At 38.1% G+C, this 85,578-nt stretch carries 79 protein-coding genes and 4 pseudogenes; 48 read left to right on the plus strand and 35 right to left on the minus strand.

The annotated features are described in order from the left end of the window. Positions 1 to 12 precede the first annotated feature (12 nt). From ACOXY8_RS14610 to ACOXY8_RS14645, 8 genes are all read left to right on the plus strand, one after another. Positions 13 to 87, plus strand: coding sequence for a hypothetical protein (locus ACOXY8_RS14610; RefSeq protein ID WP_458332474.1), 75 nt, complete (start codon positions 13 to 15; stop codon positions 85 to 87). Positions 88 to 162: 75 nt separating this feature from the next. Then, positions 163 to 387 (plus strand): PID-CTERM protein-sorting domain-containing protein, encoded by a 225-nt coding sequence (locus tag ACOXY8_RS14615; protein ID WP_458332352.1) that lies wholly within the window; start codon positions 163 to 165, stop codon positions 385 to 387. A 610-nt stretch (positions 388 to 997) separates the two neighbouring features. Continuing rightward, positions 998 to 1,432 carry a hypothetical protein gene (locus ACOXY8_RS14620; RefSeq protein WP_458332353.1) on the plus strand — a complete coding sequence of 145 codons (435 nt, stop codon included), beginning with the start codon at positions 998 to 1,000 and terminating at the stop codon, positions 1,430 to 1,432. Between the two features lie 63 nt (positions 1,433 to 1,495). Beyond that, the gene (locus tag ACOXY8_RS14625) at positions 1,496 to 2,134 is read left to right on the plus strand and encodes a hypothetical protein (protein WP_458332354.1); all 639 of its coding nucleotides are present in this window, start codon (positions 1,496 to 1,498) and stop codon (positions 2,132 to 2,134) included. Between the two features lie 25 nt (positions 2,135 to 2,159). Beyond that, a complete protein-coding gene (locus ACOXY8_RS14630) occupies positions 2,160 to 3,932 on the plus strand; it encodes a tetratricopeptide repeat protein (protein ID WP_458332355.1) in 1,773 nt (590 codons plus the stop codon). A 132-nt stretch (positions 3,933 to 4,064) separates the two neighbouring features. Continuing rightward, a complete protein-coding gene (locus ACOXY8_RS14635) occupies positions 4,065 to 4,571 on the plus strand; it encodes a hypothetical protein (RefSeq protein ID WP_458332356.1) in 507 nt (168 codons plus the stop codon). Positions 4,572 to 4,639: 68 nt separating this feature from the next. Further along, positions 4,640 to 7,636, plus strand: a complete 2,997-nt coding sequence (locus ACOXY8_RS14640; protein ID WP_458332357.1) for a T9SS type A sorting domain-containing protein — start codon at positions 4,640 to 4,642, stop codon at positions 7,634 to 7,636. An 81-nt stretch (positions 7,637 to 7,717) separates the two neighbouring features. Next, a complete protein-coding gene (locus tag ACOXY8_RS14645) occupies positions 7,718 to 7,945 on the plus strand; it encodes a PID-CTERM protein-sorting domain-containing protein (protein WP_458332358.1) in 228 nt (75 codons plus the stop codon). A 12-nt stretch (positions 7,946 to 7,957) separates the two neighbouring features. Here ACOXY8_RS14645 and hflX read toward each other — a convergent pair whose 3' ends face one another. From hflX to ACOXY8_RS14670, 5 genes are all read right to left on the minus strand, one after another. Beyond that, on the minus strand, positions 7,958 to 9,151 hold the full coding sequence (hflX, locus tag ACOXY8_RS14650; protein ID WP_458332359.1) for a GTPase HflX: 1,194 nt from the start codon (positions 9,149 to 9,151) through the stop codon (positions 7,958 to 7,960). Beyond that, positions 9,151 to 9,798, minus strand: coding sequence for a c-type cytochrome (locus ACOXY8_RS14655; RefSeq protein ID WP_458332360.1), 648 nt, complete (start codon positions 9,796 to 9,798; stop codon positions 9,151 to 9,153). Before ACOXY8_RS14655 ends, hflX begins: the two co-directional genes overlap by 1 nt. Positions 9,799 to 9,893: 95 nt before the next feature. Continuing rightward, complete coding sequence (locus ACOXY8_RS14660) at positions 9,894 to 10,847, minus strand: ROK family protein (RefSeq protein ID WP_458332361.1); 954 nt, start codon at positions 10,845 to 10,847, stop codon at positions 9,894 to 9,896. 17 nt (positions 10,848 to 10,864) lie between these two features. Continuing rightward, complete coding sequence (locus tag ACOXY8_RS14665; protein WP_458332362.1) at positions 10,865 to 12,223, minus strand: sugar MFS transporter; 1,359 nt, start codon at positions 12,221 to 12,223, stop codon at positions 10,865 to 10,867. Beyond that, on the minus strand, positions 12,220 to 13,641 hold the full coding sequence (locus tag ACOXY8_RS14670) for a glycoside hydrolase family 125 protein (RefSeq protein WP_458332363.1): 1,422 nt from the start codon (positions 13,639 to 13,641) through the stop codon (positions 12,220 to 12,222). Before ACOXY8_RS14670 ends, ACOXY8_RS14665 begins: the two co-directional genes overlap by 4 nt. A gap of 168 nt (positions 13,642 to 13,809) precedes the next feature. On the opposite strand from ACOXY8_RS14670, the gene ACOXY8_RS14675 reads away from it, so the two are divergent. Beyond that, complete coding sequence (locus ACOXY8_RS14675) at positions 13,810 to 14,304, plus strand: hypothetical protein (RefSeq protein ID WP_458332364.1); 495 nt, start codon at positions 13,810 to 13,812, stop codon at positions 14,302 to 14,304. An 82-nt stretch (positions 14,305 to 14,386) separates the two neighbouring features. Continuing rightward, entirely contained in the window at positions 14,387 to 15,049 is a 663-nt protein-coding gene (locus ACOXY8_RS14680; RefSeq protein ID WP_458332365.1) for a phosphatidylserine decarboxylase family protein, read from the plus strand. 607 nt (positions 15,050 to 15,656) lie between these two features. Here ACOXY8_RS14680 and ACOXY8_RS14685 read toward each other — a convergent pair. Continuing rightward, positions 15,657 to 16,133 carry a GAF domain-containing protein gene (locus ACOXY8_RS14685; protein ID WP_458332366.1) on the minus strand — a complete coding sequence of 159 codons (477 nt, stop codon included), beginning with the start codon at positions 16,131 to 16,133 and terminating at the stop codon, positions 15,657 to 15,659. 31 nt (positions 16,134 to 16,164) lie between these two features. Next, positions 16,165 to 17,217, minus strand: a complete 1,053-nt coding sequence (gene ribD, locus ACOXY8_RS14690) for a bifunctional diaminohydroxyphosphoribosylaminopyrimidine deaminase/5-amino-6-(5-phosphoribosylamino)uracil reductase RibD (RefSeq protein ID WP_458332367.1) — start codon at positions 17,215 to 17,217, stop codon at positions 16,165 to 16,167. 42 nt (positions 17,218 to 17,259) lie between these two features. On the opposite strand from ribD, the gene prmC reads away from it, so the two are divergent. Then, complete coding sequence (gene prmC, locus ACOXY8_RS14695; RefSeq protein ID WP_458332368.1) at positions 17,260 to 18,105, plus strand: peptide chain release factor N(5)-glutamine methyltransferase; 846 nt, start codon at positions 17,260 to 17,262, stop codon at positions 18,103 to 18,105. 128 nt (positions 18,106 to 18,233) lie between these two features. Beyond that, positions 18,234 to 19,358, plus strand: coding sequence for a DUF4221 family protein (locus tag ACOXY8_RS14700; RefSeq protein ID WP_458332369.1), 1,125 nt, complete (start codon positions 18,234 to 18,236; stop codon positions 19,356 to 19,358). Positions 19,359 to 19,415: 57 nt separating this feature from the next. Here the strand turns inward: ACOXY8_RS14700 and ACOXY8_RS14705 are convergent, their stop codons facing one another. The 6 genes from ACOXY8_RS14705 to ACOXY8_RS14730 all read right to left on the minus strand — a co-directional run bounded on the left by ACOXY8_RS14705 (position 19,416) and on the right by ACOXY8_RS14730 (position 27,320). Beyond that, positions 19,416 to 19,982 carry a DUF2911 domain-containing protein gene (locus ACOXY8_RS14705; RefSeq protein WP_458332370.1) on the minus strand — a complete coding sequence of 189 codons (567 nt, stop codon included), beginning with the start codon at positions 19,980 to 19,982 and terminating at the stop codon, positions 19,416 to 19,418. A 67-nt stretch (positions 19,983 to 20,049) separates the two neighbouring features. Continuing rightward, a complete protein-coding gene (locus ACOXY8_RS14710) occupies positions 20,050 to 21,426 on the minus strand; it encodes a glycoside hydrolase family 47 protein (protein WP_458332371.1) in 1,377 nt (458 codons plus the stop codon). A 97-nt stretch (positions 21,427 to 21,523) separates the two neighbouring features. Further along, positions 21,524 to 22,348, minus strand: coding sequence for an NAD(P)-binding domain-containing protein (locus tag ACOXY8_RS14715; RefSeq protein ID WP_458332372.1), 825 nt, complete (start codon positions 22,346 to 22,348; stop codon positions 21,524 to 21,526). Positions 22,349 to 22,381: 33 nt separating this feature from the next. After that, on the minus strand, positions 22,382 to 23,014 hold the full coding sequence (locus tag ACOXY8_RS14720) for a sterol desaturase family protein (RefSeq protein ID WP_458332373.1): 633 nt from the start codon (positions 23,012 to 23,014) through the stop codon (positions 22,382 to 22,384). Between the two features lie 64 nt (positions 23,015 to 23,078). Further along, on the minus strand, positions 23,079 to 24,218 hold the full coding sequence (gene bshA, locus ACOXY8_RS14725; RefSeq protein WP_458332374.1) for an N-acetyl-alpha-D-glucosaminyl L-malate synthase BshA: 1,140 nt from the start codon (positions 24,216 to 24,218) through the stop codon (positions 23,079 to 23,081). Between the two features lie 75 nt (positions 24,219 to 24,293). Beyond that, positions 24,294 to 27,320, minus strand: coding sequence for a glycoside hydrolase family 3 N-terminal domain-containing protein (locus ACOXY8_RS14730; protein WP_458332375.1), 3,027 nt, complete (start codon positions 27,318 to 27,320; stop codon positions 24,294 to 24,296). A 163-nt stretch (positions 27,321 to 27,483) separates the two neighbouring features. Between ACOXY8_RS14730 and ACOXY8_RS14735 the strand changes: the two genes are divergently transcribed. The 5 genes from ACOXY8_RS14735 to ACOXY8_RS14755 all read left to right on the plus strand — a co-directional run bounded on the left by ACOXY8_RS14735 (position 27,484) and on the right by ACOXY8_RS14755 (position 32,660). Beyond that, a complete protein-coding gene (locus ACOXY8_RS14735; protein ID WP_458332376.1) occupies positions 27,484 to 27,840 on the plus strand; it encodes a hypothetical protein in 357 nt (118 codons plus the stop codon). 1 nt (position 27,841) lies between these two features. Then, positions 27,842 to 29,683 (plus strand): DNA mismatch repair endonuclease MutL, encoded by a 1,842-nt coding sequence (mutL, locus tag ACOXY8_RS14740; RefSeq protein ID WP_458332377.1) that lies wholly within the window; start codon positions 27,842 to 27,844, stop codon positions 29,681 to 29,683. A 5-nt stretch (positions 29,684 to 29,688) separates the two neighbouring features. Then, the gene (locus tag ACOXY8_RS14745; protein ID WP_458332378.1) at positions 29,689 to 30,480 is read left to right on the plus strand and encodes a rhomboid family intramembrane serine protease; all 792 of its coding nucleotides are present in this window, start codon (positions 29,689 to 29,691) and stop codon (positions 30,478 to 30,480) included. Further along, positions 30,481 to 31,419, plus strand: a complete 939-nt coding sequence (locus ACOXY8_RS14750) for a rhomboid family intramembrane serine protease (protein WP_458332379.1) — start codon at positions 30,481 to 30,483, stop codon at positions 31,417 to 31,419. It abuts the gene before it with no gap. Positions 31,420 to 31,517: 98 nt separating this feature from the next. After that, positions 31,518 to 32,660, plus strand: coding sequence for a PQQ-dependent sugar dehydrogenase (locus ACOXY8_RS14755; RefSeq protein WP_458332380.1), 1,143 nt, complete (start codon positions 31,518 to 31,520; stop codon positions 32,658 to 32,660). Positions 32,661 to 32,716: 56 nt separating this feature from the next. On the opposite strand, the gene ACOXY8_RS14760 is transcribed toward ACOXY8_RS14755, so the two are convergent. Further along, on the minus strand, positions 32,717 to 33,922 hold the full coding sequence (locus ACOXY8_RS14760; protein WP_458332381.1) for a porin: 1,206 nt from the start codon (positions 33,920 to 33,922) through the stop codon (positions 32,717 to 32,719). Between the two features lie 147 nt (positions 33,923 to 34,069). Here ACOXY8_RS14760 and rnr point away from each other — a divergent pair, with 147 nt between their 5' ends. The 4 genes from rnr (at position 34,070) to ACOXY8_RS14780 (ending at position 38,519) form a co-directional block, all read left to right on the plus strand. Then, a complete protein-coding gene (gene rnr / locus ACOXY8_RS14765) occupies positions 34,070 to 36,214 on the plus strand; it encodes a ribonuclease R (protein WP_458332382.1) in 2,145 nt (714 codons plus the stop codon). 46 nt (positions 36,215 to 36,260) lie between these two features. Beyond that, on the plus strand, positions 36,261 to 37,244 hold the full coding sequence (locus ACOXY8_RS14770; RefSeq protein ID WP_458332383.1) for a polyprenyl synthetase family protein: 984 nt from the start codon (positions 36,261 to 36,263) through the stop codon (positions 37,242 to 37,244). A 6-nt stretch (positions 37,245 to 37,250) separates the two neighbouring features. Continuing rightward, the gene (locus ACOXY8_RS14775; RefSeq protein ID WP_458332384.1) at positions 37,251 to 37,877 is read left to right on the plus strand and encodes a rhomboid family intramembrane serine protease; all 627 of its coding nucleotides are present in this window, start codon (positions 37,251 to 37,253) and stop codon (positions 37,875 to 37,877) included. A 75-nt stretch (positions 37,878 to 37,952) separates the two neighbouring features. Next, entirely contained in the window at positions 37,953 to 38,519 is a 567-nt protein-coding gene (locus ACOXY8_RS14780) for a hypothetical protein (protein WP_458332385.1), read from the plus strand. A gap of 85 nt (positions 38,520 to 38,604) precedes the next feature. On the opposite strand, the gene rpmA is transcribed toward ACOXY8_RS14780, so the two are convergent. Next, on the minus strand, positions 38,605 to 38,874 hold the full coding sequence (rpmA, locus tag ACOXY8_RS14785; RefSeq protein ID WP_458332386.1) for a 50S ribosomal protein L27: 270 nt from the start codon (positions 38,872 to 38,874) through the stop codon (positions 38,605 to 38,607). Between the two features lie 9 nt (positions 38,875 to 38,883). Continuing rightward, the gene (gene rplU / locus ACOXY8_RS14790; RefSeq protein ID WP_458332387.1) at positions 38,884 to 39,195 is read right to left on the minus strand and encodes a 50S ribosomal protein L21; all 312 of its coding nucleotides are present in this window, start codon (positions 39,193 to 39,195) and stop codon (positions 38,884 to 38,886) included. A 459-nt stretch (positions 39,196 to 39,654) separates the two neighbouring features. On the opposite strand from rplU, the gene ACOXY8_RS14795 reads away from it, so the two are divergent. The 4 genes from ACOXY8_RS14795 to ACOXY8_RS14810 all read left to right on the plus strand — a co-directional run bounded on the left by ACOXY8_RS14795 (position 39,655) and on the right by ACOXY8_RS14810 (position 45,079). After that, a complete protein-coding gene (locus ACOXY8_RS14795; RefSeq protein WP_458332388.1) occupies positions 39,655 to 40,647 on the plus strand; it encodes a ribonucleoside-diphosphate reductase small subunit in 993 nt (330 codons plus the stop codon). Positions 40,648 to 40,678: 31 nt separating this feature from the next. Continuing rightward, the gene (locus ACOXY8_RS14800; RefSeq protein ID WP_458332389.1) at positions 40,679 to 43,051 is read left to right on the plus strand and encodes a ribonucleoside-diphosphate reductase subunit alpha; all 2,373 of its coding nucleotides are present in this window, start codon (positions 40,679 to 40,681) and stop codon (positions 43,049 to 43,051) included. 162 nt (positions 43,052 to 43,213) lie between these two features. Continuing rightward, on the plus strand, positions 43,214 to 43,828 hold the full coding sequence (locus ACOXY8_RS14805) for a hypothetical protein (RefSeq protein ID WP_458332390.1): 615 nt from the start codon (positions 43,214 to 43,216) through the stop codon (positions 43,826 to 43,828). Positions 43,829 to 44,044: 216 nt separating this feature from the next. Then, positions 44,045 to 45,079, plus strand: a complete 1,035-nt coding sequence (locus ACOXY8_RS14810) for an RluA family pseudouridine synthase (protein ID WP_458332391.1) — start codon at positions 44,045 to 44,047, stop codon at positions 45,077 to 45,079. Positions 45,080 to 45,081: 2 nt separating this feature from the next. On the opposite strand, the gene ACOXY8_RS14815 is transcribed toward ACOXY8_RS14810, so the two are convergent. Genes ACOXY8_RS14815 through ACOXY8_RS14825 form a run of 3 tightly spaced genes read right to left on the minus strand, consistent with a single transcriptional unit; the run spans position 45,082 to position 47,533 of the window. Continuing rightward, positions 45,082 to 45,831 (minus strand): LytR/AlgR family response regulator transcription factor, encoded by a 750-nt coding sequence (locus tag ACOXY8_RS14815; protein WP_458332392.1) that lies wholly within the window; start codon positions 45,829 to 45,831, stop codon positions 45,082 to 45,084. Then, the gene (locus tag ACOXY8_RS14820; RefSeq protein WP_458332393.1) at positions 45,828 to 46,841 is read right to left on the minus strand and encodes a sensor histidine kinase; all 1,014 of its coding nucleotides are present in this window, start codon (positions 46,839 to 46,841) and stop codon (positions 45,828 to 45,830) included. Before ACOXY8_RS14820 ends, ACOXY8_RS14815 begins: the two co-directional genes overlap by 4 nt. A 17-nt stretch (positions 46,842 to 46,858) precedes the next feature. After that, positions 46,859 to 47,533: a hypothetical protein gene (locus tag ACOXY8_RS14825; protein ID WP_458332394.1), complete on the minus strand. Its 675-nt coding sequence runs from the start codon at positions 47,531 to 47,533 to the stop codon at positions 46,859 to 46,861. Positions 47,534 to 47,742: 209 nt separating this feature from the next. Between ACOXY8_RS14825 and ACOXY8_RS14830 the strand changes: the two genes are divergently transcribed. Together ACOXY8_RS14830 and ACOXY8_RS14835 are read left to right on the plus strand one after the other, a co-directional pair. Beyond that, positions 47,743 to 48,897, plus strand: coding sequence for an aminotransferase class V-fold PLP-dependent enzyme (locus tag ACOXY8_RS14830; RefSeq protein WP_458332395.1), 1,155 nt, complete (start codon positions 47,743 to 47,745; stop codon positions 48,895 to 48,897). A 346-nt stretch (positions 48,898 to 49,243) separates the two neighbouring features. After that, positions 49,244 to 49,993 (plus strand): DUF1835 domain-containing protein, encoded by a 750-nt coding sequence (locus ACOXY8_RS14835; RefSeq protein ID WP_458332396.1) that lies wholly within the window; start codon positions 49,244 to 49,246, stop codon positions 49,991 to 49,993. A 149-nt stretch (positions 49,994 to 50,142) separates the two neighbouring features. Here the strand turns inward: ACOXY8_RS14835 and ACOXY8_RS14840 are convergent. Then, positions 50,143 to 50,368: pseudogene (locus ACOXY8_RS14840) on the minus strand (glucose-1-phosphate thymidylyltransferase); the annotation flags it as partial. 89 nt (positions 50,369 to 50,457) lie between these two features. Between ACOXY8_RS14840 and ACOXY8_RS14845 the strand changes: the two are divergent. The 8 genes from ACOXY8_RS14845 to ACOXY8_RS14880 all read left to right on the plus strand — a co-directional run bounded on the left by ACOXY8_RS14845 (position 50,458) and on the right by ACOXY8_RS14880 (position 58,137). Then, positions 50,458 to 51,258 carry a helix-turn-helix domain-containing protein gene (locus ACOXY8_RS14845; RefSeq protein WP_458332397.1) on the plus strand — a complete coding sequence of 267 codons (801 nt, stop codon included), beginning with the start codon at positions 50,458 to 50,460 and terminating at the stop codon, positions 51,256 to 51,258. A 71-nt stretch (positions 51,259 to 51,329) separates the two neighbouring features. Beyond that, positions 51,330 to 52,985: a serine hydrolase domain-containing protein gene (locus ACOXY8_RS14850; RefSeq protein WP_458332398.1), complete on the plus strand. Its 1,656-nt coding sequence runs from the start codon at positions 51,330 to 51,332 to the stop codon at positions 52,983 to 52,985. A 158-nt stretch (positions 52,986 to 53,143) separates the two neighbouring features. After that, the gene (locus tag ACOXY8_RS14855) at positions 53,144 to 53,728 is read left to right on the plus strand and encodes a tetratricopeptide repeat protein (RefSeq protein ID WP_458332399.1); all 585 of its coding nucleotides are present in this window, start codon (positions 53,144 to 53,146) and stop codon (positions 53,726 to 53,728) included. 564 nt (positions 53,729 to 54,292) lie between these two features. Next, a complete protein-coding gene (locus tag ACOXY8_RS14860; protein WP_458332400.1) occupies positions 54,293 to 54,586 on the plus strand; it encodes a type II toxin-antitoxin system TacA family antitoxin in 294 nt (97 codons plus the stop codon). Further along, a complete protein-coding gene (locus ACOXY8_RS14865; RefSeq protein WP_458332401.1) occupies positions 54,583 to 55,086 on the plus strand; it encodes a GNAT family N-acetyltransferase in 504 nt (167 codons plus the stop codon). Before ACOXY8_RS14860 ends, ACOXY8_RS14865 begins: the two co-directional genes overlap by 4 nt. A gap of 279 nt (positions 55,087 to 55,365) precedes the next feature. After that, entirely contained in the window at positions 55,366 to 55,563 is a 198-nt protein-coding gene (locus ACOXY8_RS14870; protein ID WP_458332402.1) for a hypothetical protein, read from the plus strand. Positions 55,564 to 56,935: 1,372 nt separating this feature from the next. Then, positions 56,936 to 57,409 (plus strand): hypothetical protein, encoded by a 474-nt coding sequence (locus ACOXY8_RS14875; protein WP_458332403.1) that lies wholly within the window; start codon positions 56,936 to 56,938, stop codon positions 57,407 to 57,409. 143 nt (positions 57,410 to 57,552) lie between these two features. Beyond that, positions 57,553 to 58,137: a hypothetical protein gene (locus ACOXY8_RS14880; protein WP_458332404.1), complete on the plus strand. Its 585-nt coding sequence runs from the start codon at positions 57,553 to 57,555 to the stop codon at positions 58,135 to 58,137. A 159-nt stretch (positions 58,138 to 58,296) separates the two neighbouring features. On the opposite strand, the pseudogene ACOXY8_RS14885 reads toward ACOXY8_RS14880, so the two are convergent. After that, positions 58,297 to 58,422: pseudogene (locus tag ACOXY8_RS14885) on the minus strand (glucose-1-phosphate thymidylyltransferase); the annotation flags it as partial. 298 nt (positions 58,423 to 58,720) lie between these two features. Here ACOXY8_RS14885 and ACOXY8_RS14890 point away from each other — a divergent pair. The 5 genes from ACOXY8_RS14890 (at position 58,721) to ACOXY8_RS14910 (ending at position 63,126) form a co-directional block, all read left to right on the plus strand. After that, the gene (locus tag ACOXY8_RS14890) at positions 58,721 to 59,515 is read left to right on the plus strand and encodes a cation transporter (protein ID WP_447113608.1); all 795 of its coding nucleotides are present in this window, start codon (positions 58,721 to 58,723) and stop codon (positions 59,513 to 59,515) included. Between the two features lie 254 nt (positions 59,516 to 59,769). Beyond that, the gene (locus ACOXY8_RS14895; RefSeq protein ID WP_458332405.1) at positions 59,770 to 60,798 is read left to right on the plus strand and encodes a sensor histidine kinase; all 1,029 of its coding nucleotides are present in this window, start codon (positions 59,770 to 59,772) and stop codon (positions 60,796 to 60,798) included. After that, positions 60,795 to 61,481 (plus strand): LytR/AlgR family response regulator transcription factor, encoded by a 687-nt coding sequence (locus tag ACOXY8_RS14900; protein ID WP_458332406.1) that lies wholly within the window; start codon positions 60,795 to 60,797, stop codon positions 61,479 to 61,481. The genes ACOXY8_RS14895 and ACOXY8_RS14900 overlap by 4 nt, the downstream gene beginning before the upstream one ends. Further along, positions 61,474 to 62,373 carry an ABC transporter ATP-binding protein gene (locus ACOXY8_RS14905; RefSeq protein WP_458332407.1) on the plus strand — a complete coding sequence of 300 codons (900 nt, stop codon included), beginning with the start codon at positions 61,474 to 61,476 and terminating at the stop codon, positions 62,371 to 62,373. The genes ACOXY8_RS14900 and ACOXY8_RS14905 overlap by 8 nt, the downstream gene beginning before the upstream one ends. Before the next feature lie 3 nt (positions 62,374 to 62,376). Beyond that, positions 62,377 to 63,126, plus strand: a complete 750-nt coding sequence (locus ACOXY8_RS14910; protein WP_458332408.1) for an ABC transporter permease — start codon at positions 62,377 to 62,379, stop codon at positions 63,124 to 63,126. 247 nt (positions 63,127 to 63,373) lie between these two features. Here ACOXY8_RS14910 and ACOXY8_RS14915 read toward each other — a convergent pair whose 3' ends face one another. Then, positions 63,374 to 63,595 carry a helix-turn-helix domain-containing protein gene (locus tag ACOXY8_RS14915; RefSeq protein ID WP_458332409.1) on the minus strand — a complete coding sequence of 74 codons (222 nt, stop codon included), beginning with the start codon at positions 63,593 to 63,595 and terminating at the stop codon, positions 63,374 to 63,376. A gap of 61 nt (positions 63,596 to 63,656) precedes the next feature. Here ACOXY8_RS14915 and ACOXY8_RS14920 point away from each other — a divergent pair, with 61 nt between their 5' ends. Together ACOXY8_RS14920 and ACOXY8_RS14925 are read left to right on the plus strand one after the other, a co-directional pair. Further along, entirely contained in the window at positions 63,657 to 63,815 is a 159-nt protein-coding gene (locus ACOXY8_RS14920; RefSeq protein ID WP_458332410.1) for a SymE family type I addiction module toxin, read from the plus strand. Positions 63,816 to 65,080: 1,265 nt separating this feature from the next. Beyond that, positions 65,081 to 66,082: a PDDEXK nuclease domain-containing protein gene (locus ACOXY8_RS14925; RefSeq protein ID WP_458332411.1), complete on the plus strand. Its 1,002-nt coding sequence runs from the start codon at positions 65,081 to 65,083 to the stop codon at positions 66,080 to 66,082. Between the two features lie 160 nt (positions 66,083 to 66,242). Here the strand turns inward: ACOXY8_RS14925 and ACOXY8_RS14930 are convergent. Then, positions 66,243 to 66,371, minus strand: a pseudogene (locus ACOXY8_RS14930) (glucose-1-phosphate thymidylyltransferase); the annotation flags it as partial. A 303-nt stretch (positions 66,372 to 66,674) separates the two neighbouring features. On the opposite strand from ACOXY8_RS14930, the gene ACOXY8_RS14935 reads away from it, so the two are divergent. From ACOXY8_RS14935 to ACOXY8_RS14960, 6 genes are all read left to right on the plus strand, one after another. Further along, entirely contained in the window at positions 66,675 to 68,144 is a 1,470-nt protein-coding gene (locus ACOXY8_RS14935; RefSeq protein ID WP_458332412.1) for a hypothetical protein, read from the plus strand. Positions 68,145 to 68,485: 341 nt separating this feature from the next. Next, a complete protein-coding gene (locus ACOXY8_RS14940; protein WP_458332413.1) occupies positions 68,486 to 68,812 on the plus strand; it encodes a helix-turn-helix domain-containing protein in 327 nt (108 codons plus the stop codon). A gap of 3 nt (positions 68,813 to 68,815) precedes the next feature. Then, positions 68,816 to 69,733 (plus strand): DNA-methyltransferase, encoded by a 918-nt coding sequence (locus ACOXY8_RS14945; protein WP_458332414.1) that lies wholly within the window; start codon positions 68,816 to 68,818, stop codon positions 69,731 to 69,733. Between the two features lie 218 nt (positions 69,734 to 69,951). Then, positions 69,952 to 72,513 (plus strand): N-6 DNA methylase, encoded by a 2,562-nt coding sequence (locus ACOXY8_RS14950; RefSeq protein ID WP_458332475.1) that lies wholly within the window; start codon positions 69,952 to 69,954, stop codon positions 72,511 to 72,513. A 10-nt stretch (positions 72,514 to 72,523) separates the two neighbouring features. Then, positions 72,524 to 72,829, plus strand: a complete 306-nt coding sequence (locus ACOXY8_RS14955) for a restriction system modified-DNA reader domain-containing protein (protein ID WP_458332415.1) — start codon at positions 72,524 to 72,526, stop codon at positions 72,827 to 72,829. A gap of 280 nt (positions 72,830 to 73,109) precedes the next feature. Then, positions 73,110 to 74,051: a 5'-nucleotidase gene (locus ACOXY8_RS14960; RefSeq protein WP_458332416.1), complete on the plus strand. Its 942-nt coding sequence runs from the start codon at positions 73,110 to 73,112 to the stop codon at positions 74,049 to 74,051. Positions 74,052 to 74,214: 163 nt separating this feature from the next. Here the strand turns inward: ACOXY8_RS14960 and ACOXY8_RS14965 are convergent. The 12 genes and pseudogenes from ACOXY8_RS14965 to ACOXY8_RS15020 all read right to left on the minus strand — a co-directional run. Continuing rightward, a pseudogene (locus ACOXY8_RS14965) lies at positions 74,215 to 74,449 on the minus strand (glucose-1-phosphate thymidylyltransferase); the annotation flags it as partial. A gap of 15 nt (positions 74,450 to 74,464) precedes the next feature. Further along, positions 74,465 to 75,211: a DUF2310 family Zn-ribbon-containing protein gene (locus tag ACOXY8_RS14970; protein ID WP_458332417.1), complete on the minus strand. Its 747-nt coding sequence runs from the start codon at positions 75,209 to 75,211 to the stop codon at positions 74,465 to 74,467. A gap of 46 nt (positions 75,212 to 75,257) precedes the next feature. After that, positions 75,258 to 76,118 (minus strand): glucose-1-phosphate thymidylyltransferase RfbA, encoded by an 861-nt coding sequence (rfbA, locus tag ACOXY8_RS14975; protein WP_458332418.1) that lies wholly within the window; start codon positions 76,116 to 76,118, stop codon positions 75,258 to 75,260. 106 nt (positions 76,119 to 76,224) lie between these two features. Continuing rightward, positions 76,225 to 77,211 carry a CobW family GTP-binding protein gene (locus tag ACOXY8_RS14980; RefSeq protein WP_458332419.1) on the minus strand — a complete coding sequence of 329 codons (987 nt, stop codon included), beginning with the start codon at positions 77,209 to 77,211 and terminating at the stop codon, positions 76,225 to 76,227. A 298-nt stretch (positions 77,212 to 77,509) separates the two neighbouring features. Next, positions 77,510 to 78,919, minus strand: coding sequence for a DUF3526 domain-containing protein (locus ACOXY8_RS14985; RefSeq protein WP_458332420.1), 1,410 nt, complete (start codon positions 78,917 to 78,919; stop codon positions 77,510 to 77,512). A 1-nt stretch (position 78,920) separates the two neighbouring features. Beyond that, a complete protein-coding gene (locus tag ACOXY8_RS14990) occupies positions 78,921 to 80,309 on the minus strand; it encodes an ABC transporter permease (protein ID WP_458332421.1) in 1,389 nt (462 codons plus the stop codon). Between the two features lie 3 nt (positions 80,310 to 80,312). Further along, positions 80,313 to 81,014, minus strand: coding sequence for an ABC transporter ATP-binding protein (locus tag ACOXY8_RS14995; protein WP_458332422.1), 702 nt, complete (start codon positions 81,012 to 81,014; stop codon positions 80,313 to 80,315). Positions 81,015 to 81,051: 37 nt separating this feature from the next. After that, positions 81,052 to 81,924: a hypothetical protein gene (locus ACOXY8_RS15000; RefSeq protein WP_458332423.1), complete on the minus strand. Its 873-nt coding sequence runs from the start codon at positions 81,922 to 81,924 to the stop codon at positions 81,052 to 81,054. 1 nt (position 81,925) lies between these two features. Beyond that, positions 81,926 to 83,125 carry a GTP-binding protein gene (locus ACOXY8_RS15005; RefSeq protein ID WP_458332424.1) on the minus strand — a complete coding sequence of 400 codons (1,200 nt, stop codon included), beginning with the start codon at positions 83,123 to 83,125 and terminating at the stop codon, positions 81,926 to 81,928. Further along, positions 83,122 to 83,502: a hypothetical protein gene (locus tag ACOXY8_RS15010; protein WP_458332425.1), complete on the minus strand. Its 381-nt coding sequence runs from the start codon at positions 83,500 to 83,502 to the stop codon at positions 83,122 to 83,124. Before ACOXY8_RS15010 ends, ACOXY8_RS15005 begins: the two co-directional genes overlap by 4 nt. A 228-nt stretch (positions 83,503 to 83,730) precedes the next feature. Continuing rightward, a complete protein-coding gene (locus tag ACOXY8_RS15015; protein ID WP_458332426.1) occupies positions 83,731 to 84,165 on the minus strand; it encodes a MerC domain-containing protein in 435 nt (144 codons plus the stop codon). A gap of 67 nt (positions 84,166 to 84,232) precedes the next feature. Then, entirely contained in the window at positions 84,233 to 85,240 is a 1,008-nt protein-coding gene (locus tag ACOXY8_RS15020; RefSeq protein ID WP_458332427.1) for a glycoside hydrolase family 113, read from the minus strand. Between the last annotated feature and the right edge of the window lie 338 nt (positions 85,241 to 85,578).

Genomic DNA, 85,578 nt, shown 5'->3' on the forward strand with positions numbered 1-85,578 from the left:
AACCTGAGCCAATTGAGCAAGGGGATCTACTTAGTAGAGATCACACATGGCACTGAGCGAATTGTAAAACGCCTGATCGTAAACTAAACATAACAAAACTAAAAGACAGCGGGAGGGTAGACTATCCTCCCGCCATATTTTACCAGCAAAAAGCAACAAAAGATGAAAGCAACGATATTCACCCTCAGCCTTACAATCAGTTTGATGTTCCTCTCCATCCTAAGCTACGCCCAAACCTTTGGCGGCCCACCGAGCTTTACACCCGACGTATTAGATAACCCAATAGATGGCGGGCTGAGCTTATTGCTAGGTGCAGGAGCCGCTTATGGTGCGAAAAAATTGCGGGATAAAAAAAGGGCTAGGAATGATAAAAAGAATAGGAAGTAATCGGTTCCATTCAGCATATTAGCCGAAGCACTTAATTATTGGTTTAGAGTTTTAGAATTTCTTAATTTAATGATGTGCTAAACTACTCAACAAGGCGCATTATAAATCCTTGAATAAGTTCCTGATCCTCATTGTTTTGATGTCTGTTACAGGAATTAGAGGAAAGAGTTTAATTATCTAATAGTTTAGTTTATAAGTAGTGTAGTACAGCAATTAGGAAATTTTGAGCAGAGGTTCTTTTGGTTAAAACGGTCTAAAAGTATTGATATCAAAACACGATCAGACGTCAAATTTCTTATCACTAACTTTTTATGCCTTGTTCCCATAAACCAAATTTCAATGATTGATGGTCATAAATATCAATTGGGGGGGAGCTTTTTTAGTCAAAAGATTACATCCTTCAAAGAAAAACCAAATTTTATCTTGTTTTAATTAGTACGATATACGATATTGATTTATTAGTTCTAAGTAATTATATTAGCTGACTATACTTCCCTTGAAGAATTCTAGCACGAGCAAAATTAGAAGACTATCAATTTTTTAATGTCTACTGTATGATGCTGTGGTTTTTATACAAAGAATAATTCGATATTTTTTATATCTATTCACAATGAAACACTTCTATCAACTCTTGCTTTTATTTCTTTTTGGAGTATTTGCAGCACTCTCCGAAATTTCACCAAATAATATTGGGGTTTCTCTAAAAACTGAAACTATCTATTCAACTTATTCTACTAACTCAGAAGGAACCACCAATGGAAGTGTGGAAACGTTTACGACGAATTTTGGTTCTAGCAGCCAAACAGTTATCACTTTTGATGATCGGGGGTATAGCCATGCTCAAGAATTGAATAATTTCTCCCTTTTAAATGGTGGCATTACCTTCCTTTTTACTTCTAAATATAATGCAAACCCTGATCTTGAATACAGAACAAATCTTAATATCAATTCTGGAGGTTATACTGCTGGAGCAGTTATGTTTGAAGGTACCACAATTACTTTGGCTATATTCAAAACAAGTGATGGGTCTGAGTTTGATTTATAATCTTTATTCATTTTGCTGATGTTTAAGAATTACCAAGTTTCACTTCACTAAAAAATGATTTATATGTTCTTCACTAAAGTCAGTTCGCTAGATTGGTTATTGATGATCTCAAAGAGAACTTTACCATTTTTCATCTTATTAGTTCTTTTTCAACCAACTCTTTCTGCCCAGCAGTTGGATGCCACATTTAGCGTTGAGTCAGGAGACCTTGGAAATTTTAGATTGAAAATGGTTTTGAACCAACCTGCCACTTTTCAGTTTTCTGAAAACTACTCAAATGCTCAAAACGCCTTTAGTGTTATCATTAAAAATGTGTACAACTCAGCTCCCGCAGGCGGGCTTGGGACTGCGACTGGTCTTTCTTATACCACTTCCGGTGGGAAGGCAGGCAGTGCAACTGGCATAGGAACTTACGCTGCAATATATGGTCCATTCATTCATACAACAGATGAGGTAATTGTATTCTCTCTAGCTGCGGCTACAACGATCGCTTCTGGTGAAACGCTTACCATTCCTGCGGGTACTGTTATTCAAAGTTCACCTGGTAATTATACAGCAGGACAAACCTATAATGCTGGGCCATATACTGCCATGATAGAGAATAGTGCTTTTGACGGTGTCGCGGCAACCATGATAGCAACGACAGTATCCAAAGTATCCAGCACCGCCCAGGTCATCACCGCTTTTCCTGTGCTAGACTAATTACTATTTTCGAAATATTTAACAAATGTTGAGACCAGCTATTTTGTGGGCAATACCTCTGCTATTTCTGTCGCTAAATATCATTGCGCAACAAACTCGCATCGATAGTGTCAGATATCAAATCCCCTTGCTTGAAGGGAATGAAAAAATCGATGCCCTCAATAGCCTGACCCGAGGCTTAATGTATACTACCCCCAATGAAGCCATGGATCTGGCCAACCAAGCCATCCAGCTGTCAGAGAAAACAGGCTATTTGGAGGGAAAGGTAATGGCTTGGATCAATCAAGGCGTAATTTTCAACCAGAGATCGTTGTTTCAAGAGGCGAAGGATATTCTAACCCAAGCAAAAGAAACTTCAGAAGCTCTTGATTTTCAATATGGGTTGGCATATTCTAACTTGAGCCTAGTAGCAATGCATATAAGAGAGAACAATTATGATAAAGCCATAGAATTATCGTTTTCGGGAATTGAAGCTGCTAAAAAAATCAATAACGCGGATCTAGAAGTGTCCAATCTAATTAACATCGCTTCGATCAAGCAAATTTTGAAAGACTATTCTAGCGCAAAAGCATTTCTTTTGGAAGCCAGAAGTTTAGTTGAGAATCACCCGGAAATTTCAAAAATCAGATTGGGTCAAATCAATGGCAATTTGGGCATTATTAATTCTATCAATTTAGATTTTGGTATAGCCCTAGAATATTATCAGGAGGCCTTAGAGATTTTTGAGAATTTAGATTCCAAGGCTCAAGTTGCTAATGTTTTAATGAATATCGGGTACGCTTATGCTCAGTTGAAGGATTTGCCAAATGCAAATAAATATTACGATCGCGCAGAGCGGTTATGGGTAGAACTTAATAATCAACGTAGTCTGGCAATAGTGCTCAAGAATAGAAGTGAGTTAATGATTGCGGAGTCTGATTTTAGTAGCGCAATTTTTTTACTGAATAGGTCACTTGAAAAGAAGGAATATTTGGATGCTGCGCTTTTGAGTGAAATATATGCCTTGCTATCCAAGTCATATGAGTCTGAATTGAAATATGAAAGTGCACTTAAGTACCACAAACTACATATCGTTTTAAAGGATTCAATTTCAAGTAAGACCATTGAGCAGAACAATGAACGCATGACAAAGCAATTTGAATTTGAAAAAATGAAGAGCAAGCAAGAAATTGATTTACAGCAACTTGAAATAGAAAAACTAAAGATATATAAAAGCAGACAAGTGATTTTAGTAGTGGCAATACTATTATTGTTTGTAGTTTTTTGGGCATTGTGGAATCGTAATAAATTGAAAACTAAGTTCTTGTTACAGGAAAAGGATCAATTAATTGCGCAACAAGAAATGACCCTAAAGCTAATCGACTATGAATCTGAAAAAGGAAGGTTGGCTACTTTCACCGAGGAGTTATTGTCAAAAAATGAAAGCTTAGAGAAAAGGGCGGGAGAATTAGAGATTAAAATCGATGAAAGTGAGAGTAATCATCCAGACATCGAAAATTTAATTGAAAAAATGCATAATGCGGTTAGAGGAGATAGAGACTGGACTGCATTTGTACTCTATTTCGAAGCTGTTTTCCCTCAATTTTTCTCATTGATTGAAACTGAAAAACTAGTGAACCTTACTACCAATGAGCAGAGATTATTGGCACTCCTCAAAATCAACCTGTCCAATAAAGAGATAGCTGCTTTATTGAATATATCAAGTGATAGCGTAATCAGAGCAAAATACAGACTCAAACAAAAACTTGGGTTTGAAGACGCTAAAGAAATGCTTGTTTTCCTTTCAAATTTGGCCTGATCTGCTATTTGTCCTGCTCAGTTGTCCGCCTATTGTCCGCTAGTGACTGGATGTTCTTCACTAATAACCTATTTTCTTAGCATTTACTCTTTCTAGTCATGGTGACTAGAGAGTTTTTAATGCAAGTAGGCCATGCTCAAACTTCGTTTTGGTAAATTTTTTCGTAATCTATCAGCGATTTTTTTCTTTTCAATTATTACGCAGTTTCAACTCAATGCCCAAACGCTTGATGGCACTTTTAGTGTTGAATCAGGCGACAATGGGAATTTTCGGTTGAAAATGGTTTTACACCAACCTGCTACTTTTCAGTTTTCTGAAAACTACTCAAATGCTCAAAACGCCTTTAGTGTTATCATTAAAAATGTGTACAACTCAGCTCCCGCAGGCGGGTTTGGGGCTGCGACTGGTCTTTCTTATACCACTTCCGGTGGGAAGTCAGGCAGTGCAACTGCCATGGGAACTTACTCTGCAACATATGGTCCATTCATTCATACAACAGATGAGGTAATTGTATTCTCTCTAGCTGCTGCTACAACGATCGCTTCTGGTGAAACACTTACCATTCCTGCAGGTACTGTTATTCAAAGTTCACCCGGTAATTATACAGCGGGACAAACCTTTAGCTACATGCGAGAATGAGACTAACAAGTTTTCTTGATCTATCAACACTACCAAAAACTATATTTCCTCTAGTAATTAAAAACGCTATGAAAAATACGCTACAGTTATTTAAACAAGTTTCAACAAAGATTAAATTAGCTCAAACCATTTTGAGTTTCTGTGTCTTATTTCTTTTAGTGACGACAAACCTGAATGCACAGGGAACAATTAATTTTGACGGACAGGGATATGTGGATGATCAAGAGATTGGTAATCCTTACACTATAAGTAACAATGGAGAATCATTTCGCTTTACAATTTCTGGAGGAGTAACAACCAGTCATAGATATCGAACTTCAGATACTTGGGGATGTGGATATACTGGATTTGGAGATCTTACGGCCGGTACGAATTCAGCTACCAATTGGACCATGGAAACTGTCAGTGGGAATGAAATTGACCTAGGCACAATCAAATTCAATAACCTATTTGGATGCTACAGTTTTACTTATAGTCTAACTATTGAGGGATTTAGAAATAATTCATCAACAGGTACTCAGACTTTTTCAGTAACTGGAATGAATTCAGTTTTTACTTCCAACTCAAATTTTAATGATGTTGACAAAATAGTAATTACAGGAGCTGATCTTAGTAACCTGGGGATGGATGATATAAATTGGACATCAACTGCTCCCTCTGCAGCTTTACCTTCGGTATCGACATTATCGGCGACGGATCTTAGTTCATCAGGAGCACGGTTGAATGGGAATGTCACTGCGGATGGCGGAGCAGCGATAACCGAGAGAGGGTTTGTGTATTCATTGACGAGCTCGGATGCATCTCCAAGTTTTGCTGAGGTGAATGGGACGACTGTTTTTAAGGAGACTGTATCGGGTACGACAGGTGCGTATAATACTTTACTAAGTGGGTTGTCAAGTTCAACTTCTTATAGTTATGTAGCCTATGCTACAAACTCAGAAGGAACCACCAATGGAAGTGTTGAAACGTTTACGACGAGTGCTCCACCGGCGAGTTTAGCGACGGTAACGACGAGCTCCGCCTCTTTGATTACATCGACTTCGGCGACTTTAGGAGGAAATGTGACAGATGATGGCGATGCAACCGTAACAGACCGAGGAATTGTATACAACACAACAGGAAGTCCGAATGTAGATGATGATACAAAGGTATCAATAGGTGGTGGTGAAGGTGTATTTTCACAAAGTGTAACAAGTTTAACAGCGGCAACGACTTATTATGTACGAGCATATGCGATCAATAGTGAAGGGATTGCGTATGGATCTCAAGAGAGCTTCACAACATTAAGTAGTGGTGCTACTTATACTTGGACAGGCAGTACAGATTCCGATGGAGGAGTGGCAGGTAATTGGAGTGGAGGTTTGGCACCTCCAACAGGATCAGACATCGTGATACCAGAGGGAGCGACTCCTTATCCTGTCTTTGATTTTGATTTTGAGGCGGGTGATATCACGATAGAGGAAAATGCTACGTTGACGATCGCGCCCACGCGTACGTTAACCTTCACGGCGGGCAGTGGAGCCAGTGGTGATGGGAAGCTTATTTTACAAAGCGATGATACAGGCGATGCGAGCATCGGCGATTTAACGGGAGCGGGTAGCATAGATGTATTAGTCCAACAGGAGCGTTTTTTAGCGGGGGGCAATAGAGCATTTAGATTTTTCAGTCATCCGTACACGACTGCGGTACCACTAAGTGTATTGGCAGATTCAATTGATGTTACGGGTGTGGGCGGAGCGGCTAATGGCTTTACCCCGACAGCCACGAATGCGCCATCTGCTTTCCGTTTTGATCCTTTGAATGCCGATGGAAATGAAGATAATGACGGAGGCTGGGAAGCCTTCACGAATACGAGCCAAACGATAGGTCAACACGAGGCAATCCGTATTTTATTTAGAGGTTCGAAGGGACAAGCGAATAGTCTACTTGATGTAGGTACGTATACCCCAGATCCAGTAACGATCGAGTGGGAGGGCACGATTAACCAGGGTGAACAAATTATCAATTTGGTAGGTGTGGCCGTAGGGCTAGAGTTTAGCGATTGGAACTTAGTGGGGAATCCCTTCCCTTCAGCGATTGATCTGAGTGCAGCTACGCATAGCAGCGGTGCTGTGGCAGATTTTTCGGTATGGCGTCCACGGCAAGCGTATACGGGAGATTTCTCATTGATAGCCGGTAGTGGCCGAGGCGGGGCGTATTTGCAGGAGCCACTTGCAACGTCTAGTGTAAAAATTCCTAGTGGCGGCGGGTTCTTTATCCGAGCAGGCGGCACCACAGCGACCTTAACAATCCCTGAGCCGGCGAAGACTTCAGTGACACCAGCAGAAATCACGAATGTATTGCGGATGGACAACGCAGTTAGTAAGTATGGAGCGAATAGTTTACAGCTGACTATAGAGGCCGACGGTGACTTTGTGGATCGCATACTAGTCTTCATGGATGATAGCTATACAAAGGCAAAGGATTTGGCAGATGCACCTAAACTGGCCAACCCAGTAGTGAACTTCTTTACGGTCAGTGAAGACGATTGGGCACTGGCGATCGATCGTCGTGGCTACGAAGAAACAGAGGGAGAGAACCGTATTCCTTTGCATCTCCAAGCACCGAATTATAGTTACACACTTAGCTTACCGGACTTCGACGTAGAAGAGGGCAGAAAACTGAGACTGTATGATCGCTTCACCGAGGAATACATCACCCTCCAAAAAGGCACGACGTACGAGTTTGAGGTAACGGATGATCCAAGCAGCAAAGGCCACCGATTTGACATTGTAATGGGCATAGAAGTGATTACCAGTATCAACCCAAGCAACAGTCGTTTCCAAGCATTCTTGCTACCAAACCCAGCACAGGAGCAGGTGAGGATCAGCATTCAAAAGCCAGATCATGTAGCGGAGACCACCATAAAATTAGTCTCAATGTCGGGAGTAGAAGTGAGAAGTGAAACACTAAGCAGCACAACAAGCGAAATGGATGTAAATCTCAATCAATTGAGCAAAGGGGTGTATTTGGTAGAGATTACCCACGGCACAGCCCGAATCGTGAAACGTTTAATTGTTAATTAATCAAAAGAACAGAACAACAGAAATAAACAGCGGGAGGAAATCTAAACCTCCCGCCACTTTCAACTCGAAACAGCCAAAAAGATGAAATCAAGAATATACCAACTTAGCCTTACGATCAGCCTACTTTTCCTGTCTATCTTGGCCGAAGCCCAAACCTTCGGAGGTCCACCGAGTTTCACCCCTGATGTATTAGATAACCCAATCGATGGCGGCTTGAGCTTACTGCTTGGTGCAGGAGCCGCTTATGGTGCGAAGAAATTGAGGGATAAGAGAAAGAAGAATAATGAGGATGGAGAAGGAGAAGAATAATATCTCTCCTTTCTAATCTTCCTCCGGCAAATAGGTCTCTGGCTGTATGTAGTTCGGGTAAATTTCCATGTAGCGTTTCTTTACCTTTTTATGAAGGATTTTCTTGAATTCATCAATTCCATCTTTTTCGATAGCACTAATAAATACTACTTCATCTTCACCAGATTCTTTGTAGTAGTCTGTCAAGCTAGTTTTTAATCCTTCCAGTGTTTCATCTACATCAAACTCTAGTTTATCCACCTTATTAAATACCAGAATAGTAGGCTTGTCTTTGGCTTCGATGCTTTGCAGCGTTTCATTTACCACATTTATCTGATCTGCATAAGCTGGATGCGATACGTCAACTACATGCAATAAAATATCAGCTTCGATCACCTCATTCAGAGTCGATTTGAACGACTCAATCAAGTGAGTTGGGAGCTTACGAATGAATCCTACCGTATCTGAAAGTAGGAAAGGAATATAATTGATAACGACCTTTCTAACGGTTGCGTCAACAGTTGCAAAGAGTTTATCCTCAGCCAAAACTTCCGATTTGGTGATGATATTCATCAAGGTAGATTTGCCCACATTGGTATATCCTACCAAGGCTACTCTTACTTGTGATTCACGACTTTTACGTTGGGTTAGGCTTTGCTTCTCGATTTTCTCAAGCTTTTTCTCCAAAACCGAAATTTGATTGCGAATCATTCTTCGGTCGGTCTCGATTTCCTTTTCACCCGCACCACCTCTAGTACCTGTACCCCCACGCTGCCGCTCCAAGTGAGTCCACATATTGGTAAGACGAGGAAGTAAGTATCTATATCGAGCTAATTCTACCTGAGTTTTGGCTTGGGCAGTTTGTGCGCGTTTTAAGAAAATGTCTAATATCAGTAAACTTCGATCGTAGATTTTGATTTCCAATTCTTTTTCGAGATTCCGCAATTGCGAAGGGCTCAAATCATCATCGAAAATGACCATATCTACTTCAAGAGCCTTTACATACCCTAGGATTTCTTCTAGTTTGCCTTTGCCAACGTAAGTTCGTACATCGGGCTTTTGCATTCTTTGCTGCACCTTTTTCTTGGTTTGCACGCCAAGTGTGGTAGCCAAAAACGCTAATTCATCTAAATACTCTTCTGTTGTTCTTTGTGATTGATCTTGAGGAGCAACAGATACTAAAATGGCTGTTTCTTGTTTTAATCCGGTATCGTAGGTTTGCGTCATTAATTATTCTTAAGGGTTTGGATATACACGGCAACTTGCTCTATTTGTTCCGCCGTCAATTCATTTTTAAATGCACGCATTGCTCCCTTACCATTTGTAATTTGGTTGATTGCCTCTGCTTGAGGTAAAACACTTTCTGTCAAATCGCCAGAATCAAATAAGCCAAGTTTGCCATCTTCACCATGGCATTGCACACAATGTACAGCATATATGTTCTTACCATTTGCCAAAATCACATCCATTTCAGTCATTTCATCGGTTTGGACTACCTCAACAAGGTCTGCTTTTTGGAAGGTTAAACTTTTGGTTTCAGCGATGCCATAAGCGTAAAGGATTAACAGTAAGGAGAGTGTCGCCAATACTTTATTAGATCTTTTAAAGCCAATAATGCCCAGTGGTATAGCAAGAAATACCAAGACAACTTTTACCATTAAGTAAGTTGGTGGATGCCCACCTGCTGAAAACATAAGGTAAAAACCGGTCACCAGAATGAGGACACCAAGAACCATATCTACGATCTTAGTTTTGCTTCGGAAGTTTGCAACTGTTTCTGCTTTAGCTGCAAAGAGTAGTATTACCTTCACTAGCATAAATAGCAAAAAGGCAGTTACAATAATAATGTGCGAGGTGAGCATTGTTGAGATCATATCTATATTGGTTTGTATTTTCCAAAAATAACAGCTTTACTTGGTATCAACCTATTTTTTTGATCAAATAGAACTGCCCATAAGCACAATAAACCTTAATTGGCCCAAACGAGAGAGCTGGCTCCTAAAATTGCCGCACTGCGATCTTGAATTCCAGAGAGCTCGATACGTGGCTTGCCTTGGTAAATATTGAGCAGATTTTGTTCGAATGTTTTGCGGGTTGGCTCCAATATTAAATCACCGGATTTTGCTAATCCACCAAACAAGTAAATAACTTCCGGGCTGGTAAAGGCAACGGCATTTGCTAGAGCAGCACCGAGAATCTCTCCTGTTTTGTTGAAAGTAGCTAAGGCTAATTTATCTCCATTATTTGCGTGCTCAGTGATATCCTTGGCAGAGAGTTTTATAAAACTGATTTCGCGAAGTGGACTTTCATATGTAGTATTTGCTGTCAACTCCATTAACGTACGACGAATGCCTGGTGCCGACACATAGGTTTCCAAGCATCCTTTCCTCCCGCAATTACATTGTCGACCATTGGGTACGACAATTACGTGTCCCAGCTCACCTGCGAATCCATCGTGCCCAATCAACAATTTTCCATTAGAGACTATTCCGCTACCCAAACCCGTGCCCATCGTTACTACCATAAAATCTGTTTTGCCATTGGCAGCACCAAAAACCATTTCGCCTAAGGCCGCAGCATTTGCATCGTTGGTAACTGATATTTGAGTAGATGGGTAATACTTCGAAAGCAATTCTTTGAAGGGCACCACACCCTTCCAATTCAGATTTGGAGCATGCTCAATGGTGCCTCTGTGGGCATTTGCATTGGGTGCTCCTATGCCTATTCCCATCAGTTTTATTTGATCTTCGAATGGCTGTCTCAAAACTTCCAATTCAGTAAACAGCACCTTGACAAAACTATCAGGATTGCTATGCTTATAAGTGGCCATTGAACTTTCAGCCAATACATTTCCTTCCCGATCTACTAACCCGAATTTGGTAAAAGTGCCCCCTATATCTACTCCAATAGCTATTTCTTTCATGACTGAATCAGATTAATTTATATTTTGGTTTTTCCTAATTGGGCTCCAAAATAGAAAAGATACACATAACAAATTACAGGTACTAAAAACGACAATTGAATTCCTATTTGGTCGGCAACCAAGCCTTGGATAGGAGGAATCAATGCGCCACCTAATATCATCATTACCAAAAGAGATGAGCCTTGGGATGATTTTTCTTTTAGACCGGCAATAGATAAAGTAAAGATATTTGACCACATGATGGAGTTGAAAAGGCCAACTCCGATAATCGCCCACATAGCAAGCATGCCTTCGCTAAATGACCCTGTTAGAAGTAGTACTGCTGAAGCTAATGCAAATAAGGCTAATGTGCGGGAGGTTAAGGATTTTCCTATAATAAATACCACAAAATTTGCCAACATCAATCCGGCAAAGGGTAGTATTTCAAAGAATCCAAAGCCAGTAATGAGCATCGTGAAAATAAAGGCTAGCGCAAATAGACCAATGGCACCACCGAGCTTACCGCCTAATTTTCCATTGCCCAAATATAGAGCACCTACAAATCTGCCAGTCATAGCTCCACCCCAATAGAGGGCCAAATATCTACTTGCCAATTGTTCATTGAAGCCAGCGATACTCGGCTCGGCAAGGAAGGAAACCAAGTTGGAGCCAATAGCTACTTCAGCACCAACATAGCAGAAAATGGCAATCATACCCATTCTCAAGTTTTTGTGTGCCAATGCACTGCCTTTCACATTGCTTACTTCTGTTTGTGGAATTGCAGGCAAATTGGCTTTGGAGATAACAAAAGCTAAAATGAAAAAGCCTGCTGCTAATATGATATAAGGAACTCTCACCGCATCGGCACCAGCACTTTCATTGAAAAAATATTCGAAAATAAAGTAACCACCAATTACAGGAGCGATGGTAGTGCCAAAGGAATTAAAAGCTTGAGCCAAATTGAGTCGGCTAGATGCTGTTTCTGGTTTCCCAAGCAAAGCAACATACGGGTTTGCTGCGATTTGTAGAATGGTAAGGCCCAAACCTAAACAGAATAACGCAGCCAAGAAAAAGCCATATTGCAAAAGCTGAGCGGCGGGCACAAAAAGTAAACAGCCTATTGCTGCCAAAGCAAGTCCTAAAACTAAGCTCTTTTTATAGCCCAGTTTACCAATCGGATCTCCACTTTTAATCGAGATGAAATAGTAAATAAGAGAGCCAATAAAGTAAGCACCAAAAAAGGCAAACTGCACTAAATTGGCTTGAAAGTAACTTAACTCAAATACTCCTTTCAGATATGGAATAAGGATGTCGTTAAGGCATGTGATGAAACCCCACATGAAAAAAAGTGTAGTAATGGCCGTAATAGGGCCGCGGTAGTTTGGCTCTTGACTCATCCTTTTACGATTTCTGGGTATTTATTCAAAGTATCTATAATCAATTCACCAAACAGTGTATTTGCCCATGCAAACCATTTTCGAGTGAAATTTTCCGGATTATCCTTATGAAAGGATTCATGCATAAATCCAGTGTCACCATGTGTTTGCCTCAAAGTTTCTATACAATTGGCAATCTCTTCCTTATTCTCGGTAGTAAAGGCTCTCATAATAATACTCATCGGCCAAATCATATCCAGACCTACATGTGGCCCGCCAATTCCTTCAGCAGCTTTTCCTTTGAAGAAGTATGGATTGGAATTGCTTAATACAAGCTTTCTTGTGTTCTGATAAACTTCATCATCCCTATCAATCAAGCCTAAGTAGGGCATGGCTAATAAACTTGGCACATTGGCATCATCCATAAATAAATGGTTGCCAAAACCATCCACTTCATAGGCGTATACAGGGCCGTATATCGGGTGATTCACAATAGCGTATTGGCCTAAGGCTTTCTCAACCTCATCGCTCAATGCTAATGCATCCATTGCAAGAGCAGAATCGCTATGAATATTAGTGGCCATTTCGGCTAGTTGCCTAAGCGAAAGTACTGCAAAGAAATTTGACGGAATCAGAAATGGATAAATCGTAGCATCATCAGAAGGTCGGAATATGGAACAAATCAGACCAATAGGGCGGATGGGATTTCCATAGCCTGCTCCAGCTACTGTGTCGGTTTGCCAGCCTGTAACCCGCTGGAATTTATAAGGACCTTTATTTTCTTTGCGCTGCTGCTGCCTGAAAGTTTGTACGACCAAACGCATAGCGGCAAGCCAATCTTGATCGAAACATGATTCCTCTTTGGTCGTTTTCCAGTAGTTATAAGCCAGCCGAATAGGATAGCACAATGAATCTACTTCCCATTTTCGCTCATGCAATTCGGGTTTCATTTCGGTTAGATCGTTCATCCATTCGCTTTCGCCGGGGCCGTCGTTAAAGGCATTGGCATAAGGATCGATCAAAATACATTGTGTCTGTCTATTGATTACGCCAGCAATTAGTTGCGATAATTGATCGTCATTGGTACAAAGCGGGAGGTAAGGCCACACTTGTGCTGTAGAGTCTCTGAGCCACATTGCCTCTATATCGCCCGTGATGACAAATGTATCCGGGCGTCCATTTTTGATACTAAAATTTACAGTCGTGTCGAGTGTATTTGGAAAGCAATTTTCGAATAGCCATGCCAATTCCTCATTCTTAATTTCGCTTTTTACTCGCTTTATAGTTTCCTCTACAGCTTGGCTAGTGAAATTTCTATCAGCCAATGGAGGTCTCAAAGAAGTAAAGGAGTTTCTTTGAGATTTGGAGAAAGTTGGGAAGCCTAAAATTGTACCTCCCGCCACCATTCCACTTATTTTCAAAAAGGTTTGTCTGTCCATGTTTTACTTTTGGGAGGTTTAAGCTAACATTTTTATTTAAATATGCTTTTATCAATGTTAAGTTTATGTAGAGTAAATCTTAAAAATAAATCCATTCGAAGAAAATTGAATGATTCTTTTCTAATTCTACCTTAGCTTAGTTCTTTTGTGAATCAAAAATAAATTGATATGAAATATATTTTAAAGTCTACTTTACTTGTTTCTGCATTTGCAATGATTAATGCATGCGCACCTGAAGAGAACACTGAAGCGGTAGGAGAAGCAGGTTGGCTAAAAGGAACGCCAACGGAGAAATTCGAAGAAATTACCCATCAATTGCAAGGTTTCAGCCGTACTATGAGGGAAGTTGGTTATAGATATCAAGAGCTTTACTGGGCTGGCAAAGATATGAATTGGGAATATGCTGATTACCAAGTAGAGCATATTTATGAAGTATTGGAGCAAGGCTATGTACGCAGACCAGGGCATGAAGCATCAGGAAAGAATTTTGTAGACAGTATTCTTCCTGAAATGGAAAAGGCAATTGCATCGAAGGATACTACTGAATTTATTAAGACTTTTGAGATGGTGACAGTTAATTGCAATGCTTGCCACGCAATGGAAGAAGTTCCTTTTCTAACCGTGAGAACGCCTACTGAAAGACAGTCGCCCATCAGACCTTAACTACTCCCAAAATCGAGGGCAAAGCAGTATTGGATGATATTCCTATCAATCCGTTATCTTTGTGCCCTCAATGTTAATTAATATGACTATTCATAAAGAAGGTACCGCCTCGTTGTTTCTCACTTTTGGAGTTTTGTTTGTGCTCAATTTGGCACTTTCAAGACTTATTCCCGATCAAGTGATTATTCGCCAAGGCTTTGTAGTTGTTAGTCTTATTTTGTTTTTGGTAGTCTTACAATTTTTCAGGCATCCAAAAGTAAAAGTTACTAAGGATCCAAGTTTAGTGCTGGCACCTGCTGATGGCAAAGTGGTAGTGATTGAAGAAACCGTTGAACAGGAATACCTGAAAGAAAAGCGAATTCAAGTTTCCATTTTTATGTCACCGATCAACGTGCATGTCAATCGCAATCCTGTGGCAGGTATTATTAGTTATTTCAAATATCATCCCGGTAAATACTTAGTTGCTTGGCATCCCAAGTCGAGTACTGAAAACGAACGCACAACGCTGGTTTACAAACTCTCCAATGGTGTTGAAATTTTGATCCGACAAGTGGCAGGAGCAATGGCTCGCCGTATTTGTTGGTATGTAAAGCCAAATCAAGCCGTAGATCAAGGAGCTGAGTTTGGCTTTATCAAATTCGGATCTAGGGTGGATCTATACCTCCCGCTCGGTACGGAAATACTGGTAGATAAAGAACAAAAAACCAAAGCAGGTGTAACTCCAATTGCTAGGTTGAAAGCATAATTCAAACCTAAATTTATTAACGAATATCTAACCACAGGCGCATCGCAGCTTATTTGTTTTAATTCATGAAAATCAATCACTTAGTGAGAATTATAAACAACTATTTGTATTGAAAAGAATTGCAATCCCTAATATTAGAATTTAAATCTAAACTGTTATTTTACCTTCTTTTCCCTAAAATATGTTCCATAAATAGGCGACCCAAAGAAAACGCTGCACTCAAACAGTCTTTGGCTCTAGAAAGCCTATTTATTACACATATTTCTTAACGGGAAAATCTCCTAGAATGAAGTAAGAAGAAAAAGAAAATAATAATAAGAAATGGCTGTTTGCGGGTGGGAGGACAAAAAGGCGGGCCAGCGTTGGCCCATAGCGTGGAAGCTTCTTTTTGTCTAGACTTTTTTGTTTCTTTTTTGTGGCAATGACAAAAAGAAAAAAAAGAATTTCCGGATTACTTTGGATTTAAATGACACGTTGAAACAAATAAGCAACTCTTTGTATTAGAACAGCCCTATATCTTTAGTAAGCACGAGCATGCGGATTATAAGTTATTTAAATTCAACATTTTAACATATTAAAGAATCAATTTTCTATGCTAGCAAAGATACTATTTCAAAAGTAGCTGCACCAATTGCTCTAGATACTGCTGATCAATATTATCAAAATCGTTCAGCTGATCGCTATCGACATCCAGCACAAACTTCACTTCATTGCCCTGAATACCGGGAACCACTATTTCAGATTTTGAGGCAGAATTGCAAGCAATATGACCTGGAAATGCATCAACGTCTTCCACAATTAGGGTTTGCTTCTTTTGCCATGAAGTGCCGCAAACGCCCTTGCCTAAATTGATTCTTGTGCAAGCAATTGGACCTTGAAATGGACCCAATACCAATTGATCCTTTTTCACAATATAAAAGCCTACCCAAAAGAAATTGAAGGCCTCTTTGAGTGCCGCAGCCATATTGGCCATATTCGCATATTCATCTTCTTCGCCAAATAGCAATGCTTCAATTTGCGGGAGGATGGCTTGGTATATAGCTTCTTTTTCTTTGCTTTCAGGTAAAATAAGTGTTTCAGACATATATATGGCTTGATTTTATAATCGTTCTCTATTATTCGTTTGTGTTAACATAAAAGTCTAGCGTATCGTTTTCGATTTGCATAGTATCTTTTATTAAATGAACTGGCAATTGAGAGCTAGCAATTCCAGCTTTGAAAGTATGACCGGCGGTGAAAACTCGCGCCTCATCCCACAATCCTTTGGCGATAAATTGATTCAAAGTGGCAGTTCCTCCTTCTATGATTATTGACTGGATATTTCTACTTAGCAAATCTTCCAAAATAGCTTCAATTTCGAATGGCTCCTGTAGCTTTATGAATTGGCAATTTTCAGTTGATGGCTTATCTCGCAATGTGTAAACAAGCGTTTCCACTGATTGGTCGAACAAATGTAGATCAGCAGGTAAGCGCAAATTCCTGTCTATTACAATTCTTTTGGGATTTCGGCCTTGCCATTCTCTTACGGTCAATCGTGGATTGTCCAATAGAGCAGTTTGAGTTCCTACCAAAACCGCATCTTCCTCCGTACGCCATTTGTGCACAAGCGAGCGCGATATTTCATTACTTATCCATTTGGATGATCCGTCTGGCCGAGCAATAAATCCATCAGCAGTTTGCGCCCATTTTAAGATAATGTATGGCCTTTTTCGCTCCATTTGGGTGAAAAATCGACGATTTAAACTTTGCCCTTCTACAAACAAAATATCTTCGATCACTTCGATGCCAGCCTCCCGCAGTTTTTGGATGCCACGGCCAGCCACTTTGGGGTTTGGGTCGCTATTGGAAACTACCACTCTACCGACTTTCTTTTCAATAATCAAATCGGCGCAAGGGGGAGTTTTGCCATAGTGTGAGCAAGGTTCTAAGTTCACATACAAAGTACTCTCTGAAAGCAGACTTTCATCTTTTACATCCCGCAGCGCATTTACTTCGGCATGGGGCCCGCCATATTGCTGATGCCAACCTTCGCCAATGATTTTTCCTTTATGCTCAATTACACAGCCCACCAATGGATTTGGACTCACTTTGCCCAAACCATTCATTGCCAATTGCATGGCGCGTTGCATCATTAGAGGATTCACTTCATTCACAGTCGCAATATACAATGCAGGAATTTTTCTGCTACAATTTTCTATTTTTGAGGATAAATGTCAGCAAGTTCACAAGAAATCTTTCAAACCATCAAGCAGAGCGTTTTGGCTCGATATGATGCAAATGAAGCAGCAAGTATTGCTTTTCTATTTATTGAGCAGTATTTCGGGCTCACTCAGTCGCAGGTTTTGGCCAATAGACAAATAGGTCACATTGATTTTGAAGAATTTGATAGGATGTTGAAGCGATTGGAAACCGGTGAACCTGTACAATATGTGATTGGAAAATCGTGGTTTTATGGAAGAGAATTTAAAGTAAATACCAGCACCCTTATCCCAAGACCTGAAACGGAAGAGCTAGTAAATATGATTGTGAAGCGGGAGGGTATAGACTTCGCAGGCAAAATACTGGATGTAGGTACAGGAACAGGCTGTATCGCTATTTCACTAGGCTTGGAGCTGCCTGAAGCAAAGGTTTTTGCCATTGATGTGAGTGAGGCAACATTACAAGTAGCCAAGCTAAACAATGAAATGCTCGGAGCTTCTGTAAAATTCGACTTGCTGGACTTTTTGGATAAAACACCAAAGTTTGATCCCTATCAGATATTAGTAAGCAACCCACCTTATATTCCTCAAAATAATCTAGAACAGCTGCAAGATAATGTGACCAAGCATGAGCCGCATTTGGCTTTGTTTGTAGATGAGCCGCTAATATTCTACCAAAGAATAGCTGAACTCGCACCTGATATTATGACAGCAGGAGGTAGAATTTATGTTGAAATTCATGATGATTTTGGTGAGGAGGTAAAAGAATGCTTTTTGGAAAATGCCCTTACAAAGGTAGAATTGCATCAGGATATTAATGGCAAGGATAGAATGGTTTCCGCTATTTGGAGGCCTTAAAGATTTTATCCTCCCGCTTTCTTACCTATTGAGTTGAAATTTTTGTCTATAGAACATCTGTATTGGTCTAATATATTTCTAATTTTTCCGTTATTAATTACCTTCGTCCAAACAATAAACTACTAGCAATGAGACATTTCCTTATAACTCCAATTGCCATTTTACTTGTGTTCTCTTGTAGTCAAAATGAAGAACAAAGCAGCCAAGAACAGACTAATTATCGAATAGTATTTGAAGACACCGTGAGAATAGACTCAAAAGGTGAATTGCTGTTTGTTAATAATGCTTTAAGCACTTCTGACTATTTGCCGAGCACAGATAAACTCTACAATTTCAATCTCAAGAATTATAGTATTGAAGTTTTGGATATTGAGAATGAAGAATTCGTTGCGAAATACCCTTTCGAAAACGATGGGCCGAATGCTGTAGGGAGATTTATTACAGGATTCCAGATGCTTAGTGAGGAGGAAATTTACATCTTCGACATCAATTTTTTTGGAAAGTATAATCTCAATGGCGAGTTAATAAATAAGATTGAAATGGATGAATTTCTAAGTTATGCCGGGGATTCAATTCGTGTGAATGAAAGGGTAATGCCAAATGGAGGATTTCAGAACCAGCAATTTATTACGACTTTTTCTGTCGATAATTTATATAAAGGAATATTATTCTTGGATTTTGAAAACCAAAAAGTCAAAAAAGAACTAACTCCTGAATTTGATAAAGCATCAGAATTAAGTTTTAGTATAATGCTTCAAGGCTCGAAGCTGCCAGTTCGTGCGGGCTTCCAAGTAAGTGTTGTTAATAAAAAGGCAATATTAAGTTGCAATGCTTATAATGAAATTGTAGTCTTTGATTTGGAAACTGGTGAAAGAAATCATAAAGTTTTAAATAGCTCACTTTTCCCAAATCAAAAAGAGCCAAAACACACTTCCGATGTAATGGAAGGTGACCCAAGAGAACTGATCCTGCTACTGGGTGATCAAATCACATTCGGTCAGTTTTATTTTGACGATGTGACCAAGTTATTCTATCGTATTTCCCACATGTCGAACGGTCTGGAGGGTGATCAGAAAAAGCGCCGTAGTTTCCTTTCTATCTTCGATCAAGACCTGAACCACCTTCAAGATATTGGCGATTTACCTGATGATTTCCCAATGGAATTTCTGTTTATCAGAAATGGAAAAATGTATTCATTCTTAAATGAGAATGATGAAATAGCCTTGAATGTAATGAGTGTGGTGACTGAATAATAGAAAAGCCCAAGTCTTTGCAAACTTGGGCTTTAAAATTCTTGAAAGAATTATCTTTTATTTGAACTGTATAGGCAGGCTTGCTTTTACTTTATCCCAAGCAAAATGCAATGTAGCCGAATCTCCTTCGCCTGTAAACATAGCTGAGAAGTTCTCAACCACTTCTTCATTTGATTCTAGAGCAACTTCTACTCTTACTACATCAGCTTCTTCATTGTATCTATAAGCACCCCAATTGTGTAATGCTTTATTGATGATAATTACCCAATTATTTTCACTTGGAATTGCAGCTATAGAATATGTCCCTGCCGGGATGTCCACACCACCAATAGTTGCATTTTTGTAGAGAGTAAGTTCGGTATTTTCATTTGCACCTAATCTCCAAACCTTACCGTATTCAGCCAAGTTGGTACCGAAAATCTCGCGACCATTTTTAGCGGGACGACTGTAAATCAGTCTCGCTATTGGCTCTTGATAATCATTCCGCAAGTTTAATTGAGGAAGGTTGTTTGGGTAATAGGCAAAGTCTAATGGACTTCTATCCACACCCGCAAAGGTTTGTGCTTCGGCATTGGTTACCAAAAACAGTAGTCCTATTGCCGCCATAAATAAAATCTTTCTCATAATCTTGATAATTGGTTGTTGTCGGAGATAAAACGAATTTCTTTCGTTTCTGTTCGAATTCCGATTATCAATTTTCTTGCCTTATTATCCGAAATGGATGAGCTTCGGTATTAAAAACAAATTCTTCTAAGGACAGGGTACTTTCGTCAGCAAATAATAAGTAAGCATATTTCAGTGTTTCAGCTAAGAAAAAGCTTTCCATATCATCCCTTTTTTCTTTAGTGATTACGCTTTGCAGCGCAGCATAAGCGTCGTCTGTACGACAATGAGTTACCAAAGACTGAAACATCTCTCTACCCATTTCAAGGTATTTTTCATCTTTTGTAAATCGGTATAGATAAAAGGCAGATTCAATATTTTCTGGTCGCAATACATAGCCTGGGCTATTCACTTCCATGGTAGAATAATCGAGCGATTCAGGTTCTATGCCGTGCATTGTCCACATGGCAAAACAGCTTTCTTGTAGTTCCTTAGCTCTTTCCAAATCTCCACTGAGCGCTAATAGGCCCGGCATAAAAGCATCGAGCGCACCAAAGTTGGTCGCAGTTCGCTCACCAGTGTACATATCTGCATAGCCATACCAAGCACCATTTTCTGTATCGTCCCATAGATATTGATTCACTGCCGGAATACTCTCATCCCACATTTTCTTCAAATCTTCATCACCAAAAAGCAACCAGCCTTTGTAGAAGTACTCATAGTAGGAGTCTATCCTTCCGCTGATATGACTTGAAGTGTTTTCCCATTCGCCACTTTCAACATCAATGGTGGTTCCCACCAAGCCAATATCCGAACGACGATTATACACTTCTGTAATTGCCTTTTTGGCTGCGTCATAATATTTAGCATCACCCGTAAGTTTACTCAATTGGCCAAATTCCAAAAGCAAAGTACCAATCTCCGCAGGGTTATTTATTTGTTCTCTCTTTTCGCCATTTTGTAAATGGACTCTCACATAAGGCATTCCCGTGGCGGTTTCGAAGCCAGGCATCAACCTGTCGCCAAGGTCTTTGGCCAAACGCAAAAACTCAGGATGGCCATCTAATTGATAAGCTGAAATAAGACCACCCAGCAACCGAATGGTCACTTCGAAGGTTTGAACATAAAAGTCTTTGTTAAAATCAAGTTCAGCGAAAATCAGTGTTTTGGCTTCTTCGGCCTCCGCTTCAAGTCCCATCAATTTCATAGTAGAAAAAGCGTCAATCGGAGTCATCAGTAAACTCTCGTCGTACCAATTACGACCAGTTTTGGAAAGAGGCTTTAGCGCGTCGTAGCCCCAAGCGTGAGTTTTGTAGCCATTCCAAGCATGCAGAAATTCTTGTTTTACCGAATCTGCTAATGCTTGCTTATTGATAGAGCTAACTTCGATAGTTTCTTCAGCGGGAGGATTTTGACATGCTGATATTGTGAGTGCGATACAAATAAATAAGATGATTGATTTCATGGATTGTAATTTGGTTTTATTGGCTTCCAATTTACAATTTTTGACTAAGAATCAACTCTTACTAAAGCCCAAACCTTTGATTGAATCAATTATAAGATCAATTTGATAGCGGTTTATCGTATTCGAAATCTAAAATATCCGGATAGTTGAAAGTGTAATTGAGCTCGGAAATTAACTTGTTTGGGCTAATTACTTTGAAAGGTAATTGGAGGTTTGGCTCAGCAAACTCAGAAGGTGCAAACCCAAATTTTGCAGCATTACGCTTATAAATTTCCTCCCGCCTTCTTGGAATTGGAGCTGTGAGATTCCAAATATGGCCAAATGCATCTTGCTTGATAATTTCCTTTACAACACCAATTATATCAGATAAGTGAACCAAATTCAGTAGAATATGCCCATTATCTAATCCTTTTTTCCCAGCAAAGTATTTCCCGGGAATCCGACTCTTACCCATTAGTCCACTACAGCGGAGGATAGTACTTGTAGATTGATGCCTTTTGAGAACTTCTAGCTCAGCTTCGCCTATTTCATCTTTTCCGAATGATGAAGTATCCACATCATCTTCGGTAACTAGTCTATTGAGGTTAGGGTAAATAGAAGTAGAACTAATAAAAATGATTTTTTGATGGGGCTTTACAAAGGACATTAGGTTGGCAATTGCCTTTGGGTAATCTTCTCTTTGGCCACTTCCAGAAGGTGGTATATTGATAAAAAGCAGGTCTGCATCCAGTAATTTATTTGCAGATATATGATCATTTGTAGGAAAATTGAGGCAATATGCCTCGATTCCATCCTGCTGTAATTTTGACAATTTCTCTGTAGAGGTAGTGCTACCTTTTACCGAGAAACCTTCAGTGATTAGCGTTTGAGCCATTGGCCAACCTAGCCAACCGCAACCAATAATGCTTATGGATTTGATCATAATAAAAAAGCCGGCAAAAACCGGCTTGATGTTTTATTTTTTGGAATGTGGTAAAGTTCTGAATATTACATCCCAAAGCGGAGAAGATACGCCGTAGGCTCTGTCAGGCTCTTTGTAGTGATGAATACCATGATTTACCCAAAGTACTTTCAGGAAGTTTTTTGGCGGCTGATAAGCATGTACCGCATAATGTACAAATAAGTACAAAGAGTACCCTGTGATAAAGCCTGGTAAGAATGCAAATACATTGGCACCCATAAAGAACTCAAATACAAAGTACAGAATGGTAATCAGAATAACAGCTAATAAGGGAGGCATCGCTAATCTGTCTTTATCTTTTGGGAATTCATGATGTACACCATGCACTGTATAGATGAATTTTTTACCTTTTTCAGTAGTTGGCTCATGGTGATATAAGTATCTGTGCATAAGATACTCTGCCAGAGTAAATGAGATTAACCCTACAAAAAACAGTCCCACAGTTGAGCTAATACTCATACCTATCTCTGCTATACCGTAATACATGAATGCGATGCTGATAATTGCGTAAAGTGTAAGTGGTACAGCAATATTGGTTCTAGAAAGCTTTTCTAATATGGGATTGTTGAAAAGCTTTTTGGTGCCTTTTGGTCTTGGCTTTATTTCTTTGTGGTAACTTACTTCCATTGTTTTACTTATTCTACAAATTTAGGATATAAACGACAAAAAACCTATTTTATTGAAATTTCGGCTACATTATTGGTTTTTTGGCTTCTTCTAAAACTCTAATGTAGAAATCTTCATACTGAGGGACAATTTTTTCACTATCAAACTCCTTTGCGCGACTCAATGCGGCATTCTTGAATGTTTGGAGATTTTCATCCTTCAATATATATAAGGATTTCTTAATCATATCATTAACGTCACCAATATTACAAGCAAATCCTGTTACTCCATCCACATTCAATTCCGGGATGCCACCTGCGTTGGTTGAAACTACAGGAACTTCACAAGCCATTGCTTCAAGTGCGGCCAATCCAAAACTCTCCTTTTCAGATGGCATTAGGAATAAGTCTGCAACAGACAACACTTCTTCCACAGACTCCAGTTTGCCTAAAAAGCGTACATCATCACTTGCACCAATCTCTCTGCAAAGGGCTTCGATTTTAGTTCTTTCAGGACCATCGCCAACCAATAGGAGTTTCGCTGGAATAGCATCTAATATTCCTTTGAAGGTTTTTACAACATCTTCCACCCGCTTTACTTTGCGAAAATTGGAAGTATGGACAATCAATTTTTCGTCGTTGGGACAAATAGCTTTTTTGAAATGATCTTTTTTCTGCTTTTTAAATTTCTCGAGGTCTATAAAATTGGGAATTACCTCAATCGATTTTTCTATTTTGAAATGCTCGTAAGTGTCTTTTCTCAGATCATAAGACACGGCGGTAACTCCATCGGATTTGTTGATACTAAATGCTACAACAGGCTCGTATGATTTGTCCTTTCCAACTAATGTGATGTCTGTACCATGCAAAGTAGTAATAAATGGGATTTCGATGCCCTCCGAATGCAAAATCATTTTGGCCATATAGGCTGCTGCTGCATGTGGAATTGCGTAATGAACATGCAGTAAATCAAGCTTTTCGTATTTTACCACATCTACCATTTTACTGGCAAGTGCTGATTCGTAAGGGGGATATTGGAAGAGAGGATAAGGACTGATATCTACCTCATGGTAGAATAAATTTTCATTGAAAAAATCGAGGCGAGTAGGCTGCGAATAAGTAATGAAATGAATTTTGTGACCTTTTTTGGCAAGGGCTTTTCCTAATTCTGTAGCCACAACGCCACTACCGCCAAAGGTAGGATAACAGACGATTCCTATTTTCATGGTTTTGTTTGTTGCAATAGTTTCGAGGATTTTCAAAACCATTGTAGTGTAAATGAATTTTCCCTAAAAAAGGTTTCAGCGCTGTGTACTCTGAGCGGATTTTTCATAGGAATCTATCGATTCATACAGCGCATCCTGAATTTTGGTGCGAACATCAGATGTAATTAATTTATTATTTTCAGCAATAGGATGCACCCTATTTGAGAGGAATATGTAAACTAAATCGCTTTCTGGGTCTACCCAAGCCGCTGTTCCTGTAAACCCTGTATGACCAAAAGTTTTTTGTGAAACTTTGTTGGAAGTCGGGCCACCATCACCTTTGATAACTGGTTTGTCCCAGCCTAGACCTCTACGATTATCACCAGGCAATCTAGAAGTGAAAGTTTGAATGGTTTCTGGAAGAAGGTAGGTTTGGCCTCCATAAAATCCGCTTTGAAGATTCATTTGCATAATGATGGCCACATCATTGGCATTGGAGAAAATACCTGCATGGCCGGCAACACCTCCATACATTGCAGCACCTTGATCGTGGACGGTGCCCCAAACTAACTGATTACGAAAGTATTTATCATTCTCAGTGGGAGCAATTTGTTCTTTTGGAAACTTAGCTAAGGGATGAAATGTGAGTGTAGTAAGTCCTAATCGGCTATAAAACACATTATTCAAAAAATCATCCATTGGCTGGTTGGTAAGTCTTTCCAGCACGGCATGCATCAAGTAAAAACCGATGTCACTGTAGCGATAAACAAAATGAGACCCTCGGCGTAGGTTTCTTGAAAGCAACTCAGAATCGATAGTCCATTGCCAGACAGAGTCCTTCAATGTAGTTGACGCAAAAAGACTTTCTGATATTTGATAATTGAATTTAGGCGTTGAAAGGCTGCTATAAAACTCTTGCAGTGGGATGGATTTGTCTACTGTTTTTGTCCAATGCGGGATATATGGAATTAGTCCAGCTTGATGAGTAAGCACATCTTTTACGATCAATCCGCCTTTATTACTTGTGCGCAGCTCAGGCAGATAATCTTGAATTCGACCATCTAATGAAACAAGCCCTCGCTCATGCAAGAACATAATTCCTTGCAGTGTTCCTAAGACCTTAGTGAGTGAAGCTACATCATAAATAGTCTCGTCAGTAACTTCTCTTTTTTTTTCGTAGTCGGTATACCCAAAATTCTTAGAGTATACCACAGCGCCTTTTCTGGCAACAAGCACCTGCGCTCCAGGAGTGGCTCTATCTCGAATAGCTTCCTTTACTATTTCATCTATTTTATTCAAAGTATTACTATCCATGCCAGCTTCTTCGGGTAAGGTATAGAACAGACGGCCTAAAAAAGCTGTTTCAAACCCCCAACCAACAGGATAAACTGGACTAGGGCTCACTGGCAATTTGCCATAAGCCGGCATAGCTCCAAACAATATTTGAGGAGCTAATTGGCGGGAGGTTTCATTGTCCTCATACGCACACACCAAATGCTCAATTCCAAGTGTGTATCTGATGCTGTATGGATTTCCAAAAACTACGGCAACTACTTTGGTGGTTTTCTGTAATTCTCGAAGCATTGCAATCTCGGCAGAAGAAATGCCGTGATTATTTTTGGAGGAATTTGTAACGCCGTGCAAACCAACCACCACCATATTGTAGTTTTTCAGTTTATTCATCATTTGAGTTAATTCCGCTTGGGAATTGCCCCAGCTATCAAGTTGATGATGCGTAAATGGAGCATACTTGCCTAGATAGTTTTGGAAGGTATTGCCTTTGCCAAGACCAATAGTAAGAGAAGCAAAAGCATATCTTTCAAGATTGTTGAAAGGCAAAATTTCTTCTTGATTTTCAATTATTGTTACAGACTTTTCTAAAAGCTTCTTTTTAAGAATTTCAGCCTCAGGAGTATTTATTCGCTTTACAATTCCTTGGACTTTTAGCGGCTTGTAATTTGCCAAACCGACATCATACTTAGCGGCTAAGATTTTTTTCACGCTTTTGTAAATATCCTCCCGCTTTAGTTCGCCATTGGCTAGTGCAGCTTTAATCAATCTTAGTCCTTCAGGCACATCTTGGGCAAATAACAATACATCATTTCCAGCTTTTAGGGCCATTAAATCCACTTCGCCAGGCTTATAGAAATCTGCCACGCCTTTCATATTGAGTGCATCCGTAAAAATCAATCCTTCAAAGCCCATTTCTTCTTTCAAGAGCTTTGTCACCACATTGTACGAGAGGGTGGTTGGCATATTTTCTCGATTGTCCAATGCTGGAACTGCCAAATGAGCAACCATTATACTTTTGACACCCGCTTTAATCATTTCGCGGAAAGGGTAAAGCTCTAAAGTATCTAATCGCTCGCGTGAATGCTTAATTACCGGTAAGGTGTAATGCGAATCAGAATCCGTATCGCCATGGCCTGGAAAGTGCTTGGCACTAGCCAACACGCCATTGTCTTGCATGCCTTTCATATAGGCGATCCCTTTTTGCGTTACATTGATTTTATCTTCTCCAAATGATCGATAACCGATTACAGGGTTTTGCGGATTGCTATTGACATCTACCACAGGAGCGAAATTGATATGCACACCCAGTTCTTTGCATTGGCGTGCAATTTCTTTTCCCATTTCATAGATATAGCTGTTTTCCGTGATTGCCCCGAGCGTCATTGCTTTGGGATATTGGATAGTACTATCGAGGCGCATTTGTAGTCCCCACTCCAAGTCCATCCCAATAATCAATGGAACTTTGGCTGCTTTTTGATATCGATTGGTCAATACAGCTTGCCGACCCGGCCCACCTTGAAAGAAAATAAGCCCTCCGATATGCTGTTCGCGCACCAGTTTGTCTATTTCTCTGTAATGCGTTTCATCTTTATTGGAATATGCAGCGACCATAAATAGCTGTCCCAATCGCTGATCTTCTGAAAGGCTATTGAACACGCTATCAACCCATTGCTGCTTGTTAAGTTTTGAGGCGGGAGGATATCCTGAATCGAAATGTGAAAATGAAAAAATGAGGAAACTAGCGATTGCAAGAGCAAAAACTTTTTTGAGATGCGAATCGTTTCCTTTGGTATCCGCCTTGGGAGGCGTTAACTTTGTTTTGAAGGACATAGCCGAAATTACCTAAGCTTATTGAAATCTGAAATTTTCAACTGAAAATTCGTTTTTGTTTACTAACAAATCAAGAGCCATTAAAAAAATTAATGTCTTTTGGCCGAAGGTATTACAAGAAATTTTAATCTATGTTCTGCTTCGATTCTAAAATTATTGAAATATGAAACTGCCATCTTTATTTCCGACCTCTAAATACCAGCGATATAACGTTACTCCAAGATATTACGACCCTATCAAGGAGGATATCGAGCAAAGAACGAACAGAATCAAAAGAAATATTGAATCTGATAGAAGTCAAGGCATTTTCCATTACGAATCTGATTTTAGAGGAGCATTTGCTCGCCAGCGCAGTAGAGAGGATTTATCATCCACATTGATTCGAATGTTACTATTTATGGTGTTTTTCGGCTTTCTTTTCGGTTATATTTATATAGGCCCTCAAGCATTTTATGCTTTGGGTTTAGTTCTTCCGGCGTACCTAATTTATAGAGTTAAAGATATTTTCAAACGTTCCTAATATGCCCGATTCAATCAGGTTATTGCCTGATGCTATTGCTAATCAAATTGCTGCCGGTGAGGTAGTGCAGCGTCCTGCTTCTGTAGTGAAAGAACTTATGGAAAATGCAGTAGATGCAGGAGCAAGCGAAATAAAAGTAATCATCAAAGAGGCAGGTAAGAGTTTAATCCAGGTAATGGATAATGGTAGCGGTATGAGCGAAACCGATGCACGGCTTTGCTTTGAGCGCCACGCTACTTCCAAAATCAAAGAAGCGGCGGACCTATTCACAATTCGTACAATGGGCTTTCGTGGTGAGGCAATGGCCTCCATTGCTGCCGTTGCTCAAGTGGAATTGAAAACTCGCCAAGAAGATGATGAAACAGGCATACTCATAGAAATAGAAGGGAGTGAACTGAAAACTAATGAAGCGGTAGCTTGTCCGAAAGGCACTTCCATAGCTGTAAAAAACCTCTTTTACAATGTTCCAGCTCGTAGAAATTTCTTGAAATCCAATCCAGTAGAAACTAAGCATATCATAGATGAATTTCAGCGAGTAGCATTGGCTTATCCGGAAATTGGCTTCGCTTTGTTACAAAATGACTTGGAAACCTACCGACTTTCGCCAGGCAAATTGAGCCATAGAATTACTGGGTTATTTGGTAATAACTATCGTGAGCAATTGGTGCCTTGTTCAGAGGAAACCAGTCTTCTTCGTGTAACTGGCTATGTGGGTACGCCAGCTTTTGCTAAGAAATCACGAGGTGAACAGTTCTTTTTTGCTAACAATCGATTTATAAAAAATAGTTATTTGCATCACTCTGTGGTGAATGCTTTCCATGGACTGATTGCGGCCGACCAATTTCCCTTCTATGTGCTCAATTTAGAAATTGATCCTGTGCATATCGATATCAATGTGCATCCAACCAAGACGGAAATCAAATTTGACGATGAGCGCTCAGTGTATGCAGTAATTCAATCTGCCATCCGTCAAGCTTTAGGCAAATTTAATATCAGCCCAAGTATTGACTTTGATTCGGACGTGAATTTTGGAAGATTAATGACTGATGCACGCCCAGTTCAAGCTAATCCATCTCATGAAGTTTCTTCTGGCTTTGGCAAGCAAGAAGGAGGTTTTCATAAAACTCCATCCTCTGGGAATCAAGATTGGAAAAAGCTGTTTGAAGGTACACAGATAGGGAATACTTTTTCTGCCGACAGATATAGTGATCAACCTACAAAGGAAGTCACATTCGAAAGTGCTGCAAATGAATTAGCATTAGTAGATGAGAATATTACTGGCAATGAAATATTGATGCAATTGCATCGCAAATACATCCTTTCTCAAGTAAAATCAGGCTTAATGATGATAAATCAAGAAGCTGCTATGGAAAGGATACTATATGAAAAGTATATCTCGGCTCTTGATAATAAGAATGGGAGTTCTCAACAAATTCTGTTTCCAGAGCATATTGAGCTCAATCCTGCTGACTTTGGTTTGGTAGAAAATATGCGGGAGGAAATACAAGCGCTTGGCTTTGAATTTGAGGTTTTTGGCAAAAATTCACTGCAAATACATGGCGCCCCATCCGATGTGTCGGGTATTGGTGCGAAGGAAATTTTCGAGGGCCTCATTGAGCAATTCAAATCATTCAAAGCCAACTTGTCGTTGGATAAGTCTGAGAATTTGGCTCGTTCCCTAGCAAAGCGGAGTACTTGGAAGGAAGGAAAGGCTCTATCGCAAGAAGAGATGCGAGGATTGATAGACAAACTATTCGCCTGTAAAAATCCCAATTTTTCACCAGAAGGAGCACGTACTTTCGTACTTTTAGATGTTCAAAGGCTACAAAGCTTATTTAATTAAACAACATGTTTAGAAATTTAACCCCCGTTGTTAAAAACTTACTCCTCATTACCATTGCAGCCTTTTTGATCGAAGGCTTCTTTAGTATCGACTTAGCCATGCTAGCGGGATTGCGTAATCCTATTTCTTCTGAATTTCAGCCTTGGCAGTTTTTTACATACATGTTTATACATGGTGGCCTCGGTCACTTGTTTGGCAATATGTTCGCCCTTTTCATATTTGGACCTTTACTAGAACAATTTTGGGGATCCAATCGCTTTCTGATTTTTTATCTCGTTACAGGTATTGGGGCAGGGGTAGTTTATGCTGGTGTTAATTATTTGGATATGCAAGGAATGCGCAACGATGCACAAACCTATATGTACAATCCCAATCCAGATGATTTTAGTGAGTTTGTTTCTTCTCATGCCACCCGCTTTTATGGCAATTTTTACGAAATAATAGATGATTTTGAAAAGAACCCAGATAGCGAAGCCTTAAAAAATGAAACCAAAGAAATCGTATCTGCCGTTTACGATAGATATTCAAACATTCCAATGGTAGGAGCCTCAGGCGCTATTTTTGGTGTGTTGATGGCCTTTGCTTTACTTTTTCCAAATACAGAACTTTTTCTGCTATTTTTTCCATTCCCTATCAAGGCCAAATACTTTGTTGGGTTTTATTTGTTGTACGAAGTATATCAAGAGTTCAATAGAGCTCCTGGCGATAATGTAGCCCATTTGGCTCACTTGGCGGGTGCGCTTATTGCCTTTATTATGATTAGATTGTGGAGAAGAGATAGAACTAAATTTTATTAAATGACTGGCGGGATATTCGACGAATTAAAAAATGCATTCAATAGACCGAACAATGGTCTGATACAGCTTATTGTCATCAATATAGGGGTATTTGTTATTGCCGGGATTTTATTGGTTTTCTCCACTTTACTGGGTTTCGAAGAGGTATTTAATGTAATCGAAAAGCAGTTTACCATTCCTCCCGCCTTCAGTGAATTCATCTTTAGACCTTGGACGCTCATTACCTATGCTTTCATGCATAGCTTTAGCAGCTTCTTCCATATTCTTTTCAATATGCTTATTCTCTATTGGTTTGGGAAAATTTTTGTAGAGTTTTTAGGCAGTGATAGAGTGATTTCTGTATATGTACTGGGCGCTTTGGCCGGCGGTGTTATTTATCTTTTGGCCTATAATTTCGTGCCTTTTTATTCTGAGAAAATAGGCACTTTCCCAGGCATGGTAGGAGCTTCGGCTGCGGTTTATGCTGTTGCAGTAGCTATTTCTACACAAATGCCTAACTATACGATCCACCTCTTATTTTTTGGCCCTGTTAGAATAAAATACATAGTCGCCGTTTATATCTTTTTCTCCTTGCTGGGCTCTATCGGAGGAAATGCGGGAGGAAATTTGGCACACCTTGGTGGCGCACTGATGGGATTCTTGTACATCAAAGGGTTGCAAAATGGGATGGATTTGGGCTTATGGGTTACCCAATTTATTGAAGGCGTTGGCAAACTATTTAATAAGAATAAAATCAAGGTAAGCTACCGCAGCAATGAGAAGGAATATCAGCGTAGCAGAACGAATTATCCTCCATTTTCCAGCTCTCCGAAGAAGGAATCCAAATCGGCCGTAACGCAGGATGAGATTGATACGATTCTCGATAAGATCTCAGAGTCGGGCTATGAGAGTCTCTCAAAAGCTGAAAAGGAAAAGCTGTTTAATTACTCCAAAAAATAATAGCCGGCTGATTACAATCTATTTACAGATTATTTTAAGTAAATTGTTGTTTAACAATCGCCTTGATTTGTCTTGTTCTAATTCTTAAACAATCAATTATGCCGAATTATAAAAAACTACTTTTATTCTTACTGATTGCTATTCCGGTAATTATGGCTTGTTCCGACACCATAAGTAATGGTCCTCCAAGTACTGAAAAGGAGGTAGAAGCTCAATCTTTCAGAGTAGATACAATCGCTACTGACCTGAAAAACCCTTGGGGAATGGCTTGGCTGCCAGATGGCAGAATGCTATTCACCGAAAGATCGGGCGAAATCAGAGTGGTGCAAAATGGTAAACTTACGGAAGATCGTATATCCGGTGTACCAGAGGTGTATGCACGTGGTCAGGGTGGCTTGCTTGATATAAAACTGCATCCTAATTATGCGGAAAATGGTTGGATTTACATATCCTACTCTTCGCCCAATCCTGATGGGGATGGAGCCAATACAGCAATAATGCGAGCCAAGCTGCAAGGAAATGCATTTGTTAATCAAGAGAAGCTTTTCCAAGCAACTCCATACTCTACAAGAGGTCAGCATTATGGCTCACGTATCGTATTTGATGACAATGGCTATATGTTTTTCTCAGTAGGTGAGCGCGGTCAAATGGAAAATGCACAAAATCTAGGTAATCATAGTGGCAAAATACACCGCTTGCATGATGATGGTCGTGTGCCAACTGACAATCCATTTGTAGGTAATGATGCGGCAATGCCATCAATTTGGTCTTATGGTCATCGTAATCCGCAAGGAATGATTCGAGACGCTAGCACAGGCACTATTTGGGCACATGAGCATGGGCCACGTGGTGGAGACGAACTTAATATTGTAGAAAAAGGCAAAAATTATGGCTGGCCGGAAATTTCCTATGGTATTAATTATAACGGAACTATACTGACTGAATACCAAGAAAAAGAAGGAATGGAGCAGCCGGTTCACCAGTGGACTCCATCTATTGCTCCTTGCGGCATGGCTCATTATACTGGCGATCAATTTCCAGCTTGGAAAGGCAATTTATTTGTAGGAGCACTATCATTTCGCTATTTGGCAAGAGTGGTTGTAAATGGGAATAGTTTTGTTGAAGAAGAAAAGCTGCTTGACCAAATTGGTAGAGTAAGAGCAGTAGAACAAGGACCTGATGGCTATATTTATGTGGCTACAGAAGGTCCAGGAATGATTGTAAGATTAATGCCCGAATAAAAAAAGTGCGGGAGGAAATAAGAAATTAAAGGTCGGTTTTGCCGACCTTTTTTCATTTATATTCCAAATTCTACTTGGAACATAAGCACCCAAAAATCATCGTTCGTGCTTGTGATCATTTCTTCTGGAAACCACTCATATCCCATATAAGATTGCAGCTTGATTCTATGACCATTTAGGTATCTGGAGGCACCTAGCAGAACTGTTTTCCTATCAGGTTCAAGCGCAGAAATTTCCTCATCTGTATCCAAAAAGGTATATCGCATTGCCAATTCAGTTTTTTTAGAAAGCATTCTACTTCCTTGAAAATTGAAGGCTTGGCCGGTCGTAACATGACGAATATTTCCTGATAGATTGTCTGTAATCGGCGAATTATTTGGTGTGGTTCTCTTAAAATATTCACCAAAAGCCGCCCAACCATCATACTTGAATATGCCATCTACAATGAGTGTTTCAATATCTCTTTCGGTGTACAATTCTCGGCCTACCTGCCCACCAGTGCGCATTGCTCTTTTGTTGATACTGTTGCTTAGGGCAATGGATAATTTGGGGCTTGGTTCAAAATTTAAATCACCTTCAGAATAGTCGCCATTGTCCATAAAATTACCAAATGGTAACAGTTCAATTCTGCCAGTGTAGGCCATTCCATTGTTCCCAATAGAAGCATTGCGGCCATCACCTGTGGTCAAAGCACCTTTCAAATTCACTATAAAATTATCGGCTGGCTCTAAGGTATAATAAGCAAACAAACCAAAATCACGATCTATTGTCATTCTTGCATTAGCAAATGATCGCTCAGCAAATTGTTGATTGCCAGACGAAATTACTCGCTGTCTATTACCGGGCAATTTGCTTTGTCCAAAACCGATATAAAAATTCTTATTGAATGTATAGTAGAGGATTGCGTCTCGAACTGTTTGTGGCACTACTCCATTTTCTAAGTCTTGGTCACCTTTAGAAAAGGACAATTGGATATAGTATGAGATTTTAGGTGAAAGTACATATCCATCGAATCGCAAGCGTAGGCGACGAACCAAAGCTTCCACCCGCTCTATTCCCAAGTCATCACTTGCGCGGCTATACAAGCCTACTCGGTTTTGCATCCGAAAGCGCAGATTCAGCTTGAAAATATCATCTTTAGAAAAACCAATACCCTCATCTACATCCAACAAAGCACGCTCATCGGATTCCGTTTGAGCAGAAACCAAAAATGGAGCAATAAACAAACTAGCAAAAGCAATGAATAAAATAATCCTTTTCAAAACAGTCAAATTTGTCGCTGGGCAAAATTAAATCATCGAGGTGCAATAATTGCAGTGATTGGGATTAATTAATACATAATATTAGGTATCACAACGAACCATTTTCTTTTTGGTATCTTTACATAATAACATTTTTATAGAACGCCCATGGCGAAGAAACAAAACAAGAATTCCGATAATGCGGAACTTCAAAAACTAATCAGTCGATTAGAAGTATTTTTAAAAAGACATCGCTCCAAAGCATTTACAGCTGGACAGATATACCGAAAACTTGATATAAAAGGAAATAGCTTAAAACAAGCCTTAAATACTGCGATAAATCAATTGGTAGATGATGGCAAAGCTACGCGAGTTGGAAATGGGAGAATAAAATCTTCTGAAAAAGCTAAAGTATTTGTTGGCCGAGTGGATTATGTAAATCCTCGATTTGGCTTTGTAATATCGGAAGACCCAGCCGATACGGAAGACGTATATGTGCGGGAGGATGATATGTTGCAAGCTCTTGATGATGATTTGGTAGAAGTAGAAATTACTGGCTCCAACAGACAAGGTAAGCTCGAAGGCAGAGTAACTAGAATAATCGAGCGCAAAAGAGTGGAATTTGTCGGCAGAATGATTCGCACCAAGACTACGGCATTTGTTCGGCCCGATTTCAAGAAAATGCACCACGATATTTATATCAGTTCCAAAAACATAAACAATGCGGAGGACAATGATAAAGTAGTGGTGGAAATAACTCAATGGCCTGAATGGGAGAAAAATCCGGAAGGCAAAGTCACCAATGTACTAGGCAAAGCCGGCGAGCATGAAGCAGAAATTCACTCAATTATGGCTGAATTTGCACTTCCATTTGCTTTTCCAGATGTAGTAGAGCGGGAGGCTGAAAAGATTCCAGAGGAAATTCACCCAAAGGAAATTGCCAAAAGGTGGGATTTCCGAGGCATTACTACATTCACCATTGACCCTGAAGACGCAAAGGATTTTGATGATGCGCTTTCGATCGAGAAGCTCGATGGAGGATTATGGAGAATTGGTGTTCACATTGCCGACGTGACTCATTATGTATTACCCGGCACTATCCTAGACAAAGAAGCATTCCGTAGAGCCACATCAGTTTACCTCGTTGATCGCACCATCCCAATGCTTCCTGAGAAGCTTTCCAATGGTTTGTGCTCATTGCGTCCCAATGAGGATAAACTCACTTTTTCAGCAGTTTTCGATTTAGATGAAAATGGAAAAGTGCATAAGGAGTGGTTTGGCCGTACCGTTATTCATTCTGATATGCGATTTGCCTATGAGGATGCGCAAGAGCGAATAGAAACGGGTAAAGGTGAATTTGCTGCAGAGATCATTTTGATGAATAACATTGCCAAGAAAATGAAAGCTGAGCGATTCAAAAGAGGAGCAATAGCTTTTGAAACGGTGGAAGTCAAATTCAAGCTGGACGAAAAAGGCAAGCCGCTAGGTATGTTTCCAAAAGTGCGAAAAGACGCTCATAAAATGATTGAGGAATTTATGCTATTGGCCAACAAGAAAGTGGCTGAGTATGTCTATTTCCTCAAAAATGGCAAAGAGAAAAACACATTTGTGTATCGAACGCATGACAATCCCGATCCTGAGCGTTTGGATTCATTCTCCATATTTGCCAAGCGATTTGGACATCAGCTCGATCTGGAAGAAGGTGGCGTAAGTTCATCCATTAATAAATTGATGGCTGAAATCGAAGGGAAGCCTGAGCAAAATGTATTGGAGCAATTAGCTATTCGAAGCATGGCAAAAGCCAAATATACGACCGACCCAAAAGGTCATTTTGGTTTAGCATTTAGACATTATACACACTTCACTTCGCCTATCCGTCGATATCCGGATGTGATGGTGCATCGCTTATTGCAGGAATATTTGGATGGTAAATTCAAAGCCGAAAAAGATGAATATGAGGTAAAATGCCAACATTCTTCTGAGCGCGAGAAAAACGCAGCAGATGCTGAAAGAGCGTCCATTAAATACAAGCAGGTGGAATTTATGTCTATGGCTGAGGACAAAGATTATGATGGCGTAGTTACGGGTGTTACCGAATGGGGCGTATTTGTGGAGATGATAGAAACCAAATGTGAAGGAATGGTGAGAGTATCAGAGATGAAGGATGATTTTTATGAATTCGACGAAAAAAATTACCGATTGGTAGGTCGTAAAGGCAAAAAAATTATTACTCTTGGGGATCAAGTAATGGTAAGAGTAATCAATACCGATATTGACCGTCGCACAATTGATCTAGAATTCGTTCGCAAATAAAATAAAACTCTATTTTAGCAAAAATTTTCAACCATTTCTCTTCGTAATGATCAACCCTATCGTAATCAAGGAAATCCTTCAAAGGCTAGATACTGAAATTTCGAAAATGCCTTTTGGGCAATCCCCGGTAGAACTCTATGAACCCATTAGATACACGATGGCATTGGGCGGTAAAAGGATGAGGCCCTTGCTTACTTTACTGTCGTATCGGATTTTTCGTGACGATTGGGAGAGGGTATTAGCACCTGCTATTGCTGTGGAGGTATTTCACAATTTCACCTTACTGCACGACGACATCATGGACAAGGCTCCTTTGCGAAGAGGCGAGCCTACTGTGTTTCAGAAATGGAATGAGAGTGTGGCAATTTTGTCAGGAGATGTGATGATGGTAAAAGCCTATGATTTGCTTTTAGAAGCAGATCCCAACTTATTGCCAGAAGTATTGAGATGGTTTAATAAAACGGCTGTTGAAGTATGTGAAGGCCAGCAATTCGATATGAATTTCGAAGAACAGCGGGAGGTACAAGAAGAGGATTATATCCACATGATCCGTCAGAAAACTGCTGTATTGCTTGGCTATAGTTTGCGCTTAGGTGCTATGCTTGCTGGCGAAAAACATCCTGTTTGCGATGCACTTTATCAAATAGGAGTGGATATGGGTTTAGGTTTCCAGCTGATGGACGATCTACTAGATGTGTATGCAGATCAAAGTAAGTTCGGTAAGCAGGTTGGTGGAGATATCATAGCGAATAAGAAGACCTATTTACTTATCAAAGCTAAGGAATTAGCAAAAGGGGAATTGCATGGTGAGTTGGAATATTGGTTGCATGCAAAGGACTTTGATTCTATAGAAAAGGTGAATGCTGTTACCGAAATCTATAATAAGCTTGGTATAAGAGAACTTGCCATTGAAAAGATGGACACTTATTATGATAGAGCATACTTAGGTTTGGAGCAGCTCCCGGGCCGCTTGCAATACAAAGAGGAGTTGACTGACCTGATGAAACGCCTAGCCTCCCGCGACAAATAAACCACAATGCAGATTTCCATCACCACGATTATTATAATCCTTACTGTGATTGCAAGCTACTATGCTTGGAGCAAGCCTGCCATTATGCATAAATGGTTGTTCAATCCTTATTTCATCCATCAACATAAAGCGTATTACAGATTTATCACTTCAGGATTTATCCATAAGGATGGCTGGCACCTTTTCTTTAATATGATAGCGCTCTACTTTTTTGGTGAAAAGGTTGAATATATATTTTCCATGTTTTTTGGTGACTTGGGCGGTTTGCTTTTTATCGCTCTATATATTTTAGGAATCATCATTTCAGATATACCGAGTTATATCAAACACAGAAACGCTGAATATTTTAACTCATTAGGAGCATCGGGTGGAGTAGCAGCAGTTGTTTTTAGTAGTATTCTATTCGATCCACTTTCTGCCATTTGCTTGTATTTTGCTATTTGTGTTCCGGGCTTTATTCTTGGTGCATTTTTTCTAATATATTCATGGTACAGAGGCAAGCAATCAGCTGATAATATCAATCACGATGCACATTTATATGGAGCTTTATTCGGGGTAATTTTCACCATTATCCTTAAGCCACAAGTGTTACCCCTCTTCTTTGAAAAGCTCGCCACTTTCAGTCTTTTTTAAATTCCTCAGTTTTTCTTCAAATTATTATTAGGCCTCAATCATTTATCATTAATTTAGGAGCCAAATAATCGCTCTATGAAATTAAAATTATTGCCAGTGCTATTTCTATTCATGGTGATAGGCTGTATGCAGGGTTTAGCACAAACAGTGGTAGATCCTAAAAACCCAAAAAATCTAGGAATTAGAAATGTTTACTGGGTAGAAGCTGGTTTCGGGATGTCCAATTTGGGTTGGATTAGTTCTTACAGCATCAATTTGGAAACTGTAAAAAACATAATGGTAGTTGCGGGAATCAGTAATCTAAGCAAAGGAGGATTGAGTCCTGAACAATCATTTTATGAAAGAGAAAGCTGGTATGCCGGCCTTGGTCTAATTAATAAAAAGGGAGCAAGCTTAAAAATGGTTTCTGTTTCAGCTAGTTTTTCAGATTTCGAACACAACATATTCGAAGGCCAATATACCGATGCTGGAGTTCCAGTGCATCAGATAAAAACTTCGGAAGCAATAGGCGTTAGGATCGAGGGCAAGATTGTTCCAAACAATGGATGGGCTGGTTTCGCAGTATCGCCATTTGTAGATATTAATGGTAGCAAATCGATGGTAGGTGCTTCTATGGCAATAGCATTAGGACGTATGTGGTAGAAAATACAATCAGCTACAAAATGCAAAAGCACAGCCTCCCGAAAGAAGCTGTGCTTTTTATTTGATGTTTAACTTTAACCTTTTCTTAAGCTTCTGCTGTTTCAACAGGAGTTACAGAAACGAATGAGCGATCTTGTTTGCCTCTTTTGAAAGTAACAATGCCGTCCGCTAATGCATATAGTGTATGGTCTTTGCCAATACCTACATTGTCACCTGGATGGTGCTTAGTACCTCTTTGACGTACGATGATGTTGCCAGCAATTGCGCCTTGACCACCATATATTTTTACGCCTAATCTCTTACTTTCTGAATCACGTCCGTTACGGGAACTACCGACCCCTTTTTTGTGTGCCATGTTGTGTCCTTATTTAGAAATTCCTTCAATTAAAACCTTTGTGAAATCTTGACGGTGTCCTTGGGTCTTCTTATACCCTTTTCTCCGCTTTTTCTTAAAGATGATAACTTTATCACCTTTCACGTGACCTAATACTTTTCCAGTCACGGTGGCGCCTTCCACTAATGGAGCACCTACTTCAATCGATCCCTCGTTGTCTAACAACAATACTTGATCGAATACAACGGAAGCGCCTTCTTGCTCTGCCATTAATGGGGCATACACAAACTGGTCTTTTGTTACTTTGAACTGCTTGCCGCTGATGTCAACAATTGCGTACATAAATTTATTTTTTATTTTCAAAAAATCGGACTGCAAATATACGCCCTTCCTTTGAAAAAACAAACTTGAAAATGCAAGTGAATACAAGGAAAAATATTTTCACTAAATATGAAAAAAAATTATCATTGATTTTGATCAATATAGCGATAAGTCACGGTTTCAATAACATTATGTAAATAATTGATTAACAATTTATTAAAATGCAATTTTAGCTATTGTTAGATTAATTTATTTTGAAAATTTTCGATTGATTTTTAAGCTCAGCTTTTACATATTTGTAGAGGTGCTTTCAGACAAAGTCACAACATCGCTGATGTTTGATTTTTTTTCATTGTGTTAATCAGAGCATTATCAAATTTAAGCGCCTAAACACAATTTTATCTCAACTATTTTCCGCCATCTCTGGTTGACTAATAGTTATTTTTTAGGCAGATTAGAATTTTAAAAAGACAGATTAAGATGAGTGAAAAAGAAACAGCTGTAATGGAACCGATCTTAACAGAAAACAAAGATCGATTTGTATTATTTCCTATCAGACACAATGATATTTGGAAATTCTACAAACAAGCGGAAGCAAGTTTCTGGACGGCAGAGGAGATTGATCTAAGTCAGGACATGAAAGACTGGGAAAATTTGAATGATGGAGAGCGTCATTTTATTTCTCATGTGCTTGCATTCTTTGCAGCAAGTGATGGCATCGTGAATGAAAACTTGGCTGAGAATTTCATCAATGATGTACAATATACAGAGGCTAAATTTTTCTATGGCTTTCAGATTGCCATGGAAAATATACATAGCGAAACTTATTCCTTGTTAATAGACACATATATTAAGGATCCATCGGAGCATCACAAATTATTGAATGCTATTGAAACCCTTGATTGCGTGAAGAAAAAAGCTGATTGGGCTTTGAGGTGGATCGACGAAGGATCTTTTGCTGAGAGACTTGTCGCTTTTGCAGCGGTAGAAGGTATTTTCTTCTCCGGTAGTTTCTGCTCAATATTTTGGCTAAAGAAGCGTGGATTGATGCCGGGACTTACTTTCTCCAATGAATTAATAAGCAGAGATGAGGGTTTGCATTGCGACTTTGCTTGTTTGCTTTACAACAGTCATCTAAAAAATAAACTGCCAGAATCTACGGTGATTAAGATCATCCAAGATGCGGTAGAAATTGAAAAAGAATTTGTGACAGATGCATTGCCTGTTCGCCTTATTGGTATGAACAGCGATCTGATGTGTCAATACATTGAATTCGTTGCAGACAGATTGCTTGCTGAATTAGGCTGTGATAAAATATACGGCTCAAGTAATCCGTTTGATTTTATGGAAATGATTTCCATGCAAGGCAAAACTAACTTTTTCGAGAAAAGAGTTGCCGAATATCAGAAAGCTGGAGTGATGAATGAAAATGAAAGTGGCAAGCCGAAGATAAGTTTTGATGAAGATTTTTAATACCCTTTTTACCCTGTAACCCAAATACAATATGTTAGTAATTAAACGTGACGGAAGGAGAGAATCCGTAAAGTTTGATAAGATTACCACCCGCATCGAAAGGCTCTGCCAAGGGTTGGACGATAATTTTATCCATCCGGTAGAAGTAGCTAAAAAAGTAATCGAAGGGCTTTATGATGGCGTAAGTACACAAGAGCTAGACAACCTTGCGGCTGAAGTATCAGCTTCTATGACCACCCGCCATCCTGACTATGCGATATTGGCAGCAAGAATAGCCGTGTCGAATCTTCAGAAGCTTACAAGTAGTTCCTTTTCGAATGTAATGAAAAGGCTATATACGTATGTGAATCCAAAAACAGGAGAACATGCGCCTTTAATTTCGACAGAAGCCTATGGAGTGGTGAAGAAATATGCCAAAAGACTAGATGCGGCTATTGATTATGATAGAGACTTTGGCTACGACTATTTTGGTTTCAAAACTCTCGAGCGCTCATACCTTATGCGCCTTGACGGCATTGTAGTTGAGCGTCCTCAACATTTGATTATGCGTGTGGCAGTGGGTATACACATGGATAATATCGATGCAATTTTAACAACCTACAAGTTGATGTCTGAGCGTTGGTTTACACATGCTACACCTACGCTTTTCAATGCAGCAACACCAAAACCACAGCTATCTTCTTGTTTCTTGCTCACAATGAAAGATGATAGTATTGATGGCATTTACGATACCTTAAAGCAATGCGCCAAAATCTCTCAATCGGCGGGAGGTATCGGTTTGAGTATTCACAATGTAAGAGCAAAGGGTTCATATATTAGAGGTACAGGCGGTAAATCAAATGGCATTGTTCCAATGCTTCGTAATTTCGACATGACCGCTCGTTATGTAGATCAGGGCGGAGGAAAACGTAAAGGCAGTTTTGCTATTTACTTGGAACCTTGGCATGCAGATATTTTCGAATTCCTTGAGCTAAAGAGAAATCACGGTAAAGAGGAAATGAGAGCAAGAGATCTTTTCTACGCGATGTGGATGAGCGACTTGTTTATGAAAAGAGTTGAACGTAACGAAGAATGGTCACTCTTCTGCCCGAACGAAGCTCCAGGACTTGCTGATTGCTATGGAGAGGACTTCGAAAGATTGTACGAAAAGTACGAGCGGGAGGGAAGAGCACGTAAAGTCATCAAAGCGCAAGACTTATGGTTCGAGATATTAGAATCTCAGATCGAAACGGGCACGCCTTACATGCTATTCAAAGATGCGGCAAACAAAAAGTCGAATCAGAAAAATCTTGGTACTATCAAGTCTAGTAACCTATGTACCGAAATTCTTGAATACACTAGTCCTGAAGAAGTAGCCGTTTGTAATCTAGCATCCATTGCTCTTCCTAAGTTTGTGGATGAAAAAGGCAACTTCGATCATCAGCAATTGTATGATATTACATATGTCATCACCAAAAACCTGAATAATGTAATAGATGTAAACTATTACCCAGTAGAAGAAGCAAGAACAAGCAATATGCGTCACCGCCCAATTGGCATTGGTGTACAAGGTTTGGCGGATGTTTTCATGCTGAAAAAAGTAGCTTTTGATTCTCCAGAGGCGAGACGATTAAACAAAGATATTTTCGAAACGATATACTTCGCTGCAATGACAGCAAGTATGGATATAGCCAAAGTAGAAGGCCCATATCAAACTTTCCAAGGATCTCCGGTTTCCAAAGGTATTTTCCAATTCGATATGTGGGGTGTTACACCGGACTCAGGTCGTTGGGATTGGGATAGCCTGAAACAAGAAGTGAAAAAACACGGTGTACGCAACTCATTATTAGTAGCGCCAATGCCAACAGCTTCTACTTCTCAGATATTGGGTAACAATGAGTGCTTCGAGCCTTATACGTCGAATATCTACACAAGAAGGACACTTTCTGGCGAATTCATTATCGTGAACAAGCACTTGATGAAAGACTTGATTGCGCTTGGACTGTGGAACGATAATATGAAAAACCGTATTATCTCTGCCAACGGTTCAATCCAAAATATTCCACAGATTCCAGATAATTTGAAGGCGATTTATCGCACCGTTTGGGAAATTTCTCAAAAGTCGATTATCGAAATGTCTGCCGATCGTGGAGCATATATCTGCCAAAGCCAGAGCTTGAATATACACATGCAGGATGCAAATTTTGGTAAGCTTACCTCCATGCACTTCGCTGCATGGAAGCTAGGTTTGAAAACAGGTATGTATTACCTCAGAACTCGTGCTGCTGCTGATGCAATTAAGTTCACGGTTGACAAAGCCAACCTCAGTGAGCCGAAAACACTAGCGAAAACCAAAGAAGAGCAACAAGCAGCGGTGGCTTGTTCTATTGACAATCCTGATGATTGTGAAATGTGCGGTAGTTAAGCCAAAACTCAATTTAGAATAAATTAAAGGTCGGTTTCAATTTTGAAGCCGACCTTTAATTTATTAAGATAATAATTACTTTTAAAATTGAAATCATCCTTTTGCCATAATTTGGTATCCTAACAATTGCTAAGGGCGTTATCCATTTTTAAAATTATCACCATGAAATCAAAATTTACATTAAGCCTTGTCGCTTTATTATTTGTAAGCTTCAGCATGGCAATGGCTCAATCTGAAGAAGAAGAGAGCACTCAAAAGCCCAGAAAATTCAAGCCATTCCAAATAGAATTGGCAGTACCCTTTAATCTTGGAATGGAGGATGGTTCTGGCACCGGGCTAGGATTTTATATGGCGCCCAGATACGCTGTTACCGATAAAATTCATGTTGGTATGCGCACAGGGTGGTTCGATTTGGGAGAGAGTAGCATATTTATCCAAGGAGATCAGGTTGAAATAAATGGGCTTAACATAGTGCCTGTTACGCTCACCTTCGATTATTATTTCACCACAGAGCGTGTCCGCCCATTTGTAGGAATAGCGGGAGGAATGTACAGAAGGTCCATAGTTGATTTTCTTTACCAAGATGATAAAGTGGAATTTTCATCTCAAAATGTAAGAGTAAATCCAGGCTTATCACCACAAATTGGGATCAATGCCAATCACTTTAGGCTGAGTGTAGGCTATCATATTACTGGCGAAAGCATTCCCGATTTCCTCTCTATCAATGTTGGGATTGATATTGGCGGAGGCCGTACCAACCGCTATTTTGTCAACTAAAAGATACTATTCCCGAATTAGCTTCGTTCAGCTATCAGCAGGTTAATTTTTGGTCAATTACTTGGTTTAGCTTAAAGGGTTTCCCACACAGGAAGCCCTTTTCGTTTTTAGCAATTAGTACTCTCTGATCAATGGAAATTGGGTGCTTTAATAACAAGCCCATTCAAATCCCGCTAATTAGCTACCTTTGCAGATTAATGCCATCAGAAAGATAATATGCAAGAGAATCCCGAAGACTTTGAAATAGAGGACGAAGAGTTATTTGAACATCATAGAATAGTTGCAGACAAAGGCCAAACCTTGACGCGTCTTGATAAGTTTTTGATGGATCGCTTGCCCAATATCAGCCGTAACAAAGTACAATCTGCTATAAAAGATGGCTATGTATTGGTAAATGGTAATGAAATTAAGCCTAATTATCGTGTTCGTCCTTCCGATGAAGTGGTGATTTCTCTCCCGGAACCTCCGCGAGAAACGGATATTCTGCCAGAAGATATTCCGCTCGACATCATCCATGAAGACAGCGATTTGATGATCGTTAATAAGCCTCCGGGGATGGTAGTGCATCCAGCCTTTAACAATTGGACGGGCACTTTGGTAAATGCCCTTGTTTGGCATTTCAAGAGCTTACCCGAAATGGAGGGAAATGAAGGACGCCCAGGATTGGTACACCGTATTGATAAGGATACATCGGGTTTGCTGGTAATTGCCAAATCAGAAAGAGCCATGTCTTCGCTAGCTAAGCAATTTTATGATCACAGCATCGAGCGAACGTATTATGCGCTTGTATGGGGAGATGTAAAAGAAGATAAAGGCACGATCAACGTGCATTTAGGTCGCAGCCTAAAAGACAGGCGGGTGGTAACGGCTTTTCCTGATGCAGATTTTGGTCGCCATGCCATCACCCATTATCAAGTATTGAAACGCCTGCGCTACGTCACCTTGATCAAGTGCAATTTGGAAACAGGCCGAACGCATCAAATCCGCGCTCACATGAAATACCTCGGCCACCCGCTTTTCAATGATGCAATGTATGGTGGAGATAAAATCCTGAAAGGAACCCAGTTTTCTAACTACAAGGCTTTTGTGAATAATTGCTTTAAGGCGATGCCAAGACAGGCTTTACATGCCAAGTCTTTGGGTTTTATTCATCCTGCTACCAAAGAGTTTGTCCAATTTGAAATAGATCTTCCCGAAGATTTTAAAATTGTGATGGATAAATGGGATACCTATGTGCAGCATCATGATTAAGCTCAACGATCCAGCCAGCTCTTAAATTCAGCAACCCGTTCGCGGGCTACAATAGCATCCATTTCTTTGCTGTCTTTAAGCAATATGCGCAATCGGCTATTGCTATAGCTCACGATATCTTTTATGGCAGCTATGGAAATTAAGTATTTGCGGTTGATTCGGAAAAACAGTTTCGGATCAACCATTTTTTCTACCTTTTCTAAAGATAAGTCGATAAGGTAGTTTTGCCCGCTGCTAGTATGTGCAAATGTGGCTTTATCTACTGAATAGAAATATTGAATATCCTCTGTTGCCACTGTTTTGATATGCTCACCAATTTTCACCAAAAAGCGTTCTTTATAGCTTTTGGTTATACTCTGTAGCGTTTCAACTATCGCTATTTGCGATTGAGTGCTTTTGAGCGTTTTGAACTTCGCAAGCGCTGCTTTCACTTCATCCAAATCGGCTGGTTTTAGCAGATAGTCAATACTATTTACTTTGAAAGCTTTGATGGCATATTCGTCATAAGCGGTGCAGAAAATAATGGGGCAGGGCATTTCCACCCAATCGAACACCTCGAAACTCAGGCCATCCGCCACTTGAATATCAAAGAAAGCGAGGTCAGGAGCAGGGTTTGCACTGAGCCATTTTACAGTAGCTTTCACCGAATCCACCGATCCCACTATTTCGGAATCGGCCTCAGCTTGCGCTATAAGACTACTCAATCGCTTGGCTGCCGGAGCTTCATCTTCGAGGATTAGTATGCGGATCATAATGGCTTGATTAAAGGTAATTTCACAGTAAAATATCCTCCCGCTTCTTCTATTTGCACTTTTTGATGGCTGAGGATTTCAAATCTGGCTTCAATATTCGCTAGCCCTATTCCAGCAGATTCCTCTTTCAGTACGGTCTTTTTCTGTAAGTTATTTCTGAAAACCAGGTAATTCCCTTCTTGGAATATCGATATCTGCAATGGATCTTCCTGGCTTACAATATTATGTTTCAAGGCATTTTCGGCCAGTATTTGCAAACTCACTGGAGGAATTTGAAGAGCGGAGGAATTGGGTAAATTCACTTCAAACTGAAGTTTCTCACCGAATCTTATTTTTTGGAGAAATAGGTACGAATGTAGAAATTTCAATTCCTCGTCGAGTGGCACCAAATCTTTTTCCCTACTATCCAATACATATCGGTACACTTCGGACAATTGCTTAATAAACTTGGCGGCTAGGTCAGCATCTTCATACACAAGATCGGAAAGGGAATTGAGGCTGTTGAATAGAAAATGTGGATTCACTTGGCTCTTCAGCGCTTCGAAGCGGGAGGTGATGTTTTCGGTATGGAGCTTTTCTGCATTCACAGCAATTTGTCTATAGGCAAATAAGAAATCTTTACCTGTGAAGAAGAGCCAAATGATAATGGAAATTCCTGTTGAGAATATCAAGGTACCACTAATGGAGTTGCCAAAATCTACTGAGAATTGGCCTATATGCTCAAAAAGGAGTGTCAGTAACAGAACTGAGGACACGGTATAAATCACTGCAACCAAAAGCCCAACAAATAATCGTTTTCTTGGACTTACCAACCAGTCGATATATTTATCGCAAATTCCTTGTGTATAGGCATTGCCCAACCATAACATAACCCACAATGAGGCTGTGTAAAGCGACACATTTCTGCCCAGTTGGAAGCTTTCTTCGTAGCAATTTGGGCAGGTGAGGTAGCCAAATGCTGCACCAAATACGAACAAGACGATCGCTAGACGGATGAGTTTCCAATTCATGTTGTAAGGTAATCAAATTAAGAATTTATGGCAGGGGCTTTTTGCAAAGTGATTTTAGATTTTCTTCGCTTAATACGCTCCCATATTTGCATAGCAGGCACTCCCAATAAAGTAGGCCATAACCATTGAAGCAGATCCGGCATAAAGTGCATCGTTTGTACGGAGAATGCTGTAACTGTAGCAATAAAACCTCCCACCATATGGCCGGCATGGGTGTAATACCAGTACTTTTTATCTTTCGAGCCTTTGAGGAAAAATACCATATTGCCATAAACCATTGCCATGCCTCCCGCACCAAATAATATGGCTAATATGCCTAAGGTATTGGGTATATTGATAATACCATAAATGATAAAGGCCAAATTGAATAGTCCAGAAATTACAGCTAAGCTCCAATCCAATTTGCCGATTTTGCCTTTGCTGTGGATGTTTTTGTGTTGGATAGATCTGATACCCGAAAGCACAGCATAATAGCTAAACACGCCAATCATAAATAGAAAGGGAATATTCTTGGCGTAGGAAAGGATGCAAGATGTAATAAAAATGGCCGTCATCCCACCAAAAAAGACCCAGCCAAAAACTTTGTGAGCTTTACTCCATTTCGAAACTGATAATGCGATTGGTGCAATTCCCAAGGCAGTAACTCCGCCTATGATGTGAATGACTAAATTGATTTGTAAGAATTGTTCCATTTCCTTTTTTTTATCAAATGTGAATGAGAAAGGCGGGAGGTAAAATTCTTACTTACCCAACTGTCGGATTTGCTTGCTCAACCGTAGAATTGGGTACCATTCTCATGGATAATATTTTGCCTTTGTGGATTATTTCTTCCTTAGGGAAGTCGAGTTCTTGTTAAATTGAAGATAATATTGATACTTGAAGACACATTAAATCACTAGCCATGTCTTTATCTTGTCAAGCCTCTTTATTCTCTTTGCCAGCGGGTATTCATTATCTCAATTGCGCCTACATGTCGCCCTTGCTTAAGTCAGTAGAAGTTGCCGGCGTGGAGGGATTGCTGAAAAAGCAAAACCCAACCGTGGTGGGTCACGATGATTTTTTCAGTGGCCCGGTTGGCTTAAAGGAGAGCTTCGGCAAATTGATAAATGCCAAAGCTCAGCAGTGTGCGGTGATTCCTTCGGTATCCTATGGTATGGCTAATGCATTTGCCAATATACCGGCAAAAGCAGGACAAAAAGCCATTACAGTAGAAGGTGAGTTTCCAAGTGATTATTTCGCTTTGCACCGATTCTGCACAGATAATGGCGTAAAGTTAGAAATGATACAAGCGCAACCTTATTCAGCGGGACGAGGAAAGCGATGGAATGAAGATTTGCTGAATGCGATTGATAGTAATACTGTTGTAGTAGCTATTTCGATGGTGCATTGGATGGATGGCACATTGTACGATATGGAGACAATTGGTAAGCGCTGCAAGGAAGTTGGCGCTGTATTTTTGGTGGATGGTACGCAGTCGGTAGGAGCATTGCCTATTGATGTGGCCAAATATCAAATTGATGCATTGATCGTTGCGGGCTACAAATGGCTAATGGGTCCGTACTCTATCGGGATGGCCTATTACAGTGAGTTTTTCAATAATGGCAAACCCATAGAGGAATCTTGGATGAACCGACTAAGATCGGATGATTTCGGCAATCTTATGGATTATGAACATCAATACAGACCTGGAGCAGCCCGCTACAATTTGGGAGAGTCCAGCAATTTTATTCTCGTGCCCATGCTTCAAAAAGCCCTTGATCAGCTGCTTGCCTGGGAGCCGCAAAATGTCCAAGATTACTGTGAGAATTTATCCCTCCCGCTGGTTTCTTTTCTGCAAGAGAAGGGATATTGGGTGGAGGATCCTGCCTATAGAAGCAAGCATTTATTTGGATTTGCTTTGTCGGAAAATATGGATAGAGAGAAATTTATGAAAAGGCTTGCTGAAAAGAACGTGTTTCTTTCCTTGAGAGCCAGCTCCATGCGTGTATCACCTCACTTGTATAATACGCGGGAGGATGTAAATGCCTTGATTGAGGTGTTGGATTCTTTGGGTTAAATCCGCTCTGGATTATCCCAAATTATTGGCTGTCATTTAGCACTATTTCGGAATTAGCACTACCCGCGAGCATACTATAAGATCTGCTCTCGGGTCTTTTTTTAATATAGCTATGGCCAATAAGCTGCAAGAATTAGCAAATCTAATTGGCCAGCATTTATTCGTTACATACTATTCACTGCCAAAGTCTTGTCAAAAAAATAGCCCAATAGACCGATTGGATATTTAGATTGAATAACGTATGTTTATAAGCAAACAATGAAAATTAATAAAATACTACCTCAGGCAAATGGGAAATATATGAAGTAGTTTCGTATGTAAATACGTTAGCGGTTATTAAAGAAAAATGAGAAAACAATACCACATACTAAATGGTGATTCTTTAAAAAAGCAATTTCCTGAAACTATTCAGGGGGAAATTATAGTAGCCAGAGAATGCTTAGTAGACGGAAATGTGAATGGCAATAGCTTGACTGACTTGTTTAAAGTAAGAGCCGAATTTATCAGTAACAACTATGATGGATATAAAGAACAAGACTATTTCGAAAAGACAGTTCCTGAATTCCAGAAAATCCAAAATATTCCTGACAATGTAGACATTAATCTATGGTTTGAGGATGACTTGTTTTGTCAAGTGAACTTTTGGTTTGTAGTAAACCTTTTAAATAAATCAAATCATAATAATCAACTATTTCTTATTAGACCCGAATTACAAAGCCAATATGGCTTTGGTGGGCTATTGAAATCAGAACTAATTTCAATTTTTGAAAGCAGATTAAAGTTAACAGAGCTCCACGATCTGGCATTACTTTGGGATTTTTATCAAACCAATGATACTGAAAAGTTGATTGAGACCTCAAAACGATTAAAAAATTTATACCCATTCATAGATACTGCTGTTGAAGCCCACATCGAGCGAATACCTACAAATGGAAATATGGGAAGACCAAGTCAATCATTAGTTAAGATAATGGACGAACTTAATACTGCTGAATTTGGACCAATATTTAAAGAGTTTTGCAAAAGAGAGCAAATATATGGATTTGGGGATTTACAAGTGAAAAGATTACTTGATGAAATAAATAACAACCGCTAACAATGGATAAAAATAATAGCCGAGACAGTAGTAAATTCAACGGTTATAGCCCAATTCAACATTCTTATAACTTGACAGGGATGAAACCCGCAAACGGCTACTATTCTTATACCAACCGTTACGAAACTATCCTTAGTCAAATTACTCCTAATCATCCTCATCAAATACTCCCCATAGCCGCTTTTAAGGCTGAGTGAGCTCGCTTAGTTGTTGTTTATTGATAAAGCCCATTTTGTAGGCGATTTCTTCGATGCAGCCGATTGGGCGTTCTTCGATTACTTGTACGAAGGTGGCGGCTTGCATCAATGATGCGAATGTACCTGTATCGAGCCAAACGGTGCTGCAGCCTAAAATGCTTACATGCAAATTGTTTTGTTAATCATTAGTGGGTACTATTTTTTTGCTACTTTTAACGAACGAGGAATACAAATGCTATAAAGTTAGCAACAAGCTAAGGAGACATAATGAACAAGCTAAAAACAGGTGAATTTTATGGTACCCATTATCAGAAGTTTGCTTTTAAGAATATTATAATAACTGACACAGAATATACACATAGTAAAGTTGATTGGCATCATCATGAAAATCCATATTTCACTTATCTGCTTCAAGGCAAACTATTCGAATCCAATAAAAAGGAGTCTTACTATCTAGAGCCAGGAAGCTTGTTATTCCATAATTGGCAAGATGCGCATTACAATATTAAACCACCAGGATTTACGAGAGGATTTCACATTGAACTAAATGAGAAATGGTTTTCGAGTTATGATATTCATCCAACTGATTTTGAGGGAAGTGTGAACTTAAAGAATCCATTAATTAAAAATTTAATGAACAAAGTGTTTGTTGAATCTAAAATAAACGATTCCTTTTCTGAAATTAGTATAGAGATATTTTTAATAGAAATATTCAGCACAATAAAGAAGTTTGAAAAGCAAAATTCTAAAAGCCCCATTTGGATTAAAAAATTGAAGGAACTTCTCTCGGAAGATCAAATTGATTACTCTTTAAAAAACTTGAGTTCAATTTTAGAGATACACCCTGTTCATTTATCCAGAGAATTTAACAGATATTTTGGGACAAGCCTTGGAAACTACATTAGACTTTTAAAACTCAATAAGGCTTTTAGTTTAATAGTTTCTAACAAATTGTCTATGACAGAGATTTGTTACCAATGCGGTTTTTATGACCAAAGCCACTTTATCTCAAATTTTAAACGAGTTTACAATGCCACACCAAACAAACTTCTACGAAAGAATCTTTGATGTTAATTTTATACAATTTTAGTGATTGTAGAATCTTCATTTTTGCACTTTATTCATCAATAAATCAAAAAATGAGATTCCAAACTATCGTATTATTTCTTTCACTTCTTTGTTCAATTTCAGCCAATGCCCAAGATATGGCGGATTATACGGGTGGTTGGGAAGGAAAAATAGAAGATTCCAAAATATTCAATTTAAAGGTTGAAATAGATAATCTAGGATTAGAAAATCCCACTTTTAGAATATCCAACGGCAAAAACATCATTAATTATCCAATAGAAATAGAAAACAACTTACAGATAAACATCTCCTTTGCCGAAAATCACCTTTTTGAAGGTGTTCTATCAGAGAATGGAAAAGAAATTAATGGATTCATTAAGTCAGGTTTGCTTCTCTATCACTTAAAACTCATTAAATCGAAAAGCCATTCTTATAGAGGAGTTTGGAATATTTTGATGGTGGAAGAATTAAAATCTCAAAATTTCTATTTGAGCGTGGAAAATGGTTCAGGAAATGATTACCAAGCCTATCCTGTTTTTGGAGATAATCGTTTTACGGGAACTTGGTGTGACAATTTTCAAAAAGAAAATGATTTAATTTCGTTTACTGATGTCAAAACCGGATTACAGTTTAGAGGAAAGTTAGAGTCCAATGGAATTCGTTTAGAGATGTTTTTAGGCAAATATCCGATTACACAAATAGAGTTAAAAAAATCTGTAACGGATTGGGAAATTGGTGGTTTTAAACCAGACCATAAAACATTTTCGCTGCAACTTCCAGAATTGGAAAATCTACTTTCAAAAGATTCGTTACCCAATACGCATTCCGTTTTAGTTTCAAGGAGTGGTAAATTGATTTATGAAAATTATTATGATGGATACGATGCAAACATCCCTCACGATATGCGTTCAGCATCAAAAAGTATATCATCTGCCATAGTTGGGATTGCAAAAGACAAATCATTATTTAATAATGTTGACCAATCCATTTTTGATTTTTTGCCTAAGGAATATCAAGTGTATAGAGACAGCTTAAAAAGCAAAATAGACATAAAAAGTCTTTTAACAATGAGTTCGGGTTTGGATGCTGTCGATTTTGGGATCCAACGAAGATCCTTGGCCTCAGAAGATAATTATCAACCTACCCAAGATTGGACAAAAACTATATTCCAAGCACCGATGATTAATGAACCCAACACGCACGCAAACTATGGTTCTGCAAATCCCTATCTTCTTGGAGTTGCAATGAACACTGTTGTTTCTGAACCATTGGAAGTGTTTATGGATAAAAACTTATTTCAAAAGCTGGCAATTTCAAATTATATTATTCAAACTGATATGACCGGTCTTCCATATTTTGGTGGGGGAATGTATTTGACACCAAGAGATATGTTAAAGTTCGGTGAGCTATATCTAAATAATGGAAATTGGAAAGGACAGCAGATTTTGTCGGAAGACTGGATAAATGATTCTTTTAAAAATTACCATGTTTTAGAAAACACGATTGATAAAAATGGATATGGATATTTGTTGTGGCACAATACTTATCCGGTGAATGAAAAACGCTTAGAATCCATTGAAGCTAGAGGTGCTGGCGGTCAATATATTTTCATAATTCCTGAATTAAAATTGGTTGTTGTAATAACCTCTGGAAATTATAGAAATGGAAATACTCAACAACCTGAATTGATTTTAGAGAATTACATACTGCCTTATATTGAAAACTGAATAAAGCCGGTTTTGTATTAAGCAATCATACTGTACCACAATCTAAAATGCCCATACATTGCTTTGTTAATCATTATTGGATATTATTTTTTGCTACTTTTAAAGAGCTTGGAATAAAATGCTATAAAGTTATAGCGTATTTAAAGAAGACCATGACAATGAAGCATTCCAACATCATTCTGCTAATTTCAGTACTCATCTCCTTTTCCTGTGATTCTCAAAACGAACAGGGTTACGACAAGAAAGCGATTGCTTTGAACAATTATGCAACCGAATTAATGCTCAATAAACCCGACAGTGCATTATTACTCCTAAATGAAGCGACTGAAATAGATCCAGATTATTATTTGGCTCACAATAATAAAATCAACCTATTCATTACCAAAGGCGAAATTGACAAAGCAATAAGATCAGCAGAGAAAAGTGTTGAATTAAAGCCCAACATAGCAGAAGCAGTTATTATGCTTGGAATGCTTTACGATTATAATGGAAACACTGACAAAGCAAAAGAACAATATTCAAAGGCTCTTGATATTTTCAAAAAGCGACTCGAAACATCAGACAAGAATAAATTCGAGAACAGGCTAAATCGAGCTTATGCACTTTTGCTCCTTGGTGAAAAGAAAGAAGGAAAAACAGAAATCCAGAAGTTGCTCCAAGAAAATCCAAATGATTATACAATTCAAATACTTGCGGACTTTGACAAAGAACAATACTTGACTGACCTATTTCGACAAAAATAGAATAGAATAACTCGCTATAGCATTGTGTATATTACACTTCCTGCGGGACAAGTGTCAAATACTCAGCTGTTGTCAATATATAATAAAACCAATGAATGATGTTGATAGTGGCAAGTGAACAGTTCTGTTTCGCATGATGACAGATAATGCAGAAAAGGAATAAAGCCTGCATTCTGCCGCATACTATAACGCCATTTGCTAGCATTAAAACGCAGCGATTTTGACATTTCATCAAAATGCACTTACTTTTTTATTAGCATTTAAGAAATTATGGAAGTATCGATTATTAAAATTTGAAACTCAAAAGGGCTTCGTTTGAGCAAGGCTATTTTAGATAAATTCAACATTAAGGACAAAGTAGAGCTGATTCTTGAGAAAGAACATATAATTATTAAACCAATCTCCTCTCCAAGAAAAAACTGGGAACAAGAATTTAGAAAGTCATTTAGATAAAATACTAAGAATTTCGTAAACCACCTTAACATAATAGAAGTTGCGTACGTTAAAATAACGTACATGAATTGATGAGTACGTATTTTGAACGTACATTTGAGAAAAATAATTATGATGGAAACAAAAGAAGTGAATTCAAAAAATGCACGGTTTGACACGAGGCTTTCGAAAGAGCAAAAAGATTTCTTTGAAAAGGCAGCTAAGCTAGGCGGTTATAGAAATTTAACTGATTTTGTTGTGATGGCAGTACAAGAAAAGGCAAAGGAGATTATAGCCGAAAAAGAACGGATTCTAGCTTCTCAAAAAGACAGTGAAATTTTTTTTAATGCCATTATGAATCCTGGTACACCGAATGAAGAACTTTCCAAAGCTGCAAATGAATATAAAGCTCTTTTTGCCAAATGAGTCAAATCTCAGAACCTTTAAATTCAATACATAAAAAAGCTGACTTTTCATGTGGTATGGAAATGTTGGACAATTACATACATAAACAAGCAAATCAGGACATTAAAAGAAAGCTTGCCGCTTGTTTTGTAATAAAAGAGCCGGAAACGGATTTGATAAAGGGTTACTACACCTTGTCGAATAGTAACATTCCCTTAGAACTTATTCCAAACGAAATACGAAGAAAATTACCAAGCGCATACGAAGCGATTCCAACTACTTTACTGGGACGACTAGCAATAGACACTAAATTCCAAGGACAAGGAATCGGAAAATTAATTTTGGTTGATGCCCTGAAAAGAAGTTATGAACTATCTAAGATCATTGGCTGCTTTGCTGTAGTCGTTGATCCAATAGACCAAAATGCAGAGAAGTTCTACGAAAAGTACGGATTTATAAAGCTTCCCGATAGTAAAAAGATGTTTTTGCCTATGAAAACTATTGGGCAACTATTTGAATGAGATTTGCAATTCCGTTACGATCCATTTGATATCTACCTATAAATGGGCGAATGAGTGAAAACCAATCAGAACCAATATTTCAGCTGCAAGAAGTACTCCCCACGCCCGCTTTTAAGCAATGGCTGAGCGAGGTTGCTTAATTGTCATTTATTGATAAAGCCACTCGGTAGGAGATTTCTTTCCTGACTTGTCCACTTCAGAGTCTTTGAAAAAAATAGGGATTGATTTACAGTAAGACATCTCATTTTTTAATTAGTTTGACCGCACTAATAGGGTCAAATGCTGCACATAAGAGTTGTAAAAACAAACGGGACATCTCTCAGGCTGTCCAGATTTAGCGATATCAAGACAGTCAACGATATCGGCTCTGGCTCAACTGATGAAGAGATTGCCTTCTTACAAGAGATAGTCGGGGTATTTATTGCTGATTATACCAAGCAAATGAACCTTTTCAAGGAGTTTCAACCCAATCAATAGGCGGTATGGTCAGTCAATGCGAATACATTGGGGTGTACTATAGTTTTTTTTTCTTACGATGTATCGAGAGCCAGCCTTTCAACATCAACTTGACTATGCAATGGAAGTGGATGCCTTGTTGAGTGATTGGGTCGTGATGGGAATCTTTGAATCTACCTCCAAACTTCGGTCTATTTCGTTCCGTTGAAAAAAAATCCGTGAAATCGATTAATCCCTGCTTGCAGTATTTTTGCTCGTTATCGAAAGTCGGATTGCAAATCCTTTTTATCAGGAGTACGACATTTTAAATGTCGAACAGTTGCGGGTCTTTTTAAAAAATTGGACGTATTTTGGGCATTGATCTTTGGGCGAAAATTTGCGATTTTGAGTCAAATTTTGCTCAATGATCATCGTAATTTTTTGGCCTGGCAGCACCCTCCATTTTGGGTGGTTTGCTTCGGCTTTGAACTAATTTGGTGAATCCTTTAGGGATAAAAAAATGAATGTACGTTTTATTCGCAATATGCGTTTATTGCACATTTTTCGTGATATTCGTTCTCTTCGTTTTATGTTACTTTTTGCGCAATATTCGCTTTATGCGTTTTCTGCGAGGTTCCGTACAATTAAAGCACAATGGGAAGACAAGGAAAGCACAAGGAAACCCTAAGGTAAACACCCACTAAAATGGGCTAAAATCGAGTGAAAAAAAAATCATATTTTAAATTTATGTATTTAAAATAATAGTATTTGAATATTTTCGAAAAAGTGACTTTCTGCAAAGAGGTTGGTTGATTTGGTCATAATTTGGTCTGAAACTGGGCAAAATTTGCATGGATAATGAGCTGATTAGGCTTTGGGAATTGAAGGAAATTCAGGACTGTTTTGGGTGGTGATTTTGAGGTTTTATTGAGATGTATTTTTGGATAACGGAATATAGCAAACGTTGATGGAGGGAGAAGGGTTGACGGTTGATAGTTGAATTTTTCTTTGTGTCGATTAAAGCCTTCTTAACCGAGTCCAAAAAGGTAACAGGAGCTAGGCTATGGAATAAAATAACCAAAAAGGAAATGAAAATCAGATCAGCCGTAGCAAAAAACCTAAGCCAGATGATAACAAAAATTATTAGACCGCACTAAAACGAGAATTAGCAAATCTAATTGGCCAGCATTTATTTGTGATATGTAATTCACTACCAAATTCTTATCATCAAAAGAAGAGCCCAATAGACAAATTGGATATTTAGATTGAATAACGTATGTTTATAAGCAAACAATGAAAATTAATAAAATACCGCCTCTGGCAATTGGGAAATATACGGGCCAGATTCGCAAATGCCCACAAAATTGAGGTATATACAAAGAATAGGTTCGTAAATAAACAGGTTGTAACATATATGGAAAACCCAATTGAAAAGTGGATTAACGAAGACGAGCAATTATATGATTTAGTTGTCGAAATCCAGACAATGGAAAAATCCGAATTCGAACAAGCTGAAATTTTATTCAATCGTCTTTGTGAATTATATGACCTTCCAAAAATGCCATACGATACCGAAAAATATGAGACGTTTTATGAGGATAATGGCATTCTAAACCCAAGGTCTGTTTTCGAAGAGCATGCTTTGCTCAAATTCTTGGAACCTAATGACGATCCGCGTGGAATTGTTCTATCTGCTGTTTACCACGTAAAAAATAATGTTGGCATTGATTACCAAGAGGTAGCTGAAAAAGAATTCGGAACGAAAGTCCCAAAAGGCCTTCAAATTGGAATAAAGGGAAGTGGAGTAAATGGGATTGTAGTATTTCCTCAAAAAGAAGGTAAAAGTTGGTTTGATTTAGGGTGTATCATAAATACCGAATTGACATAAATACGTGTTAAAACGCCGCATATAGCTTATGCCGGCTGCATGGCAGCCACCGAAGTTTTCGCTCCGTAGCCAGCGTTGGTTTCGGTGGAGAGGAAAGTGCTTCGAAACCGCCACAAGCCATATGCAAAACGTTGTGCATATAAATGAACCGAAACAGACTAATCATATTAACCTTAGGACTGCTCTTAATTCTGACAGGAATTTGGGCTTATCCGAAAATTGACCAATTTTTCAAAGTTGACAGTTGCTTGGACAAAGGCGGAAGATTGAATTATGAAACTAAAGAGCGTGAATTCGAATCCAATAAAGAGCACGCAGTTTCACAAAAAGCTGACAGCATAAAAGGTTACAACCAACTTGCTGACGCACAAAACAGAAGTACTTACACAATCTCGGAATACAACACAGATTTAGAAAATGAAAATATTGACCGACCCGATAAGACACTAATCACCAACCCGAAAATCGATATAACAAAGCTTTTTAAAATATGGACTTTAGACCCTAACGGACCTCATGCTGACTTTTGGTTTAAACCGACTGAATTTTATGTTGTTGACTATGACGGAGATGGAGCAATGCCGTATTTATTAAACCAAGACAGCCTGACAATATTTTACAATGACTTTATTCAAAAAGGAAAGATCGTTTCGGTAAGTAAGGACACTTTGAAAATTCATTGGGACGAATCTGAGAGACCGACTCAATATGTAGAATGGAAAAATTAAAAAAAACTATGCACAACAACGCATATAAATTATGGCGAGTGAAGTGGTAAATTCAAGCATAGTGCTTTTAAGTAAATTTGGTGGAAGCCGACAGAAAGTGCTCCGTAAACCGCCACAAGTCATATACTAACCGTTACCCAACTATTCATAGTCAAATTACTACCTAATACTCCTCATCAAATACTCCCCATATCCGCTTTTGAGTAAAGGCTGAGCGAGTTCGCTGAGTTGTTGTTTATTGATAAAGCCCATTCGGTAAGCGATTTCTTCGATGCAGCCGATTTTCTACTAAGTTATAACGATATAAGCTACAAGAATTAGCAAATCTAATTGGCCAGCATTTATTCGCTACATATAATTCACTACCAAATTCTTATCATCACAAGAGCCCAATAGACAAATTGGATATTTAGATTGAATAGCGTATGTTTATAAGCAAACAATGAAAATTAATAAAAATACCGCCTCTGGCAAATGAGAAATAGACGAACCAGGTTCGCATATACCCTCAAATTAGAGGTATATACGAAGTAGTTTCGTATATAAACACGTTGTAAGTAATGCCGAAAAACCCAGAAACCAAGTGAATAAAACAATATTTGAAATTACCAAAATGGATTGTCCTTCAGAGGAAAATCTTATCCGAATGAAATTGGACGGAATTTCAAGCATTGCGAATTTGGACTTTGATATTCCGAATCGAAAATTGACCGTTTTTCACAGCGGAGAAATTGACCAAATCGAAAAGTCCGTTATCGAATTGAATTTAGGTGGAAAAAAAATCTCAACGGAACAAACCGACCGAACGGAATTTAAAGAAAACGAAAATCAGAAAAAACTACTTTGGTCTGTACTTGCCATAAATTTTGCTTTTTTCATTATTGAAATGACAACAGGAATTATCTCAAAATCTATGGGACTTGTTGCCGATAGTTTAGATATGCTTGCGGACAGTTTTGTGTACGGAATTAGTTTGTTTGCGGTTGGCGGAACAGTAATAAAGAAAAAACGGATTGCCAAACTTGCTGGATATTTTCAAATAATACTTGCGATTATTGGATTTGTAGAAGTCTTGAGAAGATTTTTCGGAAACGAGAAACTTCCCGATTTTTCAACAATGATTATCGTTTCGATTTTTGCACTTATCGCAAACGGAATTTGTCTTTACATTTTGCAAAAGTCAAAAAGCAAAGAAGAGGCACATATGAAAGCGAGTATGATTTTTACTTCGAATGACGTGATTATCAATTTAGGAGTTATAATCGCTGGACTTTTGGTAAATTGGTTAAGTTCTAGCAAACCTGATTTGATTATTGGAACAATCGTTTTTATTTTGGTAATTCAAGGAGCGTTTAGGATTTTGAAATTAAGTAAGTGAACTAAAAAAGCACTACTTACAACAACGTGTATAATTAATGGCTGGTTCTCGCCTACTTACGAAAATCCTCGCGGATTTTCTATTCGGTTTTTATTTGCTAAATTAGGTGCTTAAACACGCCACTAATCATACACAAAACCGTTTTAGCTATTTAAAAGCAAGTAGATGTTCAGTTCTTTAATTTGACAGACTAATCTTTTCAGTTCACAGATTTCTTTTTATTTCTACTTTATATTGTTCTAGATTTGAAAAGAATGAAAAGAAAACTTATATACTTAATCAATGGATTCTATTGGCTAATTTTCACCTCTATCATTATCATCATTTTATTAGCTAGCGGAGTAGGTGAAGAAAGTTCAATATCTTTTAATAAGTTTCGACTGATAACAGTTCCAATCATTATTATTCCATCTATTATTTCGTTTTACATTGCCTACCAATTCTTATTTCCGAAATACATAAAGACAAGAAGTATTCCTGTTTTGTCGATTTACACTTCAATGGTAGCTATTGGAGGTGCAATACTTGGTCTAATTATCATAAGCAGTCTGCTTGGAAACCAATTCACTCTTCATAACGGTCTGGATTTATTCATAGGAAAATTCATACTCACATTATCTATTTCATTATTAAATATTGGTTCTGGATTTATCATTAAAGGATTTATCAATTGGTACAGTGATTTAAAAATAAAAGAAGAACTACAACAGAAAGCGCAAGTAATGGAGTTGTCTTTAATTGAATCCAAGCTAGACCCCCATTTCCTGTTTAATACCATCAATAATATTGATGTATTGGTAAAAAGTGATTCAAAAAAAGCTTCAGAATACTTAAATAAGTTATCAAGTATTTTAAGATTTATTCTTTATGAATCAAAAGGCAGAAAAATAAAGCTTTTTGAAGAAATAGATTATATCATGAGATATATAGAACTACAAAAAATCAGAACCTCTAATCAAAACTTTATTTCGGTGGATATTAAGCAAGAGCATATTGATTCACTCATTTATCCTATGACCTTTATTCCATTTATAGAGAATGCCTTTAAACATTGCACAAATAAGAAAATAGAAAAGGCGATAGAAGTAAGTATTTTGAGTACCAAAAAACAAATACATTTTAAATGTAGAAACAAATTCAGCATTTCATCTAAGCCCGTAAATGGAGGAATGGGTAATGAATTAATTGAAAATAGGTTGCGATTATTGTATCCAGATGGTCATATTTTAAAAACATTTAAAAATGGAGACCAATACACTATTGATCTAAAAATTGAATTATGAAAACGAAATGTATAATTATTGAAGACGAACCATTAGCATTAGAGGGTCTTAAAAATCACGTGAAAAAATTAAAAAGCCTGCAATTGGAAAAGGAATTTGACAATGCTATTGACGCCATTGAGTTTCTAAATTCAAATACGATTGATCTAATTTTTCTTGATATTGAAATGGATGAACTTTCAGGCATTGATTTGTTAGAGAGCATCACCTATTCAGGACATATTATCATTACCACAGCCTATCCTTCCTATGCTCTAAAAGGGTATGAATTAAATGTGACTGACTACTTACTTAAACCTTATTCTTTTGAACGATTCATAAAGGCTGTAAATAAAGCGATCGATAAAAAGACCATTCAAGATGATTCAAATTTCATTTTTATAAAAACGGAAAACAAACTGGTCAAAATAGATATTGACTCCATTTTATTTATAGAAGGAATGGGGGATTACAGGAGAATTCATAGCACCGAAAAAAAAATCATGACTCTGGAAAATTTTAATGAGCTAGAAAAGCGAATACCATCAATTAAAATATGTAGAGTACATAAATCATTTATGGTTTCTATATCTAAAATTGAAGCTATAGAGCGAAATAGAATCAAAATAAAAGACACCATTATTCCTATTTCAAAAACTTACCAGGAAAGCTTTTTCCAATTAATAAATAATTCTGATGTATAGTGTAGAAACCAAAAATATAAATCATCATTTCAGCAAAAACAGTCCTACACTTACCAACATTAACTTGAAAGTGCCACAAGGCAGTATTTTTGGGTTTTTAGGTAAAAATGGAGCTGGCAAAACTACCACACTAAAACTCATTCTCGGTCTTTTAGAAAGACAGGAAGGAGAAATTAGGCTATTTGATAAGGATTTTAAAACGGATAGAATTGAGATATTAAAAAGAACAGGTTCTTTGATAGAATCGCCTTCTTTTTATGGTCATTTAAGTGCTACTGAAAATTTAAGGATTCTTCAGAAAATATATCAATGCCCGAAAGAAAGAATTCAAGAAGTACTTACGCTGGTTGGATTAGCTGATTCCGGGGTCAAAAATGTAAATCAATTTTCTTTAGGAATGAAACAACGCTTAAGTATAGCTATTTCCTTGCTGCATCAGCCTGAGCTATTAATATTAGATGAACCTACAAACGGTTTAGATCCAAATGGAATTATCGAAATCAGAGAGCTACTACTAAAAATAAATTCAGAATTAGGAACCACTATAATCATTTCCAGTCATTTATTATCAGAGATTGAAAGGATTGTAAGTCATATTGCCATTATTAATAAAGGGGAATTATTATTTCAAGGCAAAATGGAAGAGCTAAAAGCTAAAGCATTGTCTACAATTAGTTTAGAAACAGATAATCCAAACTTAGCATCTAAAATCATTCAAAAGTATAATGTAAATACCACCCAAGAAGGAAATATGAACCTTTTAACAAACTATTCAAGGGAAGCAATACCTGATATTATAAAAGACTTAGTGTCTAATGATATAGCTATCTATAAGGTGAATGAGCAGGAAATGAGTTTAGAGTCTATTTTTATTAATCTGACAGAGAATTAAATTATGAATTTCATTAATAGCTTACATTGCGAATTATCGAAAATAAAAGGAAGTGCCCTACTATGGGTAAGTATTTGTGGCAGTATCGTCCTTTCAGTGGTTTTTACACTTCGATTTATATATCTGGATTTCCATATAGATTTGTGGACAGAAAATAATGCCTGGGAAAGATTATATTTACAAAATGCCAGACCTTTTGCGGGCTTTTTACTTCCAATTGGAGTTATACTAATCTGTAGTTTAATTACTCAAATAGAATACAGAAATAACAACTGGAAACAATTACATACTACACCACAAAAATACTATACCATCTTTCTTGCAAAGTTTACTACTCTTTTGATAGTGACCTTTATTGTTTTCTTCTTTTTTAACGTGGGTGTTTTGATGAATGGCATTGTGCCTAATCTAATTGTCGGTGGATCATTTCCAAGAGACGCTATTCCTTTTCAATTTCTTTTAGAGCAAACCATTAAGTCTTTTATTTCCATATTACCGATAATTGGACTACAATATCTTTTAAGTTTACAGTACAAAAATTTTATTGTTGCCATTGGTGCGGGGCTTGTTTTATATGTGGGTACCATGCCTATGTCCAGAGTCGATTTTAGTTTCTTAAGTCCTTACAGTTATGCATTACACTATTTTGACCAAAACTTTAATGACCATCATTACTCAAGAGCAATAATTTACTTCTTTTTATTATTTACAATTAGTTTTTTCCTATACATAAAAAAGAAAGAAAAAGGTTAATAAAGTAGCTACAACACTAAAAATAGGTCATTGGGCAGATAGTGCTGAAGTCGAAAATGATTACATTTAAGAAATATGCAGAAGATTGGTAATTTGTAACCTTGAAGTACCCAACAATTCATATTATTAACGTCACCCAACTATTCATAGTCAATTACTACCTAATCATCCTCAACAAATACACCCCATAGCCGCTTTTAAGGCTGAGCCAGCTCGCTTAATTGTTGTTTATTGATAAAGCCCTCTACTAATTTCGGAGAAGTTCAGAAATAGAAATTTCTAATCCATCCGCTATTTTTATCAAAGTTAGTAACCGAGGGTTCGTTTTGCCATTTTCAATCATATACAATTGAGTTCTGCCAATCTCACAATCAAAGGCAAATGACTTTTGGTCAAGTCCTTTCTCCTCTCTTAACTGTTTGATTTTAGCACCTAGTTTTTGAAAATATTTTAATTCTTTCGTGTTCACTATTCCGAATATCTGGAAATTATTTATATATTGTGTTCGGAATAATGAACACGTGATTTAGATGAACCGATTTAGAAAGCTGAAAATCTATCAAAAATTTAGAACTCGGACTTGGGACAATACGACTGTTCCAGAAATCCGGCTTGAAGGACACTGGCTGAAAAAACTTGGGTTTGAGATTGGAAAAGAAATTAAAGTTGAGCAAAAAAGAATAAACTGACCATTACGCTGACTGAAAAATGGATTAAAGAATAATTAGGCTCAATAAGCGTAGCTGTTGCACAATATGTCTATAATGACTAAGTTTTATTCGACTTGCCAAATTCGATATTTTTGAGACTTCAATGGTGAGCTTTGGGTTTTTAGTTTGAGTGTGTTTAGGTAGTATCCGATAAGGACAAGTAGCGAGGTTTTGACCCACTCAATGATTTTCAATTTAGCTATGTTCCTTTACTGACGAGCCATTGTTCAAATTCTGACTAGCGCACTTCTACAAATTTTATTTAAGGATTTGAAATCCACTTCTTCTTCTAATATTCTGTATTTATACTTCATTTGTTTACCTATAGTCTTTTGACGACCAAGATTTGAAATAAAAAGCCCATTAGCCCAATTGGATAAATTGTTAGAATTGTTTACTTTTTGACTGTAAAAGAAACAAGAACAGGAAAAATGACTAGGGAATAGTGCATATAACTTATGAAGGATAAAGTGGTAAATTCAAGTTTAGTTCTTTCATTTAAGTTTATATGAAAGCGTTCCCTACTAAATTTTTTAATAAATAAACCCGTCATCATGGTAGATGTGGCTTTATTAAGAATTGACAAATAACAACTGATAATTAAACAATTAGCTATGGCACCAAAAAGAATGTCGGAGTACACGGATCGTGAATTACTTGAGAAGGCAACAGTATTTGCAAAGACGGCTGCGAATAACACAACTTTTATTAAGAATTATTTGATAGTAGTAATATCCCTGTCAATCATTGGAGCCATAATAATGATAGCTCAACTATGACTTAGACTTACTAAGGTGGATTTGTTTGCATCAAGAATTAATGATAGTCTCAATGCTTTCTTCAAAATGGGAGTGGTTTGTCAGTCATTTCATTAGTTCATGTTACTCTGAGTCGCCCTTACTTTCAAACAAGTTTATTTAATCATCCTCATCAAATACTCCCCATACCCGCCTTTAAGTAAAGGCTGAGCGAGGTTGCTTAATTGCTGTCTATTGATAAAGCCCATTCGGTAGGCGATTTCTTCGATAGAGCCGATTTTCTACTAAGTTATAACGATGTAAGCTGCAAGAATTAGCAAATCTACTTGGACAGCATTTATTTGTGACATGTAATTCACTACCAAATTCTTATCATCACAAGAGCCCAATAGACAAATTGGATATTTAGATTGAGGTTATTGAGAATAAATGCCTGCACAATAACAGCCTTTTTCCTAAATTTCAGCCTAATTATCATTTTGGATTATGAGCGGATTGGTGAACAAACATTCAGATTTTTATGAAAGAATAGCAGGCTTACTTAAACAGGCTAAGAGTTCAGTAGTACGAAATATCAATCTTACAATGATTCGGACATATTTCGAGATTGGTAAATTAATTGTTGAAGAAGAGCAGAATGGTAAAGACAGGGCGGAATACGGTAAACAGCTAATCGAAGAACTTTCATTAAGGTTAAATAAAGAATTTGGTAAAGGTTTTTCTGCTACCAACCTTAAGCAAATGCGTTCATTTTATCAAATATACTCAAAAGGTCAGACGCTGTCTGACGAATTTGCGCTAAGTTGGTCTCATTACCTAAAGCTTATGAGGATTGATGATGAAAAAGAACGTAGATTTTATGAGATTGAATCTGTTAAAAACAACTGGAGTCTGAGGGAGCTTCAACGTCAGTATGATAGTGCGCTTTATGCTCGTTTGGCTTTAAGCAAGGATAAAGATAAAATTTTGGAACTATCCCAAAAAGGATTAGTTATCGAACATCCTAAAGATGCGGTTAAAGACCCTTATGTATTAGAATTTATAGGACTGCCAGAGCATTCAGTTTATTCAGAAAGCCAATTAGAGCAAAAGTTAATTGATAAATTAGAGCACTTTTTATTGGAACTAGGTACAGGATTTACATTTGTTGCAAGACAAAAAAGGATAACTTTTGATGAGAAGCATTTTCGTATTGACTTAGTATTTTATAATAGGATTCTTAAATGCTTCGTCCTTATTGATTTAAAAATTGGTGGATTAACACATCAGGATTTAGGTCAAATGCAGATGTATGTTAATTACTATGACCGCGAGATGAGGCTGCCAGATGAGAATAAGACAATAGGAATTGTTTTATGCCAAAATAAAAGCCAGGCTGTCGTGGAATACACTTTGCCTGAAAATAATGAACAAATCTTTGCAAGTAAATATCAAACCGTTTTACCAAGCAAAGAGGATTTAAAACATATAATTGAGGACGAAGAATAAATCAACAAACCGCTAACAGTGTATATAGTAGACCAGCAGGTTTGGTAGAAGCCGAAGCTGCATAGCTTTATAAATCTCTGTCTCGGTGTATACTTAACTGCTTTAAAATCTTCTGGCCATGCCATTTGCTCACGTCACCAAACCATTCTTCGTCAAATTACTACCTAATCATCCTCATCAAATACTCCCCATACCTGCTTTTAAGTAACGGCTGAGCGAGATCGCTGAGTTGTTGTTTATTGATATAGCCCATTCGGTAGGCGATTTCTTCGATGCAGCCGATTTTCAAATAAGTTAGAACGATGTAAGCTGCAAGAATTAGCAAATCTAACTGGCCAGCATTTATTTGTGATATGTAATTCACTACCAAATTCTTATCATCACAAGAGCACAATAGACAAATTGGATATTTAGATTGAATAACGTATGTTTATAAGCAAACAATGAAAATTAATAAAAATACCGCCTCTGGCAAATGGGAAATAGACGCAAACTTTGCGTTAACCCCTCTAAATTGGCGGGGTTAACGCATGAATGTGTTAATGAAGATGTTGTGCATAATACGATAAAAACCGAAATTAACCTGAACCAAATGGAAGATAGAAGAATTTTAACAGAGCCTGAAAAATTACAATTATTAGAGAATCATACCAATTGCTATTTGTGCCAAAGTACTTTAGAAGGCTATTCTCGTGAGGAAATCCAGTTTGACCACATTTATAGTTATGCGGATGGATTTCCACAAGACATAAGTAATTTTGCGCCAGTTCATTCTTCAAAAATAGAAGGAAAACAAAATTGCCATAAAGCAAAAGGAAGAAAAAAACCAGTTGACTATCGAGAAGAATTAAGAATTTTAAACGAACTTGATAAAATTGACGGATTAAAGGATTTAAGACCAAAGGCAATCGAATCTGTTTTTTCAATTTGTGAAAATCGAGATAAAATTGCTTTCAACGGAATTGAATTACCTCTCTATAATCAAAAAATCAGAAGTGAGGACAATTATTACTTTTTTCACGAGGTAGAAGTAAAACACATAGAAAATGATGAAAAAATACAATTGCGACCTTTAGAATCTAAAATATTACCATTAATATTTAATCTAAAAAAATCCGTGCAATTACTTCCTTCTCTAGGAAGACTAGACAATAAAGAAAAGAAAGTTAAAATATTTGATGGCCAGCATAAAGCAGTTGCACAAATCATTGGAAACAACAGAAAAAAAATCCCTTGCTTGGTTTTTGTTGAGCCAGAAGTTTCAAAATTAAGAGAAGTCATTTACGAAGCTCATACGTCTTTCGTTCAACAGAGATATAAAAAATCTCATATGGATGCTAAATTGGCAGATATGTATCGCCAAAAAATTGAGGACTTTAGAAAAAGAGTTGGAGATGAGGAAGCACCATATTCCGAACAAGATATTTTAGGAGACAAAACATCGGCACAAAAAAGAAATTTTATTATTTCATCAATAATTGACGAAGTAAAAAATGAATTAAATTTTGTTCAAAATCTTGTAGCACAAGACAAAAAAGAACAAAAGACTAAACCTATGTTATGGCAAAGTTTGGAACGATTAATACAAATATTCTGCAATTCAAAGTTAGTAGATGTTCCAACTGACAGTAATAAAAACTTTAGAAGTCAAGAAATTGAAAATATTTGTTTTATAATTAATGAAATTCATCGTTCATCAATCGTTAATAAATGGAATCCAGAGAATCAAGACGATTCAAATCATATTTTATGTAGAACTTATTATTATCGAACTGCTTTTAATAATTGGAGTCAGATTTTAGAAAAAGCACTAAAGTTCTCACTTGAACAAATGCTTGGTCACGCTGTTCAAGGAGATCTATGTTATCGAGAAACTTTTTCATCGACAACTAAAGCAAGATTTTCGACTATAATCGCAAAACTATTTAATGCACCACTTTGGGTTTTAGAAAATAATCAAAAACAGATTTCTGGTGCTAACAAAGATTCGATTGTTCAAGAATTGTTTCAAAATGAACATTTGGACTATATATATTTAACAAGTATTGGAACATCAAACTGAAAAAGTACTATGCACAACAATGGCTTTAAGTAATTGCTTGTTCTCGCTTACTTCTGAAAATCCGCGAGGATTTTCAGTTTGGTGTGTACTTGCAAAGTTAAGTGCTAAACCACGCAACTACTCATAGCCGAGACCGTTGGGTAACATACAAAAAAGCCCACCGCGCAAACAGCACATTTGGTTTTTTGCCGACACAAAAGTCAACGCTGAAAAACCAAAAGAGCTTGAATTTACCCAACCTACGAACAAATATTTAACCTTAATAACATTATTTGAAAGTTTGGTTGAATAGAAACATTTTGTATTTTTGACAAAATTGTCAAGGCTAAAATTTCAAGGCAATGAAAGAAAGATTTGGAGAATACATTCACAATTTGCGGGTTCAGCACGGTTTGACACTGACAAAACTTGCTGCTGCACTTGATATTGACCAATCCACGCTTTCCAAAATTGAGAACCATAAACGCAATGTTCCTGAGGAAATACTCCCAAAACTTGCTAAGGTTTTCAAACTGGACATCAAAAAACTTGAAAAGGAATTTTATAGCGAAAAAATCGCTGAAATGATTTATAGAGTTTCCGACTCTACAGAATTATTGACCCTAGCAGAGGAAAAAGCGAAATACTACAGAATGTCAAAGGTTAAACAAGGAGATCTAAAATTTTAAGAAATGGCTAAATCAATTGAAAAATATTTAAACAAGGTAATTCAAGGTGACTGCTTAGAAGTTATGAAAAACATTCCAAGCAAATCAATTGATATGATTCTTTGTGATTTACCCTATGGTACAACTCAGAATAAATGGGATTCCGTAATTAACTTAGACCAACTTTGGAGTCATTATGAAAGAATCATCAAAGATGATGGAGCTATAGCCTTAACAGCACAAGGACTTTTTACAGCGAAATTGATTATGAGTAACGAGAAATTATTCAAATACAAAATCGTATGGATAAAATCTAAATCAACAAATTTCCTAAATGCAAAGAAGCAGCCACTCCGCAAACACGAAGACATTTGTCTTTTCTACAAAAAACAACCATCATACAATCCTCAAATGACCAATGGTGAAGCATATGATAAAGGATATAGAAAAAATCAACTTACTGGGAGTTATGGAGACTTTAAATCCAACCATGTAAAGAGCAATGGAGAAAGATACCCAACTGACGTTATTGCATACGAAGAACAACAGGTAGATGATTTTGTGTATGTGAAAACTGCAGAATCCGAAGGTCCAGTTTTACACCCAACTCAAAAGCCAATAGAATTAGGTAGATACCTAATCAAGACTTTTACAACCCCTGGTGATGTTGTTCTTGACAATGCCTGTGGAAGCGGTAGTTTCTTGCTTTCTGCAATTTTGGAAAACAGACAATTTATAGGAATTGAAAAAAATGAAGATGTTTTACTTCATAAGGTTAAACCAATTGATTACATAAAAATTTGCACCGACAGAATTCAGGAAACACTTAAAAGAAAAGAAATTGAAGAATCAACTTTAAGATTGTTTAATGAGCCAATCGCAAAATATCATACACTTAATTACAAAAACGGAAAAGCAAAAGCAAGTCCAGCAATTTGTTAATTGAATTACCAAAAATGGCTAAAGTAACATACAACGAAAGAAGCTGGGCAATTGATATAATAAGCGAAATCAACTTGCATCTTGCAAATAAAAGTTGGCACTTTAAAAGTGCCGGAGGTGAAAGCACTATTAGCAATGAAAAATCAAGTCTATTTCCTGATGTATTGATTTTCAAAGATCCATCAAGAGATATCATTTTACAAGGTTGGGAATTGAAAATGCCTGACACACCAATTAATGATGCTGAATTAATTAGCAATGCAATCAAGAAAGCCAATATTTTACAAAGGGACAGTTTTATTCTATGGAATGTAAAGAGTGCGGTTCTTTATTCTAAACAAGGAGATTCATTCTCAATTTTAAAAACTTGGAATGACATTGATATTAATAACCGAACAGAAGTAAAACCAAAAGAAACTCTTTGGAAATCATTACTGCATGCCATACTTTCAGACTTAAATGGCTATTTTGAATCTGGAGAAATTTCAGATGAAGTTTCAGCCGAAATCTTAGCAGTTGATGCAATCATAGATGTAGTTCTCGAAAACATACCCTCGACAGCGGAATATCTAAGGACAAATTTTAGAAGAAATTCAAGACTTGAAGCTCAAATAAACAATTGGTGGTTATCATCGGCAACTGAATATGGTTATAATCCAACAGCAGCAAAAGACGCTTCAAACAAATTACCTACTCTTTCAAAGGTAATTTTAACCGATTGGGTGTTTAAAATCATCTTCGCTAATGTTCTAAAAAGGCATTTTAACGAAGCGAGAGCAATAGAATCAATAAACAATGAAACTTCAATTGAGCAAGCACAGGAAATAATTGCATCAATATCTGAGCATTGCAATTTTTGGAATATTTTCAGTGATAACCTTGCAATTGAGTTCATTTCAACTTCTGCTTGGAAACAGATTATCCAGTTAAATCAGTTTCTTTCATCAATCAACATTGCAGGAATTGAAATAGAAATCCTCCATAATTTACTCCAATCTTCGATAGTATCTGCAAAACGAAAGGTTGCAGGACAATTCGCAACACCTAAAAAATTAGCAGATTTATTAGTAAGGTTAACCGTTGAAGACAAAGAAGGAGTTGTAATTGACCCTTGTTGTGGAACAGGAACAATAATCAATCAAGCATATTTGCTCAAAGAGGAATACGAGTTTAACCAAGACGAAATAATAAACAGCATTTGGGCATCAGACAAACATTCTTTCCCTATTCAATTATCTACACTTACTTTGGCTAAGCCAAATAACTTTGGTAAAGTGTTAAACATTTTCAGAAAGGATGTGATTGAATTAGTAACAGGGCAGAATGTAACTTTCAAAGACCCGAACAATGGAAACGATATTTTAAAACTTTTTCCTACCATTGATTATGCTGTTTCAAACTTACCTTTTATTAAGAGTAAAGAAATTCAGGTTTTAAACCCGAATATCACAGAAATAAACAACTTCATTCAAGATGAAGCTGACACTACAAAATCACTAAGTGGCAAAAGCGATATTTTCGCTTATATCCCATTCTATTTACATCAACTACTTTCTGAGAACGGAAAAATTGGTCTTATACTTTCTAATGCTTGGTTGGGAACTGATTACGGAGAAATTTTCTTAGAGCTTATTCAAAAATTCTATGACATTGAAACTGTTGTAATTTCTGGCAAAGGAAAATGGTTTGACAATGCAGATGTAGTAACTACTTTCCTAATTGCAAAAAAGCGGAACCCAAATACTCCTATAAACCAAAACAGAACAATTTCATTTTGCACCCTAAAAGAAAGCATAAACGAAATACCTGACATTAAACAATTGAGCGAAAATATTTTATTGGAAACTGATAATCAATTTGTAGCTGTTCAAAATTATTCAGTAAATGAGATAACCAACTTTGAAACTATTGGTGTTCCTTGGTGCGGTTACTTTGCAAATCTTAATTGGCTTACAGAAGTTTCAGAAAAACTAATTGATTGCAATCAGATTTTCAAGTTTACTCGTGGTGAAAGAAGAGGTTGGAATCCCTTATTTTATCCTGCATCTGGACACAACATTGAAGCGGAATATATAAGACCAGTTCTGAAAAACTTAAGAGGAACATCAGGACTTTATTGTACAGCAGATGGAGAAGCATTTTGTTGTTCAAGAAGTATTGAAGAATTAGAGCAACTCAATCATACAGGTGCTTTGCAATGGATTAGAAGTTTTGAAAATCAAAATAACGAAACAGGCGTTCCTCTTGCCCAATCTTTGCGCAAAGCAAATATGTTTTGGTATGAAATGAAAACCGAAAATATGGCAGACTTTGTCGCTAATGTGAATTACGATAGAAGTTTATTCATTGCAACCTTTGAGAATCGTTCATTCATTGACCAAAGAATGATTGGCCTTTCGCTAAAAGAAGATTATCAAAATGAAAACAGAATTTTGTTACTTGCCTTATTGAATAACGTTTTAAGTATGTTTTTCATTGAGAGTTTTGGTTTTGGCAGAGGTTTAGGAGCACTTGATTTGAGAGCTACAAAATTTGAACGTGATTTTAAACTTTTGAATTTTGAGCTTTTATCAGCAGAGCAAAAGCAAAATATTATTAATGCTTTTCAACCAATTGCCAATAGAAGTAGACTGCCATTAAAACAAGAAATTGAGCAAGCAGACAGAATAAATTTTGAAAGAGTTCTTTTAAATTCATTCGGAATAGATGAACACTTTGAAGCGATAAAATCATCCTTATTGCATCTTTATAATATAAGATTTGCAGTTAAGAATATCTAATTATTTGAAAATGGAGACAAAAACAAATGACCTGACTGAAATAACATTAAAAATGCTATTAGATGAGGGAATTATTGAAAAGGGAACAATTTTGTATTCTGAAACTAATCCCACTACAACTGCAAAGATAAATTCTGACGGTTTTATTGACTTGAATATTAACGGGAATCAGAAACTTTATTCATTCCCAAGTGGTGCAGCAAGAGCATTAGTTAATTTGAGTGTTAACGGGTGGAAATTTTGGAAAATAAAAATCAAAGATGAACTAAAGGAAATTTCAGAATTAAGACAAATTTATATGGAAAGAAAAAAATGATGCCAATGCTAAAGGGCATACATATTTGTATTTCACACCAGACAAATCCCAAACCAAAAATTGTAAATCAGGATGATTTTGCCAATGGTTCAGACATCTGGAAAAGAATATCGAACTCACAACATTACCTCTATGCAAGCATGGGTTTCAAGATTCATAGGACAGGTTAGTTGTAGATTTAAAGTTCAGCTCTTTGTAGGAATTTCAATGGCAAAATCAACCTGCCTGAAGATAGCTGAGAATCGTTATGGGTCATTTAAGAAGTCCTAAATATAATAATATGGTATTAGACATTTCAGAAATATTAGTTGTCGGAGTTTCTTCCAGAGCACTCTTCAACCTAGAAAAAGAAAATCAAATCTTCGAAAAAGAAAATATTGAAGGTTTTAGAAAATATCAATTGGAACACGAGGATGAAATATTAACAGAAGGGACAGCTTTTCCTTTAATTGAAAGTTTGTTAAAACTAAATGATATTGCATCAAAACAAATTGTAGAAGTTGTTATAATGTCAAGGAATAGTCCAGAAACTGGAGTTAGGGTTTTAAAATCTATTAAACATTTTAAACTTCCGATCACAAGATGGGCGTTTTCCGGAGGAGAACCGCTTTCGCCATTTATTGATGCATTTGATATTGATTTGTTTTTATCAAAAGACGAAAAAGAAGTTCAGAAAATAAGTGATACATCAAATTGTGCTACAGCTTTAATTTATGAACCACCAACAGACTATATTCCCGAAATCGACAGAGTCAAATTCGCTTTTGACGCAGATGCTGTAGTTTTTTCAGAGGAATCGGAACAGATTTATAAGGAGCAAGGAATGGAGGCTTTCCATAAACACGAATCAGAAAATGAAGACGTTCCACTCAATGACGGACCATTTGCTGAATTATTAAGAAAGCTATCTAAAATTCAAGAATTTTTGCCTACAACTATAGAATTAACACCTTTAAGGATTGCAATTGTAACAGCTAGAAATGCACCAAGCCATATGCGAGTAATTAAAACTCTTCGCCATTGGGGAGTTTATGTTGATGAAGCTTATTTTATGGGTGGTTTATCAAAAGACAAAGTTCTAAAAGCATTTGGAGCACATATTTTCTTTGATGACCAGGAGACTCATTTGGATGGCTCTAGCAAAGTAGTTCCATCTGGAAAGGTATTATATAAGACCAATTCACCTTTGAAAAAATACGAGAAAAGCAATAAAGAAAAATAGAAACGAATGCACAGCAGTGATTATAAGTAATTGCTTGTTCTCGCCTACTTCTGAAAATCCTCGCGAATTTTCAGTTTAATGTTTACTTGTTAAAATTACCGTTAACCCACGGTAATACTCAAACTGGATACCATTACCCAACCAACTATTCATACTCAAATTACTACCTAATCATCCTCATCAAATACTCCCCATAGCCGCTTTTAAGTAAAGGCTGAGCGAGTTCACTTAATTGTTGTTTATTGATAAAACCCATTCTGTAGGCAATTTCTTCGATGCAGCCGATTGGGCGTTCTTCGATTGTATGAAGGTGCGGATTGCATTAATGATGCGAAAGTACCTGTATCGAGCCAGGCGGTGCCGCGACCTAATATGCCCACATGCAAATTACCTTGCTTCTCGTTAGTGGGTTTCTAGCTTGCGCCATAACCAAATATTGTGTTGCAGGTTTTACAAATTCTGTTGGGTATTTTCAGTCCAGAGTCAGAACCTTTTTCTCCGCAAACTAAGCAATGTTGATTGCCGTCTGGTTCGTCAATAAAGTAGCTTATATAAACGGGAAGATTGAAATAGTTTGAAAGTTGTTTTCTGATTTTTTCACCCTCCAAATTCAGTTTGCCCTTTTTATAATTTGTCAGCTCCTTATAAGCCTCTTTTTCAAAGAGTCCTCCTTCAAGCCAGTTAGAATAAACTCTTTCGTGTTTTGTTTGCCAGTCCTCTAGTTGAATTTCTATCGGCACTCTGGAATATGGAATTTGCCCTAGACAATTATTACAAGTCAATTCGTCTATCAATGGTAATGAACGCCCTTGCAAGATGTAAAAGTCAGACTTGTTGCAAACGCAATTATTAACATCGTCAACTTCAATAATAACGTCTCGTTCTTTGATTACATTAGGTTTCTCCGCAAGCAAACTATTGAATTTTAAACGCCAAAACTCTTTTATTTCAGGGTTCTTGCTCCAGTTTTTGAAGGAAATACTATCACGGAAAATAACTGTCAGTTCTAAAATACTTTTATTTCGCCTTAAAACTCGGGGTTCTGAAAAAATCAAATTTTGTCTATAAAGAGAAGCTGACAAACCTATAAACTCTTCTCCTGTTGCATTGTTGTCAGCTAGGGTTAAAAGAATTTTAGCAGGAATTGGCTTGTCAGTCATTTCATTAGTTCATGTTACTCTGAGTCGTCCTTACTTTCAAACAAGTTTATTTAATCATCCTCATCAAATACTCCCCATACCCACTTTTAAGCAATGGCTGAGCCAGTTCGCTTAGTTGTTGTTTATTGATAAAGCCCATTCGATAGGCGATTTCTTCGATGCATCCGATTTTGAGGCCTTGGCGTTCTTCGATCACTTGTACGAAAGTGCCTGCTTGCATTAGTGAGGCGAAAGTACCTGTATCGAGCCAAGCGGTGCCGCGGCCTAAAATGCCCACATGCAAATTGCCTTGCTTTAAATATATTTTGTTGATATCGGTGATTTCCAGTTCACCTCGCGGACTAGGTTCTAGGTTTTTGGCCATTTCCACTACCTTATTATCGTAGAAGTAAAGTCCCGGTACAGCGTAGTTCGACTTAGGTTCTTTGGGTTTTTCCTCTATCGAAATAGCCTTTTTATTTTCGTCAAACTCCACCACGCCATAGCGTTCGGGATCATTCACATGATAGGCGAAAATCATCCCACCATCGGGATTGCTATTTTCCTGTAGCAATTTCTGAATGCCTGTGCCGTAGAAGATATTGTCTCCTAAAATCAAGGCTACTTTATCGTCGCCAATAAACTCCTCACCAATGATAAATGCTTGCGCCAAACCTTCAGGTTTGGGTTGTTCGGCATAATGAAACTCGCAGCCCAAATTTTTGCCATCGCCTAAGAGCTTTTTGAAATTAGGCAAATCATGTGGTGTGCTAATAATCAATATCTCTTTAATCCCAGCCATCATCAAAATGGACAAAGGATAGTATATCATCGGTTTGTCGTAAACGGGCATCAGTTGCTTGCTTACTGCTAATGTGAGTGGATGCAAACGTGTACCTGAACCGCCGGCGAGGATTATTCCTTTCATTTGTTCTCGTAATTTGAAATCTAAGATAAGGCAAGCTTTCCGAAAATGTAATCTTAGCTTTGCTTAATTAATATTATGTAAGATTTTAGCGTATTTCAGTCGCCAATCAGAATCGCTTGATTTTGGCTAAAGCCGGTTTCAAAATTCGCTCAATACTTGCCTGCTCGATGTTTTTGCCAATAAACACCAATTTGGATTCCTTGCCTTCCAGATCAAAATCTGCATCCACCAAGCTAAGGCTTAGATATTTGCCTGCCGATTGCAATATCCTCGTTTCGCTATCACCCGCAAAGCGCACAAAGCCTTTGATGCGGTAGATTTGATGCTGATGTAGCGCCAGCAAAACCGTAAGACAATGCATCAATTCGTTTTTCTCAAACTCAAAAGAAGTCTGATAAGTGATCGCCGTAATATCATTATGCACATGATGGTGATGATGGCCATGTTCGTCCTTTTCAGCTGCTGGCTTACTGAGTGATTTAGGCAAATCAAAAATCTTTTCCCGCAGCAGTTCAGGATCCGAGATAGCGCCATCTTCGGTCGTGTAGATTTTAGCAAAAGGGTTGATACCAGCTAATATACTTTGCAGCTTTTGAGCATATTCCTCCCGCACATTCCCCGTTTTGTTAATCACCAAATCCGTAGCGAAAGTAATCTGCCTGCGAACTTCATCGGCTTCTTCCAAGCGGTCTTCCGCCGTTTCAGCATCTACTACACAAATACAGGCATTCAGCGTAAAATATTCCTGCACTTCTGCCTGCATAAAAATGGCGCCCACATTTCCGGGATCAGCTATTCCAGTGGTTTCGATAAATAGATAATCCACCTCAAGTTTTTTGATAATGATTTCAGAAAGCACATTTTCCAGTTCGGAACCAATGCTGCAGCAAATACAGCCTTCTGTCAATTCGTATAGCTCGTTGTATTGCTTTGAAATAAGCTGTCCATCGATGGCTGTATCGCCAAATTCATTTTCAATAACGATTTTCTTTTTGTCGGGCAGGCTTCTGAGCAGATGATTGAGCAAAGTAGTTTTTCCGGCGCCTAAAAATCCACTGATTAGTATTACTTGTATGGGTTGTTGCTTTGGCATTTTATTCGTTGAATGATGGAGCTTGTTAGAATCAGAAATAAAGAATCTCTTTTCTCGTATTAATTTTAACAATTCTCGTGAATAAAAAGCCCAAAAGTTAATTTGCCAAATATTTGCCCCATCCGGCAGTTCAATAATACTACATAAGTAGCGGGAAATGCAGCATTTTAGTATCCGCGATATCAGCTATTGCTTGATCCTTGCACAGGATTCCTCCACAGGCATTTTCTTCTACAAAGAATTGCATCTCTATTGCTTGCCTATGGAGGAAAGAATGCATGATTAAAAAAATCATCTGTCAGCTCAGCTGAAGAAGCTGTCTTTTCCCTTCAAGCATTAAGCCACCTGCGGCTAGTAGAAAAGATATTATCAGTAAGGCCGAAATATTGATAAGGACTTTTGAAATATCTACTTCGGATTGATATTCGAAGGCTGGGATATTATTGAGATCATCGATATTGAGTGTTTTATTATCGAAAACGAAGGGCATAAAGAATGCTCTCCATTCCAAACTAAATGAATGGACGGCGTCCTTAAATGCATTGTAATTTTTGGATGAAGTACTGGCTAATTGCGTGGCACCATCCTGAAAAAGAACGGCCGGACTAAGAAAGCCCCAGGAATCCACCCATTTTTGTTGCTTAGAAAGTTGCTCATCGAAACGGTCGATTACTGGAGACAGGGTTTTCTCCATCATTTCCTGGCTGGCATAATAGCCTTGCCAATAGGCATACGCATTTTCCTCTTGATCCCTTATCAGTTCCGGATGATTTCTTAAGTACTCGTCAAGCACTTTGTCTTGCTCCTTACTCAGCTCACTTTTGGTTTCTCTGATTTCATTGAGTAATAGCACCCTCGATGGCATGGGGTACACCGTATTAGCGGCCTGATTTATTACAGTAGGAACAATCAATACCAGCAAAATCCACAAGGAAAGTAAGGATACGGCATTTCTAGCTGAAGAGTGCCCCAAAATATTTACTAGGTAGGAAATGGCAAACCAAAAGGCCAAATAGGCATAGGTAAGCAGGAAGAAAATCAGCAACGTACTGCTTATGCCCACACCTACCCATAAAATTGTTCCCAATAAGGCCAATGTCAAAATGATAGCTAATGAAGCATAGCGGATGATAAATCGCTGCAAGAGCCAATAATTTGTATTAATGGGGTTAGAGGCAAGCAATTTTAGGCGTCCGGATTCCAGTTCTTGAGTTCGCAAATTGTAGGTAAATGCGATAATCACCAGCGGAACTAGATAGGCAAGCACAAAGCTTAAATCGAAGTTGCCAAACAGGAGCTGTACGGGGTTGTTCAGCTCATTAAAGCTTAAGGTAGCCAAGTCTTCATTTGCGGCTATTTTCAATTGATGCGTATACAAATCACTCTGGCCTATCGCTAATTTGCTCATTTCATCCGCGGGCATAGTTGCTAGGTGCCCGGTGAAAATGGAAAGGTTCATTGGTGTAAGGCGGGAGGATAAAGCATGTTCTTCGCCTTTATTGAGAGCTACTGCTACTTCTTGTACTACTTCTTCTTTCTCCCTTTGGCTCTCTATGGCCTGCTGTTGATCCAGCTGCCTTTTCTCAAATTGTTTGAGGCCATTATAGCCCGCATATAGGCAAAGGGCAACAAGTACAAGCGTTAAGGAGATAAACCAATAGTTTCGACTAAGTAGCCTGATTTCGTGACGTATATTTAGATTGAGCATATTAGATACGAGTTGAAGCAAAAAACAAAAGACCGAATGAGACGAATAGCCAAGCCGCCAGAATCAATAAGTTTTGCCGGTTGGCTTGGATAATCTCTTTAAAAACCGGTGCTTCGAACTGAAAGGCCGGAATTTGGGCGAGTAATGAAGCATCGGCTTTGTAGTTCCACTCTCCAAGTCTGGAATTTTTAGCAAAATTGTCATTCAAAATGCGTTGCATTTCCACCCGATGTTTTTCGGCCATATCTGTAAAATTCCAATGCGTTGCATAGTCGGTACTGGCTAGTGCCATAGACATAAAGCGGGTGGGCAAGAAAGGAGAGAGGAAAGCCAGCTTTTGATATACTTGCGTTTGCTTATGGTGAACCTCCTTTAGTTTTTCATTGTGTTTGAAGTAAATTTCAGCTTCATGTTCTTCTCCTTTTTGCATGCGGAAAGCATCAAAATTGAAGGGCAGATCTTCCAGTTTACTTACCTGATAAGTCGCTAGTATTTCTTGTTCCAATTTTTTAGAGGCTTCACTCCAAGGGTCATGACCATCTAAACCTTTCTTTTTATCTTCTGCCACAGCGGTATCAAATTGTTGGCGCGTAGGGTAGGGGTAGCGTTCGTTTGTGTAGCTACTGGCAATCTTTGGGATAGCTAAACAGCTGATGATCCAAATAGCCAATAATGTGACTAATGAAATACCTGAACTATTGGTGAAAGTGGAAACGATGAGTGTAATGCTGTTGATAATGGCAAAGTAGATCATATACACCAGCCACATGCTTGTTAATATTTTCCAATCAAATTCATCAATAAACAGTGCGGCAATACTAAATAGAACCGTAGCCAGTAAGGAAATAGGGAGGTAATTGCCTAGCCATTTTCCCCAGATTAATTGGGCATTACTAATTCCTTGTGTTTTAACGATGCGTATAGTGCCCTGTTCTTTTTCTCTCGTGACCGACTGATGGCCCAGTGCGATGATCATCAAGGGAAGAATAAAGAGCAGAATAAAATCGGGCGTTAAGTCACCGAAACGTGAAAGTCCTGTTTGATCTGCGGCGGCGACATTGTCTGCTTCATTTCGGGCATGAGCTTCCAGAAAGATGGATACTCCTGTATATTTTTCCACGCCCGGGTCAATCAATGAGAGGGGAAACTGTGGTTTGAAAGCGAAAGTCCCATAATGTGCGGCATTATGCGGATTGGTAGAACCTTGTGCGAGCCATAGCTCCTGCGCGTGAGTTTCGGCTTGTTCACGTTGAAGGTTTTTCTCTTGCCACTGGTTGTAGCTGATCAAAATGGCTACTGCACTTAGTACGATTACAATGCCGATCATCCATTTGAATTGGCCGGAGCGGAATATTTCCCTTATTTCTTTTTTTGCTACATGAAAAATCATAACTCAGCTGTTCATGTGTTTGAGGTAAAGTTTTTCTAAATCGCTATGGTTGATTTCCTCTGTGGAGAGTTGTTCAACCAATTTTCCTGACTTCATAATGCCTATGTCAGTACCAGTTTCTTTTGCTCTGAATAAGTCATGCGTAGCCATAAGTGTCGCTACCTTCTGCTGACTCAGTCGTATTAATAATTCTGAAAACTCATTACTTGCCTTAGGATCCAGGCCGGAAGTTGGTTCATCCAGCAATAGTACTTTAGCTTTTTTGGCTATAGCCATGGCAACGCCAACTTTCTGGCGCATTCCTTTGGAGTAGGTTTTTACTCTTTTCTTGAAGGCGTCGGATTGTAAGCCAGCTTCTTGCAGAAACTTCACTAGTTCATCCTCATGATATTTCATGCCCGCCAGTCCGATAAAGTATTCGAGATTTTCTAAACCACTGAGTTCATTGTATAAAACAAGGTTTTCGGGGATGTAGGCAATAAGCTTTTTAACAGCAATTGGGTCTTTAGAGACCTCAATGTTATTAATCATCGCCATACCACTCGTAGGGGAAATGAAATTGAGAAAAAGATTAATCGTGGTCGATTTCCCGGCTCCATTTGCTCCTAATAGACAATAAATGTCTCCTGGTTCGATGCTAAGGTTTAGCTTATCGAGTGCTAGATTCTCTTGGTATTTTTTGGAAAGGTTGATAGCGTGTAGCATATTTTTTTCATTAGTGAAGTGAGGCTAAATATTTGTTTTATTGGGACTTTCTATAGTCAGTGATCAAGCTGATTGCATCCAACGCACCACTTTCAGTTGTATATTGGCTTTTGATCATATTGTACTTATTTAGTGTATGGGTGGCCTGAAAGTAAATTGAAGAGTCCCTTTGATCTGGGATGTAATCCTTTGGAATTGCATAAGTGAAATGTCCACTTTCTCCCTTTGCTACAGGAATGCTGAAGAAATTACGGTTTACAAATTCTCCCGTTTCCTCTTCAGAAATTGAAGCAGCGACAAAGAAGTCAACGGCATGTTCGGGATAACCAAACAAATAGCCATAAGCACGATAGCGATCGTTACGACTTTCAAATTCTATCGTTGTCAAAACAGTTGCTAGGTTGGAGTTCGCAGTAAAGCCCCATTGACCAAAAAAGTAAGCTTTCTTGGAAATCTGCGTATTCATTAAATCTGTTCTGCAAACTAGTATTTGAAGATTTCTTTTTCCTTCCCATGTCTGCTTGAAAGGCACTAGCAGGAATTCCAAATCCTCAGTCGATAATGCCTCTAATACATTATTCCATTTTTTCAGCTCATCAAGCGCCATTTTGGAAGAATCTGCTTCAAAAGACACCACTGCTTTGTCACCATCTTTCATTTCAGCATCTTTAGCTAGTGGGAAGGATAGTGCATAGCCTAGACTACTGATAGGCTTTAGCGTATCAAGCAATGTATAAAGTGCTTCATGCTCTAACCCATAAGTCAGCAGTTCATTGGCCATTTTCAATTCCTCTGGAGACAGTTGAGACAGATCCCAAAGCTGGGTTTTTGCATTGGTTCCAATGTTTCTTGTCGCGGTACATGAAACCAGTACCAGTAAAAAGATGATCGGTAGAAGTGCTTTTCTCATCTTATTGATCTAAATGAATTGGCCAAGGGTCATTAAAGTCTAGACCTTTTTGCCATGCGTCTATTTCTTCCTCAGTGCATAAGCATGCTTCCAGTTCGCTCCAGATGTGATCCTTTTGAAGGTCTTGACCGATAATGACCAATTCGTTGGCTCTATCTCCAAATTTCTTGTTCCAATTGGATTCTATTTGGCTTCTGTTTTCAACAAATGATTCATATCGGATCCTATTTTCAAATGGCATGGAGCACCACCAAACACCTGCAAAGTCGGCTCTCAATGAACCTCCCGCCTGACTCCAAGTCAAAGCTTCGTCTGACCTAGATGCTAGCCAAAACAAACCCTTGCTTCTGATAATATTGGCTGGCCATTGATTGGAAACGTAGTTCCAAAACCGTTCAGGATGGAATGGTCTTTTGTCACGGAATACAAATGAACTGATGCCGTATTCCTCTGTTTCTGGCTGATGCTCTTTTTCCAATTCTTCAATCCATTCAGCAGATTGGGAAGTGGTTTCATAATCGAACTTTTTGGTCGCGAGGATATTTTCCAATGGCACCCTTCCGAATTCTGACTCAATGATTTTGGCTTTCGGGTTCAGTTTAGCTAGAATGTCTTTCAAAAGATTGAGTTGATCCCTGCTCACCAAATCGGCCTTGTTGACTAAGATAACATCCGCAAATTCAACTTGATCGGTGAGAAGATTTACAATTGTCCTCTGATCCTCAGTATCGTTCATTTCTCGGGTAGCAATGGTGTCTAATGTGCCAAAATCTTTCAGGAAATTCAGGGCATCAACTACTGTTACCATGGTGTCCAATTCGCAAACGTCTGAAAGATTGACTTCTAATTCATCGCTTTCGAACCAGAATGTTTGTGCTACCGGTAAGGGTTCTGAAATCCCTGTACTTTCAATCAACAGATAATCGTACTTGTTCTCCAAGGCCAGCTTGGCTACCTCTTCAATCAAGTCTTCGCGGAGTGTACAGCAAATACAGCCGTTGCTCATTTCCACCAATTTTTCATCTGTTCGGCTCAGTGTATTGCCTTGTTTTACCAAGTTTGCATCAATATTTACTTCGCTCATATCATTCACAATCACTGCCACACGCAGGCCTTCCTTATTGTGCAGCACATGATTTAACAGGGTAGTTTTGCCTGCTCCCAAAAAGCCTGATAGAACAGTTACGGGTAATTTTGTCATTGATTTCTTATGGTTTTTTGGATTTGATTAAGTTGCTTAAGTATCTCTTCTTGTACTTTGTAAATTTCTTCTGCACTCTGTTCGACCTTAGCATGACCATGATCGTGGCCTTCATGGCCAGAGAGGTTAAGTGTGTAACCGGGAATGGCAATTAGGCTTTCCTCTAGTTCTTCGATCACTTCAAGCAAACTATCTTTTTGAGGATTTGTGGAGGTTTTAAGATTTTCTTCTAGCTCAACAATTAGCTCAATAGCCTCAGTTTGTTTGGCATATGCATCATCCAGGAGCCTTTGTTCTTCCTGATTACTGGTGCTACAAGAGATGAATAATGCTAGGACTATAAGTTGTAAGATGACTTTGGATTCCATTTTTTCCATGATGTTTTATTATTGAAAATGAAGGTCATAGGTGAATAGCTAAGCATAAGTCGAATAAGGCAAGCCCTTACCAACTGTTGTTGAAAATTTTATTTATTAGGTATTCCGATAAATCTTTTTCCATCATCCTTACACTATGTATTTCACATTGAACTTGCAATCATTTATAAATTCACGGAATAGGTTTGAAATTGAAGGGTGTAGAAAGAATATTTAAGTTCAATGACTTCATACAGAAAACTGCTTAACGACTTTCTTATTAGTGAAATGTGCTGAAACGATGATCAATGAACCACATACTCGGAGTGTGGACTCAAACCAAAGGCCTTCTACAATGCCTCCTAATAGAATTAGCATTAAGCCTAATATTAGTAGGAGAGCCGGTTTGCTCTTTTTCAGTTTAAAGTAGGTTTGAAATATAGAAATGGAACCAATTATTGCAGCCGTTATAAATAGTGGCGTTTCTATTTTCTCCAGTGCTTCGATGTGCATGCCTACAATGGCAGATGTAATTATTAAAATCGGCATGAGGGCACAGTGGATGGAACAAAGTAATGAGACTCCAATTCCACAATTATCCCATAGCATTGAGGTTTTGTTGATTTTGATCATGTGCAATTTTAGGAACAAAATTCCATAAATGCAACAATGTTGCAAAAACATGATTTGAAAATAGTAAGTGGAAGACTAGTCTTTGATACTAGGTGTTCATCTTCAGTAATCCTTCAACTCAAAAACTCCCATAAACTTCACGAATTACTTTTTCGGCGGTTTTATTTTGTGGAGTCCAATCGGAGTTTTCCATTCCGCCCGCTTTTTCGTGGTTGGGATACCATTTCCACAGGAAGCCACCTGCAAACCAGGGTTCAGCCCAAAAGCTATCGAATAGGGCTTTGTAGGCAATTTGCTGTGCTTCGAAATTGGGATTGAGTTTCAACCTTTCTACTTCCCACGATCGCCAAGCTACTTGCTCAATACTTCGGTATCCATATTCTGTAAATAGAATTGGCTTATCCATTTTGCTTGAAAATTCCTGCAAAGTAGATTTGATCGGCTGCCATTGGCGTATCAATTCATCTGCATTGGGTATTGCGGTTTCTGATAATGGGAAATAGGCGCTAATGCCCACAAAGTCTAGCTGCTCCCAAAAGGGCACTTCAGTATAATCGTCCCAATTGGAGCAATAGGTTAGTTTGCCATTATATGCTTGGCGAATATCCGGAATCAGGCTTTTCCAAAAGGCAGGTCTGTCGCGTACTATTTGGCGCATTTCGGTGCCTATACACAGCAAATCGACTTTCTCTTCTTGGGCTATTTTGGCAAAGTTCAAGATGTAATCTCGATAGTTTTGCTCCCAAATTTGCCAGTCAGCTTCATTTTCGAGGGTGAAATCGCCAATCCATTGGCCTCGCAACCAAACATGCGGTTTCAGCATTACTTTGAAACCTGCTGCATGGGCTTGCTGAATACTCACACGAACTCCCTCGGAAGTTTCGCCCCACCATTGTCTTTCCCGATCGAAGTAGATATCGGGCTGGCCAACTTGACTGAAGGCAAAGGGCATAAGTGTGACCCAATTGGCATTGAGCTGCTGAATAGGCTCCGTCCAAGTGTGGTCGCTCGGTCGGGATGGCGCCACCAAGCTTACGCCATTGATTACTTCTTGCTTTTCTGCGGGAGGATTTTTGCAGCTAGCAAAAATTGAAATAAGGAGGATTGAAATAAGGAAAAAGCGCATGGCAGGTTATTTAGAAGCAATATACTCAAATCCGGATCACGGATTAAGCCGATTTCGCGGATTTCACGGATTTTTTCTTCTTTGCGCCTCCGCGCCTCCTATGCGTTTAAATTCTTCTTTTTTCTTAACCGCGGAGGGCGCAGAGACTTACGCAAAGAACCGCAAAGGATTAGGTTTCTTCTCTGCGATCTCAGCGTCTTCCTCCGCGACTCCTCTGCGTTTAAATTCTTCTTTTTTATTAACCGCGGAGGGCGCAGAGATTTACGCAAAGAACCGCAAAGGATTAGGTTTCTTCTCTGCGATCTCAGCGTCTTCCTTGGCGATTCTCTGCGTTTAAA

Source organism: Peijinzhouia sedimentorum (genome assembly GCF_049340005.1).
Classification (GTDB): Bacteria; Bacteroidota; Bacteroidia; order Cytophagales; family Cyclobacteriaceae; genus CAXBDP01.

Coding starts and splice junctions, on each gene's coding strand:
- ACOXY8_RS14615 (WP_458332352.1), top strand. CDS start 163: ATGAAAGCAACGATATTCACCCTCAGCCTTACAATCAGTTTGATGTTC.
- ACOXY8_RS14620 (WP_458332353.1), top strand. CDS start 998: ATGAAACACTTCTATCAACTCTTGCTTTTATTTCTTTTTGGAGTATTT.
- ACOXY8_RS14625 (WP_458332354.1), top strand. CDS start 1,496: ATGTTCTTCACTAAAGTCAGTTCGCTAGATTGGTTATTGATGATCTCA.
- ACOXY8_RS14630 (WP_458332355.1), top strand. CDS start 2,160: ATGTTGAGACCAGCTATTTTGTGGGCAATACCTCTGCTATTTCTGTCG.
- ACOXY8_RS14635 (WP_458332356.1), top strand. CDS start 4,065: ATGCTCAAACTTCGTTTTGGTAAATTTTTTCGTAATCTATCAGCGATT.
- ACOXY8_RS14640 (WP_458332357.1), top strand. CDS start 4,640: ATGAAAAATACGCTACAGTTATTTAAACAAGTTTCAACAAAGATTAAA.
- ACOXY8_RS14645 (WP_458332358.1), top strand. CDS start 7,718: ATGAAATCAAGAATATACCAACTTAGCCTTACGATCAGCCTACTTTTC.
- hflX (WP_458332359.1), bottom strand. CDS start 9,151: ATGACGCAAACCTACGATACCGGATTAAAACAAGAAACAGCCATTTTA.
- ACOXY8_RS14655 (WP_458332360.1), bottom strand. CDS start 9,798: ATGATCTCAACAATGCTCACCTCGCACATTATTATTGTAACTGCCTTT.
- ACOXY8_RS14660 (WP_458332361.1), bottom strand. CDS start 10,847: ATGAAAGAAATAGCTATTGGAGTAGATATAGGGGGCACTTTTACCAAA.
- ACOXY8_RS14665 (WP_458332362.1), bottom strand. CDS start 12,223: ATGAGTCAAGAGCCAAACTACCGCGGCCCTATTACGGCCATTACTACA.
- ACOXY8_RS14670 (WP_458332363.1), bottom strand. CDS start 13,641: ATGGACAGACAAACCTTTTTGAAAATAAGTGGAATGGTGGCGGGAGGT.
- ACOXY8_RS14675 (WP_458332364.1), top strand. CDS start 13,810: ATGAAATATATTTTAAAGTCTACTTTACTTGTTTCTGCATTTGCAATG.
- ACOXY8_RS14680 (WP_458332365.1), top strand. CDS start 14,387: ATGACTATTCATAAAGAAGGTACCGCCTCGTTGTTTCTCACTTTTGGA.
- ACOXY8_RS14685 (WP_458332366.1), bottom strand. CDS start 16,133: ATGTCTGAAACACTTATTTTACCTGAAAGCAAAGAAAAAGAAGCTATA.
- prmC (WP_458332368.1), top strand. CDS start 17,260: ATGTCAGCAAGTTCACAAGAAATCTTTCAAACCATCAAGCAGAGCGTT.
- ACOXY8_RS14700 (WP_458332369.1), top strand. CDS start 18,234: ATGAGACATTTCCTTATAACTCCAATTGCCATTTTACTTGTGTTCTCT.
- ACOXY8_RS14705 (WP_458332370.1), bottom strand. CDS start 19,982: ATGAGAAAGATTTTATTTATGGCGGCAATAGGACTACTGTTTTTGGTA.
- ACOXY8_RS14710 (WP_458332371.1), bottom strand. CDS start 21,426: ATGAAATCAATCATCTTATTTATTTGTATCGCACTCACAATATCAGCA.
- ACOXY8_RS14715 (WP_458332372.1), bottom strand. CDS start 22,348: ATGATCAAATCCATAAGCATTATTGGTTGCGGTTGGCTAGGTTGGCCA.
- ACOXY8_RS14720 (WP_458332373.1), bottom strand. CDS start 23,014: ATGGAAGTAAGTTACCACAAAGAAATAAAGCCAAGACCAAAAGGCACC.
- bshA (WP_458332374.1), bottom strand. CDS start 24,218: ATGAAAATAGGAATCGTCTGTTATCCTACCTTTGGCGGTAGTGGCGTT.
- ACOXY8_RS14730 (WP_458332375.1), bottom strand. CDS start 27,320: ATGTCCTTCAAAACAAAGTTAACGCCTCCCAAGGCGGATACCAAAGGA.
- ACOXY8_RS14735 (WP_458332376.1), top strand. CDS start 27,484: ATGAAACTGCCATCTTTATTTCCGACCTCTAAATACCAGCGATATAAC.
- mutL (WP_458332377.1), top strand. CDS start 27,842: ATGCCCGATTCAATCAGGTTATTGCCTGATGCTATTGCTAATCAAATT.
- ACOXY8_RS14745 (WP_458332378.1), top strand. CDS start 29,689: ATGTTTAGAAATTTAACCCCCGTTGTTAAAAACTTACTCCTCATTACC.
- ACOXY8_RS14750 (WP_458332379.1), top strand. CDS start 30,481: ATGACTGGCGGGATATTCGACGAATTAAAAAATGCATTCAATAGACCG.
- ACOXY8_RS14755 (WP_458332380.1), top strand. CDS start 31,518: ATGCCGAATTATAAAAAACTACTTTTATTCTTACTGATTGCTATTCCG.
- rnr (WP_458332382.1), top strand. CDS start 34,070: ATGGCGAAGAAACAAAACAAGAATTCCGATAATGCGGAACTTCAAAAA.
- ACOXY8_RS14770 (WP_458332383.1), top strand. CDS start 36,261: ATGATCAACCCTATCGTAATCAAGGAAATCCTTCAAAGGCTAGATACT.
- ACOXY8_RS14775 (WP_458332384.1), top strand. CDS start 37,251: ATGCAGATTTCCATCACCACGATTATTATAATCCTTACTGTGATTGCA.
- ACOXY8_RS14780 (WP_458332385.1), top strand. CDS start 37,953: ATGAAATTAAAATTATTGCCAGTGCTATTTCTATTCATGGTGATAGGC.
- rpmA (WP_458332386.1), bottom strand. CDS start 38,874: ATGGCACACAAAAAAGGGGTCGGTAGTTCCCGTAACGGACGTGATTCA.
- rplU (WP_458332387.1), bottom strand. CDS start 39,195: ATGTACGCAATTGTTGACATCAGCGGCAAGCAGTTCAAAGTAACAAAA.
- ACOXY8_RS14795 (WP_458332388.1), top strand. CDS start 39,655: ATGAGTGAAAAAGAAACAGCTGTAATGGAACCGATCTTAACAGAAAAC.
- ACOXY8_RS14800 (WP_458332389.1), top strand. CDS start 40,679: ATGTTAGTAATTAAACGTGACGGAAGGAGAGAATCCGTAAAGTTTGAT.
- ACOXY8_RS14805 (WP_458332390.1), top strand. CDS start 43,214: ATGAAATCAAAATTTACATTAAGCCTTGTCGCTTTATTATTTGTAAGC.
- ACOXY8_RS14810 (WP_458332391.1), top strand. CDS start 44,045: ATGCAAGAGAATCCCGAAGACTTTGAAATAGAGGACGAAGAGTTATTT.
- ACOXY8_RS14815 (WP_458332392.1), bottom strand. CDS start 45,831: ATGATCCGCATACTAATCCTCGAAGATGAAGCTCCGGCAGCCAAGCGA.
- ACOXY8_RS14820 (WP_458332393.1), bottom strand. CDS start 46,841: ATGAATTGGAAACTCATCCGTCTAGCGATCGTCTTGTTCGTATTTGGT.
- ACOXY8_RS14825 (WP_458332394.1), bottom strand. CDS start 47,533: ATGGAACAATTCTTACAAATCAATTTAGTCATTCACATCATAGGCGGA.
- ACOXY8_RS14830 (WP_458332395.1), top strand. CDS start 47,743: ATGTCTTTATCTTGTCAAGCCTCTTTATTCTCTTTGCCAGCGGGTATT.
- ACOXY8_RS14835 (WP_458332396.1), top strand. CDS start 49,244: ATGAGAAAACAATACCACATACTAAATGGTGATTCTTTAAAAAAGCAA.
- ACOXY8_RS14845 (WP_458332397.1), top strand. CDS start 50,458: ATGAACAAGCTAAAAACAGGTGAATTTTATGGTACCCATTATCAGAAG.
- ACOXY8_RS14850 (WP_458332398.1), top strand. CDS start 51,330: ATGAGATTCCAAACTATCGTATTATTTCTTTCACTTCTTTGTTCAATT.
- ACOXY8_RS14855 (WP_458332399.1), top strand. CDS start 53,144: ATGAAGCATTCCAACATCATTCTGCTAATTTCAGTACTCATCTCCTTT.
- ACOXY8_RS14860 (WP_458332400.1), top strand. CDS start 54,293: ATGATGGAAACAAAAGAAGTGAATTCAAAAAATGCACGGTTTGACACG.
- ACOXY8_RS14865 (WP_458332401.1), top strand. CDS start 54,583: ATGAGTCAAATCTCAGAACCTTTAAATTCAATACATAAAAAAGCTGAC.
- ACOXY8_RS14870 (WP_458332402.1), top strand. CDS start 55,366: ATGCTGCACATAAGAGTTGTAAAAACAAACGGGACATCTCTCAGGCTG.
- ACOXY8_RS14875 (WP_458332403.1), top strand. CDS start 56,936: ATGGAAAACCCAATTGAAAAGTGGATTAACGAAGACGAGCAATTATAT.
- ACOXY8_RS14880 (WP_458332404.1), top strand. CDS start 57,553: ATGAACCGAAACAGACTAATCATATTAACCTTAGGACTGCTCTTAATT.
- ACOXY8_RS14895 (WP_458332405.1), top strand. CDS start 59,770: ATGAAAAGAAAACTTATATACTTAATCAATGGATTCTATTGGCTAATT.
- ACOXY8_RS14900 (WP_458332406.1), top strand. CDS start 60,795: ATGAAAACGAAATGTATAATTATTGAAGACGAACCATTAGCATTAGAG.
- ACOXY8_RS14905 (WP_458332407.1), top strand. CDS start 61,474: ATGTATAGTGTAGAAACCAAAAATATAAATCATCATTTCAGCAAAAAC.
- ACOXY8_RS14910 (WP_458332408.1), top strand. CDS start 62,377: ATGAATTTCATTAATAGCTTACATTGCGAATTATCGAAAATAAAAGGA.
- ACOXY8_RS14920 (WP_458332410.1), top strand. CDS start 63,657: ATGAACCGATTTAGAAAGCTGAAAATCTATCAAAAATTTAGAACTCGG.
- ACOXY8_RS14925 (WP_458332411.1), top strand. CDS start 65,081: ATGAGCGGATTGGTGAACAAACATTCAGATTTTTATGAAAGAATAGCA.
- ACOXY8_RS14935 (WP_458332412.1), top strand. CDS start 66,675: ATGGAAGATAGAAGAATTTTAACAGAGCCTGAAAAATTACAATTATTA.
- ACOXY8_RS14940 (WP_458332413.1), top strand. CDS start 68,486: ATGAAAGAAAGATTTGGAGAATACATTCACAATTTGCGGGTTCAGCAC.
- ACOXY8_RS14945 (WP_458332414.1), top strand. CDS start 68,816: ATGGCTAAATCAATTGAAAAATATTTAAACAAGGTAATTCAAGGTGAC.
- ACOXY8_RS14950 (WP_458332475.1), top strand. CDS start 69,952: ATGCCTGACACACCAATTAATGATGCTGAATTAATTAGCAATGCAATC.
- ACOXY8_RS14955 (WP_458332415.1), top strand. CDS start 72,524: ATGGAGACAAAAACAAATGACCTGACTGAAATAACATTAAAAATGCTA.
- ACOXY8_RS14960 (WP_458332416.1), top strand. CDS start 73,110: ATGGTATTAGACATTTCAGAAATATTAGTTGTCGGAGTTTCTTCCAGA.
- ACOXY8_RS14970 (WP_458332417.1), bottom strand. CDS start 75,211: ATGACTGACAAGCCAATTCCTGCTAAAATTCTTTTAACCCTAGCTGAC.
- rfbA (WP_458332418.1), bottom strand. CDS start 76,118: ATGAAAGGAATAATCCTCGCCGGCGGTTCAGGTACACGTTTGCATCCA.
- ACOXY8_RS14980 (WP_458332419.1), bottom strand. CDS start 77,211: ATGCCAAAGCAACAACCCATACAAGTAATACTAATCAGTGGATTTTTA.
- ACOXY8_RS14985 (WP_458332420.1), bottom strand. CDS start 78,919: ATGCTCAATCTAAATATACGTCACGAAATCAGGCTACTTAGTCGAAAC.
- ACOXY8_RS14990 (WP_458332421.1), bottom strand. CDS start 80,309: ATGATTTTTCATGTAGCAAAAAAAGAAATAAGGGAAATATTCCGCTCC.
- ACOXY8_RS14995 (WP_458332422.1), bottom strand. CDS start 81,014: ATGCTACACGCTATCAACCTTTCCAAAAAATACCAAGAGAATCTAGCA.
- ACOXY8_RS15000 (WP_458332423.1), bottom strand. CDS start 81,924: ATGAGAAAAGCACTTCTACCGATCATCTTTTTACTGGTACTGGTTTCA.
- ACOXY8_RS15005 (WP_458332424.1), bottom strand. CDS start 83,125: ATGACAAAATTACCCGTAACTGTTCTATCAGGCTTTTTGGGAGCAGGC.
- ACOXY8_RS15010 (WP_458332425.1), bottom strand. CDS start 83,502: ATGGAAAAAATGGAATCCAAAGTCATCTTACAACTTATAGTCCTAGCA.
- ACOXY8_RS15015 (WP_458332426.1), bottom strand. CDS start 84,165: ATGTTTTTGCAACATTGTTGCATTTATGGAATTTTGTTCCTAAAATTG.
- ACOXY8_RS15020 (WP_458332427.1), bottom strand. CDS start 85,240: ATGCGCTTTTTCCTTATTTCAATCCTCCTTATTTCAATTTTTGCTAGC.